105 protein-coding genes, 1 other RNA gene and 1 other annotated feature (2 of these 107 cut by a window edge) are annotated in these 115,343 nt (G+C 51.4%); of the genes, 10 read left to right on the top strand and 96 right to left on the bottom strand.

The window, feature by feature from the left end:
• The 27 genes from ileS to mraZ form a co-directional block, all read right to left on the bottom strand.
• Positions 1-1,466 carry the start of an isoleucine--tRNA ligase gene (gene ileS / locus ACFQ0N_RS24850; RefSeq protein WP_379331355.1) on the bottom strand. It extends 1,627 nt beyond the left edge of the window, so 1,466 of the gene's 3,093 nt are visible here — the first part of the coding sequence; it begins with the start codon at positions 1,464-1,466; the stop codon falls past the left edge of the window.
• 149 nt (positions 1,467-1,615) lie between these two features.
• Positions 1,616-1,897: a binding site (T-box leader), on the bottom strand.
• 105 nt (positions 1,898-2,002) lie between these two features.
• Positions 2,003-2,515, bottom strand: a complete 513-nt coding sequence (locus ACFQ0N_RS24845) for a DivIVA domain-containing protein (protein WP_379331353.1) — start codon at positions 2,513-2,515, stop codon at positions 2,003-2,005.
• A 129-nt stretch (positions 2,516-2,644) separates the two neighbouring features.
• A complete protein-coding gene (locus ACFQ0N_RS24840; RefSeq protein ID WP_379331351.1) occupies positions 2,645-3,427 on the bottom strand; it encodes a YlmH family RNA-binding protein in 783 nt (260 codons plus the stop codon).
• Positions 3,427-3,690: a YggT family protein gene (locus tag ACFQ0N_RS24835; protein ID WP_379331349.1), complete on the bottom strand. Its 264-nt coding sequence runs from the start codon at positions 3,688-3,690 to the stop codon at positions 3,427-3,429. The genes ACFQ0N_RS24840 and ACFQ0N_RS24835 overlap by 1 nt, the downstream gene beginning before the upstream one ends.
• A 7-nt stretch (positions 3,691-3,697) precedes the next feature.
• On the bottom strand, positions 3,698-4,153 hold the full coding sequence (locus tag ACFQ0N_RS24830; RefSeq protein WP_379331347.1) for a cell division protein SepF: 456 nt from the start codon (positions 4,151-4,153) through the stop codon (positions 3,698-3,700).
• Between the two features lie 50 nt (positions 4,154-4,203).
• Positions 4,204-4,929: a YggS family pyridoxal phosphate-dependent enzyme gene (locus ACFQ0N_RS24825; protein WP_379331345.1), complete on the bottom strand. Its 726-nt coding sequence runs from the start codon at positions 4,927-4,929 to the stop codon at positions 4,204-4,206.
• Entirely contained in the window at positions 4,926-5,804 is an 879-nt protein-coding gene (pgeF, locus tag ACFQ0N_RS24820; RefSeq protein ID WP_379331343.1) for a peptidoglycan editing factor PgeF, read from the bottom strand. The genes ACFQ0N_RS24825 and pgeF overlap by 4 nt, the downstream gene beginning before the upstream one ends.
• A 33-nt stretch (positions 5,805-5,837) precedes the next feature.
• Positions 5,838-6,155, bottom strand: coding sequence for a PRC-barrel domain-containing protein (locus ACFQ0N_RS24815; protein ID WP_379331433.1), 318 nt, complete (start codon positions 6,153-6,155; stop codon positions 5,838-5,840).
• A 144-nt stretch (positions 6,156-6,299) separates the two neighbouring features.
• Positions 6,300-7,082, bottom strand: coding sequence for an RNA polymerase sporulation sigma factor SigG (gene sigG / locus ACFQ0N_RS24810; protein WP_379331341.1), 783 nt, complete (start codon positions 7,080-7,082; stop codon positions 6,300-6,302).
• Between the two features lie 184 nt (positions 7,083-7,266).
• Positions 7,267-7,989: an RNA polymerase sporulation sigma factor SigE gene (gene sigE, locus ACFQ0N_RS24805; RefSeq protein WP_379331339.1), complete on the bottom strand. Its 723-nt coding sequence runs from the start codon at positions 7,987-7,989 to the stop codon at positions 7,267-7,269.
• Positions 7,968-8,960, bottom strand: coding sequence for a sigma-E processing peptidase SpoIIGA (gene spoIIGA / locus ACFQ0N_RS24800; protein WP_379331337.1), 993 nt, complete (start codon positions 8,958-8,960; stop codon positions 7,968-7,970). Before spoIIGA ends, sigE begins: the two co-directional genes overlap by 22 nt.
• A 478-nt stretch (positions 8,961-9,438) precedes the next feature.
• Positions 9,439-10,596, bottom strand: a complete 1,158-nt coding sequence (ftsZ, locus tag ACFQ0N_RS24795; RefSeq protein ID WP_379331335.1) for a cell division protein FtsZ — start codon at positions 10,594-10,596, stop codon at positions 9,439-9,441.
• A gap of 15 nt (positions 10,597-10,611) precedes the next feature.
• Positions 10,612-11,856, bottom strand: coding sequence for a cell division protein FtsA (gene ftsA, locus ACFQ0N_RS24790; RefSeq protein ID WP_379331333.1), 1,245 nt, complete (start codon positions 11,854-11,856; stop codon positions 10,612-10,614).
• A gap of 246 nt (positions 11,857-12,102) precedes the next feature.
• Positions 12,103-12,849 carry a cell division protein FtsQ/DivIB gene (locus ACFQ0N_RS24785; protein WP_379331331.1) on the bottom strand — a complete coding sequence of 249 codons (747 nt, stop codon included), beginning with the start codon at positions 12,847-12,849 and terminating at the stop codon, positions 12,103-12,105.
• A 130-nt stretch (positions 12,850-12,979) separates the two neighbouring features.
• A complete protein-coding gene (murA, locus tag ACFQ0N_RS24780) occupies positions 12,980-14,263 on the bottom strand; it encodes a UDP-N-acetylglucosamine 1-carboxyvinyltransferase (RefSeq protein WP_379331329.1) in 1,284 nt (427 codons plus the stop codon).
• 15 nt (positions 14,264-14,278) lie between these two features.
• The gene (gene murB, locus ACFQ0N_RS24775; protein WP_379331327.1) at positions 14,279-15,184 is read right to left on the bottom strand and encodes a UDP-N-acetylmuramate dehydrogenase; all 906 of its coding nucleotides are present in this window, start codon (positions 15,182-15,184) and stop codon (positions 14,279-14,281) included.
• Between the two features lie 179 nt (positions 15,185-15,363).
• A complete protein-coding gene (gene murG, locus ACFQ0N_RS24770) occupies positions 15,364-16,473 on the bottom strand; it encodes an undecaprenyldiphospho-muramoylpentapeptide beta-N-acetylglucosaminyltransferase (protein ID WP_379331325.1) in 1,110 nt (369 codons plus the stop codon).
• Positions 16,474-16,479: 6 nt separating this feature from the next.
• The gene (gene spoVE, locus ACFQ0N_RS24765; protein WP_379331323.1) at positions 16,480-17,577 is read right to left on the bottom strand and encodes a stage V sporulation protein E; all 1,098 of its coding nucleotides are present in this window, start codon (positions 17,575-17,577) and stop codon (positions 16,480-16,482) included.
• Between the two features lie 44 nt (positions 17,578-17,621).
• Positions 17,622-19,058 (bottom strand): UDP-N-acetylmuramoyl-L-alanine--D-glutamate ligase, encoded by a 1,437-nt coding sequence (gene murD / locus ACFQ0N_RS24760; RefSeq protein WP_379331321.1) that lies wholly within the window; start codon positions 19,056-19,058, stop codon positions 17,622-17,624.
• 58 nt (positions 19,059-19,116) lie between these two features.
• Positions 19,117-20,073: a phospho-N-acetylmuramoyl-pentapeptide-transferase gene (gene mraY / locus ACFQ0N_RS24755; protein WP_379331319.1), complete on the bottom strand. Its 957-nt coding sequence runs from the start codon at positions 20,071-20,073 to the stop codon at positions 19,117-19,119.
• Between the two features lie 11 nt (positions 20,074-20,084).
• Positions 20,085-21,530: a UDP-N-acetylmuramoyl-tripeptide--D-alanyl-D-alanine ligase gene (locus ACFQ0N_RS24750; protein ID WP_379331317.1), complete on the bottom strand. Its 1,446-nt coding sequence runs from the start codon at positions 21,528-21,530 to the stop codon at positions 20,085-20,087.
• Positions 21,527-23,014: a UDP-N-acetylmuramoyl-L-alanyl-D-glutamate--2,6-diaminopimelate ligase gene (locus ACFQ0N_RS24745; RefSeq protein ID WP_379331315.1), complete on the bottom strand. Its 1,488-nt coding sequence runs from the start codon at positions 23,012-23,014 to the stop codon at positions 21,527-21,529. Before ACFQ0N_RS24745 ends, ACFQ0N_RS24750 begins: the two co-directional genes overlap by 4 nt.
• A 49-nt stretch (positions 23,015-23,063) precedes the next feature.
• Positions 23,064-25,007 (bottom strand): stage V sporulation protein D, encoded by a 1,944-nt coding sequence (locus ACFQ0N_RS24740; protein ID WP_379331313.1) that lies wholly within the window; start codon positions 25,005-25,007, stop codon positions 23,064-23,066.
• Between the two features lie 135 nt (positions 25,008-25,142).
• Complete coding sequence (locus ACFQ0N_RS24735; RefSeq protein ID WP_379331311.1) at positions 25,143-27,341, bottom strand: penicillin-binding transpeptidase domain-containing protein; 2,199 nt, start codon at positions 27,339-27,341, stop codon at positions 25,143-25,145.
• 9 nt (positions 27,342-27,350) lie between these two features.
• Positions 27,351-27,746, bottom strand: coding sequence for a cell division protein FtsL (gene ftsL, locus ACFQ0N_RS24730; protein WP_379331309.1), 396 nt, complete (start codon positions 27,744-27,746; stop codon positions 27,351-27,353).
• A gap of 36 nt (positions 27,747-27,782) precedes the next feature.
• Positions 27,783-28,715: a 16S rRNA (cytosine(1402)-N(4))-methyltransferase RsmH gene (gene rsmH, locus ACFQ0N_RS24725; protein ID WP_379331307.1), complete on the bottom strand. Its 933-nt coding sequence runs from the start codon at positions 28,713-28,715 to the stop codon at positions 27,783-27,785.
• Between the two features lie 60 nt (positions 28,716-28,775).
• Positions 28,776-29,213: a division/cell wall cluster transcriptional repressor MraZ gene (gene mraZ / locus ACFQ0N_RS24720; RefSeq protein WP_379331305.1), complete on the bottom strand. Its 438-nt coding sequence runs from the start codon at positions 29,211-29,213 to the stop codon at positions 28,776-28,778.
• A gap of 255 nt (positions 29,214-29,468) precedes the next feature.
• Here mraZ and ACFQ0N_RS24715 point away from each other — a divergent pair, with 255 nt between their 5' ends.
• Positions 29,469-29,753: a hypothetical protein gene (locus ACFQ0N_RS24715; RefSeq protein WP_379331303.1), complete on the top strand. Its 285-nt coding sequence runs from the start codon at positions 29,469-29,471 to the stop codon at positions 29,751-29,753.
• A 167-nt stretch (positions 29,754-29,920) separates the two neighbouring features.
• Here the strand turns inward: ACFQ0N_RS24715 and ACFQ0N_RS24710 are convergent, their stop codons facing one another.
• The 5 genes from ACFQ0N_RS24710 to ACFQ0N_RS24690 form a co-directional block, all read right to left on the bottom strand.
• Entirely contained in the window at positions 29,921-31,183 is a 1,263-nt protein-coding gene (locus ACFQ0N_RS24710; protein WP_379331301.1) for an adenosylhomocysteinase, read from the bottom strand.
• 52 nt (positions 31,184-31,235) lie between these two features.
• Positions 31,236-32,885, bottom strand: coding sequence for a bacillithiol biosynthesis cysteine-adding enzyme BshC (gene bshC, locus ACFQ0N_RS24705; RefSeq protein ID WP_379331299.1), 1,650 nt, complete (start codon positions 32,883-32,885; stop codon positions 31,236-31,238).
• 87 nt (positions 32,886-32,972) lie between these two features.
• Positions 32,973-33,368, bottom strand: coding sequence for a DUF3397 domain-containing protein (locus tag ACFQ0N_RS24700; RefSeq protein ID WP_379331297.1), 396 nt, complete (start codon positions 33,366-33,368; stop codon positions 32,973-32,975).
• A 17-nt stretch (positions 33,369-33,385) separates the two neighbouring features.
• Entirely contained in the window at positions 33,386-34,342 is a 957-nt protein-coding gene (locus ACFQ0N_RS24695) for a ketopantoate reductase family protein (protein WP_379331295.1), read from the bottom strand.
• A gap of 104 nt (positions 34,343-34,446) precedes the next feature.
• Positions 34,447-35,097: an RsfA family transcriptional regulator gene (locus ACFQ0N_RS24690; protein WP_379331293.1), complete on the bottom strand. Its 651-nt coding sequence runs from the start codon at positions 35,095-35,097 to the stop codon at positions 34,447-34,449.
• A 267-nt stretch (positions 35,098-35,364) separates the two neighbouring features.
• On the opposite strand from ACFQ0N_RS24690, the gene ACFQ0N_RS24685 reads away from it, so the two are divergent.
• Positions 35,365-35,601 carry a DUF2626 domain-containing protein gene (locus ACFQ0N_RS24685; protein ID WP_379331291.1) on the top strand — a complete coding sequence of 79 codons (237 nt, stop codon included), beginning with the start codon at positions 35,365-35,367 and terminating at the stop codon, positions 35,599-35,601.
• Between the two features lie 339 nt (positions 35,602-35,940).
• Here the strand turns inward: ACFQ0N_RS24685 and ACFQ0N_RS24680 are convergent, their stop codons facing one another.
• On the bottom strand, positions 35,941-37,131 hold the full coding sequence (locus ACFQ0N_RS24680) for a class I SAM-dependent methyltransferase (RefSeq protein WP_379331289.1): 1,191 nt from the start codon (positions 37,129-37,131) through the stop codon (positions 35,941-35,943).
• Positions 37,132-37,254: 123 nt separating this feature from the next.
• Between ACFQ0N_RS24680 and ACFQ0N_RS24675 the strand changes: the two genes are divergently transcribed.
• The gene (locus ACFQ0N_RS24675) at positions 37,255-38,340 is read left to right on the top strand and encodes a hypothetical protein (protein WP_379331287.1); all 1,086 of its coding nucleotides are present in this window, start codon (positions 37,255-37,257) and stop codon (positions 38,338-38,340) included.
• Here the strand turns inward: ACFQ0N_RS24675 and ACFQ0N_RS24670 are convergent.
• Together ACFQ0N_RS24670 and ACFQ0N_RS24665 are read right to left on the bottom strand one after the other, a co-directional pair.
• Positions 38,323-39,624, bottom strand: coding sequence for an ABC transporter substrate-binding protein (locus tag ACFQ0N_RS24670; protein WP_379331285.1), 1,302 nt, complete (start codon positions 39,622-39,624; stop codon positions 38,323-38,325). The genes ACFQ0N_RS24675 and ACFQ0N_RS24670 overlap by 18 nt on opposite strands.
• 160 nt (positions 39,625-39,784) lie before the next feature.
• Positions 39,785-41,116 carry a PhoH family protein gene (locus ACFQ0N_RS24665; RefSeq protein WP_379331283.1) on the bottom strand — a complete coding sequence of 444 codons (1,332 nt, stop codon included), beginning with the start codon at positions 41,114-41,116 and terminating at the stop codon, positions 39,785-39,787.
• Positions 41,117-41,268: 152 nt separating this feature from the next.
• Between ACFQ0N_RS24665 and ACFQ0N_RS24660 the strand changes: the two genes are divergently transcribed.
• Positions 41,269-41,811: a YhcN/YlaJ family sporulation lipoprotein gene (locus tag ACFQ0N_RS24660; RefSeq protein WP_379331281.1), complete on the top strand. Its 543-nt coding sequence runs from the start codon at positions 41,269-41,271 to the stop codon at positions 41,809-41,811.
• 228 nt (positions 41,812-42,039) lie between these two features.
• On the opposite strand, the gene ACFQ0N_RS24655 is transcribed toward ACFQ0N_RS24660, so the two are convergent.
• From ACFQ0N_RS24655 to ACFQ0N_RS24605, 11 genes are all read right to left on the bottom strand, one after another.
• A complete protein-coding gene (locus ACFQ0N_RS24655) occupies positions 42,040-43,080 on the bottom strand; it encodes an LCP family protein (RefSeq protein ID WP_379331279.1) in 1,041 nt (346 codons plus the stop codon).
• Between the two features lie 15 nt (positions 43,081-43,095).
• Positions 43,096-43,368: a hypothetical protein gene (locus ACFQ0N_RS24650; RefSeq protein ID WP_379331277.1), complete on the bottom strand. Its 273-nt coding sequence runs from the start codon at positions 43,366-43,368 to the stop codon at positions 43,096-43,098.
• A 30-nt stretch (positions 43,369-43,398) separates the two neighbouring features.
• Complete coding sequence (locus ACFQ0N_RS24645) at positions 43,399-43,716, bottom strand: YlaH-like family protein (protein WP_379331275.1); 318 nt, start codon at positions 43,714-43,716, stop codon at positions 43,399-43,401.
• Positions 43,717-43,803: 87 nt separating this feature from the next.
• On the bottom strand, positions 43,804-45,645 hold the full coding sequence (typA, locus tag ACFQ0N_RS24640) for a translational GTPase TypA (protein WP_379331273.1): 1,842 nt from the start codon (positions 45,643-45,645) through the stop codon (positions 43,804-43,806).
• A gap of 54 nt (positions 45,646-45,699) precedes the next feature.
• Complete coding sequence (locus ACFQ0N_RS24635) at positions 45,700-46,185, bottom strand: hypothetical protein (protein WP_379331271.1); 486 nt, start codon at positions 46,183-46,185, stop codon at positions 45,700-45,702.
• Positions 46,186-46,318: 133 nt separating this feature from the next.
• Positions 46,319-46,987 carry a TerC family protein gene (locus ACFQ0N_RS24630; protein WP_379331269.1) on the bottom strand — a complete coding sequence of 223 codons (669 nt, stop codon included), beginning with the start codon at positions 46,985-46,987 and terminating at the stop codon, positions 46,319-46,321.
• A gap of 92 nt (positions 46,988-47,079) precedes the next feature.
• The gene (gene thiI / locus ACFQ0N_RS24625; protein WP_379331267.1) at positions 47,080-48,300 is read right to left on the bottom strand and encodes a tRNA uracil 4-sulfurtransferase ThiI; all 1,221 of its coding nucleotides are present in this window, start codon (positions 48,298-48,300) and stop codon (positions 47,080-47,082) included.
• Between the two features lie 2 nt (positions 48,301-48,302).
• Positions 48,303-49,481, bottom strand: a complete 1,179-nt coding sequence (locus tag ACFQ0N_RS24620; RefSeq protein ID WP_379331265.1) for a cysteine desulfurase family protein — start codon at positions 49,479-49,481, stop codon at positions 48,303-48,305.
• Between the two features lie 193 nt (positions 49,482-49,674).
• A complete protein-coding gene (locus tag ACFQ0N_RS24615) occupies positions 49,675-50,370 on the bottom strand; it encodes a lytic transglycosylase domain-containing protein (RefSeq protein ID WP_379331263.1) in 696 nt (231 codons plus the stop codon).
• Between the two features lie 126 nt (positions 50,371-50,496).
• Positions 50,497-50,712, bottom strand: a complete 216-nt coding sequence (locus ACFQ0N_RS24610) for a DUF1540 domain-containing protein (RefSeq protein ID WP_379331261.1) — start codon at positions 50,710-50,712, stop codon at positions 50,497-50,499.
• 54 nt (positions 50,713-50,766) lie between these two features.
• The gene (locus ACFQ0N_RS24605; protein ID WP_379331259.1) at positions 50,767-51,267 is read right to left on the bottom strand and encodes a YpuI family protein; all 501 of its coding nucleotides are present in this window, start codon (positions 51,265-51,267) and stop codon (positions 50,767-50,769) included.
• Between the two features lie 166 nt (positions 51,268-51,433).
• On the opposite strand from ACFQ0N_RS24605, the gene ACFQ0N_RS24600 reads away from it, so the two are divergent.
• Positions 51,434-53,326, top strand: a complete 1,893-nt coding sequence (locus tag ACFQ0N_RS24600; RefSeq protein ID WP_379331257.1) for a S8 family peptidase — start codon at positions 51,434-51,436, stop codon at positions 53,324-53,326.
• A gap of 73 nt (positions 53,327-53,399) precedes the next feature.
• On the opposite strand, the gene rnpB is transcribed toward ACFQ0N_RS24600, so the two are convergent.
• The 25 genes from rnpB to ACFQ0N_RS24475 all read right to left on the bottom strand — a co-directional run bounded on the left by rnpB (position 53,400) and on the right by ACFQ0N_RS24475 (position 76,674).
• Positions 53,400-53,801: RNase P RNA component class A (gene rnpB / locus ACFQ0N_RS24595), an RNA gene on the bottom strand.
• A 51-nt stretch (positions 53,802-53,852) separates the two neighbouring features.
• Positions 53,853-54,974 carry a Nif3-like dinuclear metal center hexameric protein gene (locus ACFQ0N_RS24590; protein WP_379331255.1) on the bottom strand — a complete coding sequence of 374 codons (1,122 nt, stop codon included), beginning with the start codon at positions 54,972-54,974 and terminating at the stop codon, positions 53,853-53,855.
• Entirely contained in the window at positions 54,950-55,729 is a 780-nt protein-coding gene (locus tag ACFQ0N_RS24585; protein ID WP_483874992.1) for a tRNA (adenine(22)-N(1))-methyltransferase, read from the bottom strand. Before ACFQ0N_RS24585 ends, ACFQ0N_RS24590 begins: the two co-directional genes overlap by 25 nt.
• A gap of 4 nt (positions 55,730-55,733) precedes the next feature.
• Positions 55,734-56,594: a hypothetical protein gene (locus tag ACFQ0N_RS24580; protein ID WP_379331251.1), complete on the bottom strand. Its 861-nt coding sequence runs from the start codon at positions 56,592-56,594 to the stop codon at positions 55,734-55,736.
• A gap of 39 nt (positions 56,595-56,633) precedes the next feature.
• A complete protein-coding gene (rpoD, locus tag ACFQ0N_RS24575; RefSeq protein ID WP_379331249.1) occupies positions 56,634-57,755 on the bottom strand; it encodes an RNA polymerase sigma factor RpoD in 1,122 nt (373 codons plus the stop codon).
• A 33-nt stretch (positions 57,756-57,788) separates the two neighbouring features.
• Positions 57,789-59,627, bottom strand: coding sequence for a DNA primase (dnaG, locus tag ACFQ0N_RS24570; RefSeq protein ID WP_379331247.1), 1,839 nt, complete (start codon positions 59,625-59,627; stop codon positions 57,789-57,791).
• 51 nt (positions 59,628-59,678) lie between these two features.
• Positions 59,679-60,140 (bottom strand): YaiI/YqxD family protein, encoded by a 462-nt coding sequence (locus ACFQ0N_RS24565; protein ID WP_379331431.1) that lies wholly within the window; start codon positions 60,138-60,140, stop codon positions 59,679-59,681.
• A 120-nt stretch (positions 60,141-60,260) separates the two neighbouring features.
• Complete coding sequence (locus ACFQ0N_RS24560; protein ID WP_379331245.1) at positions 60,261-61,079, bottom strand: pyruvate, water dikinase regulatory protein; 819 nt, start codon at positions 61,077-61,079, stop codon at positions 60,261-60,263.
• Between the two features lie 21 nt (positions 61,080-61,100).
• A complete protein-coding gene (glyS, locus tag ACFQ0N_RS24555) occupies positions 61,101-63,185 on the bottom strand; it encodes a glycine--tRNA ligase subunit beta (protein WP_379331243.1) in 2,085 nt (694 codons plus the stop codon).
• Entirely contained in the window at positions 63,178-64,065 is an 888-nt protein-coding gene (gene glyQ / locus ACFQ0N_RS24550) for a glycine--tRNA ligase subunit alpha (RefSeq protein ID WP_379331241.1), read from the bottom strand. The genes glyS and glyQ overlap by 8 nt, the downstream gene beginning before the upstream one ends.
• 368 nt (positions 64,066-64,433) lie before the next feature.
• A complete protein-coding gene (recO, locus tag ACFQ0N_RS24545; protein ID WP_379331239.1) occupies positions 64,434-65,180 on the bottom strand; it encodes a DNA repair protein RecO in 747 nt (248 codons plus the stop codon).
• 43 nt (positions 65,181-65,223) lie between these two features.
• Positions 65,224-65,388 (bottom strand): YqzL family protein, encoded by a 165-nt coding sequence (locus ACFQ0N_RS24540; RefSeq protein ID WP_379331237.1) that lies wholly within the window; start codon positions 65,386-65,388, stop codon positions 65,224-65,226.
• 105 nt (positions 65,389-65,493) lie between these two features.
• Positions 65,494-66,399, bottom strand: coding sequence for a GTPase Era (gene era / locus ACFQ0N_RS24535; protein WP_379331235.1), 906 nt, complete (start codon positions 66,397-66,399; stop codon positions 65,494-65,496).
• Between the two features lie 27 nt (positions 66,400-66,426).
• Positions 66,427-66,789 (bottom strand): diacylglycerol kinase family protein, encoded by a 363-nt coding sequence (locus ACFQ0N_RS24530; protein ID WP_379331233.1) that lies wholly within the window; start codon positions 66,787-66,789, stop codon positions 66,427-66,429.
• Positions 66,789-67,286, bottom strand: a complete 498-nt coding sequence (gene ybeY / locus ACFQ0N_RS24525; protein ID WP_379331231.1) for an rRNA maturation RNase YbeY — start codon at positions 67,284-67,286, stop codon at positions 66,789-66,791. Before ybeY ends, ACFQ0N_RS24530 begins: the two co-directional genes overlap by 1 nt.
• Positions 67,283-69,487 (bottom strand): HD family phosphohydrolase, encoded by a 2,205-nt coding sequence (locus tag ACFQ0N_RS24520; protein ID WP_379331229.1) that lies wholly within the window; start codon positions 69,485-69,487, stop codon positions 67,283-67,285. The genes ybeY and ACFQ0N_RS24520 overlap by 4 nt, the downstream gene beginning before the upstream one ends.
• Before the next feature lie 152 nt (positions 69,488-69,639).
• Positions 69,640-70,617 carry a PhoH family protein gene (locus tag ACFQ0N_RS24515; RefSeq protein ID WP_379331227.1) on the bottom strand — a complete coding sequence of 326 codons (978 nt, stop codon included), beginning with the start codon at positions 70,615-70,617 and terminating at the stop codon, positions 69,640-69,642.
• A 5-nt stretch (positions 70,618-70,622) separates the two neighbouring features.
• Positions 70,623-71,816, bottom strand: a complete 1,194-nt coding sequence (yqfD, locus tag ACFQ0N_RS24510) for a sporulation protein YqfD (protein ID WP_379331225.1) — start codon at positions 71,814-71,816, stop codon at positions 70,623-70,625.
• 41 nt (positions 71,817-71,857) lie between these two features.
• Positions 71,858-72,136 carry a sporulation protein YqfC gene (gene yqfC / locus ACFQ0N_RS24505; protein WP_379331223.1) on the bottom strand — a complete coding sequence of 93 codons (279 nt, stop codon included), beginning with the start codon at positions 72,134-72,136 and terminating at the stop codon, positions 71,858-71,860.
• A gap of 149 nt (positions 72,137-72,285) precedes the next feature.
• Complete coding sequence (locus ACFQ0N_RS24500) at positions 72,286-72,807, bottom strand: hypothetical protein (protein WP_379331221.1); 522 nt, start codon at positions 72,805-72,807, stop codon at positions 72,286-72,288.
• 38 nt (positions 72,808-72,845) lie between these two features.
• Positions 72,846-73,823, bottom strand: a complete 978-nt coding sequence (gene floA / locus ACFQ0N_RS24495; RefSeq protein WP_379331429.1) for a flotillin-like protein FloA — start codon at positions 73,821-73,823, stop codon at positions 72,846-72,848.
• Between the two features lie 55 nt (positions 73,824-73,878).
• Positions 73,879-75,243: an NfeD family protein gene (locus tag ACFQ0N_RS24490; protein ID WP_379331219.1), complete on the bottom strand. Its 1,365-nt coding sequence runs from the start codon at positions 75,241-75,243 to the stop codon at positions 73,879-73,881.
• Positions 75,244-75,564: 321 nt separating this feature from the next.
• Positions 75,565-76,008, bottom strand: a complete 444-nt coding sequence (locus tag ACFQ0N_RS24485) for a GatB/YqeY domain-containing protein (RefSeq protein ID WP_379331217.1) — start codon at positions 76,006-76,008, stop codon at positions 75,565-75,567.
• Between the two features lie 15 nt (positions 76,009-76,023).
• Positions 76,024-76,197: a 30S ribosomal protein S21 gene (rpsU, locus tag ACFQ0N_RS24480; RefSeq protein WP_005547957.1), complete on the bottom strand. Its 174-nt coding sequence runs from the start codon at positions 76,195-76,197 to the stop codon at positions 76,024-76,026.
• A 135-nt stretch (positions 76,198-76,332) separates the two neighbouring features.
• Complete coding sequence (locus ACFQ0N_RS24475) at positions 76,333-76,674, bottom strand: histidine triad nucleotide-binding protein (protein ID WP_379331427.1); 342 nt, start codon at positions 76,672-76,674, stop codon at positions 76,333-76,335.
• 307 nt (positions 76,675-76,981) lie between these two features.
• Here ACFQ0N_RS24475 and ACFQ0N_RS24470 point away from each other — a divergent pair, with 307 nt between their 5' ends.
• Positions 76,982-77,473 carry a C40 family peptidase gene (locus ACFQ0N_RS24470; RefSeq protein WP_379331215.1) on the top strand — a complete coding sequence of 164 codons (492 nt, stop codon included), beginning with the start codon at positions 76,982-76,984 and terminating at the stop codon, positions 77,471-77,473.
• A gap of 173 nt (positions 77,474-77,646) precedes the next feature.
• Here ACFQ0N_RS24470 and ACFQ0N_RS24465 read toward each other — a convergent pair whose 3' ends face one another.
• From ACFQ0N_RS24465 to addB, 5 genes are all read right to left on the bottom strand, one after another.
• Complete coding sequence (locus ACFQ0N_RS24465) at positions 77,647-78,276, bottom strand: hypothetical protein (RefSeq protein WP_379331213.1); 630 nt, start codon at positions 78,274-78,276, stop codon at positions 77,647-77,649.
• Between the two features lie 86 nt (positions 78,277-78,362).
• Entirely contained in the window at positions 78,363-81,812 is a 3,450-nt protein-coding gene (locus ACFQ0N_RS24460) for an AAA family ATPase (protein ID WP_379331211.1), read from the bottom strand.
• Complete coding sequence (locus ACFQ0N_RS24455) at positions 81,809-83,020, bottom strand: exonuclease SbcCD subunit D (protein WP_379331209.1); 1,212 nt, start codon at positions 83,018-83,020, stop codon at positions 81,809-81,811. The genes ACFQ0N_RS24460 and ACFQ0N_RS24455 overlap by 4 nt, the downstream gene beginning before the upstream one ends.
• Positions 83,021-83,049: 29 nt before the next feature.
• Positions 83,050-86,967: a helicase-exonuclease AddAB subunit AddA gene (gene addA / locus ACFQ0N_RS24450; RefSeq protein WP_379331207.1), complete on the bottom strand. Its 3,918-nt coding sequence runs from the start codon at positions 86,965-86,967 to the stop codon at positions 83,050-83,052.
• Positions 86,964-90,473 carry a helicase-exonuclease AddAB subunit AddB gene (gene addB, locus ACFQ0N_RS24445; RefSeq protein ID WP_379331206.1) on the bottom strand — a complete coding sequence of 1,170 codons (3,510 nt, stop codon included), beginning with the start codon at positions 90,471-90,473 and terminating at the stop codon, positions 86,964-86,966. Before addB ends, addA begins: the two co-directional genes overlap by 4 nt.
• A gap of 551 nt (positions 90,474-91,024) precedes the next feature.
• Here addB and ACFQ0N_RS24440 point away from each other — a divergent pair.
• Positions 91,025-91,309, top strand: a complete 285-nt coding sequence (locus ACFQ0N_RS24440) for a CD3324 family protein (RefSeq protein WP_379331204.1) — start codon at positions 91,025-91,027, stop codon at positions 91,307-91,309.
• Positions 91,310-91,483: 174 nt separating this feature from the next.
• Here ACFQ0N_RS24440 and ACFQ0N_RS24435 read toward each other — a convergent pair whose 3' ends face one another.
• Complete coding sequence (locus ACFQ0N_RS24435) at positions 91,484-92,959, bottom strand: class I SAM-dependent rRNA methyltransferase (protein ID WP_379331202.1); 1,476 nt, start codon at positions 92,957-92,959, stop codon at positions 91,484-91,486.
• Positions 92,960-93,070: 111 nt separating this feature from the next.
• On the opposite strand from ACFQ0N_RS24435, the gene ACFQ0N_RS24430 reads away from it, so the two are divergent.
• The gene (locus ACFQ0N_RS24430; protein WP_379331200.1) at positions 93,071-94,102 is read left to right on the top strand and encodes a Na/Pi cotransporter family protein; all 1,032 of its coding nucleotides are present in this window, start codon (positions 93,071-93,073) and stop codon (positions 94,100-94,102) included.
• A gap of 71 nt (positions 94,103-94,173) precedes the next feature.
• On the opposite strand, the gene ACFQ0N_RS24425 is transcribed toward ACFQ0N_RS24430, so the two are convergent.
• From ACFQ0N_RS24425 to ACFQ0N_RS24380, 10 genes are all read right to left on the bottom strand, one after another.
• Entirely contained in the window at positions 94,174-94,602 is a 429-nt protein-coding gene (locus tag ACFQ0N_RS24425; RefSeq protein WP_379331198.1) for an NUDIX hydrolase, read from the bottom strand.
• Between the two features lie 126 nt (positions 94,603-94,728).
• Positions 94,729-96,105, bottom strand: coding sequence for a tRNA (N(6)-L-threonylcarbamoyladenosine(37)-C(2))-methylthiotransferase MtaB (gene mtaB, locus ACFQ0N_RS24420; protein WP_379331196.1), 1,377 nt, complete (start codon positions 96,103-96,105; stop codon positions 94,729-94,731).
• 5 nt (positions 96,106-96,110) lie between these two features.
• Positions 96,111-96,890, bottom strand: a complete 780-nt coding sequence (locus tag ACFQ0N_RS24415; RefSeq protein WP_379331194.1) for an RsmE family RNA methyltransferase — start codon at positions 96,888-96,890, stop codon at positions 96,111-96,113.
• A 111-nt stretch (positions 96,891-97,001) separates the two neighbouring features.
• Entirely contained in the window at positions 97,002-97,622 is a 621-nt protein-coding gene (locus ACFQ0N_RS24410; protein WP_379331425.1) for a site-2 protease family protein, read from the bottom strand.
• Between the two features lie 142 nt (positions 97,623-97,764).
• A complete protein-coding gene (prmA, locus tag ACFQ0N_RS24405; protein WP_379331192.1) occupies positions 97,765-98,739 on the bottom strand; it encodes a 50S ribosomal protein L11 methyltransferase in 975 nt (324 codons plus the stop codon).
• Positions 98,740-99,026: 287 nt separating this feature from the next.
• Positions 99,027-100,142: a molecular chaperone DnaJ gene (dnaJ, locus tag ACFQ0N_RS24400; RefSeq protein ID WP_379331190.1), complete on the bottom strand. Its 1,116-nt coding sequence runs from the start codon at positions 100,140-100,142 to the stop codon at positions 99,027-99,029.
• Positions 100,143-100,247: 105 nt separating this feature from the next.
• Positions 100,248-102,086 (bottom strand): molecular chaperone DnaK, encoded by a 1,839-nt coding sequence (gene dnaK, locus ACFQ0N_RS24395; protein ID WP_379331188.1) that lies wholly within the window; start codon positions 102,084-102,086, stop codon positions 100,248-100,250.
• Between the two features lie 51 nt (positions 102,087-102,137).
• The gene (grpE, locus tag ACFQ0N_RS24390; RefSeq protein ID WP_379331186.1) at positions 102,138-102,743 is read right to left on the bottom strand and encodes a nucleotide exchange factor GrpE; all 606 of its coding nucleotides are present in this window, start codon (positions 102,741-102,743) and stop codon (positions 102,138-102,140) included.
• A 22-nt stretch (positions 102,744-102,765) separates the two neighbouring features.
• On the bottom strand, positions 102,766-103,794 hold the full coding sequence (hrcA, locus tag ACFQ0N_RS24385; protein ID WP_379331184.1) for a heat-inducible transcriptional repressor HrcA: 1,029 nt from the start codon (positions 103,792-103,794) through the stop codon (positions 102,766-102,768).
• Between the two features lie 125 nt (positions 103,795-103,919).
• The gene (locus ACFQ0N_RS24380; RefSeq protein ID WP_379331182.1) at positions 103,920-104,381 is read right to left on the bottom strand and encodes an N-acetyltransferase; all 462 of its coding nucleotides are present in this window, start codon (positions 104,379-104,381) and stop codon (positions 103,920-103,922) included.
• Between the two features lie 156 nt (positions 104,382-104,537).
• Here ACFQ0N_RS24380 and ACFQ0N_RS24375 point away from each other — a divergent pair, with 156 nt between their 5' ends.
• Positions 104,538-105,116 (top strand): DUF1572 family protein, encoded by a 579-nt coding sequence (locus ACFQ0N_RS24375; RefSeq protein WP_379331180.1) that lies wholly within the window; start codon positions 104,538-104,540, stop codon positions 105,114-105,116.
• A 431-nt stretch (positions 105,117-105,547) separates the two neighbouring features.
• On the opposite strand, the gene hemW is transcribed toward ACFQ0N_RS24375, so the two are convergent.
• From hemW to gpr, 5 genes are all read right to left on the bottom strand, one after another.
• Positions 105,548-106,714: a radical SAM family heme chaperone HemW gene (gene hemW, locus ACFQ0N_RS24370; protein WP_379331178.1), complete on the bottom strand. Its 1,167-nt coding sequence runs from the start codon at positions 106,712-106,714 to the stop codon at positions 105,548-105,550.
• Between the two features lie 67 nt (positions 106,715-106,781).
• On the bottom strand, positions 106,782-108,599 hold the full coding sequence (gene lepA, locus ACFQ0N_RS24365) for a translation elongation factor 4 (protein ID WP_379331176.1): 1,818 nt from the start codon (positions 108,597-108,599) through the stop codon (positions 106,782-106,784).
• A gap of 68 nt (positions 108,600-108,667) precedes the next feature.
• Positions 108,668-109,114: a hypothetical protein gene (locus ACFQ0N_RS24360; RefSeq protein ID WP_379331174.1), complete on the bottom strand. Its 447-nt coding sequence runs from the start codon at positions 109,112-109,114 to the stop codon at positions 108,668-108,670.
• Positions 109,115-109,130: 16 nt separating this feature from the next.
• A complete protein-coding gene (locus ACFQ0N_RS24355) occupies positions 109,131-110,360 on the bottom strand; it encodes a stage II sporulation protein P (RefSeq protein ID WP_379331172.1) in 1,230 nt (409 codons plus the stop codon).
• Positions 110,361-110,505: 145 nt separating this feature from the next.
• Positions 110,506-111,513: a GPR endopeptidase gene (gpr, locus tag ACFQ0N_RS24350; protein WP_379331170.1), complete on the bottom strand. Its 1,008-nt coding sequence runs from the start codon at positions 111,511-111,513 to the stop codon at positions 110,506-110,508.
• A 171-nt stretch (positions 111,514-111,684) separates the two neighbouring features.
• Here gpr and rpsT point away from each other — a divergent pair, with 171 nt between their 5' ends.
• Entirely contained in the window at positions 111,685-111,957 is a 273-nt protein-coding gene (rpsT, locus tag ACFQ0N_RS24345) for a 30S ribosomal protein S20 (RefSeq protein ID WP_379331423.1), read from the top strand.
• 52 nt (positions 111,958-112,009) lie between these two features.
• On the opposite strand, the gene holA is transcribed toward rpsT, so the two are convergent.
• From holA to ACFQ0N_RS24325, 4 genes are all read right to left on the bottom strand, one after another.
• Positions 112,010-113,077: a DNA polymerase III subunit delta gene (gene holA, locus ACFQ0N_RS24340; RefSeq protein WP_379331168.1), complete on the bottom strand. Its 1,068-nt coding sequence runs from the start codon at positions 113,075-113,077 to the stop codon at positions 112,010-112,012.
• 224 nt (positions 113,078-113,301) lie between these two features.
• Positions 113,302-114,543 (bottom strand): anti-sigma factor, encoded by a 1,242-nt coding sequence (locus ACFQ0N_RS24335; protein ID WP_379331166.1) that lies wholly within the window; start codon positions 114,541-114,543, stop codon positions 113,302-113,304.
• Positions 114,540-115,088 (bottom strand): RNA polymerase sigma factor, encoded by a 549-nt coding sequence (locus tag ACFQ0N_RS24330; protein WP_379331164.1) that lies wholly within the window; start codon positions 115,086-115,088, stop codon positions 114,540-114,542. The genes ACFQ0N_RS24335 and ACFQ0N_RS24330 overlap by 4 nt, the downstream gene beginning before the upstream one ends.
• Before the next feature lie 205 nt (positions 115,089-115,293).
• On the bottom strand, positions 115,294-115,343 hold the 3' end of the coding sequence (locus ACFQ0N_RS24325; protein ID WP_379331162.1) for a ComEC/Rec2 family competence protein. The gene runs 2,563 nt beyond the window's last position; 50 of the gene's 2,613 nt are visible here — the last part of the coding sequence; the start codon falls outside the window, past its right edge; the stop codon is at positions 115,294-115,296.

Below are 115,343 nucleotides of genomic sequence, written 5' to 3'. Positions count from 1 at the left end.
TTATGGAGCTCGATCGACTCCGAAATCGGATGAACCGAGCGCTGTACAAGATCGGCGCGGCTGCCCGGTGAATATTGTCCGTCACAGCTTTCACAGACCCAGACATTAAGCGGCGTACCCCAATAGCGGTTGCGGCTGATGTTCCAATCGACCAAATCCTCCAAAAATTTGCCGAAGCGTCCTTCACGCAGATGACCGGGATACCAGTCCACGCTGTTGTTGTTGGCAATCAGCTGATCTTTCACTGCTGTCGTTTCAATGAACCAGCTTTCTGTCGCATAATAAATGAGCGGAGATTTGCAGCGCCAGCAGAATGGGTAGCTATGCTCATAGCGCTCCTTGGAGAAGAGCAGCGAACGCTCGCTCAGCATTTTTACAATATCTACATCGCAATCTTTAACGAATTTTCCGGCCAGATCGGTCACAACGTCCATATATTTGCCGGCATTGTCCACTACATTCAAAAAGCCGACCCCGCTCTGACGGGCAACTTTATAGTCATCGTCGCCGTGTGCAGGAGCGATATGAACGATACCGGTACCGCTCGTATCGCTGACAAAATCGCCGGCAATAACGACATGGCCGTTTTCTACTGCAGCATATTGGAATGGCGGCTCGTATTTTTGGCCGACCAGTTCAGCGCCCTTCAAGGTTGAGAGCACTTCATACTCGCCTTTCATTACACTTTCGACAAGGCTTGCAGCCACGATATAGACCGTGCCATCCTGCTGCACGCGAACGTATTCCAGTTCCGGATTGACGGCTAGCGCCGCGTTGGCAGGCAGCGTCCAAGGCGTCGTCGTCCAAGCCAGCGCATACGCGTCTTCGCCTGCGAGCTTGAATTTGACTGTCGCGCTCAAGTCCTTCACGTCCTCATAGCCCTGTGCAACCTCATGGGAGCTGAGCGTTGTTTGACAGCACGGACAGTATGGGCTGACACGGTGCCCGCGATAGAGCAGGCCTTTGCCATGAATCGTCGACAAAATATGCCAAACGCTCTCAACATAGTTGTTGTCCAGTGTAATGTACGGATCGTCCATATTGGTCCAGTAGCCGATCGCTTCTGTCAATTCGCGCCACTGGCGCTCGTATTCGAAAACACTGTCTTTACATTTGTTGACAAATGCTTCAATGCCGTAGTTTTCGATTTCCTGCTTGCCCGAGATGCCAAGCTGCTTCTCAACACCGAGCTCGACCGGAAGACCATGGGTGTCCCAGCCCGCTTTGCGGACGACTCTGTAACCGGACATCGTCTTGTAGCGGCAAATAAAGTCTTTAATTACCCGGCCAAGAACATGGCCGATATGGGGCGCGCCGTTTGCCGTTGGCGGACCTTCATAAAATACGAAGTTCGGCTTGTCTGCCCGATTGTCGATCGACTTTTGAAACGTTTTTTCCTCCCGCCATTTGGCGAGCACCCGCAGATCGCGGGTTCTTGCTTTTTCTTTGACATCTACACGTTGCATCAGTTGCCAGCTCCTTATTACAAAATGAAAATTGAGAAGAAACGGCTGACGCCGTCCTTGGCGCGAAGTAAGTTTCTTCCCCTGAAATTTTATAGAATTTATCAGGTAAAACATGTAAATTCTATAAAATAAAAAAAGCCCGCCCCTTGAGAAGGGACGAGACTTGGCTCGCGTTACCACCCTTGTTCCATACAGGCAACAGACTTGTCAGCCGGCCGCTGTATGACACTTCGTCACAGATCGATACATCCTGATCTGCGTTCCTTTTAACGGTGGACTTCCGGCAGCGCTTATCATCCTTGGTCAAGGACGGTTCGGCGCAGCATCTCGGAGAGGATATTCGGCTGCGGCACAGTCGCCGGCTTTCAGCAAGCACCGGCTCTCTGTAGACTATACATCATCAGCTTACTCGTTCTCGTCAGCGATATTGTTCGACTAATGTGCGAGTCAACCTCATATTAAATCCACTTCAGTTGGCTCAGTTATTATAATTATTACTAGTTATACGCGAATCCATAACAATTGTCAATCATACGTTAGCCGTTCAGTTGCCGCGAACCTTCGCCGCTGGACAACTGACTGCTGCTTTCCAGCTTGTCCCAGCCCTCTTGTGTCTGCGTAAGCAGGTCAAGCTGCGCTTCAACCAGCGTACGGAATCTGGAACGGTAGATTGATGCCTGCTTCTTCAGCTCCTCTACCTCCAGCGTAACCTTGCGGGACTTCGCCAACGCTTCGTTAATGATCCGGTCGGCGTTCTTCTCCGCTTCCTTTACAATTAATTGCGCTTCCTTTTTGGCATTGATTTTCACTTCATCTGCCGCTTCCTGCGCCACAATAATTGTTTTGCTTAATGTTTCTTCAATATTTGCAAAATGATTCAGTTTCTCTTGCAGGCTGAGGGCTTGACTTTGCAGCTCTTTATTTTCTCGAATAAGCGCTTCGTAGTCTTTGATGATCTGATCCAGAAACTCATTCACTTCATCTTCATCATAGCCGCGAAGACGTCTGCCGAATTCCTTGTTATGTATGTCCAATGGCGTTAACGGCATTGGCGCACCTCCCTGAACATGTTAAGTCGAAAGTTCGAGAATACAATAATGTAGCATTCGACAGTGTTGGCAAAAATCCTGCACAGACAGTCAATTTCCACCCATGTAGTTGATGGATCGCTGCCAAACTTACCGATATTTGCCGATTTTCACCCGCATTCGGCCCTTCTTCGTCATTCCTTCCACTTCCATCAGGCGAAATCGCCCCAACCCCTGCAGCGACACAACATCGCCCGCTTTCAGCTGAGCTGCCGGATTTTCTTCTACCTTCCAGTTGACCCGGCATCGCCCCGCCCGGATCGGATCGACAATTTTGCTGCGGCTGATCCGGTGCACATCGCTGGCGATGCCGTCCAGACGCAGAGAAGCCACCGATAGATTCATTTCCTCCAAATCCGGGGCGGATATGCGCAACTCGGACAAGGGAATGATGTCTGTCAAGACATGAACCCGGTGGACTTGTCGCAGATGTATATTAATATAGTCAGCGATTTCCTCGGCAGCGAGGCAGTAGCACTCTTCATCATGCACGTGAAGATCACCGATTCGGTCCCTTTTAATGCCAAGCCCGAGCAGCGCGCCCAAATAATCGCCGTGATCCAGCTCGAGCCGGCCTTGCGTTCCCCCGGAAATCTTGATAAGCGCGATCCCTTCCGGCTCATCCTCCAGAACCAAATAATCCGGGGCAATGATTGCCCGCCGGCGCTCAGCCGCATCGTAGCCCCCGACTAGCCTTAGCTGCACATCGGCCGAACGGTTGGCCAGGCTGGTCACAATCTCCGCTTGCCGCGGATCGAGAAAATCAGTGCGCTTGATTTCATGATTACGGGCGGCTCGCTCCACCCATTCTGCTGCACGATCGACGAAAGGCTTCTCGTCAGGGTGAAAGTGTACGTATAGCTCCTGCTTCATCAGACAAAAAAGTTAATGACCGCAATGATGCCGTAAGCGACAAATTGCAGTGCAAAAATAGCTACGATTGGCGAAATATCCAGCATGCCGCCGATTGGCGGAATGATTCTGCGAAATGGGGTCAGATAAGGCTCAACCAGCTTGCCGAGCAAATCTCCGATGAAGCTTTCGCGGGCATTTGGAAGCCATGACAACAGGACATAGCCGATAATCATGAAGGTGTAGATCTGTTCTAGTGTCCATATTAGCTGCGTGTAATGCAAATCAAGGTCACCTCATTTTCTTGTAATCAATATCATCAGTCAGCATTTCCGAAATTGATCCTTGAATTTCCACCGAGTCCGGTGTACATAAAAAGATATTCGGTCCAAGCTTCGATATCGAACCGCCAAGCGCATATACCGTACCGCCAAGGAAATCAACGATCCGCACGGCAATATCCAGACGGACGCGCTGCAAATTAACGACAACGGAGCGGCGGGTCTTCAGATGATCGGCAATTTCTTGCGCTTCATCATACGATCTCGGCTCACAAAGTATGACACGGACATTTTTCTGCGAATGAATGCTGACTACATTGTTAGCTTTGGACGTGTGCTTGCGGGTCTCGAACGGGGTAGCTTCCGCATCCTCCTCTTGAGTATTATGCTGAATTCTTTCCCGTTCAATTACTTCCTCTTCCTCTTGCAAGCCAAGAAAGCTCATAAATTTATTCATCACGCTCACCGTACTCTCCTCCTTCTTCCCAGATCAGAAAACCAGCAGCTTCATTGCCGTTAATGGCCTACGAGTACCGAACCGAGCCTGATCCAGTTGGCCCCTTCCTCCACCGCCACTTCAAAATCGCCGGACATTCCCATCGACAGGCCGTTCATCGGCTCGGGAAGTACAGCCTGGCTGTTCAGTCCATCCCGCAGCTCACGCAGTGCGCGGAAATAAGGTCGGGACTGTTCAGCTTCTTGATCGAGCGGCGCCATCGTCATCAGTCCGATTGGCTTGATATGCTGCAGCCCGGTAAGCTGCTCTGCAAATCCTTTCAGTTCCTCCGGCGCAATTCCTTGCTTGCTTGCTTCACCGGAAACATTAACTTGAATAAAGCAAGGGACAACGATACCGAGCTGTTCTGCTTTGCGCTCAATCGCTTGCGCCAGCGAATACCGGTCCAGACTGTGAATATATGTAAATCTCCCAACGACATCCTTCACTTTATTCGTCTGCAGTGAACCGATAAAATGCCAGACAGCTTGTCCGCTATTCGGCTGAACAGCCACTGGAGAGTCCCCGGACTGTTCGCCGCTGATGGCATGCCACTTGTCGGCAGCTGCCTGCCAACGATTTTCGCCCAGATGAAAAAGACCGTGCTTCAATACATTTTTCGTTTCTTCCACACCTACATATTTTGTTACGGCAACGATATTTATATCTTCACGCGTTCTTCCGCTGCGCCGGCAAGCTTCATCAAGACGACGTTCGACTTCATCTATTCTTTCCTGCAACGTCACGCTTGCTCTTCACCTCTTCTCATACCGATCCAGCTTATCATGCGGCCGGTATTCCCGCTTTCCATCCGGTGCGAGAAAAAATAATCTGTCCTGCAGCCGGTGCACCACTGTGACATTTCGATATTCATCGGCAAAATTCCTGCTTTTATCATAATCTGTCGGTTCAATTCTTTCAAGTTTATCCGCGCTTTCCCCTCAGCTGCCGGCTGAAGCGGAGCTTGCACAGCGACTTTCATCGTCTCCATGACCGGCTGCAGACGCTCCGCGAGCTCCCTGACCTGACTGTAGACAGTCCCGTACACCTCATAGCAGCATGCGCCGATCGACGGCCCGATGGCAGTGCGAATTTGCTCTGGCCGGCTTCCGTAGGCTCTGGCCATCGCCTCGATCGTGTGCCTGGCAATTTCCTGGACAGTTCCTTTCCAGCCGGCATGGGCAAGCGCTACAGCCTCATTGGCCGGGTCATAAAAGTACAGCGGGACACAATCGGCATAAAAAGACGTCAGCAAAATGCCCTTTTCATCGGTCATCAATGCATCTGCGGCCTGTATGGCCTCCTGTCTGCTCGCTCTGCCTTTCCCGCGATCCGCGTTCGTTACTTGATATACCTGATGGCCATGCACCTGCTCGGCACATGTCCATGCTTCGAATGGCCATGCCAGCGCATCGGTAAGCCTGCGGCGATTATGAATGACAGCGGCCTCATCATCTCCGACATGCAAGCCGCAATTAAGAGAGCCCCAGGGCGCTTCGCTGCTGCCGCCTTCCCTGCCGGTGAAGCCTGTCGTTAAGCTGCCGTACTGCTCCATCCACGACGACAATAAAAAAAGCGAAGGATCCTTCGCCGCCTCTACTGCTCGTTTAAACGGTTCCATGCAAAAACTCACCTCATCCACAGTTTACCACAGCTAACCTGCGGGATGCGAATATAAATCGGCAGTTCGCTTTTTGCCGGTGCTCTGTTCTTCCTCATAAGGACGATTCGGCTTCGTATCATCAATACGTACCAGCACTACATCGGTTCCAATCTTGACGATATTTTGCCAAGGAATGATCAAATCAGAACCCGAATTTCCAAATAAACCGAAAAACTTCGCATAGCTCGGCACAACGATGGAGTCAATCCGGCCTTGACGCAGATCAAGCTCCAAATCACTGACCTGCCCCAGCTTCCGGCCATCGACAATATTGATGACGTCTTTTGTTTGAAAATCCGATATTTTCATCTGCTTCATCACCGACTTCCATAGTTATCCGTTTCTCTTCATTGCTACAGTATATGTTTTCGCCCTCCCAAAATGTTCATCCTACGCAAAAAAGATCGCGCACCCTAAAGTTATGCCTAAAGGGGGAGCGATCTTCATTCGCTTTTACGTTTTTACATGCTTTTGCATTTGCTGGATAGCCGTCTTTTCCAGCCTTGATACTTGTGCCTGCGAAATGCCGATTTCCTCTGCCACTTCCATCTGTGTCTTGCCTTCAAAAAAGCGCATGGAAAGAATCATTTTTTCCCGGTCATTTAATTTTTGCATCGCTTCCCGCAAAGCAATTTCTTCAATCCAGGAAACATCTTTATTGCGGTCGTCACTTATTTGATCCATGACATAAATCGGATCTCCGCCGTCATGATAGATCGGCTCGAACAATGATACCGGGTCTTGTATCGCATCGAGAGCGAACACGACATCTTCCTTTGGAACATTGAGTGCTTCAGATATTTCGAAAATAGTCGGCTCGCGAGAATTTTTATTGGTCAGACTATCTCTGACTTGCAGCGCCTTATAGGCTATATCGCGCAAGCTGCGCGAAACGCGGATCGGGTTATTGTCCCGCAAGTAACGGCGAATCTCACCAATGATCATCGGGACCGCATAAGTGGAAAACTTAACATTCTGTCCCAGATCGAAATTGTCAATCGCCTTCATAAGGCCAATACAACCGACTTGAAACAGGTCATCGACAAATTCGCCGCGGTTATTGAATCGTTGAATAACGCTGAGCACCAGTCTCAGGTTTCCATTGACCAATTTCTCTCTTGCTGCCCATTCATTTTGTGTCTGCAATGCCAGAAACAATTCACGCATTTCGGCATTCGTAAGGACAGGCAGTTTCGCGGTATCCACTCCACAGATTTCGACTTTGTTTCGGGTCAACGTGATTACCTCCCAAGGAGAAACATTAATGTTCATTATCTCCCTGGCACTCCATTTTATTCCCGCCAAAAAAACGGCTCTTTATCCTCATTCGAGCATAAAAAAGCCGCATAAACTCTCATCATTTTCAAGTTGGCAGCGCATACTTAGAGAGAGTCTCTTGACAAAATATTTTCACTTGTTCTCACACCATTTTGTTGAATTCCTTGCGCAGACGTTTAATAATTCTTTTTTCCAGCCGCGAGATGTAAGACTGTGAAATGCCCAGCAGATCAGCGACATCTTTTTGCGTTTTTTCTTCCCCATCCGCCAGACCGAAGCGCAGCTCCATTATGATCCGCTCCCGTTCGGTCAGCTTATCGAGCGCTTTGTGCAGCAATTTGCGATCGACCTGCTCTTCAATGTTCCGGTATATCGTATCATTTTCCGTTCCCAGAACGTCGGACAGCAGCAATTCATTGCCATCCCAATCTATATTGAGCGGCTCATCAAAAGAAACTTCTGTACGCGTCTTATTGTTGCGGCGCAAATACATTAAAATCTCATTTTCTATACAGCGCGATGCATAGGTAGCAAGCTTGATTTTTTTCTCCGGATCAAAGGTATTAACCGCTTTTATGAGGCCAATCGCACCAATGGAAACTAAATCCTCAATATGGATGCCTGTATTTTCAAATTTTCGGGCAATGTAGACGACCAGCCGCAAATTGCGCTCGATCAGCATCGCACGAATGGCCGTGTCGCCGGAGGGCAGCTTTTCGAGCAGATACTCCTCCTCTTCACGCGTCAGCGGCGGAGGAAGCGCCTCACTGCCGCCAATATAATAAATTTCTTCGCTCTTTAATCCGAATAAAAATAAAATGCGATAATAATATAACTGCAGGATCAATTTCCACTTAACGAGCATGATGCTCCATCCCTCCCTGGAGAACTATGAATGACTTCATCGCTTACGATCCGATTTTGCAATAGTGACGGATGGATTATTGCCTGATAGGCCCCGTCTGCTACAAGCTTGCCGGCATCAAGGCCGATTAATACCTTAGTAGCTTCATAACGTATTCCTTCGCGCTCAATAACAACAAGGTCAGGTTTGATTGCCAGCATAAACTGCGCGCCCCGGTTCACTCCTCTGTAAGGCACCAGCCGCAGCCGATCCTGCCAAGCAAAAGAGGCTCTGCCCATATGAGCAATCAATTTGTCCGCTTGCGATTCCTTTATTCCTTTCATCCAAGCTTCAGGCAGCTCTTCCTGCCATAATGACGCCTCCATGACCATTACCGGCGTTCGCGTGAGCGGTTCATAAAGCTGGTTGCCGGTATCGATCAGTCCAGTACAACGTCTTTCCTTGCCGTCAATTGTGACATACACTTCCGCCAAATGATTGTCCACCAGTTCTTTTTCCTTGCGAAACACAAATACAGAGCGATAGATGTAAAGTCCGACGGCGATCGTACACAACAGGAAAACAATTCCCAGCTTTAATTTTGTATACATCACACCGTCAACCCACTGCAGCGTTCTCCACATATCGCCCGATCCGCTCATTAATAAATAATGAACCCCAATGACAGCACCTCCAGCTGTAAAATTGACAGCATAGAAGGCGCCTATGCAGCGTAAAAAGATTTGGATGCTGCCGAAACCGAAGGCGCACAGCAGCATCACAATCGAAAACAATAATTTGACCGGGATGGTAAACAAAATTGAAAACGGCGGAAAAAGAAGCATAACCGCATAGCCGGCTCCAAGAGAAGCCGCGACTAGTATACGCCACCATTTCGTTCTGACGCCGCGAATCCAGGCCGTAAGCAGCAAGACTGCCCCGTTGATCAGCAGATTCATCATAAACAATACATCGACATAGACGGCTTTCAAAAAGACCACCCTCCCGCCGTTTCCTGCTTGACCCGGAGGACGCCATATTTCCTCTTCTTGGCGGCTTGTGTGTCTAGTATATTTAAATCCTATTACAATGTCTGTCTAATCATGACGTCAGGTGCGATCTTTTTTTGTCGATATGGGTAACCTGCAAAGCGGTTCCTTCTAAACGGAAGCTACAGACGTTATTTCGCCAATTACCTTCCTTTTTGAAAGCTAACGGAAGCGAGCGATCTTAATTCGACGTTTTCTTGCGAAATCGGACTCATCATCATCAAATAGCGGTGCACAGTTCCGTTACAATTTCAAATCGGTCGAATTTCCGAAAATAGCGGCCGTGGCATCCGTTAGCTTTCGTTGATCAGTGGATCGTCAATCTTATAAGATTGGAAATACAGGAAAACGAAATATAAAAAGCCCCTGGCTCCACAAAAGATGTGGAGCCAGAGGCTATGCTTGCTGCTAACATATGCAATTAACGATCGTTATTGCGGCGGTTGCGCAGAAATGCCGGAATATCGAGCTGATCGTTGCTGGACGCTCCGCCAAAGGCCGATCTAGGCTTCGGAGCCGCATGATTGGCCGGCGGCTGCTGACGCGCCGACTCGCTGGCGGCAGCGGCTTCAGCGGCCTGCGAGGATGCTCCTCCGGCAGTCGGGCGAGCCAGGCTCGGGCTGATGCGATGCTCAAAACCAGTTGCGATTACGGTAACTTTAATATCTTCTTTCAAGTTTTCATCAATGCTTGCACCAAAGATCATATTAACTTCCGGGTCGGAAGCGGCGATAACGATTTCGGCCGCTTCATTAACTTCATAAAGCGAAAGATTCGTGCCGCCGGTAATATTCATAATAATACCGCGTGCGCCATCGATCGACGTCTCAAGCAGCGGGCTCTGAATTGCCTTGCGTGCCGCTTCGGAGGCGCGGCTTTCGCCCGTAGCCGAACCGATGCCCATCAAAGCTGAGCCGCGTTCAGTCATAATCGTCTTTACGTCTGCGAAGTCCAGATTGATCAATCCAGGTACAGCGATCAGGTCGGAGATGCCTTGAACAGCATCCTTAAGTACATTGTCCACTTCGCGGAACGCCTCTAGCATAGGTGTCTTTTTATCAACAATCTCCAGCAAACGATCATTCGGGATGACGATCAGTGTATCTACCTTGTCTTTAAGAGCCTCAATGCCGTGCTTAGCCTGTCCGGAGCGCTTAGGCCCTTCAAAAGTAAACGGCCGCGTTACGACACCTACAGTCAATGCGCCGCACTCGCGTGCGATCTCAGCAATAATTGGAGCCGCGCCAGTTCCAGTACCGCCGCCCATCCCTGCAGTAATAAATACCATGTCAGCTCCCTTGAGCGTGTTCATAATCATCTCGCGGGATTCCTCGGCGGCTTTTTTGCCCACTTCAGGATTCGCACCTGCGCCCAAGCCGCGAGTCAGCTTATCGCCGATTTGCAGCTTCTGCTCCGAATGAGCCAGGTGAAGCGCTTGTGCATCTGTATTCACCGTAATAAACTCGACGCCTTTAACGCCATTTTCAATCATTCGGTTAACGGCGTTGCTGCCGCCGCCACCGACGCCAATGACCTTAATTTGCGCCAGCTGCTCCATTTCAAAATCAAACTCTAACATACAATGTTCCCCCGATCAAATGAATTCGCTAAACATTTTTTTCAGGCGCTCAATCAATCCAGGCTTTGTCGACGCAGTAGAAGTTCCCGCTTTCCGATTTGAGCTTTTCTTTGGAGCGCTGGCAATGCGATTACGCATATATTTGGACACATACTGGATCATTCCTACGCCGCTTGTGAATGCCGGGTCGCGAACACCGATGTAATCGGGAACAGCGATTCGAACCGATGATTCCAACTCGCTTTGCGCAATTGCAAGTGTTCCAGGCATTGTGACCGAACCTCCAGTGAGTACATACCCGTTCACTTTATCGCCATAACCCATACGCTTTACTTCCTGACGTATAAGGTGGAATATTTCCTGCATTCGCGGTTCAATAATATTCGCCAAATCGACTTGTGAAAACTCTTTCTCTACATTGCTGCCCATTCGCATAACCTTGAACTTCTGGTCCTCTGCAGCATCTTGAATGAGTGCACAGCCGAATTTTTGCTTAATCTTCTCCGCTTGCTCAGTCTGGGTGCGCAAACCGTACGAGATATCGCTCGTAACATGCTCCCCGCCAATCGGCAAGGTCGAGGTCGCCACCATGCTTCCTTGATCGAAGATGGCCACCGTACAAGAACCGGCGCCTACATCTGCCAGCACAGTCCCCATCGACTTCTCATCCTTCGTGAGTGCCATCTGGCCGGAAGCAAGCGACATTAATATAATACCTGCGATGTGCAAGTCCGCCTTCTCTACGCAGCGAACCAAATTATGTATGGCCGTCTTGGCGCCTGTCACTACAGTCGCTTCTACTTCAAGGCGGACGCCGATCATTCCGCTAGGATCCGAAATGCCTTCCAGACCATCTACCAGAAATTGTTTGGGTACCAAATTAATGATTTCCCGCTCCGGCGGCAAAGCGACGACCTTTGCTGCCTGAAGCACGCGATCGATATCATCGTCCCCGATTTCTCGATCCTCATTCGAAACCGCGACTACGCCGTGATTAGTTTGCAAGCCGATATGATTTCCTTGAATACCGACGTACACGTCGCTTATTTGAATGCCAACCATGCGCTCGGCGTGATCCACGGCGTTACGGATCGACTGCACGGTTTGGTCGATGTCCACGATAGCTCCTTTGCGTATACCTTCCGAGTCGGCAGATCCAACTCCAATAATATTAATGGCTCCGTTCTGCACTTCGCCAATAATAGCACGAACTTTGGATGTACCGATGTCCAAACTGACGATGATGTCGTTGCTGCTCAACCCGCGGCACCTCCGTTTCAACGATAATTGGGAAACTTTTCAACACCAGGCCCCCCTGCCACGCATCTCTATTTAATTCAACGTCATTTATTTTTTCCCTCTTTTTTCAACAAAAAAAACGTCTAATGTAAATCTTTCCATTCGCGTGACCACAATCTATACATTAATTCTGGCGGAAACTAGATAGATTTTGTGATTGCATAACTAAAATTCTATCATTCTTTGAGCCGCTTGAGTAGTCTATTTTTAGTTGGATTCTCCATTTCCGCTTTCGGAAGAAGCAAACGGGACATACGTATCTGCAAGCAGCATTGTAACCAAACCCGGTTCCTGTATCTCTACAACAGCATTGAGCGCATCTATCTTGTCCTTTAACAGCGAAACGGCCGTGATGACCTCAAAGCGCGTTCTCGTATAGATTCTGATCCGATCCGGGTATGCTTTGGACGGCGATGGGGTAATTTCCGAAATATCGGACAAGGATGCCGCAGGCAGCGCGGCCAGCTGTTTGCTAAGCTCCGCCTTGTAAGGATCACCCTCCTGCCACCCCGACAAGATCGGCTTGTCCACTACAACATCTGCTCCCGCTGCAATTGTTGTGCCATTTGCGAGTATAGCTGTCAATTGCCCCTGCGGAGAAAGCTCAAACGCTACCGCGGGATGCTCGGTGACGCGAATCACGACATCCCCGGGGAACGATTTCTCCACACTTACCTTCTCTATCGTCTTGATGCTCATAATCCGTTCTTCTACTGTCTTGGCAGATACACTAAAATAAGCGCCGCCGACGGTAATCCCGGCCGCCTGCTGGATGTCCGCTCTGCTCGTAAACCGCTGCCCTTCAATAACGATAGAAGAAATTTTGCTGATAGATGAATTAAAAAACAAAACGGCTAATATAACGATAAAAAGAAGCAAAAGGACGGTAAGCAGTTTTTTGCCGCCCCGTCGTTTTCGCGCAGGTTCGCGCAATACGGGCACTTTAGTTGGCATAGCTTGTCTCCTTCTAAGGCAAACGCAAAACGGCATGCTATCATGCCGGACAGCTGCCCGTACCCGGAATGCCCCGGATGCAGCTGCTGGCTAATAACGCCGTTTGCGGTCGTAATCGTACACTCATGTACTACATAACATGACTGGATTTGTCCGGCACAGGAACATCACGCCATATCCGCGCCCCTAATCCGTCCAGCATCTCTTCAATCCGGTCGTAGCCGCGATCGATATGGTGCACCTGCTCTACGATCGTCTTTCCTTGCGCTGCGAGACCTGCAATAACGAGCGCAGCGCCGGCGCGCAAATCTGTCGCCTCCACGGTCGCGCCGTACAGACGAGGGACACCGCGAATGACGGCTGAGTTAAAATCGACGCGAATATCCGCACCCATACGGGACAGTTCATCCACATGCTTGAAGCGGCCTTCAAAAATTGTTTCTTTCATCACACTAACACCGCTGGCCAGCGCCAATAAAACCATAAGCTGCGATTGCAAATCAGTCGGAAATGCCGGATATGGCGAGGTTACAATCCGGTCAATCGCCTTCGGGCGGCTGGAACTGCCGACTTTAATTATATCACCGTCAACTGTAATTTGAACACCAGTGCGTCTGAGTACGTGGATAAGCGAGGTAAGATGTGCGGGATTCGTATTTTGCAGTGTCACTTTTCCGCGCGTTGCCGCGGCAGCCACCATCATCGTACCGGCAACGATGCGGTCCGGGATAATCTTATACCGGCAGGGCGACAGCTTCTTCGTCCCTTCAATTGTGATCGTATCTGTGCCCGCACCGATTATATTGGCGCCCATGGCGTTAAGAAAACGTTGCAAATCCTGAATTTCCGGCTCGCGCGCTGCATTGCTGATCGTTGTCAAGCCGTCGGCAAGCACGGCCGCCATCATAATATTTTCCGTGGCGCCGACACTTGGAAAATCCAGGTGCACCTCGGTTCCAACAAGCCGATCCGCTACACAAACAATCCGGCTGCCTTCTTCTTTGATATGGGCGCCCAGCGCCTTCAATCCTTGCAAATGCAAATCAATTTTACGCTCGCCGATCGCACAGCCGCCAGGCTGATAGATCGTAGCTTCACCGAAACGTGCAAGGAGCGGCCCGATGAGAAAAATTGAAGATCTCATTTGACGCATAAGCGCTTCAGGAACATGCGATGAGCATGCGCTGGACGTGTCGAGTTCGACCGTTTGATCCGTGTGGTCTGCTCGACAACCGATATCCCGCAATATATCAAGCATCACTTTGATATCGAGCAGTCTGGGCACATGATCAATCGTCACTGTTCCTTCCACCAGCAGGCTGGCAGCCAAAATTGGCAAAGCGGCATTTTTCGCTCCTTGGATTACAATGGTTCCTGAGAGTGGTTTCCCGCCTTCAATCACCAATTTGTCCAATGTATCACCTCCGAATTACCGCTCACCCACCACCAATACTTCGGGCACCAGTTCAATGCCGTACCGTTCTTTTACGATACGTTGAATCGTTGCCATGAGGGTGAGGACGTCCTCAGCTTTCGCTTGACCGGTGTTAACAATGAAATTGGCATGCTGTGTCGAAACCTCGGCGCCGCCGCATCGCATTCCTTTAAGCCCAGACTCTTCAATGAGCCTTGCTGCATAGTCATTCGGAGGATTGCGGAACACACTTCCTGCGGTAGCCATTTTCAGCGGCTGTGTGTCCAGTCTCCGCGCTTTAAGAGACGCCATTGCCGATGCGATTTGTTTTCGTTCGCCCTTCTGAAGCTCAAAGGTCGCGCTGACTACGATTCCCCGTTGCTCCTGAAGCACCGTATGCCGGTAAGAGAACTTCATATCCTCTGCTTTGTATTGAACCAATTCCCCTGTTTCCAGTACAATGTCCGCTGACTTAAAAATACGGGCCACATCCGACCCATGCGCACCGGCGTTCATATAAACGGCGCCACCGACCGACCCTGGAATTCCCCCGGCAAATTCCAATCCGGTCAATCCTTCCTTTCCCGCCATGACAGACAGTTTAACAAAAGAATAAGCGGCGCCGGCATGGACGGTCGTGCCATCGAACTGTGCATAATCGAATTGTTTGCCCGGCCGGATCACAACGCCCCGAATCCCTTTGTCAGCGACAAGCATGTTGGAGCCTCTGCCAAGATTGGTCCATGGTACATTATGTTTATGAATTAAACGAACCAATTCGGCGAGCTCCTCCTTGCCTTCCGGGCTGACCAGGACATCTGCAGGCCCGCCGATTTTCCATGTTGTATAGTCGGAGAGTGGCTTGTTCAGCAGTATCTCGCCTACTTGCGCCCGTTCCAGCTCCGCAATGAATTGCTCCATCAGTCGTGCCTCCTTATACATATCGTTTGCAATTGTCCGAGAGCTTCAGTATACCTGTCGTCATGTATCCGATCCGGGCCGCCTGCTTCGTTTTTGGCAGGCCCGCCATGGGACGGTCACGATTATGAGATATACTATGCCTTCGCGCGCAGGAGTGTGACAATCGCCTATCAGCTGCGCTATCTGTTGTTTGCGAGTTTACGAAGTTCGTCTGCAATCATCGAAGCAGACTGCGGCATTCCTAAGGAAAGCGCCGCTTTGCCCATCGCCTTGAGACGCTGCTCATCATTCATGATGGATTGGATCCGCTCAAAGAGCATGGCCCCGTTCAAGCCGCGCTCCAAAATCATTTCGGCCGCGCCTGCGTCCGCTACGCTGCGTGCGTTGGCCTCCTGATGATTATTCGTCACATTAGGAGACGGAATCAGGATAGACGGAATGCCCAGCGCTGTAATTTCCGCCAATGACGATGCGCCAGAGCGGCTGACGACCAGTGTGGAGGCAGCCAGTACCTCCGGCATATTATGCAAATAAGGCAATACATGAATGTAATTTGATAATGTCGGGATAACTCTTTTCATGCGCTCCATCGTCTGCTCATAATAGCTTTCGCCGGTAACAAACACAAAGTGGACGTTTGGCAGCTGCTTCAGCAGCGGCCCCATGTCCACCATCGCATCATTCATCGCCTTCGCACCGCGGCTGCCGCCGACCATAAGCACAATATTGCTCTCAGGCGGAAGCCCCAGCGAAGCACATCCTTTTTCCCGATTGGCACGCACTACATTGGTTGCACACGGATTGCCTGTATGTACAACGCGCTTGGCATGTTGAAAAAATGGCAGTGACTCTTTAAAGCTAACTGCGACACAATTGGTGTAACGAGATAAAAATTTATTGGTTAAGCCAGGATCAGCGTTTTGTTCATGAATTAGCGTAGGAATGCCCAGCTTGGCCGCAGCATACACGACCGGGCCGCACACATAGCCCCCAGTACCGATAACTACGTCCGGCTTAAACTGCCTGAGCAGTTCCTTCGAGCGCTTCACGCCATTCATGAAGCGCATAATCGTCTTCACATTTTCAAATGACAGCTTTCTGCGAAAGCCGGTAATTTCCACGGTTTCAAACTTTATACCATGCTCCGGGACGATGCGGCTCTCCAATCCGCCCGGAGTGCCAATATATAAGATCGACGTATCGGGATCTTCCTCTGCCGCTTGATTGCCAATCGCCAGCGCCGGATAAATATGACCGCCCGTACCGCCGCCAGTCAATACAATACGCATGAACATTCACCTCGAATAACGGGATATGTTGAGCAGAATACCAAGTGCTGTCAGCAGCAAAGTCAAGGAGGAGCCGCCATAGCTGACTAACGGCAGTGTAATGCCGGTAACCGGCATCATTCCAATGACAACACCGATATTAATAAACACCTGGACCGCGATAATTCCAACAATGCCGACAGCAAGCAGGCTTCCGAAAGTATCGGGCGCTGCCATCGCTGTCCGCAGCCCCCGCCATATCAGTATACCAAATAAAACGATAATCGCCGCACCGCCAATAAAGCCAAGCTCCTCAGCGACGATTGCAAAAATAAAATCCGTTTGCGGCTCAGGCAGGTAGCTGTACTTCTGCCGGCTCATGCCGAGCCCAAGCCCTACGAGCCCCCCGGGACCGATCGCATACAGCGACTGAATGATTTGATAACCGGTGCCGAGCGGGTCCGACCAGGGATCGAGAAAGCCGGTTATCCGCTTCATACGATAAGGCGCGGCCAAAATAAGGCCGACTAGGCCGAGCACGCCGATCATAGCCAGCGATCCGAGGTGGGCAAGCCTTGCTCCCGAAGTAAAGATGACAAGCAGCGATGCGCCTACCATTACAGCAGCTGAGCCGAGGTCCGGCTGCAGCATAATAAGTCCAAATGCCAGTCCCATAATGCCGAGCGGCGGCAGCAGCCCTTTCGTAAAATGCGTGACCGCCTGCTGCTTCTCCGAGAGCAGCTTGGCCATAAAGAGCACCATAGCCAACTTCATAAACTCCGACGGCTGAATGCCGAAGGAGCTGATGCCAAGCCAGCTGCGGGCTCCGCCTCGCACCACCCCGATGCCCGGAATAAGGACAATAACAAGCAGCGCAAAGCACACAATGAGTGCAAGCTTGGACCATTTCTTCCAAATCCAGAAGTCGGTATTCATCGTGACAAACATAGCTCCGATTCCGAGTCCGGCAAATAGCAGCTGGCGTTTCACATAAAAAAACTTATCCCCGAACTCATGAAAGGCGAGCACCGCACTCGCGCTGTATACCATTACAAGTCCAATCGCGAGTATTAAAATAATGGAGACGATCATCCAGACATCCGGAGCGGATCTGGCTTTACTCATAGCGCAAACACCTCTTGCCTCGTAAGTAGGGACATGCCCCCTACTTACAACGTATGCGCCGATTGTTTAAAAATGCGCCCCCGTTCTTCATAAGACGTAAACATATCCCAGCTCGCACAGGCGGGCGACAGCAGCACAATATCTCCTGCTTCCGCCAGAGAAGCTGCTTCTTGAACGGCAAGACGCAATGTCGCTTCGGCGTCCTCCACAGGTTCGACTGATTTAACAGCAGTTAAACCTGCTTGCCTCCCCACCTGCGCAAGTTTTTCCCGCGTCTGTCCGATCGTCACGATCGCTTTTGCTTGATCGCGCAAATGGGGCGCAAGCTCCGTATAAGCAGCGCCGCGATCCAGCCCGCCGGCGATCAGGACGATCCTGCCGGGAAAAGAGCGGAGGGCAATAATAGTTGCCGCACTATTCGTCGCCTTGGAGTTATTGTAATATTTCACGCCATTGCGCTCGGTGACATACTCGAGCCGGTGCTCGACGCCGTGGAACGCTCGCAGCGGCGCTGCGAGCGCGTCCGGATCGGCGCCTGCCGCCAGACATACAGCGATGGCCGCCAGTGCATTAGAGGCATTGTGCCGTCCCGGGATGCCCAGCTCCGCTACGCTGAGCAGCCGCTGAGCTGTGCCGTCCTGCTTCGACCATACGATGTGACGCTCCGGATGATCGCCAGCCGCCGACAGCTCTGCCGGAAATGGCGGATCAATATACAAGCCGCGCTCTAATTTTTGCGTCACGGCAAAAGCGATTTTTTGCGCCTTAATATCTTCCGACTGCAGCAGGTCGCGGCAAATTTCATCATCTGCATTAAGAATGGCATAATCGTCTTCTGTCTGATTGGCAAACAGCTTCAATTTCGAGGCTACATAATCGTCCATGCCTCCATGATAATCCAGATGCGTCTCGACGACATTCAGCAACAATGCGATATGCGGCCGAAAGTTTTGCGTGCCTTTGAGCTGGAACGAGCTTAATTCGGCGATAATCCAGTCCTCCGCACTTGCCTCCTGAACCGCCTCGCAGAGCGGCGTGCCGATATTGCCGGCCACAATCGGGCGAAGCCCTGCCGCCTGAAGCATCTCGCCAATCCAGGTCGTTGTCGTCGTCTTGCCATTCGAGCCGGTAATGCCGACAATCGGCGCCGGCGATAGCAAACTTGCCACTTCGACCTCGGTAACGATATCGAGACCGAGCTCCAGCGCCCGCTTGACCGGCGGAGCGGTGTAAGGAATGCCCGGATTTTTGACAACAAGCGCGGTATCCTCCGAAATTAGCGAATCCGGATGATCGCCGCATATAACAGAAACACCCAAAGCGTCCAGCTCGTCCGCTTCGGGGCATAGATGACGTTCCTTTTGATCATTGACAGTGACGAGCGCGCCAAGCTTGTGAAAAAGCTTGGCGACGCTGACGCCGCTGCGGGCCAGACCGAGTACGACGACGCGCCGGCCTTTATAGGTTGGTAATCCCTTCATGATGGGTAAGGTCCTCCTCGGTCATTTTCCAAAATATTGTGATCACTCGGCACACCTGTCAGCGCCCCAGCCATATCCCGGCCGCGGCAAACAGGATGCCTACTGCCCAGAAGGTCGTCACAACGCGCCATTCGTTCCAGCCGGATAATTCAAAATGATGGTGAATCGGGCTCATTTTAAATATCCGTTTGCCGCGTAATTTGAACGAGCCTACCTGCAAAATAACGGACAGCATTTCCAGCACGAATACGCCGCCGATAATAACGAGCAAAAATTCCATTTTCATTAGTATAGCTACTGCGGCCATCCCGCCGCCGATTCCGAGCGATCCCATATCGCCCATAAACACTTTGGCCGGATGCGCATTATACACCAGAAAGCCGAGCTGCGCCCCAATCATTGCGGCTGACAAAATGGCCGATTCGTGCTGGCTTCCATGCAGTGCAAGCAGAGCAAAGGCTGCGAAGGCAATCGCTCCGGTGCCTGCCAGCAGGCCGTCTACGCCGTCCGTAAAGTTGACGGCATTGGTCGTGCCGAACAAAATAATAATAACAAACGGGTAGTAAAACCAGCCAAAATCCAGTTCAAGGCCAGTGCCAGGAATACTGACTACCGTGCTGTGGTTTCCTTGATATAGCAGAACACATACTATGATTGCAAATAATAATTGCCCAAACAGCTTTTGCTTGGCTGTGAGCCCAAGTGATCGTTTGAATACAATTTTAATATAATCATCCATGAAACCAACCAGACCAAAGCCAAGTGTAGAAACAAGCAGCACCCAGAAGCTGATCGTTTTATCGGAAAATTTCAGAAATGCCAACAATGCGGCCAGTATAATAATAATGCCGCCCATTGTAGGGGTGCCCTGTTTCTTCAAATGGCTTTGCGGGCCATCCGTCCTGACCTGCTGGCCGAATTTCATCCGCCGCAGCAAAGGTATGAACAAAGGTCCTAGCAAAACCGCGAGAAGAAAGGCAGCGCCGAGCGACAGAAGAACGACCTTGATGTCCATATCCTCACCTCTTATTCGCTCTGCAGCGCATGGACAATTTCCTCCATCCGCATGCCTCGCGATCCTTTCACCAGCACAAGATCTTCCGGCGCAAGCCGGGCCCGCAGCCAAGCGATCAATAATTGCTTATCGGCAAACGCCTTAACCGCACGCTCTCCATCCTTGGCGACATCGGCGGCTGCAACCCCGAAAGCTGGAGCGGCAGCCGCGGCAAGCTGTTCGGCCAGCGGGCCGAATGTGAGCACGGCATCCGCCTTATCCGCCGAAATATATTTCCCAGTATCGCGGTGGAGTTCCAGCTCCTGCGGCCCCAGCTCCAGCATATCGCCCAGCACGAGCCATTTGCGCCCATATCCGGTCAATTGCTCTACAAGATCAATTGCCGCACGGGTTGCTGTCGGACTGGCATTATAGACATCGCTGAGCAGCAATGCGCCGTTATAAGCTGTAAGGGGCTCTATGCGCATCCCGGTAAGCTGGATCTGCTGCAGGCCCGCCCGAATTTGCGCTGCGGTCAGGCCGAGCAGTCGCGCCGCCGCAATCGCAGCCAGCGCGTTGGACACATTATGACGCCCGGCGACCGGAATCGTGAGCTGCGTGAGCTCATCCTCCATCCCTCCGGCGGCGCGAATCGCCGAGAATCGGGTCGCTGTCGCTTCAAGCTCGATCTGCCCGGCTACCCAGTCGTTATCGGCAGCAAAACCGAATGTGCAGCTGTTAATCGAGGCATCCGCCAGATTGAGCGCAGCGACGCCGGTCCGCAGCAGCGGCTCGTCTCCGTTATAAAGCAGCGTACCGCCAGCCCGCAGGCCGGAGGCAATTTCCAGCTTCGCCCGCGCGATGCCGCTTCTTGAGCCGAGCTGCAGCAAATGGGAGTCGCCAATGTTGGTAATAATCGCCACATCGGGCTTGGCGATTTGCGTAAGCAGCTCAATTTCGCCAAAGTCGCTCATTCCCATCTCCAGGACAGCCACATCGACCGACTCGTTCAATTGCAGCACGGTCAGCGGCAATCCGATATGATTGTTCAAATTGCCCGCTGTCTTATGTACGCGAAAGACACCGGACAGCACCGACGCCACCATATCCTTCGTCGTCGTTTTACCGTTGCTTCCGGTGACGCCGATTATACGAGCCGGCAGCTCGCTGCGATAAGCGGCTGCAAGCCGCTGCAAAGCTAGCAGCGTGTCCTCTACAAGAATAAGCGCACCGTCAGCCAGCGGGGCGGGAATGGGACGCCCCTCTTCCCACAATGTCGCCGCTGCGCCGCCGGCCAATGCCGCTTCAGCGTAATCATGGCCGTCAAACCGCTCCCCGACAAGCGGAATATACAGCCGTCCCGCAACTTCGCCGCGCGTATCCTTCGTTACGCCGGCCGCCATACGGCCGGCTTTAGTTATATCTGTCAACGTACCGCCGCACATAGCGGCAATTTCGCCTAATGATCGTTTTATCACTGAACAAGACTCCTTATCGCTTCTTTGGCCACTTCACGATCATCGAACGGCAGCTTTTCCATTCCGATGATTTGATAGGTTTCGTGTCCTTTGCCCGCAATTAATACTACATCGTCAGGGCTGGCCATTTCAACCGCTTTTTGAATGGCTTCGCGGCGATCGGCCACAAGCTCATAACTAATCTCCTGTTCAGCCCTCGATTTCAGGCCGCTTTCGATATCGCGCAAAATTTGCTGCGGCTCTTCCGTCCGCGGATTGTCGGAAGTAATAATGACATGATCGGCATAGGCCGCCGCAATCGCCCCCATAATCGGGCGCTTCGCCCGATCGCGGTCCCCGCCGCAGCCAAACACGCATATCATGCGTTTCGCCGCAAATTGCTGTACCGCCTTCAACACATTCTCCAGTCCGTCCGGCGTATGCGCGTAGTCGACGATCACCGCAAACGGCTGGCCGGCATCCACTGCTTCGACGCGGCCGGGCACGCCGGCTATCGCTTCCAGGCTCGCTTTGATCTGTTCCAGGGGAATATTCTCGATCAATGCCGCTGTAATGGCGGCAAGCGCGTTATATACATTGAACTTTCCAGCCATCTTTAACGTAATCATCGTCGAGCCTTTGTACGTATCGACTTGAAAGGCTGTTCCCCGCGACGTTATTTGAATATTGGATGCGCGCACATCTGCCGCCTGCTCTACTCCGTACGTAAGTACCTCTGCAGCCGTCAAGGCAGCAAATTCGCCCGATGCCGCATCATCCGCATTCAGCACAGCGTAGGAGCGCTCGCTCTCATCACCAAATGCATTGCCCAGACGGCTAAAAAACAGCCCCTTCGCTGCCGCATATCGTTCCATCGTACCATGATAATCGAGATGATCCTGTGTCAAATTGGTGAAAATCGCGGTGCGGTAACGGCAGCCTTTGACGCGCCCCTGCTCCAGGGCGTGGGAGGATACCTCCATTGCACAGCAATCCGTCCCCGCCTTTACCATCTCGGCCAAATGCCGCTGAAGCTCCAATGCATCCGGCGTCGTGCCGCTCATCGGCAAAACTTGGCCGTTATAACGCATTTCTACCGTTCCGATCACCCCAGGCCGGTAGCCGTTATCGGCAAAAATCCGTTCGACCAGATAAGTTGTCGTCGTCTTCCCGTTAGTCCCCGTTATCCCGATCAGTTTCATTGCATGGCTCGGATGGCCGTAATACCAATCGGCAATAACCGCCATGGCAAAGCGCGCATTTTTGACCACAAGCTGCGGTTCCGCGATGCCGGTCAGCAGCCTCTCGACTACTAATGCAGCTGCGCCGTGCTCAATAGCGGACTGGGCATAGTCATGTCCGTCTACAGTATGGCCCGGCAGGCAAATAAACAGATCGCCCGGCTGTACTTTTCGCGAATCCGTTTGAATGCCAGCAAAAGCAAGATCGCCGTCACCGTGCAACACTGCTGTTTTCAATAAATTGGTCAGTTCTTTCAGTTGCATCTGCCGCTCTCCCCCTTCTATCTCTTTACTTCTTTACTTTCCAGTATAGTCAATCCTCATGCGTTATATCAGCCTCATTACCGATATAGATCCGAATCGTCGAGCCCTTATCCACCCGCGTCCCGGCTGCCGGAGCCTGCCGGATGACCGTATCGCCGCTGCCCGCAGCGCTTAAATTAAAGCTCATATTCATATCTTCATAAATTTCGGATACTGTCTTGCCTACTAAATTAGGCACGGTCACAATTTTCGGCGTCATATCCCCGTATTTGTACAAACGGTCGATTTGATCCTTGCGCTTCGTTACCCCCATGTAAGGAAGTGTATCCGCCAATATGTTTTGCACAATCGGAGCGGCCACGACACCGCCGAACTGGATACCCTGGGGATTATCTACAGCGACATAAACGACGACTTTAGGGTCGTCCGCGGGAGCGAAGCCCACGAACGATACAATATGCTCGTTCGGCGAATAACGGCCATTCACGACCTTTTGTGCTGTCCCTGTTTTGCCGCCTACACGATAGCCGTCCAAAAACGCCTTATTGCCCGTTCCCTTCGCAACCACCGACTCCAGCGCTTCCCGCACCTGCTTGCTCGTTTCTTCGGAAATCACCTGGCGCACAACCTCAGGCTCCACCTGCTCGACGACCTCGCCCGTTTCCGGATGAATCCACGCTTTAGCGACATAAGGCTTATACAATGTCCCGCCGTTGATCGCTGCGGATACCGCAGTAATTTGCTGGATCGGCGTCACGGATACCCCTTGGCCAAATGCGGTTGTAGCCAATTCCACCGGCCCTACCTGTTTAAGCTTAAACAAAATGCCATTCTCTTCGCCGCCCAGATCGATTCCCGTCTTTGTCCCGAAACCGAAATCGCGGATATAGCCGAACAGTTTCTCTTTTCCCAGCCGGTTGCCTAATTGCACAAAGCCCGGGTTGCATGAATTTTGGACGACCTCCAAAAAGGTTTGACTGCCATGTCCGCCTTTTTTCCAGCAGCGCAATCTGGCGCCGCCGATTTCGACAGCTCCCGGATCAAAAAAACGTTCGTTTTTTAAATCCACCTTATTTTCTTCAAGCGCCGCGGCAAGCGTAATGATTTTAAACGTTGAGCCGGGCTCATAAGTCATCCAGATCGGCAAATTGCGATTATAGATTTGCGGATCGGTATCGCGAAATTTATCGGGTTCAAACGCCGGCCTGCTCGCCATGCCTAATATTTCGCCGCTATTCGGATCCATGGCAATCGCGATAATATTATCCGCCTGCAGCTTGACCATCGCCTGATCCAGCTCGCGCTCGATGATCGACTGAATTTGCTTGTCGATCGTAAGCTCCATATTCAGCCCGTCATGCGGCCTGCTGTATGAATCGGAGGAGCCTGGCATAACACGCCCCTTCGCATCGGACAAAAAGGAGACGTTCCCATTGATCCCTTTCAGCAAAGCGTCATATTTGGCCTCAACGCCCGTCAAGCCGCCGTCAAGTCCTACAATACCCAGTACATGCGACGCCAGGTCGCCAAATGGATAGTAGCGCTTATTATCCTCAGCCACTACAATTCCCGGCAATTCCAAATCTTTAATTTCCTGCGCCTTGGCCGTCGTTATTTTGCGGCCGCCCGGCTGAATATTAACGATCATCTGCTTTTTCGTTAGAAAGCCATACACCTTTTCTTCCGTCATGCCCAGCACATTCGCCAGCTTGGCCGCGGTAGTTTTGGCATCCTTGATTTGTGCCGGAAGTGCCATTACAGTCGGTGAACTTATATTATACGCAAGCCGGACGCCATTTCGGTCCCAAACTTCTCCCCGCTTCGCCGAAAACGGAATTTCGCGCCGCCACGATTCCTCCGCTTTCGCCGAGAGCTGCTCGCCTGTCCATAATTGAACATAAGCCAATCGAATAATAAGCATTGTAAAGGCTGCTATACCGATCAGCAGTCCAACAAACAGCCGGCGACGGACAGTGACATTCGATACTTTCACAGCTTTTCCCCCTCCGAATAGGACGGACATCAACAACCTGTCCTTGACATGCCTTATCCAAAACCTATTCGAAAGCTTGCTAGGATAGAACAAGCCGGGGGAAAGCCTTTTGATCGGGCTTAGCTGTTTTATAGACTACTCTTGTTTTTCATCCTTCTTTTCATCGGTTGTTTCTTCTTGATCCGGTTCGCCGGGCGGCTTCAGTACGAGCTTCAATACTCGCTCCCCATTTTTTTGCCCCATCACTTGATCGGTTACAAAGCCTTGGCCTACCGTCACAAAGCGTATGTTGAGCAAGCTGCAAATTTCCAGCGCATCGCGCATGGACAGCCCGCGCATATCCGGTACCGCAATCTTCTCGCGATCCTCTGTTATAAGATATACCTTCTGACTCGGGCTTACGACAGTTCCCTTCTTCGGAATTTGCTGCTTGACAACCTTTCCTTTGCCTACAACCTCCGCTGAGAGCTCCTTTTTACTGAGCGCGTCCTTAGCCTTGCTCACATCCGAGCCAACGACATCCGGCACCGTTATCGTAATTTCCTCCAGATTCTCTATTTCCTTGGCATCCAATCTTGGTCGAACATTCATATGACGCAAGCTTTTTTCAACGATCTTTTTAAATACAGGAGCCGCTACTTTACCGCCGCCTGAACTGCTGCCGCCTTGCGGCTCATCGGCAACGACTAAGACGACGATTTTCGGATCATCTACCGGAGCGTAGCCAATGAAGGATACGACATATTTCTCTGATGAATATCCGCTGCTGCCTTTTACAACTTTTTGCGCTGTACCTGTTTTGCCGGCTACGCGATATCCCGGTAAATAAGCGTTTTTCCCTGTTCCTTTATCCTTATCGGATACTACCTGCTCCAAATATTCGCCTACAAGCTTAGACGTTTGCGGAGATATGACTTGGCGCACCAGCTTAGGCTCAATGACTTTGGTCTTCTTCGTTACTGGGTCCTCAATTTCTTTAATAACATGCGGTTGCAGCAATTTGCCGCCATTGGCGACCGCGGCCACCGCCGCTACCTGCTGAATCGCGGTTACAGTAACTCTCCCTTGACCGAAGGTTGCAGATGCAACCTCATCGGGAATGTTAGGGTTAATTTTGATTCCCCCACTTATTTCCCCCGGAAGCTCGATGCCCGTTTTTTCGCCAAAGCCGAAATCGCGAATATATTTAATCAGCTTCTCGGCTCCAAGCCGCTCGTAACCAAGCTTGACAAACGCAACGTTACTGGAACGCTTCAAGCCTTCAAGGAAAGTAATCGTTCCCCAGCCGTCGCGATTGACGTCGCGTTTGTAACCATTGCCTACTTTAATTCGACCAGAGACATACTTTTCTTCAGGATCAAACACCCCTTCTTCGACTGCGCTGGCCAAGGTGACAATCTTGAAGGTCGAGCCCGGCTCAAATTGCGATTTAATCATGTGATTGTAGAAAGCGCCTGGCTCGAAATCCGAATATTCATTCGGGTTAAAATTCGGGTAGCTGGCCATTCCCAAAATGTCCATCGTATTCGGATCGGCCGCGATCGCAAATATATTTTTTGGCTTATATTCATCATAAGCCTCTTTGATCGCATCCTCAATATAATGTTGGATATCTGTATCGATGGTAAGTTTTACATTCTTCCCATCATGCGGAGGTTCAAACTCCACCTTTTCACTATCAAGAATAACGCCATTTCCGTCCCGCTTATACTGTATCTTGCCTTCAACGCCTTTTAATTGCTCATCGAAATAGGCTTCAAAACCGGTAACAGCGGCGCCTTCTTTATCCTGATAGCCGACGATATGTGAAGCCAGGCGATTTTTCGGATAGTAGCGCTTCTGCTGATCAAGGATAAAAATGCCAACATTATTTTGCTTCGTCATTTCCTTCAGTTCTTCACGCAGGTTGAGCAGCCGGTCCTTGACCTCTTTATCCAGCCTCCAGCCCCCGTTGCGCACTTCACGCCATTTGAAATATTCGCCATTGTCACGCTTTGCATTGACAGATTTGCTGATCTCTTCCTTGGACTTGCCCAGAATCAAACTCAGCTTGCTAATGACAAATTCTTCTACACCAAGCTTATGGATAGTATCCGGATCGATAGCCAGACCATAAGCATTGACATCCATAGCAAGTATGTTCCCATCCCGGTCGCTTATCGAGCCGCGGGTCGGCATAAGCGTCTCCGATCTCGACCATACTGCCCGCGCCTTTTCCGTCCAGAAGTCGGCATTGACAACCTGAACCCAATAAATCCTTCCTACCAAGACAACAAAAAGGAGGGTAATCATCCCTCCGACCAGCAACGTTCTTAATTTGATTAGCTTTGTCATTGCGGCCTCCTATTGCTGCAGCGTCTTATTAGACGCACTGTCCTTGCGTTGGACTGTGACATCCTGGTCTGCTGACGTCATCCCTTCACTTTCAGCCATCTGCTTAATGCGTTCCGGATCGCTTAATGACTGTACCTTTTTTTCGAGCTCCTTCATTTCAATCGCCATTGTATCATATTGCTTCGACAGCTTGCGCACTTCCAAATTAATCTCATAAATCTGGGCGTAGCGAAAAATAATGATACCCGCAACAATGACTCCGACAATAATGGAAAACATATAGAGCAGCTTTTCTTGTACGGGCAGCGTCTTTTTCTTGACGACGATTGTCTTTCTTTCCCGATAGGTTTGCTGCTCCGGCTTGCGTTTTGGCTTAAGCGCCAAATTTCCGTTTTGGTAGGCCATCCAAATCCCTCCTGCAATCGATTATTTCCCAGGCAATTACAACTTTTCAGCGATGCGCAACTTGGCAGACCTTGCACGAGGATTATGTGCCAACTCTTCTTCACTAGGTACAATCGGCTTGCGATTAATCAATTTCAAAATACCCTTCGCGCCGCATGCACACATCGGAAAATCCGGCGGACAAGTGCAGCGCTCCACAAATTTTGAAAAAGTTTGCTTGCAAATGCGATCCTCTAAGGAATGAAAAGTAATAACCGAAACTCTCCCGCCCGCCCTCAGCAGGCGGACTGACTGCTCCAAAGCTGTTTCTTCTGCCCCCAACTCATCATTGACAGCAATACGCAATGCTTGAAAAGAACGTTTTGCAGGGTGTGGCCCCGTACGTCTAGTCGCAGCGGGAATACCCGATTTAATGATTTCTGCAAGTTCTCCTGTTGTTTCGATTGGCTGCATTTCACGTGCTGCAATTATTTTTTTGGCAATCTGTCTCGCGAAGCGTTCTTCTCCATAATCAGCCAAAATCCGGGAGATCTCCCGTACATCCCAGGTATTCACAATATCATGAGCGGTCAGCATACTATGCTGATCCATGCGCATATCTAAAGGTGCATCATGATTGTAGCTAAAGCCTCGCTCAGCTTCATCCAATTGTGGACTGGACACGCCCAAATCGAACAGTATGCCGTCCACTTCGGCAATCTCCAGCTCATGCAGCTTTTTTTCCAAATAACGAAAATTACTTTTGACTAGCGTCACATGGTCCCAATATGGCGCCAGACGCTTCCTGGCATTATCGTGTGCCCAATCATCCTGATCAAAAGCGATCAATCTTCCGCCCGGCCCAAGCCGCGAGGCAATCAATTCACTATGGCCGGCACCGCCCAGCGTACAGTCGACATAAATGCCATCCGGCCGGATTGCGAGCCCGTCGACCGCTTCTTCCCTGAGCACTGTTATATGTTGAAACAAGCTGCAGCCCTCCCGTAATGTAGTCGACCGGTACATCCAGAACTTCGACCATTCATAAAACTAAAAGTTAAAATCGAAATCAACGAGTTTTTCCGCAATTTCGTTAAAGGACTCTTCTGACTGATTAAAGTAGCTTTCCCAAACTGGCTTGCTCCAAATCTCCACACGATTAGAAACGCCAATTACGACACAATCCTTGTCCAGCTTTGCATACTCGCGCAGCGTATTCGGAACATTGGCTCTTCCCTGCTTGTCCAATTCACATTCTGTCGCTCCCGAGAAAAAAAAGCGGGAGAAGGCGCGGGCATCGGACTTCATGAGCGGCAGAGATTTCAGCTTCTGCTCCAATACTGCCCATTCGCTATGCGGATATACAAACAAACAATTGTCGAGGCCCCGGGTAACAATAAATTTGTCGCCCAGACTGTCGCGAAATTTGGCAGGAATAATGATACGACCTTTGTCATCAATGCTATGTTGATACTCACCCATAAACATCGGCCGCCACTCCTCCCCCCATACTCACCACTTATCCCCACTTTACACCACTAGAGTTGTTCTATTCGCCACTTGGCTCTAAAATCCTTCAATCCTGCTGCGATTATTAAAAATATTTCACAGTATTAATCTTGTTACACTTTTGAAACTTTTTACCCAATGCAATCGTGTAATCTAGAAATTGTATGAGTCCGAAGTCGACGTTCTTACATAAAAGCGTCCGTCATTATATAAAAGGGAGCCTGTGAGCAATCCATGAATGCTGTTTGTCTCAAAAAATCCGAGCTGCTGCGTACTGTTGAACAGCTTTGCTACCAAGTCGCCCATTATTTGCTCGGCAACGAAAACGATGCCGCCGTGGCTAGCAAAGAAGCGCTGGTCGAATTATATGCCATGCCAATTTTCGAATCGGGAACCGATGCCGACCGCAAGCAATTGGCCCAAGCCGCTGCAACCCGACACGCTTTACAGCGCGCCCGCCTCACTGCGATGAGGAGCGCAACACAAAAAGCTGCAACCGCCAGCCTGTATCAGGCATAATGCGGATGCAGCTTTTTTCTTAATAGGTAAAAATTACTCTCCGACCTGTATCTGGCACGCCGTTGCGCGCTTGCGGCGCTCAACAAAATTCGTACCTAAGTCACATGTTCAAGACTGCCTATGTTGGCCAGTCTCTGCCAGGTAGGCATCATTGAGTGCACACCGAATCAGTGCTCTGCCCAGCTGTCCAAATAAGCTTGCTGCTCTGCTGTCAACTGATCGATGCCAATTCCCAGCGAAGCCAGTTTGTTGCGCGCCACCTGCTCGTCAATATCATAAGGAACATTGACTACTTTGGCCCCGATCGCTTCATACTGCTCATTGACATATTTTAACGACATCGCCTGCAGCGCAAACGTCATATCCATTATTTCCGCAGGGTGTCCGTCGCCGGCAGCAAGATTGACAAGTCTGCCTTCAGCCAGCAAGTAGATGCTGCGCCCATCCTTCAATTGGTACTCTTCAATATTGCGTCTGACGACACGCTTGCCGTTCGAAAGCGCTTCAAGCTCGGGCTTGTTGACTTCGATGTCAAAATGTCCGGCATTAGACAAAATCGCCCCATTTTTCATTACGGCATAATGCTCGCCGCGGATGACATCCCGGTTGCCGGTAACCGTTACAAAAATATCGCCAACTTTAGCCGCCTCGAGCATCGGCATTACAGTAAAGCCATCCATATAAGCCTCTACCGCGCGAATCGCATCAATTTCGGTAACGACAACGTTTGCGCCCAGGCCTTTGGCCCGCATGGCCACCCCTTTGCCGCACCAGCCGTAGCCGACAACGACCACCGTTTTGCCTGCTGCAACAAGATTCGTCGTGCGATTAATGCCGTCCCATACCGATTGGCCAGTGCCATAACGATTATCAAACAGATATTTACAGAAGGCGTCATTGACCGCAACCATTGGAAATTTCAGTACGCCTTCCTTCTCCAATGCTTTAAGCCGTAAAATTCCTGTCGTCGTTTCTTCCGCGCCGCCGCGCACCTGCGCCAGCAACTCAGGACGCTCAGCATGCAAAATCGTCACCAGATCGCCGCCATCGTCGATAATGAGATCCGGCTTCGTCTCCAGCGTCTTGATCATCAACTCTTTGTATTCTTTCGGATCCGGGTTGTACTTCGCAAACACGGTAATTCCATCCTCAACCAGCGCAGCGCAGACATCGTCTTGCGTGGACAGCGGATTGCTTCCCGTGATCGCTACTTCGGCTCCGCCTGCCTTTACCACTTTGGCCAGGTAAGCCGTTTTCGCTTCCAGGTGAAGCGAGATCGCCACCTTTAAACCTTTGAACGGCTGCTCCTGCTCGAATTGCTCGCGAATCCGGTTCAAGACCGGCATATGGGCTTTCACCCAATCAATTTTCAAATGGCCTTCAGGGGCCAATGACATATCGGCAACAATGCTGTTTGTTTGTGAACTCATTTTCGTATTTCCTCCTTCAATGTTCCGCTTCCCGGGTTCTGGCATTTTACTTCTATAGATAAACGAGTCGATGTCCGCCTGATTGCTCGTACGGTACAGCCATCAACGCAGCTAACCAATCGTTACCATAACGATTCATAAAATATAGCGGATTCCATACACGCTCTTGCGGCATCTCATCGGGCCATAGCGAAATTGCAATGCGGTCCAGCCGCTGCAGCATCGTGTCGAACCGGCGCGCGTGCGCTTCCTTGATCCGCTTTTCCATAAAATCGATTTGCTCTGCAATTTTTCTTTTATTCGTCTCGCCGAGCGGCGCAAGACCAGCCTCAATCTCACCGGCCATCTGCAAAATTGGCTCATAAAGATCCGCAAATTGCTGCTTGACAGCAGCGAAGCGCTCGCCTATTGCCCATTCATCTTTTTCCTGCAGCCATTCAGCCTTGAACGCTTCAAATCGATGCGCAACCTCTTCAAATGTCAGCTTAAAGCTCTCCATATACTTGGCAGCTGCCGGCTCTACGAGCGTGAATGACATCCGCGGCACAATGATCGGCATCTGCATATTGAAGCAGCGGAACGCTTCGGCCGTAAGCGCCCAATAAGCAATTTCGCCCTGGCCAAGAACGGCTCCCAGCACCGGCAGAGCATAATCCTGCATCAGCGGCCTGCTGAGCACATTGTTGCTAAAGGAAGCGGGAAAATGTTCCAGCCTGGCCAGCAGTTCCTCTTTGGAAAAGGCCACCGTTTCTTTGCGGTTTACAAATTTGCCGTCTCGCTTGTAGAGCAGCGTCCGCTCCCCGGCCGGCCCGTTGTCTTCAGCATGAAAAATAAATAAATTAGCGGCGCCGCTCGCGACATCAGCCTGCTCCTTGTAGCCCAGTTCGCGGACTCGGGCAGCGCCTTGAAGAAGCGCAGCTTCCAGTTCATCGTTTCGCTCAATAAGCCGGCGGAAGAATGGCTGCTCCAGCCGGCGAATAGCCGGGTCATCGGCATCAAGCAGAACAAGACCATATTGGCCGAACAAATCGCTCATCAGATGGGCAAAGCTGGCCGTCAAGGTCTCTGACCGCTCCGCAATGGAAGTCAGTCTTTCCAATAAAGCAGCCTTAAAGGCGCTATCCTCCAGTACGCCGGCAAGCTCCCGGATTGCACCTTGCCATGCCTCCATCGTTAACGGAGTACGGCTTACCGATGTCCGCACAGCCCCTGGACGTTCTATCGCTATCTTCATCATTTTGCGGTGCTGATCAGGCAGAAGGGCATGATTCGCTTCATCCCAGTCATGATCTTCGCCGGCAATCCAAAATACCGGAACAACCGGCCTCCCCAGCTTCGCTTCCGCCTCTTTGGCAGCTTGCAAAATGGTAATTGCTTTATGGATCACGAGCAGCGGCCCTGTCCACAGACCTGCCTGCTGCCCGCCGACAATGACGGGAGCGCCATCGGCAATTAGATTAATATGCGCTGAAACCTCTGCATATTGATGAAATTGACTATTATATTGACGCAATACTGAAGCAAGTTCAGCTGGGCGCACACGTTGATCTGCTGTATTGATCAAATGCTCCGCGCGGCGCTGCCAGTCGCTTGCTTCATCCGGATGATTGCCGAAAACTTGAACAAGACGTTCATCAGTGCGATTGACATAAGCGTTGGCTAGCGGTTGACCCGCTGGCAACGGTATCGATACAATTTCCATGAGCAGCTTTCAACCTCTCCGATATGTACAATAATTGTGTTTTCTCTCATTATTGCATATCGTAACTCCTAGCGTCAAAGCGTCAAATTATGCTGCAAAAAAACTTTGCCCTATTCCGATGCCCATTAATACCAAATATACAAAGCTCATCATAAAAAAACCGAGCCGCCATACTGCGCGTAAAATTTTTTTTATATCGACTATACCTTTTAACCGATACTGTACATTGCCGAGCAGTCCTGCACCGATTAACAAGATAAGCAGAATGCCGTACAATCCGAAGGACTTGCCAAAAATATGATTGAACAAAACGGCTACACAGCCAATCAATAATGCTGTTGTAACATCCATAGCTGTGCGAAAAGCTTTCTTGCGGTCTCCCGTGTACGCGCCTAATCCAAAGTAAACGAGCAGAAATGGCACAATCGGGACAACAGCCAACACCGCATACAAATGCTTGAAGCTGACCCATATCCATTGCATAGCGGATACCCCTCTCGCTATCCTTTCAACTTCATCGCCTCGATTAGCGCAATGACGGCATCATTCAATGGCGAAGCCAAGTTCATCTCCTTCGCCATCGCGGAAATACCGCCATTTATCCATTGAATCTCCGTCTCACGACCATTCCTGATATCTCTGAGCATCGAAGACTCATTATGAAATGTCCTGCTGCAAATATCCAATACTTGCTGCCAGGCGGCCTCCTCGTCAAACGGCATCCCGGCCAGCCTAAGAATGGATATGCATTCAGAATGAAGCGCTGACATAACTTGCTGACGCAATGAATCTGCCGGTAGCATTCCGTTAGTAACCCCATAAATAGCCGTCAGCGGATTAATGACCGCATTGGCTAACAATTTCTGATATATACGTCTTTCTATCTCTTTCGACTCATTCGACAAAAATGTAGCAATTCCTGCCATGCGCATCGCATCAAGCAGCATTTTTTGCGACTTTTTTACTGCTTCCCGGCAGGCGTGCTGATCTGCCCGCGTCAAGCCAAGCATCACTTGTCCAACTCCGGTATATTGAACCGTGCGGTCGTCCTTCTTGAGCGCCCCCTCGGTAGTAACGGCGACATACAATAAACTGCGCGGCAAAACCGCCTGCAAATGCGGCAAATGACCGATGCCGTTTTGCATGCATAACACAGGCGCCCCTGCAGAAGCAAGCTTCGCCATTTTCTGCAGCAGCGCTTCATCGATTGCCGTCTGCTTTACTGTCAGCCATATCCAGTCTTCCGGCGCCGCCTGCGCTATCGGAATTTCAAAATGACAAGCTTTCACTCTGACGTTGGTATCCCGGCTATCCTCTTGCAGAACGGCCCCCTCTTCATTCAGCCGCTCCGCCTGCTCCTTGGTGCGAGTGCACAGTACAACGTCCAAGCCTGCGCGAGACAGCCGCAAGCCGTATAATAAACCAATTGCTCCCGCTCCGACGATATAAATCCGCAAACCAGCAACGCCCCTTTACCTTTACTTCCTCCTTCTATCGTATCAGAGCAGCCGCCGGGAAGCAGCAACAAAAAATCCCGCCTTCCATATGGCGGGATTTTCATTTACTCAATTCTTTCCAAATTGCCGTTCGCATCCATCTTAAAACGCGGCTTTGATTCATCTTCCTCATTCAGCACGGTCAAGCGGCGAGCGCGATCCATAATTTGTATGAGCGTCTTATAATCGTCGTTAACAGCGCGATAATCCGTTTGCGCACTGCTAATTTCCTGCGACAGCTTTTCATTTTGCTCACGCAGCATGAAGAGCTCCTCTTCGCGGTCGCGCAAGTCGCGCTCAAGCGCTTTAATTTGACGGCTCAAATCCTGGTAAGTCGCTTTCCATTGCCGCAGGAAACGGATGACCGAATCAACCGAAATCGCCTCCTCTGTAATGGGCTCGCTTTTGAATACCGTTCGCTCCTCAGACTCAATCGTCGCTACTGACGATACGTGCGGCACAGCACTGTACGCTTGTTTTTTCATATAATTGCGTTTTTGCCGCTGCTGCTTGGCAATCTGAATGGCATCTTCATATCGTTTGCGCACACAACTGTTCCACCGGAAACCGCAGGCTGCCGATGTGCGGCCTATACGTTCGCCGACCTCTTCGAAAGCTGCCAGTTGAGTGCTCCCTTCTCGAATATGCCGTAATGTAATCTCAGCTAGAATGAGATCATCATCGGGGCTCCACGCATCTTGTCTAACTGCTGTCATGCAATTAAAACCTCCTAACGTTAGGCGCTTACTTTATCTCTATGCTCTTGGTAGAGTTCATAGAATCTATCGGATACTAATTTGTATATCCATTTTTTTGAAGGCTCATACATATTTTCTTTCCTAGTTGCACAAACTTACACCAACAGGCGGACGAACGCCAAAAAGTTTGCCAATTCGTCACGGTTGGCGGTTTACAGCTGTTACCTTTACCGTTATAATGGGCAATAGAAAATGGGTCGAGACTGACGAGAGGGGGATGAAATTATGGCACGCATGTTCCGGGTGCTGGGCTTTTGGACGCTCGCAATCGCGCTTATGGCATTTGCAGGCGGCATGAACGAAATGGCAATCCTGTTCTTTATCCAAACTGCCCTATTTGTCCTGTTAGGCTATTTGAACTTTTCCGAAAGAACATACATCTTGATGTTCTGGGGATATATGGCGGTCTCGTTTATAGGTTTTACATACTGGACCGTTTTTGTAATGGGCAACCCATTCTAAAGGACTGGACAAGTCGCGAAGAAACGGCTGCTGCCGGTTTCTTCCCTAAAATATAAGCCCAGTATAAGATTTCTTATACTGGGCTTATATTTATTATGGAAGAAGCTTCTGGGCAGTCCTATATTCGTTAAGAATCGATGGAATTGATGTCAAAATAAAGCTAACGGATGTAGCGGCCGCTATTTTCGAAAATTCCACCAATCTGAAATTGTAACGGAACTGTGCGCCGCTATTTGCTGATTGGTAGCACTATTTCGCAAGAAAACGTCCAATTAAGGTCGCTGATCCGTTAGATTTCCAAAAGGGGACTTATTGGTGAAATAACGTCAGCAGCTTCCGTTAGTTCAGCCTCTTTTCACTCACCGGTTTATAAAGCGTCAACACCTTGAACGTCTCGCTCATTCCATCGCTAAGCAGCAGCTGTCTTATGCTGCGATTTCGTCTTGCCGGCTCACTGAACGGATTGCTGTCCTGATGCGCGATGAGCTGCTGCAAAATTCCCTGCTCCACTAAAAACTGCTTCTGCGTCTGATACGCAGCTACTTGCCATCCGGCTCGCTCTGCAGCGCGCCGGCACGCTGTAAAATTAATATGCGACGTCAAATCCTGCCGCCCGGGATTTAGATAAGGATTGTCATGGGCAATATGCCCGCTGTAGCACAAAAAAGAGCCGCGCATCCTGTGAGATGCTGTAAGCTCGGCCGCCTCGTGCCCGTAATCGATAATGACGATAGCGCCATAATCAATCGCTTCACTCATTTCCGCGAGCCAGCCCTCACTGTCAAGATTGACCTCCGTTTCCTGACCTTCCGCCAGCTCAATGCCGTCTGCAAGCAGCGACTGTTCAATCCGCTCGTCGCTTAGCGGCATATAGACCGTGGAAAAGAGTGCTTCGCCATTGGCCGGCCCGGCAGGAGCGTCATCGAGGCTAAGGCTTACCCCCAGTTCCCACAATCGGCCGTGAAGACGCGCCACACGATGCACCGGAAAGGCATCCAGCAATTCATTGGCAATGACGATTAGCGGCTGATCTGCCTGATTGCTTCTCCATTTCATATTTATCGCCTCTGCAGGCTTCATGACAAAAAGATGGGGATGAATTCCTTCTACCGCTCTGGCCGCTTCCCGCAAATGAACCGGGTTCGCATCGACGACCGCATAATGACCAGCAAGCCGCTGCCCCTTCCTCCGCCATTCGGCCAACATCTGGGCAGACAAGGCGCCGCTGCCGGCCCCCCATTCGGCTATATCGGCAGCTGATGTGCCCAGCCGCCCGGTCAGGCTGGCAATATAAGCAGCAAGCATTTCGCCAAAGATCGTGCCGATGCCGGAACTGGTATAAAAATCGCCGGCCCGTCCGATACGCACTTCTCCAGAGCTATAGTAACCCTCTTTATCATCATACAAGCAGCAGGCCATATAATCGCGAAATGAAATGCACGGGACGCGCTCCGTTCCTCCTTCCCGCTTCTCCCGCCAGCCCCAAGCGTCCGCATGTTGTATTTGGGTACGAATCCGTTCGATGAGCATCGTCAGCCTCCAAACCAGGGACAAATTTCCCTTTTCGAGATATAATAGAATGATTGTGTACATATAATGGTTGCATGGTTTGTCCAGCATAACGTTAAGCAAGAGAAAGGAGTTCCGAACCACGTGAAAGGAACGACGCGTCGCCGGATCGGTGCCGTCCTAACAGCCGCGGCCGCTTTATTACTCACTTTGTACCCTGTTTTGGCCAGATCCCCTGAAGACGAGGAAGTGCGGCGAATTCTAGAGAAAAGCTTATCCACCGTCGAACTTGATAAAGAAATATCCCGTATTGCAGCGCAAAAAGAGCTCGCAAGCCAGCAGTTCTCAGAAGCAAGCGAGCAATTGCAGCAGCATGAGGCGCTTATGCAGGAGCAGCAAGAGAAAGCCGGCCGCGTATTGCGCGCTTACTATATGGGCGAGCGGGATATTTGGCTGAGTGCATTATTTTCTTCCAATTCATTAAGCGACTTGCTGTCGATGTTAGATTATTTTGAATATATATTCGCCGGTGACCGCCGCCAGCTGAACAGCTATGTTGAGCAGTACCGCACAGTGAAGCAAGCTGTCGCCAAGCATCAAAATGAGGCCGAACAGCTTGCCCGGATTGAAGAAAGGCTGGTCGCCCAAAAAGAGCGGCTAAGCGCGCTGCAAAAGGATGTAGATGATCAATTAAGCAACAGTTCCGATGAAGAGCGCCTCCGGATGATGATTGCGGAGATAACCGACTTTTGGCAAAATGTCGGCTTTTATGAGGTGAAGCGCTACTTTAAGGCGTTGGCGCAAGCAATGACCCAGCTCCCTTCATGGGTACAAAAAAACAAAGACATGCTGGAAATCAACGGATTCAATTACACCATCACGGTGTCACAAGATAAATTAAATACATTTCTGCGCGAGCAAAACGAGCTGTTTAATAATTTTGACTTTATGTTTACTGAAAACGCCGTTTCTGTCTCGGGCAAGCGCGAAGGGCTTGAAGTCAATATTACCGGGCATTATACCGTAGAAGAAGAACCGATAAATGGCATTATTTTTCATGTTGATGAGCTTTTATTTAACGGTTTGGCGCTGCCGGATACAACGCGCAGCTCGCTGGAAAAGGAATTTGATCTCGGCTTCTATCCCGAAAAACTCGTCTCCTTCCTGCAGGCCAAGTCCGTCGAAGTAAATGACGGCCAATTAATTATCAAATTATCCGTCAGCCTGTGAAGCAAACGGTTCATTCCAGCGCTCGATTAAATGATCGGCTGCTGCCGCATCAAGCTGCTGCAGGTCAATCTGTCTCCATAAAGCAGACCAGCGCTCCCAGCGCAAGCTCCAGCCCGGGTCGGGCTCAGCGATAATCTGGTCAAGCATCGGTATGAGCCAGCTGGGCGGAGAGCTGTATCGCTCGTCATACAGCTGGAAAACTCTGCTGTACAGCGATTTGCGCACCGGCAATTTGCCAAGGGACGTGTACTGCTCCTTTTGCTGTTCGGTTGAAGTCATTGCCTGCAGCCATTTCTTGGCTAATTCGCCATGAGCGGTCTGCGCTGCGACAGCAAAGCTTCGCCCTTCCCCCCATACCGGGGGGGCTGCTTTATCCGATACGACAAGCAGCTTCCGCTCCTCTGCCGATAACGCGCGGTAATCCGACCAAGAAACAACGGCAGCGAGCTGCTCGCCATTTGCCATACGCTCCAGCCAATCGCCACCCTCCTCCCGCTTCTCGCGGACACGCCCAGATTGCTGAGCCAAAAAATGAAGCTGCTCGGCAGCTTGCCCCTTAATTTCCCCTAAATTAGCCATATCCGATGCTGTTCCTTTACTCGGAACCGACTCCATCCATGTCAAGATAAAAGGCTCCTCTCCAGAAGGAAGCGTGAGCATCTGAAGGGATGGCGCTGACGCAGTCAATTTGGCAATTAAGCTCTTAAAAGCCTGCCAATCGGAGGGCGGAGCGTCAAAGCCGGCGGATTCGAGCAGTTGGCGCTGCCATACGATCAGGTGCGGATCGCAATCGACAGGCACTCCCCATATGTAACCATTCCACTTCAAAGGGGCTGTCAACGCTTCCAAATGATCATTCAGCATCTCGCCGCTAAACAAATCATCCAGCGGCGTCAAATAGCCCGCTACCGTGAACGGTCTAATCATTATATTGTCCATTAACAAAATATCGCTGGCGGCTCCGATCTGAAAATCATGCAGCCACGCTTGACGCGCATCTTCTGGAGAAATATTGAGCAATTCCACTTTAATGCCGGGATTGCGGCCTAGAAACTGTTCATTCTTCTCTGTCCAGTATTGAAACTCGTCATCGCTGACGGAAAGAGCCACCTGAAGCTTGGAAACCGCCCCATAGCTGCTCGTTGTATCGGGCCCCGGCTGCATGCCTGCTTCCCCGCCAAAGGTCACAACAGTCGTCCCCGGCTTTACTAACATTGGCAGCGTCAATATCATACAGATCGTAAATGCACCCAGCAGTACTACAACATATTTCCTGCGAGACACCGCTTCAACCTCCAACTTTTGTCCTATCTTCTTATTGTAACAAGAATATGTGCTCTTGTCGCCTATGAATTACAGATGTTAGCAGTATGTTCAACAGCTGGATGGGAATGGCCGAAAAGACCGAAGCTCCTCACTAACCGAGCCCCGGCCTTCCCTTTCTTTACAGCATGTCGGCAGCCAGCTGCGCCAGCTTCGAGCGTTCTCCCTTCTCCAGCGTGACATGACCGCTGCTGCTCTCCTGCTTGAAGCGCTCGACTACATGGGTCAAGCCATTGCTTACCGCATCCAAATAAGGATGATCAATCTGCTCGGGGTCCCCCATCAACACGATTTTACTGCCTTCGCCGACGCGGGATACGATCGTCTTTACTTCGTGACGGCTTAAATTTTGCGATTCATCGATTATTATGAATTGTCCCGGTATGGATCTGCCGCGAATATACGTTAACGCTTCAACCTGGATGCTGCCGAGCCCCATTAATATTTTCTCTATATCGCCCGACTTTTTCGTGTCGAACAAGTATTCCAAATTATCATAGATCGGCTGCATCCACGGGCGAAGCTTTTCTTCCTTTTCACCTGGCAAATATCCGATATCCTTGCCCATTGGCACTACCGGACGCGCTATGAGCAGCTTTTTGTATTTATGCTCGTCTTCCACCTTCATCAGCCCGGCTGCCAGCGCCATCAAGGTCTTTCCGGTTCCCGCCTTTCCGGTCAACGTAACGAGTGGAATATCGTCGTTCAGCAGCAATTCCAGCGCCATGCGCTGCTGGGCATTTCTCGCGGTAATGCCCCAAATCGGGTCATTGCTCAAATAGAGCGGCTCAAGACGCGAGCCGTCAAGGCTAACCTTCAACAATGCCGACTTTGAGGTTCCCAATTCATCCCGCAAAATAACAAATTCATTCGGATGCAGCTTCACGCCTGCCGGCAAGCTTTTGACACTCAAAAAGCGGTACGTATAAAATTCGTCAATAATGGAAGGGTGAACAAATACTGTCATATACCCGCTGTAAACATCCGACAGTTCTACCGAACGATCCGACATATAATCTTCTGCCAACAGGCCGAAAACATCCGCCTTTATCCGCACCAGCACATCTTTGCTGACAATGACTACCGGCCGCGGCTGCTCCTTCTCAGCTTCTTCCATGTGATAATTTAACGCTACGGCCAGTATGCGGTTATCGTTAGACATTTCACCGAACAGTTCCTGTACGCGCACAAAGCTGCGATGATTCAGCTCTACCTTTAATATGCCGCCTCCAGGCAGCAGAATCCCTTCATGCAGACGACCCTCGCTTCTCATTCCGTCTAATAATCGCGAAAATGATCGTGCATTGCGTCCCAATTCATCTGCCAATCTCTTCTTTGAATCAATCTCTTCCAACACCACGGCCGGGATGACAACCTCATTGTCATCAAAAGCAAATATTGCTTGCGGATCATGAAGAAGCACATTTGTATCGAGCACGAATATTTTGTTCATCGTGAACCCTCCCCAGTGTCGGTGTATCGGCATAGCGACGATTCTCCACAACCACTTCATACATAGCCATACTCGCAGTGTGGCAAACTAGGACGGCATAAGGTCATTTTCAAGGACAACCATTACGATAAGGAAGGTCAGGTGGACTTTAGATGGGTAAGTGGCTAATTTCGGCGATTATCGTTATGCTGCTGGCAGCAGGATGCGGCACCGTCGCCCGCAACCAAACATCACCCTCTCCGCAAAATGATAAACGGGTGCGCGTACAACAGACAGATCCGCGCAGTATGCCAGTGAAAAGCTCTAAGGAGGTTGCCTCGCATCTGGAGATGCTGGCCAAGCAAGTTCCCGGCGTAAAGGCTGCCAACTGCGTTGTTTTCCAAAACATGGCAGTCGTCGGTATCGATGTCGACGGCAAAATGGAACGTTCGCGCGTCGGTACGATCAAGTACGCCGTTGCAGAAGCGTTTCGCAAAGATCCTTACGGCATCAATGCAGCTGTGACCGCCGATATAGATCTAGCCGACCGGCTGCGCGAAATGCGCGCTGATATTAGCCGGGGACGTCCGGTAGCCGGTTTTGCCGAAGAGCTGGCTGACATTATCGGCCGTATCGTACCGCAAATGCCCCGCAATACGATCCCTCCCGAGGAGCACCGCAATATTGATCAGCCAAAGCTGAATAAGAATTTGTAAATGCCGTATGCAGACACAAAAAGCCTAGCGATGTTCACTAGGCTTTTTTTCTGCGCAGGTATCTTGTCCCAAGCGACCTTTATCGGAATGGAGGCCAGCATGAGGAGAAGAACCGAATATATTCACATGAGCTGCAGTAACAAGTCCACACATAAGAGAGGCCTCCTTGCTGCTTATAATCAACTGAGTTTAGTTCATTATATCATAGCTATGGCCTTTCAGTCACCTTCATTCCGATAGTTGGGCTTTTAAAGCGGACTGCGCCTTCTTTAGACTATTGCTGGTCACGTACACATATGGACTTTTCCAATCGCCTTCCAATGGAACAAACTCCACATTGCTGCGGTCCATATTAAAATACGTCAAAATTATATTTTGCGCTTCACTTTCCGGCATGTCCATTTTCATATTTTTCCCGAGTGCATCGATGACGCCGGACATACTGGTAATACCGTCGAACGATTTCATTTTACCGACGACCGCACCGATTACTTGCCCTTGCCGCCTGTTGCGGTCAAAGTCGGTTGACATATTTTTGCCGTCATTGGATTTGCGGTAGCGGACAAAACCGAGCGCATCCTTGCCATCCAGCTTGTGATGCCCTTTTTTCAGGTCGATATTCGTTTTGTCTGCATTGTCTATGTATTTCATATCCATATCGACATCGACCTCAACGCCGCCTAATGCATCAACGACATCTACAAATCCATTAAAATTGATCACTGCTGTATAGGAGATATCGATATCAAAATACCGGCTCAGCATTTTACGCATCTCCAGCTTTGCGACCTTTTCGGCTTCTTCTTTGGACAGCTTTTGCTCGTTCATCGCATTAGAGCGAAACGCAGCGTAATAAGCATTGACCTTCTTGCTCTTATAACCGCTTAATTCGATTTTGGAATCGCGCGGCATCGTTACAATCGTCGCCTTCTTGGTCTTCGGATTCATGGCGGCAACCATAATGACATCGGTATTGAGGCTCGCCAGTTCCGGGCGGGAGTCAAGTCCAAGCAGCAAAACAGCTACCGGCTTAACTTTAACCGATTGATCTGCCGGAATGACCAGTCCGGGGTCGGCATCCGAAGTTGCCAGACGCAGTGCATCTTTGGACTTCGTGAATAAAACCCCGAGATAACCTGCTATTCCGATTAACAAAACGAGTAAAATAAGCATAAATTTGCTGAGTTTGCTTATTTTCTTCGGCTTTTTCTTTTTCATACGGCTAGGAATTTCAGCATTCTCATCCGTGCCCTTCAGTTGTTTTTTCATCGCCATTCACCTTCGTCAATTGTATTTCGGATTGGAGTTAATATCGCGAAGCAGCTGCTCTCCCGATTCGCGCGGATACATCTGCAGCTTAGAATGACCTTCCCGTTCATAACGCACATAGATCATCGTGTCATCGATACGTTCAATATGCAAATTGGCTACACCATGATCCTCCACTAAAATTTGTTCAAAAAAAGCGCGAGTATCTGCCGCCGCTTGATCCGTTTGCCGCTCATTCTCCACAACCCGGATTTGCAGCCAATTAAATAGCGCATCTTCAAACCGCATCGTCATCCCCCGTTTCGAAAGGATACTAACTTACTTTGAGGAAGCTTCCGGCTTCGGCTTCGGCTCCTGCTCCTGCTTTTTGCTGCCGCCCTTCCATTTGTCGTAAATTTGCCGGCCGCGCAATAGCAGCATCATGGCGACGGCAACGCCCATGCATTGAATAATAGGCAGCTTGTCAATCTGCAAAATAAACAACACAAAGGCCCCGATCGCCATAATGAGATGAACTAAAATTTCCTTTAAAATCGGCAGCCGCTGTACACGAAATACCGAATTGAAAATGTACAGCGTAAAACAAAAGATGAGTATATACGAAATTACGGGATGGTCGCTGAACCACTGCTGCACGTTGCAACACCCTCGCTTTCAAGTTACTGTTCCACAATTTTAAACAAAGGGACGGCATACGCCGCCCTTTGCTGAGCCAATCATGAATTATATGCCCGCTTGCGCCATTTTCCGATGCTTCTCCGCGCGTTCCCGCTCATTCTTGTTGAGCAGTTTCTTTCTGAGACGAATCGATTTAGGCGTAATCTCGCAATATTCGTCGTCGTTCAAATATTCCAGCGCTTGCTCCAGCGAGAAAATAATCGGCGTCTTCAGGCGGACTGTATCGTCCTTCGAAGCGGAGCGGACATTGGTAAGCTGCTTTTCTTTGCAAATGTTGACGATAATATCGTTATCGCGATTATGCTCGCCGACGATCATACCTTCATATACTTCTGTGCCCGGCTCCATAAAGAGAACGCCGCGATCTTCAACCGACATCATGCCGTAGAAGGTCGATACGCCATTTTCGCTGGATACAAGCACACCCTGGTGCCTTCCGCCTACCGATGCCCCGGCAAGCGCGCCATAGCTGTCAAAGGCATGGTTCATAATACCGTAACCGCGTGTCAGTGTCAAAAACTGTGTGCGATATCCGATCAAACCGCGGGCTGGAATCAAAAATTCCAAACGGACCTGACCGTTGCCGTTATTGACCATATTGACCATTTCGGCTTTACGGCTGCCAAGGCTCTCCATTACAGCTCCTGTGCTTTCCTCGGGAACATCGATCATCAGGCGCTCATAAGGCTCCATCTTCGCGCCATCGATCTCCTTGACGATAACCTCAGGCTTGGAAACCTGCAATTCATAGCCTTCGCGGCGCATATTCTCAATAAGAATTCCGAGATGGAGCTCGCCGCGGCCGGATACGACAAAGGCATCAGGGCTGTCTGTCTCATCGACCCGAAGCGCTACGTCCGTTTCCAGCTCCTTCATCAGCCGCTCTCGCAGCTTGCGGGAGGTTACCCATTTTCCTTCACGGCCGGCGAACGGACTGTTATTAACGAGGAACGTCATTTGCAGCGTCGGCTCATCGATTTTCAGTACCGGCATCGCTTCCGGATTCGCCGGATCGGCGATCGTCTCTCCGATATTAATGTCGCGAATGCCGGCGATCGCTACAATATCGCCCGCGCCGGCTTCATTGATTTCGATTTTTTTCAACCCTTGAAAGCCGAACAGCTTCTCAATCCGCGCCTGCTTGACCGCTCCTTCACGGGTCATGACGGCCACAGTCTGCCCTTGCCGAATAACGCCGCGGTTTACACGCCCTACCGCTACCCGCCCCAGATATTCATTGTAGTCCAATTGTGTAACAAGCAGCTGCAGCGGGGCGTCGATGCTTTCCGTCGGCGCCGGAATTGTGCTGACGATCGTGTCGTACAGCGCCTGCATGTTCTCGTCTTGCTTCTCCGGATCAAGACTGGCCGTGCCCATCAGCGCCGATGCATACACAACCGGAAAATCCAGCTGGTCGTCATTGGCTCCAAGCTCTATGAACAGGTCCAGCACTTCATCCACAACTTCAGTCGGCCGCGCGTTAGGGCGGTCGATTTTATTCACGACAACGATTGGGGTCAGCCTATGTTCCAATGCCTTACGCAATACAAACTTTGTTTGCGGCATGCAGCCTTCGAAGGAATCCACGACAAGCAGCACGCCGTCAACCATTTTCATAATACGTTCTACTTCTCCGCCAAAATCGGCGTGTCCTGGCGTATCCACAATATTGATCAAATAATCCTTGAAGTTGATCGCCGTATTTTTCGCCAAAATGGTGATGCCGCGCTCACGTTCCAAATCATTGGAATCCATCGCTCTCTCTTGTACATTCTCGTGCTCCCGGAATGTACCGGACTGCTGCAGCAGCTTGTCGACAAGCGTCGTCTTGCCGTGGTCAACGTGGGCGATGATGGCGATATTGCGTAATTTTTCTCTTGCTTGCATAAATTGTTATCCACTCCAACTTTATTTAGTCTAGACTTGCATATTAATTGCTGATTACCACCGCGTTTTTTTGCCGACCGTTACCATCCACGCGCCAGCTGCAATCAATAAGGCAGCAATTAAGTATATTCCCCAACCCCAAAGGATCATCATGATAAAAAACGCCGCCGATGCCAGTGCCAAAATGATGGCAATTGTGAGCGGCTGCTTCGGATGGCCTGTTTCGAACAGATGGTATTCGTAAAGTCCGACAGCAACCCCGAAAATAATAAAGGGCCACAAATACTGCATATTGCTCCATCCGAATGCAATGCAGAAGAAAAAAATCAAGGCGTTTATCGTCAAAATTGCCCCCGGAACGAGCACAGCCGCTGGCAACAATCGTCCGAAAAACAGCACATGCAGCAAAATGCCGGGAATGAGTACAAACAACGGCCAAAAGTTTGTGCCGATAAACGTAAACAGCCCCATTTTTCCCAACAGTATTACCGCACCGGCAATCAAAAACACTATTCCGATGGTGTATTGATTTTTCGACATGCGTCTTCCCTTCTCTCGACACTTTTTTATCATTACTAGTTTAAAGGAACGGAGGACAAAAAACCAGTGTATGAGAAAAGTTTTCATTTTTCTTACAACAAAATTTTTTTTCACAAAAAAAAGCCGCAATTGCTCATCTTTGGCGAAGACGGAGCAATGCGACAATAATGACGAAAGGAATGCAAAGCAGCGGTACAGCTTCCTTCAATGTCGGCAAATAAGGCGCCAGCAGACGCACAATGCCCGGATCATTGATAAGCATTCCTCCTGCGGCATAACCGAGCAGGCCCCCGCCCAGGTACACGAGAGAAGGGAATTTTTGCAGCAGTCTGCTTAACATCTGGCTGCCCCAGATGATCATCGGAATGCTGATTGCAATCCCCAGCAGCATCATGATCGGTTCGCCCTTGGCTACAGCGGCGATCGCCAGGACGTTATCCAGACTCATAATAAAATCCGCAGCAATAATTGTGCGGATCGCCTGCTGTACCGTGTACGACCTTGTTGCGTTTTCTCCCCTGGTTTCCGCTTGCGGCCCTGAAGCATCCATGATCAATTTGATGGCAATAATGAACAGCAGCAGCGAGCCCGCGGCCTGCAAATAAGGGATTTTCAGCAGAGAAATGGCAACGAGCGTCAGCACGCAGCGCAAGCCCACCGCCGCGCCCGCCCCCCACCAAATCGCCTTCCTGCGCTGCTCCTGCGGCAGCTGCTGGCTCGCCATCGCGATGACGACTGCGTTATCGCCGCTGAGCAGCACATTAATAAATACAATTTGCATAAACACAAACAGACTTTCCAAACATACCGCCTCCTACAGGCATGGCCATCGCTCATGCCCCTAAAACAACGGTATGTACTACCTTGTCCGATTATGATTTATTTTTTACACAATCAGAACCATTGATCCTCTCCGGCCTGCTCGGCCTCGGCCCTTTGCCCCGGCTTGAGCACGATCGTCCGGCTATCCGTAACGGCCCGTTCGATCATCGCTTCCAGCTCCACAAGGGATGACTCAATCTTTTGCACGACATTCAAATTCGGATTGGTGCTGGGCGATTTCGGAACAAACAGCGTACAGCAATCTTCAAAAGGCAAAATCGAGGTTTCATACGTGTCGATTTGCTCGGCGATGCGAATTATTTCGCTTTTATCGCTCATAACGAGCGGCCGCAGCAGCGGCATATTTATAACCCGGCCGATAACATTCATACTGCCGAGCGTCTGGCTTGCCACCTGGCCGAGACTGTCGCCGGTCACGAGCGCCGATGCCTTGTTGCGATCTGCAATTCGCTCCGCTATGCGCAGCATCGCGCGCCGCATCAATGTAATGAGCAGATGGTCCTGATTGGACTGCTTCAGCGTCGTCTGAATTTCAGTAAAGGGCACCATATGCAGCTTGAGCGGCGCATTGCTCAGCTCGACCAGCTTTCTTCCGAGCGCAATCACTTTTTCCTGCGCCTGCTCGCTCGTATAAGGGTAGCTGTGAAAATGTACAGCATCCAGCTCCAGGCCGCGGCGCATCGCCAAGTAACCGGCTACCGGGCTGTCAATTCCCCCCGAGAGCAGCAAAGTCGCCTTTCCATTCGTGCCGTAAGGAAAACCGCCAGCCGCTGGAATCACTTCACTAAAAACAAAAGTGCCTTCCGCTTGAATCTCCACCCGCAACTCGACTGCCGGATTGCGAACGTCGACCTTAAGCTCAGGCATTGCCCGCAGCACGTGGCTGCCAACCAGATGATTCATCTCCCGCGTTTCGTGCGGAAAGGACTTGTCGACCCGGCGCGTCGCCACTTTGAAGGTGGCCGGCGCTGCCGGCAAGGAGAGCATCAGCTCAAGAGCGACCGCTTGAATTTTTTCCAGCTGCGACTCTACCCGTCTAACCGGACTAATCGACACAATGCCGAATACATTGCGCAGTTTATTTTTGACTGGCTCATAAGGGGCATCATTTAAGGTGACATAAATTCGCCCATACGTATGTTTAATTTCCGCTTCAGGAAAATCGGCTAGCGCAGCGCGCACATGAGACAGCATTTTTCTTTCAAACCAGCCGCGATTGCGGCCTTTGATGGTAAATTCGCCAAATCGGACCAAAATCATGTCCACTTTCATTTTTAACCCTTCCTCTCGAGCGGCTTGAGCTTGCGTACCGCTGTTTGCAGCGCTTGACACAAGCTTTCGATGCTCCGCTCATCGTGTTCGTCGCCAAAGCTGATTCGGATGCCGGTGGCCGCCCGCTCGCCGCCCAGTCCCATCGCCGTCAATACGCGGCTCGGCTTATCCTCCTTGGAGGAGCAGGCCGATTTGGTGGACACCAGTACCTGCAGCTCTTCGAGCGTATGAATGATGATCTCAGGCTTCATTCCCGGATAGGAAATATTTACAATATGCGGCGCCATTACAGCATTTTGGCCGGCAGCCTCCGCTTCAGAATAAACCGCTCCATTCAACTGAAGCTCCGGCATTTTCGCTATGAACTGCAGCAGCTTCTCTCTTAGCTTGTACATCTTGTGACAGCGCGCATCCTGGCCTTCTACAGCCAGTCGAAAAGCTTTAGCCGCCGCTACAATGGCAGCTGTATTTTCCGTACCGGGCCTGAGCCCTTCCTCCTGCCCGCCGCCCGTCAGCAGCGCTTGCAGCTCGATGCCTGAACGCTTGTACAGCAATCCGACGCCTCTTGGCCCGCCAATTTTATGGGCGGATGCCGTAAACAGATCAATTCCCCATTCGCGCAGCTTAATTGGAAGCTTGCCTACACTTTGAACCCCGTCCACATGAAAGAGCGTCGTATGGCGTTCAGACAGCAGCCTGCCTACTTCCGCCACCGGCTGAACCGCTCCCATTTCATTATTGACATGCATCATGCTGACTAAGATCGTATCGTCAGTCAAAGCATCTGATACAGCGGCAGGATCGACATGGCCGTTCCGGCCTACCGGCAGGCGGGTTACGCGAAACCCTTCCAGCTCCAGCCGCGTAAACGTCTCATATACCGACGAATGTTCCACCTCTGTCGTAATGAGATGGTTGCCCCGGCTGCGATATTGATGCGCCGCGCCAATGATGGCGGCATTATTGCCCTCGGTACCGCCGGTCGTAAAAAACCACTCCGCCGCATCGGTCTGAAACAGGCCGGCAATCAGCTGCCTCGCCCGCTCCAGCAGCTTCCGCGCTTCGACGCCGCCCCGATGCAAGGAGGACGGATTGGCATAATGCTTGGCCATGACCTCCGCCATCGTGCGGATGACCTCTTCCCGCGGCGGGGCTGAAGCACAATGATCAAAATAAAGCATTTCAAAAACCACCCCTTCCAGATTGCTGCAAAAGAAAAAGATCACCGGAAAGAAGCACACGCGAGCAAGGCTTGCGTGTTAAGCTCTTTCGTGATCTATTGCATGTTGTGCCTTATGGTGGGCTGAATTCACTTATAATGCGTGTTCAAAAAGTCAGTTTTTCAGATCAAAAGACGACTTTTTGAACAACCTCTTATACTGCAGCTGCGCTGTATTTGGCAAGTGAACGCAATACTTTCCCAACATAGTTCTGTGTTTCCTTCGGCAGTACGGACTGGCGGGCAACGAAATCGGCATTGGTGGCAATTCCGCTGCGGTCTACACGGCCAGGACCGGCATTATATGCCGCCAAAGCTACCTGTATATTGCCCTTGTATTTTTCCATCAAATACGCCAAATAACGCGTACCGCCCTCCACATTTTGCTGCGGATCAAAAGAATCGGTAACGCCAAGCCCCCTCGCAGTGCCATCCATCAGCTGCATAAGTCCCTTAGCGCCAGCCGAGGATACGGTATTCGGATTAAATGAGGACTCCGTCTCGATTACTGCGCGAATAAGCGATTCATCTATTCCATATTTTTGTGAAGCGTTGGCAATAATGGCATCTAGTCCCGTAAGATCGCCGCGCGGCGCCTGCACCTGCTCGTCCTGTTTCACTGCCAAGACAGGCATCGGATACAAGGAAGGCTGCAACGTACTTGCAGCGACGCGTTCAAGTCCGCTGTCCGCTTGATATCCTGCCATAAACTGCTGTAATAATGTGCCAAATAACGAAGCGCCGCCTGGGCCTTCTGCTGTCAATATACTGGAATTGCTGGTATAACCGCTCACGCCTGGCGTAATTTGCAATTGGATGAGCGATTTCATAATTCGTGGATCCATATCCATTCGCGGTTCCTCCATATTTTTCTCGGGCGATGATGACTTTATTTTACTTTATTTTCGGTATGACTTCCAGTAGTTTATCTCCAAAAAGGGGAGAAGCTTCTTAGATAGCTCCTCCCCTTCTTCTCACTACTGTTTTGGCTTGAAGGTTTGACAGCAAGTGTCTGCCGACTGCGGAGCTTCATCTTGATGATTCGCTCCAAAACCTTCTTCGTGGGCAAATTCGTTCATCCACTGCTTACTGGAATGACTGTCGATATCGATCTGAATCGACGAGGCGTTGCAATTGTTGCCTTGTCCCCAGAATGTGCAATTCGCTACAGAACATTTGACGCCTTCCGGCATACTCTTCACCCCCTGCTATCAAGTTGCCCGATCACGAGGGGGGTTATGTCTGCCTTATTTTTGCGCTAATAATCTTCGCTGGGTCATGTAGTCATTTTCGTAATAGGACAGCTCATCCCGCAGCTCCTCGAAAATATTAGCTATATTAAGTACGATGTCGCGTGCCGACCGCACGGGTTTGCTTCGAAATCGAATGGCGTCTTGTCCTGTATAAGCATAGCGGCCATCCTCCGAATAGCACTCATTTTTAGGGTAAAAATACGCATTGACACAATGATGATACACTTCATACAAAATGCGCTCGGCAAATTCATTTTCAAAATTTGGGCGCCTGAGCGCTACGCCCAGCTTTTCATAAGCCACTTCCGAAAAGACCAGCAAATGACGAAGATCTGAAAACAATCCAGCATAAAATTCGTCGGCCTCTGGGTTCTGATCCTCTGCAGCAAGCTGTGACAGCGTATGCTCATTCAGAAAAGCTTCCAAGTGACCGATTGCCTGCTTCAGCTTGGCTCTTGTGGATTCACTGAGCAGCTTCACATTGGTCGATGGCATCTTACGTAAATCTCCTTTCATCATGACAAGCATCAACATCGTACCACAAATTGCTGCCCAGCGGTACTGCTGTTTTTACTTTTAAAGTCCGTATATTTTCCCGCACTGCACCGAATTCTAACAATAGCCTGAATTAACGACACTTCATTAGGAGGTTTCCCAAAACATGCGACGGAAATGGGTCGGCTGGTTTGCCGCTTTAGCTTGTGCGGCGTTATTGATTCCCTTTATGCCTTGGTTTGGTGCACCGAATCCGCGAACGGATTTCTCCGCCGAACGGGAAAGGCAGCATATGCAAGCAGATCATCTTGCAGATAATCAAGAGCATGCAATGAAATTGAAATCCGTTAAACAGGATATGGATGCAACTGCGGCGTTATGCCAGCAGGAATGCTCGGTCAATTTTCGCAAGCTGCTGAACAAAGCGCAAGGCGCGAAAAACGCTAAAAAAGAGCAGCTGCAGCAATTAATGAAGCACCACAAACAAATGACTTATGCCAAATGGATTTACAATAACGGGAACAAGCGCCAACATACGGCATACGGCCATATTCCCGCAGCGAACAACAAGGAAATGAACCAATATTTAAAAGTTGCCGAAAAAAACTTGCAAGCCGGTAAAAATTACTCTTCCGAGCCATTCACTGCCGATGGCCATCGTTATTTGATACTGGGTATACCTGATCGCCATCAAGGTACAGGCATTGTAAGTGTCATCACCCAAGACATCGTTCATCATGTGGAACGCCATCAAAGACGCAATCTGCGGATCGTCCCTTATCCGCATGAAGGAAAATATAAAATCGAATCGGTGCGCCCGAATACGATGAAAGAAACGACTGTATTGACCGGAGAAGACAACGGCAATGCCAGTCATTATCATATTAATGAAGTGGTCGTTAAATTCCGCGAGCCGATTACCGAGGATAAACTGCGGACCATTAAACAGGATATTGCAGCTCTTTCTGCAAAAAAGCTGGGTTACACCTACGTGTTCCGCTCGCACAAGATGGAAACGGAAGCGATGATGAATTACTTTAAAGCGAATTGGAATCCTTCCTATGTCGAGCCGCATTATTTGTACTTGACCAACACAGTGAAGGAAAAAGCGTCGGACATAGCGCCGGTCGTGCCGAATGATGCGCTGTACGCCGATTATCAATGGAATTTACCAACCATCGAAACCGAAAAAGGCTGGACGGTCTCCAAAGGCAGCAATGATGTTTTGATCGCCGTGCTCGATACAGGCGTACAGTCCGATCATCCCGATCTAAAAGGACGGCTGGCGAGCGGCATGAATATAACGGATCCGAACAAGGCGCCTGAGGATGATGTCGGCCACGGGACTCATGTCTCCGGTATTATCGCCGCTGCCGTCAACAATGGAGAAGGCGTAGCCGGAATCACGTGGCTCAACAAGGTGATGCCGGTCAAAGTCCTCGACAGCAGCGGCGCCGGCTCCACTTATTCAGTTGCAGAAGGCATCATTTGGGCTACTGATCACGGTGCCAAGGTCATAAATATGAGTTTGGGCAATTATGCCGATGCCGAATTTTTGCATGATGCCGTGAAATATGCCTATGACCGCGATGTAGTGCTTGTAGCCGCCAGCGGCAACGATAATACCGATCGTCCCGGCTATCCGGCCGCTTACCCGGAGGTATTGGCTGTAGCTTCTACCGATGCGGACGGCACACGCTCGTCTTTTTCCAACTTTGGCGATTATATCGATGTCGCAGCGCCTGGCGGAAGCATTGCCAGCACTTACCCCGGCAGCCAATATGCCTCGTTATCGGGCACATCGATGGCCAGTCCGCACGTCGCCGCATTGGCAGGGCTTATTCGCTCGACCAACCCGCAGCTTTCCAATGTGGAAGTGATGGAAATCATTCGCAGTTCAACCCAGGATCGGGGAAGCAAAGGGAAGGATAACTATTTCGGCTACGGGCAGATTGACATCGTCAATGCGCTCACTGCTGCAAGACAATCGGCCGTCTCGCTGCAGCAGTTTCCGCAGCAGGTTGAAAAAAGGCTGGCGGCTCTGCTGCGCAGGTTATGAAAAAAGGCTGCAAAACCTTAAAGTCCTCTAAGGACTCAAAAGGTTTTGCAGCCTTTTATTATACGATGTCGTGTCGGAAAGTTTGCCGTAAGCCGGGTTCTGTACTTCCAGTGGTATAACGGGAACGACCCTCCCACTAACGAAGTTGACAATCATCTATCTAGACCTGCCATTGCTGGCAAGTTCAAGCGACCAACCCGAACGTCCCCGGGCAAGGGTGTGGCTTGACGCCACTACGTTCTCTCGGTCTTGCTCCAGATGGGGTTTACCAGGACTGAAGTCACCAACCGTCCTCGTGGTCTCTTACACCACGGTTCCACCCTTGCCTGTGCCACGCAAAGCGGCCATCGGCGGTCCATTTCTGTGGCACTATCCTTCGGCTCGCGCCGACTGGACGTTATCCAGCATCTTTGCCCTGTGGAGCCCGGACTTTCCTCTCGCAGCTTTCGCTGCCAGCGATTGTCTGTCAAACTTTCCGGTGCATTAGATTAGTATACAGGGTAATGCCCGAAAGCTCAAGTCCAATTTATGCAAAACGAAACGGCTCTGTCGACAAGGTAGACGGAATCGCTTCTGTCGTATATTTTCCAGCCGCCAGCTTCTCATTCAGCCATTCGGCCAGGCGCGGCTTCATAATTTTTTCCACATTATGACCGGGATCAATCAAGGCTACGCCGGCGGCAATCGCATCATGCGCTGTATGGTAGTCGATATCGCCTGTAATAAGAACATCCGCCCCGGCAAACTGCGCATATTTTAAATAGCGGGCTCCCGATCCGCCCAGTACTGCCGCTTTGCGGATAACCCGGTCAGGATCGCCGACTACTCTGACATATGGGACATCGAAAGCCTGTTTGACCCGTTCGACCATCGCCGTTAATGAAACCGGCTCGCCCAGCTTGCCGACCCGTCCCAGCCCGAGCGAGGGCCCTTTCACATCAACCGGGAACAGATCATAGGCCGCTTCCTCATAAGGGTGCGCTTTAATCATCGCTTGCACCGCTTTGCGGCGAATGCTGTCAGGGACGATGATTTCAATTCTTTTTTCCGCTACCCGCTCCAGCTTGCCTTGTTTTCCGATATAAGGGTCTGTATGCTCGCCGGGCAGGAATGTGCCGGTTCCGTCACTTGTAAAGCTGCAATGACTATAGTTGCCAATCTCCCCCGCTCCTGCTCGCCACAGCGCTTGCAGTACTTGATCAGCATGCGTCTCCGGCACATAAACCACTAATTTGTACAGCTGATCTGAATGAACGGCTTCCAGGCAGTCGCGCCCCTGCTCGTTAATACCAAGCAAATCAGCCATCCAGTCATTCATGCCGCCGGCCGTAACATCGAGATTGGTGTGGGAAATGTATACGGCAATATCATTTTTGATCAGCTTTTCATACAGCTTGCCTGCCGGCGTAGATGTATCCAATTTCGCTAATGGGCGGTAAATAATTGCATGATGCGCAATAATCAGCTGGGCGCCGACAAATATTGCCTCATCGACAACCTCCTCCGTCACATCAAGTGCAATCAGCACCTTCCGGACTTCTTTCTGCAATGTCCCTAATTGCAAACCGATTTTATCATTTTCAACCGCATAATGCTTCGGGGCAAATTGCTCCATGAACTGGATCACGACTTGGCCGTTTGCAAACATGCGAGCACCTCCTTGATGGTCTCTATCTCCGCTTGAAAATCAGCAGCCTTCTGCTTTGCCTCCGCGAGGTTGGACTGCGATACCTGCTTATAAATCCGCTCCAGCTTGCGTATTTCCTGCTCCCATTTCCCAATGAATGCAGCGGGAGAAGCTTTCAGCAAATGGGGGCCCATCCAGTACAGCCATTTGGATTGCTCGGCCGGGTCCCGCTGCAAAATAAAGCTGGCCGGATTGTACAATCTGCGATTGCTTTCATCCGCAGCCTGCGCATCTGCACCTTGCTGCGCATGCAAAATTTCATAAAAATGGCCGTCTTCTTCGATAATATGTTCACTTGTTAATACCCAATGATGACTGACAAGCCATTTTCGCACTTCCGCTTCGCCAACATTAGGCTGCAATATAAGCTCCTTTACGCCTAGCAGCTTGCCATCTGCATTGCCCTGCTCCAGAATCGAGGCCATAAGGCTCCCCCCCATTCCGGCAATCGTCACGGTGTCGGCCTCGCCCGGCGTCAGTACGGATAGTCCGTCTCCTTGCCGAACAGCAATTTTGTCCGTCAATCCGGCGTCCGCAACCTGCTTGCAAGCGGCCCGGTACGGCCCCTCATTCAGCTCTCCGGCTACTGCCGACACAGCCCGCCCGCTTTGTAAGAGGTAGACTGGCAGCAAGCCATGATCTGAGCCGATATCGGCGATTTTTGCTCCTTGTTTTACTTGATCTGCAATGATTTGCAATCGTTTCGACAGCTTTATCATGTTAAGCAACCCACGCAATCCATTTTTTTCGCAGCGAAAAGAGCAATATGCCCCCCGCCAAAATTTTGATGATCCATTGCAATGGCAGTTCTGCCGCCTCGGCAACAAAAAAATGCGCATACAACTCCGGCATAAACCATATAATCACCCCGGCGACAAATAATATGGCAGCCACCGGATGCGACCAGCGATGGAAAAACCAGCTGCACCAGCAAAACACAAAAGCAGCCGGCAGCCAATACAGCTGAACCTCATACCATTGTGGCGTTTCCACATAGTTAGCCAACAGATTGGCATAGACAAGAAATATTGTAAGCCAGCCGCACAGATGAAGCAGCGGAATTCGCGCACCAATGCCTAACGCAATCCATAAGACCGCGCATGCCAGCAGCAGTACCGCTTTCCATCCCCACTCTTCAACTTGATGAAGCTGCAGCATATACAATCCTGACCCCAGCAAAACGAGCATTGCGGCGCCAATCAAGCTTAAACCGCCTGCTTCATTAACAGGGCGATAACGATAACCTAAATATAACAACAGCAGCACACTGGAAGTAATTAGACCAATTTGCAATAAAGGGTGGAAAACGCTAAAATAAAGAACAACAAACAATACAATAAAAATAATAGCGAGCGCAAGCAGCCAATGTTTCCAAGAAGCTATTGAGATTGCACGCGCTGCTTTACCGCTTATACTCGTTGGCTGGTGCTCATCCGAATCGGCGTCCGCATATAGATTTAGCAAAAAATCGCAATATTGATCAGGCAGCAGCTTACTTCTTCGCCAATGCTCGATTTCTTTTACGATAATTTTGCGACGTTCCTGGTCCATATCTCTGGTTCCTTTCGCTGCTTGAATCAAGAAAAAGACCCTGCCGCTCACACGGCAAGGTCCTCACTACTACTCGAGAAAATCTTTTAGCCGCTTGCTTCGGCTTGGATGACGCAGCTTGCGGAGCGCCTTCGCTTCAATCTGGCGAATCCGCTCACGCGTGACGCCAAACACTTTGCCTACTTCCTCAAGCGTGCGCGTGCGTCCATCATCCAGGCCAAAACGCAGACGGAGCACATTTTCCTCACGCTCGGTTAATGTATCAAGCACATCCTCCAGCTGCTCTTTCAACAATTCATACGCGGCGGCATCCGCTGGAGCAAGCGCCTCCTGATCCTCAATAAAATCACCCAGGTGGGAATCGTCTTCCTCGCCGATCGGAGTTTCCAAGGAGACCGGTTCTTGAGCAATTTTCATAATTTCCCGCACTTTTTCCGTGCTTAATTCCATTTCGGCAGCAATTTCTTCAGGACTTGGCTCTCTTCCAAGCTCTTGAAGCAGCTGACGCGAAACGCGAACCAGCTTATTAATCGTCTCGACCATATGGACCGGAATACGGATCGTACGCGCTTGATCAGCAATTGCCCGTGTTATTGCCTGGCGAATCCACCATGTGGCATACGTACTAAATTTGAACCCTTTGGACTGGTCGAATTTCTCAACCGCCTTGATCAGGCCCATATTGCCCTCTTGAATCAAATCAAGAAACAGCATGCCGCGGCCAACATAGCGCTTGGCAATGCTGACAACAAGCCGCAAGTTTGCCTCGGCAAGACGGCGTTTGGCTTCTTCGTCGCCATGCTCGATCCGTTTGGCCAGCTCTACCTCGTCATCAGCCGAAAGCAGAGGAACCCGGCCGATTTCCTTCAAATACATCCGTACCGGATCATTGATTTTTATACCTGGCGGAAGCGCTAAATCATCATCAAAATTAAAGTCGTCCTGCTCGCGGTCATGATCGTCCCCCCCAATTGGATGATCGTCGCTCTCATTCACAACTTCAATGCCATGATCGTCAAGCTGCTCGAAAAATTCATCGATTTGTTCCGGGTCCTGATCGAACGGGGATAATTTCTCCATAATCTCTTTATACGTTAAGGAGGATCTTTTCTTCCCTTGTTCGATGAGCTGTTCTTTTACAAGATCCAGCTTTTGTTCGGCATCCAGTTCAGTATGTTGATCATTCGCCATCTTCCGACTCCCTCCTCCCTAGAAAACGAATCATCAGGATGATCCTTTAACCTTTCTCTCTAGGGCTATAATCTCACTTGCAATTTTTGCAGCCAGTAATATGTCGCCGGCTCTTTCCGCGCGCACCACTTCTTCTTTTTTTTGCTCCAGCTCGCGTAGCTCCGCTACTTTTTTAATTTCCTTCACGTATGCCTCAAGCAGCTCATCGTTGAATGGCAGCTCGTCATCAGTCATTAAAATGGAAGCGGCAGTCCGTTCCAAACGGCTGTCTTGGAGCGACGCGACAAAGCGGCTTACATCCGGATCATGGCCTTGTGCGTAATATGCGTATAAATAGGCAGCAAGAGCTGCGTGATCCTCAACGTTAAAAGCTTCCCCGAGCATGTCATGCACCTTGCTCGCCGTTTCTGCATCCTGCAGCATCTGTGCGAGCAGCACCCGCTCCGCCACTTGATATGCGGCAAGCACAGCGGTCGGCTGAGCCGCGGCATGACGTTTTTCATTCCTACCATTATTCCACGAATTATCGTAATTATCCCTTGACGGTTTTAATTTATATTTCTTTTCTCTCTCCTGAAAACAATCCTGTTTCAAGGCCTCGAGCGAAGTATCCACTTCCCGGGACAATTCCTTCAAATAAAACTCGCGCTCGGTAAAGGTATCGAGCTCGGCAATAATGCGAACTGCTTCAAGCGTATAATTTTTTCGACCTTCTTCTTCTAGAAGTATATGGTTTTTTTTCGCATATAGCAGTCTAAATTTAACGGCCGGAACGGATTGCTCAATGACTTCCCGCACAAATGCCAAAGTACCATTCCGTTCGATATACTCATCCGGATCCATGCCTTTGGGCAGCAGCGCCACCATGACGCGCAGGCCGCTCTTTTCCAGCAGCGGAATTGTCTTATGGGCAGCAGCCTGCCCAGCATTGTCGCCATCATAGCAAATGACCGCTTCTTCCACATTGCGCTGAAGTAGTAGGGCATGCTCCTCGGTCAGCGCCGTCCCCATTGTAGCCACACCGTTATGCACGCCGGCGCTCCAAGCTTTCATCACATCCATATAGCCTTCGAAGAGAACGACGGTCCTCGACTTGCGCATAGCAGCGCGTGCATGATGAAAGTTGTACAGATTCCGGCTTTTGTTGAACAGTCTGGTCTCTGGAGAATTTAAATATTTTGGCTGGCCTTCGCCCATTATACGTCCCGCAAAAGCGATCGTCTTGCCATCGCGATTCAAAATCGGAAACATGATGCGATCGCGAAAGCGGTCAATATAACCGCTGCCGTCGTGCTTGGCAATCAACAGCCCGCCTCGTTCCATCTGCTCTGCAGAAAATTCTCGCTTCTCCAAAAAGCGTGTCAGCGTGTCCCATTCCGGGGGAGCATAACCGATCATAAATTGATCGATTTCCTTGTCGCTTACCCCCCGCTTGCGCAAATACTCCATCGCAGGCTGGCCATGCGTCGTATTTTTCAGCAGATAATGATAAAACTTCGCGGTAAGCTCATGCGCGGCAATGAGAGCTTGACGCTCCTGATCCTCCGCTGAGGACGCGCGGCCGGTCGCATTCGTCTGAAAGGCAATCCCGGCCTCCTCCGCCATTACGCGTACAGCTTCCGGGAACGAATACTCCTCAATCTCCTCAATGAACTTAATGACGTTGCCGCCCTTGCCGCAGCCGTAGCAGTGGAAAATCTGCCTTTCAGGCGTGACCGTAAACGATGGCGTCTTCTCCGAATGAAACGGACAAAGACCTTTCATATATTTGCCTTGCTTTGAAAGATGAACATACTTGCCTACCGTTTCCACGATATCATGCTGTTTTAGCACCGCTTCAATAACGGACTCCGGTATTTTTTCATATGCCATTATAAGAACTTCACCTAGCTTCATCATTCAAATGCACGTAAATATTATTCGCTACGGTTCATCAAACTCCTGCCGACTGACCAAAACTTTTGTCAGGTTTTGCTGAAAATAACTTCGGTCTTCCCCGGTAAGCGCCTTTGGCCCCTTGGTTTTTCCCCCTGCTCTCCGTCTTTTGGCCAGTTCGTGGCGCCTTTCCATCAAATAATCGATGTTTCCGTTATCATACAATTGTCCCCGCGGCGAAATCGCCAGCGCTCCCTTGCCAAGCACGATCGCCGCCAGGCCAAAATCCTGCGTAACTACAATATCTCCGCGCGCTACATGATTGGAGATATAGAGATCAACGGACTGATCGCTGCGGTCAACTTGGACGATTCGCACGCCCTCCTCCGGTGCAATAAAATGGTCATACGATGCCACCATCAGCACGGGTGCCAATAATTTTCGAGCGACTTCGACAATTTCACGCTTCACTGGACACGCATCCGCATCTACTATGATCGTTGTCCGGATTGGAATCACCGCATTTTCTATGAAGTACCGTACTATTATATACGTCAATTATTGAAAAAATCCTGCTTGTCAAGGACTTATTGCTAAAAGTTTGTTCAAAAAAACAAATACCGGGAGAGATTAACTCCCCCGGACGATATATTCCATAATTAAGCTGGCCGTCTCCTCTACCGCTTTATGGGATACATCGATGACGACGCAGCCCAGCTTCTGCATAATTTCGTCTGCATAAGCAAGCTCCCGCTCGATGCGGGAAGGCATCGCATAGGATGCGCTGTCCGGCAAGCCAAGTGCCTTTAACCGCTCTTTGCGAATAACGTTCAAATAATGTACCCCGATCGTCAAGCCGATAACTTTGCCTTTGGGAACGCGAAAAAGCTCATCCGGCGGCTTTAGCTCCGGCATCAGCGGCACATTGGCCACTTTAAACTTTTTATGGGCCAAATACATCGAAAGCGGCGTTTTCGACGTTCTCGAGACGCCCACAAGCACAATGTCCGCCTTCAGGATGCCAGTTGTATCGCGCATATCGTCATACTTGACGGCAAATTCTACCGCTTCTACTTTCCGGAAGTAATCCTCGTCCAGCACATGATTCAGACCGGGCTCCTGCCGCGATTTGCGCCCTATCCGCTCTTCGAGGCTTGTAACAAGCGAGCCGAGCAAATCGATCGCAACGACGCCTTTCTCCTCCACCAAATCAGTCAACGCCTGACGAAGCCGAGGAAGAACTAGCGTGTACAAAATGATCGCATTCAGCTCTTTGGCATGTTCGACGACTTTTGCCAGCGTGCCTTCATCCTGGATAAAAGGGGCACGGCGAATATCAGCATGCACCGGATGGAATTGCGCCACCGCCGCTCTTACTACAAGCTCCCCCGTATCACCCGCAGAATCCGAAACGACGTAAATAATTACATCTGTTGTACCGCTTGTCATTTGTTCTTCCTCTCCTTTCTATTACCAGACTAGCTTGGACAAATCCGCAATACGGCCTGTCTGCTCGGCAATTAAAGCTAAAGTTGCCAAACGGTTGGCCCGTACAGCCTCATCCTCAGCCATAACCATGACATGATCAAAATAACGGTTAATATCCGTCTTCAGCAGGGCAAGCTTGGCTAGCGCCTTGGACGCGTCTCCTGCAGCCAGCGCCTCGTCAATGTCGATCCGGACCGCCTGCCAAGCCGAGAACAGCGCCGATTCCGCCGCATCGGCGAATAGTGCCGGATCAACCTGCGACGTTGTCGCCTTTGCAGCCAAGTTGCCAACGCGGGTCAATGCATCGACCACCAGCTTGAATTCGTCGCGGCGATCGCCGGCGGCATGCAGCGTTACAGCTGCCGCCCGCTCCATCGTGCTGTTCAGCTGATCAAAGCCGGCCGCCATGACAGCATCGATCACGTCGTAGCGTACACCTTGCTCGGATAATACATTTTTCACCCGCAGGGCAAAAAATTCATAAAGCTCCTTGCGCACTTCATCCGCTTCGCGCTGCAAGGTATTCGCTTCCGCATGTACATTGAGCGCAATCGCAAACAGCTCGCCGAGCGGCAGCTGGAGATTGTGTGCTGTAATAATTTGCACGATCCCCGCAGCTTGGCGGCGCAAAGCGTACGGATCCTGCGAGCCTGTCGGAATAATTCCGATCGAGAAGCAGCCGACGATCGTATCGATTTTGTCCGCCAGACTGACAATGGCTCCGACCAGCGATGCCGGCGCCTGATCGCCGGCAAAACGCGGCTGATAATGCTCGTTGATTGCGGCAGCTACTTCTTCGCGCTCGCCGGCTTTGCGCGCATAGTCTTCCCCCATCAGCCCCTGCAGCTCAGGGAACTCGTATACCATCTGTGTCACGAGATCGAATTTGCAAATTGCCGCTGTTCTTGCCGCATCGGCTGCAGTCTGCTTATCCGCTTGCAGCAAGGCGCTGATTTTGGCCGCTGTCTTTTCAATGCGCTTCACTTTGTCAGCCACCGTACCAAGCTTTTCATGATAGACAACCGTTGTCAGCTTGGCAAGCGCCTCCTCGATTTTCAGCTTTTGATCTTCCTGATAGAAAAACTTCGCATCCGAGAGACGGGCGCGCAGCACCTTCTCATTGCCTTTGGCCACTTGATCGATCGATTTGCGGTCACCGTTTCGTACCGTTACAAAATAAGGCAGCAGCTTGCCGGCCTGATCCAATACAGGGAAGTATCGCTGATGCTCGCGCATCGAAGTAATCAGTACCTCTTGCGGAATATGCAAAAACGCCGGATCGAATGTGCCGAACAATACGCTTGGATATTCCACCAGGAACAACACTTCTTCAAGCAAATCTTCCTTGATGGCGATTGTCCAGCCTTTTTCGGCTGCCAATGCCTCAATTTGCTCAACAATAAGACGCTCGCGCTCCAGCGGATCGGCGATCACATACTGCTCGCGCATGCGCTCGATATAATCCGCCGGTTTGGCAATTGCCGTTTCTGTACCGAGGAAACGATGCCCGCGCGACGTTTTGCCGCTCGTCACACCGGTAATTTCCAGCGGCACCGTATCCTCGCCGAACATGGCCACAAGCCAGCGAACCGGGCGTACGAAGCGCAGCTCATGGCTGCCCCAGCGCATATTTTTCGGGAATGTCATCGATGTAATTAGAGAGGACAGCCCTTCTGCCAGCAGTTCAGTCGTAGCAACGCCTGCGCTGCTCTTGTTCGCATAAATATAATCCACGCCGCCAATCGTTTTGAAGTAAAACGCGTCCGGATCAACCCCTTGGCTGCGGGCAAAGCCAAGTGCAGCTTTACTCCATGCGCCCTGCTCGTCCTGAGCGATTTTGCGGGACGGGCCCTTTACTTCCTCCTCGACGTCCGCTTGTTTCTCAGCAACGCTGTTTATTAAAACGGCTAATCTGCGAGGCGTAGCGTATGCGCTGACTTCTCCGTACGAAATGCGCGAAGCATCCAGCCACTTTGTCATTTTTTCCTTTAGCTGATTGATCGCACCGCGCACGAATCGCGCCGGCACTTCTTCCAGTCCGATCTCAAGCAGCAAATCCTTACTCATGGTCGCTCGCTCCTTTCTTCAATAACGGGAATCCCAGCCGCTCGCGCTCTTCCAAATAAGTCGCCGCACAAGCGCGCGCCATATTCCGTACCCGTCCAATATAGCCTGTACGCTCCGTTACACTGATGGCGCCGCGCGCATCAAGCAAGTTGAAAGTATGCGAGCATTTCAGCACATAGTCATATGCGGGGAACACCAGCTTGCTTTCCATCGCCCGCTTCGCTTCCTGCTCATACATATTAAACAGGGTGAAGAGCATCGCCGAATCGGACACTTCAAACGTATACTTGGAATGCTCATATTCCGGCTGCAGGAAGACGTCGCCGTAGGTTACTCCTTCCACCCATTCCAAATCGAATACATTTTCTTTATTTTGAATATAGGAAGCCAGCCGCTCCATGCCATAAGTAATCTCTACAGCTACGGGCGCAACGTCTATGCCGCCTACCTGCTGGAAGTACGTGAACTGCGTAATTTCCATCCCGTCCAGCCATACTTCCCAGCCAAGCCCCCAGGCCCCCAGTGTAGGAGCTTCCCAGTTATCCTCAACGAAACGGATATCATGGTGCTCCGGATCAATCCCGAGACGTTTCAGACTCTCCAGATAGAGCTCCTGAATATTGTCCGGGGAAGGCTTCAAAATGACTTGAAACTGATGATGCTGATATAAGCGGTTCGGATTTTCACCGTACCGGCCGTCTACCGGACGGCGGGAAGGCTCGACATAGGCCACATTCCACGGCTCCGGGCCGATCGAGCGCAGGAATGTCATCGGATTCATCGTTCCCGCACCCTTTTCAACATCATACGGCTGAACAAGAATGCAATTTTGTTCTGCCCAGAATTGCTGGAGCGTCAAAATCATTCCTTGAAAATTCATTTGGCTTGCATCTCCTTTGTCAGTTTCGTAACAATCTGTTTATCATCACGACAGGTCAGACGGTGCCGATATTAAAAAAGCTCCCGTCCCTACGTCTGATGACAGACGTAGGGACGAGAGCGTATCTCCCGCGGTTCCACCCTACTTGGCTGCTAGGTCAAGCAGCCCGCTTTCTCCAAAACCAGAAACTCCGAAGCGCCCTTCGTCAAGCTGTCTGCCTTGAGCTTCCACCGTCCTCAAGTCGCTAGATCGAGACATATGCCGACTACTCTCTTCATCATTGTATTCTGCTGATTTCTTATCCATTATTATAGCCGTTTTTCTGCCGCTGTCAACAAAAGCCCTCCCGCTATTGCATACGGTCCGCATCAAGGCGCGAATTTATCCAGCTGATCTAAAAATGCCCGCGATTTCAGCTGGATGCCGATATGCGTATCAACCAGATGGCGCATCGACAGCTTCAGCTGTTTCTTCGTCTCATCCTTTACTTGAATCGCTCCGAGGCGCCGCAAATCCAGCTCGCGGAACAGCCGCAGCAGCTTCAGCGCCCCGTCTCCCAGCTCAAAAGCTTGCGGATCCCGATGCTTGCAATTGCGGCAAATTACGCCCCCCGCGCGCGCGCTGAGCCACATCGGTCCTACCACATTCCCGCAAGCAGCGCAAGCGGCGAACTCCGGTCCGTATCCCGCGGCCTGCAGCAGCTTTAATTCGTAGATTTGGATGACAATTCCCGGATCCTTGCCTTCAGTCAAGGCAGTCAAGCAAGCTCGTAACTGTTCAAACATAAAGGCGCTCGCATCTTCCTCCTGCAGCACGCGATCCGTCAATTCGGCCGCATAGGAAGCATAGGCTGCAAGCTCCAGCTGTTCACGCAAAAGATGGTGAGATTCTATAATCTCACCATGCGTCAGCGTTCCGAGTCCGCTATTTCGAAAAAATAAAAATTCGCCATAAGTAAACAGCTGCGCCAATGACCCGTAATGGCTCTTTACTTTTTTTGCGCCGCGAATAATTATGCCTACTTTGCCATGAGTATTCGTCAGCAATGTTACGATTTTATTGCCTTCCCCATAATCCATGCTGCGGACGACTATCCCCTCGACCCGGTACTGCATGCATGTCTCCCCTTATATTGCCCGAGGTCCCAGGCAAGACGCATTACGACAATGCGGAATCTCCATCTGAGCTGTCCTCATCCGTTTCCGCAGAAGGATCAGCAGCCATTTCGGTATCCAAGACTGACTCGCCTTTCACCGCCTTATACAGCATGAAGGCTTCAACATCTCCAGTTAACGAAAAGTATTTCCAAGAAAAATCCCGCATCCGTCTTCCTCCCTTTCGCTGCATCCTGTTTCACATGCTGTTAGGATGCGACACAAGGGCATGTCCTATGCCAGCGATCGGCGGGCAATGTTTTCCTATCGTGACTCACTCGTTGCGGAAGCCCAAATCCTTTAATATGCGTTCCTGGTTCCGCCAATCCTTTTTTACCTTGACCCATAACTCCAAAAAGGTTCGGGAGCCGAGCAGCAGCTCGATGTCTTTGCGCGCTTGCTTGCCTACCTCTTTTAGCAGCGCTCCCTGCTTGCCAATGACAATGCCCTTTTGCGAGTCTCTTTCCACAAAAATAACGGCGCCGATATATACGACTCCATTGTCCTGAACACGCATATCTTCAATCGTAACCGCAATCGAATGCGGTATTTCCTCGCGTGTCAAATGCAGTATTTTCTCGCGAATTAATTCTGCGCACACGAATTGCTCAGGGTGATCCGTAATTTGGTCAGCCGGATAATATTGCGGCCCTTCAGGCAAATAGCCGGTCAGCACCTCCAGCAAGGTTGAAATATTGTTTCCCTGCAGCGCTGAAATCGGCACAACTTCAGTAAACTCATGCAATTCCTTATATTGGGCAATTAAGGGAAGCAGCTGCTCCGGCTCTACTTTGTCGATTTTATTCATTATTAAAAATACAGGCGTGTTCACCTTTTTGAGCTGTTCGATAATGTAGCGGTCGCCGCCGCCAAGCCCTTCGGCCACATCGATCAGAAACAGTACGGCATCGACCTCGCCGAGTGTGCCGACCGCCGATTGGTTCATCATATCGCCCAGCTTATGCTGCGGCTTATGGATGCCCGGCGTATCGAGAAAGACAATTTGCGTATGCTCCGTTGTATAGACGCCATGAATTTTATTGCGCGTCGTTTGCGGCTTATCGGACATAATCGCTATTTTTTGTCCGATCATTTCATTGATTAGTGTAGACTTGCCGACGTTAGGGCGGCCGACAATCGCTACAAACCCTGAACGAAATGGTTCGTTCTGTTCCTTCATTCCAGTTCCTCCTGACCAGGCTGATCGTTACTGAGACAAGACTGCCCATACATGCGGGCCGAATAATAGCAAGCCGATTACGACAGAGGCGATTGCGGTTACAAGCACGGCGCCAGCCGCCATATCTTTGGCCGCTTTTGCCAGCGGATGCCGCTCCGCGCTGGCCAGGTCCACCACCCGCTCAACTGCGCTATTCACCAATTCTGCAGCGATTACCATGGCCATTGTCAGGACCAATATGATCCATTCGAAACGCGTCATTTGCAGCATAAGGCCGGCAACCGTCACCACAATTGCCGCGGCGGTATGAAAACGCAAATGGCGCTCTGTACGAAAAGCATTAACGATGCCGGACAACGCATATTTGACATTATGCCAAAAACGGATCATTAGCGAGTCAAACCTTCCATTTGCAGAACAGCTTCCTGTTTCTGCGTCATGATCGCTTCACTTTCTTCATCCTGATGATCATATCCGATTAGATGCAAAAAACCGTGAACAAACAAAAATCCGATTTCCCGCTCGAAGGAATGGCCATACTCTTCACTTTGTGCCAGCGCCCGGTCTACCGAAATGATAATATCGCCAAGCATCGTATCGATCGGCAATTCGTCGTCTTCGCTTTCAACCTCATATAAAATATCCAGTTCCTCGTCCGTCTCCTCCTGCATAGCGAAAGACAATACATCTGTCGGACGGTCAATGCCGCGATAGGTGTTGTTCAACTGGTGGATTTCCTCATCATCAACGAATGTTAAAGCAACATCGCCTTCGAAAATCCCTTCCGTCTGGGCAGCCAGCTGTAGCAAGCGCTCCAGCCGGCCTACCAGTTCTTCCGGAATATTTATACGTTCCTGCTCATTGCTCCATTCCAAGCGTAAACTCATTGCGCCCGCTCCTTTGGCTTGACATCTTCCGGATATTCGATCCGCGAATGGAAAATACCAATTACCGATTCCTTTAATGAATGGGCGATTTTATCCAGCTCTTTAAGCGTCAGATCGCAATCGCTCAATTGACCGTCATCAAGACGGTCTTTAATAATTTTGTTGATCATCGATTCTACTTGCTCGACTGTCGGATTCCGCAGGCTGCGCACAGCCGCCTCGACACAATCGGATATGCCGACGATCGCCGCTTCCTTCGATTGCGCTTTAGGTCCGGGATAACGGAAGTCATCCTCCGTAAAGTCCGGCTCAACGCCTTCTGCCTCGGCTTCCTTCAGTGCCTTGTGATAGAAATATTTCAAAAAGGTTGTACCGTGATGCTGCTCGGCAATATCGCGAATCGGTTTCGGAATATTGTGCCCCTTGAGCATCTCGACGCCATCGCGCGCATGTGCTACGATAATCGACTTGCTCAGCTGCGGATCGATCTGATCATGCGGATTTTCCATATTCGTCTGGTTCTCGATAAAGTAGCTTGGCCGCTTCGTTTTGCCGATATCATGATAGAACGATCCTACCCGGCACAGCAGGCCATTGGCGCCAATCGTCTCCGCGGCAGCCTCCGACAGATTGCCCACCATGACACTGTGGTGATAAGTGCCTGGCGTTTCCGTCAGCAGCTTGCGCAGTAACGGATGATTCGGATTGGACAGCTCCACCAGCTTCAAGGCGGACAAAATGCCAAACGTAATTTCAAAGAACGGCATTAGCCCGATAACAAGCACTGCTGTCAACAAACCGCTTGCAAAGGCAAAGGCAACCGTCATAATCATCGCCGTCTGATCCGGAAGCTCGCCCAGCAGCAGAATGGCTAGTATAGAAGCTGAACCGAACAGGCTCGCCATGATGCCGGCTTTCAAAATCATCGAACGCTGCCCTGCTCTATGAATCGAGAAGATGGCGGCAAAGGAGACGATCGCTTCCACAAATCCGTAATTGAAATCGAACATCCGGCCCGAATCCATATTAAAAATAATGCTGCCTGTAATCGCGAATATAAAGGTGCTGACAATGGCCAACTGCACATCGATCAGCATTGTAATGAGCATCGTCCCCATCGCCACAGGGGCCAAATAACCGACATACGGCATCGCATCCGTCTGCGTCAATTCTACAATTTGCATGGCCAGCATATTTAATAGAAATATAAGAAGCAGCATGGCCAGCTGGGCATTGTTATATTTTTTATTCGCATCCCCCGTCATGCTTCCGGCCTTTTCCACATAGCTGTAGACGACGATAAGCAGCAATACTGACAGCAGCAGCAAGCCCAGCTGCGGCCAGTAGGACCGTTTGTCCTGCAGCAATTTCAGTTCAGCCAGACGATCGTACACCTCTTGTGTAATCATTTCGCCCTTTTTAACAATCACGTCGCCCTGTTTGATCATGACCGGCGGCGTATTTTCCTTCGCCTTCACCCTAGCTTCGTTGGTCGCTTCTTTGTCAAGGAACTTGTTCGGCATGATGGCATAGCGGGCCAATTCCTGCACAATTTCCCGCGTCTTGCGCTCGGTGAGCGAGCTCGCATTGACCAGCTCTGCTACTTTTGTACGCGCCGTTTCCGCCTCGCGCAGCGGATCGCTCATCAGCTTTTTGACGATTTCCAAAGCAACTTGGCGCATCTCCATCAGCTGTGCGCTGCTCAAGGAAGGAAGCTTATAATACGTTTCCTCAGGGATCCGGTAAGCCTGAGATTTTACGGCTGCAGCCAGATCTTCCAGCAGCGTATCGTTATAATCGCCTTCGCCCCGGCTCTTTTGGACGAAGCGATCGATATAATCGTTATACAGTTGCGGCAGCTCATTGCGGTATATATTCACCTTATTTTGTTCCGTTACCTGGTCATCGCGATTTAGCTGCTCCAGCCGCGTAAAGATTTGCTCCAGCAGCGATTCCGCCCGCAGCGCAACAATTGAAAAACTAGGCTCCAGACGTTCAGCCGCCGCCTCCTGTGCGGCCAGTGTCGCTTTTTTGTCTTCAGTGGCAACCGGTGCCTCGATATCGCGATCGATCGGTTTATTCAATTCAATATTATATGTCTTCGGCAGCAAATGCGGCGCAAGACTGAAATAGAACAATAACAGAAACAGAAGCATTAAAGCCCAGCGAACCGCCGGGCTGTGCTTCCATCCAATCTGCATGGTAACATCCCTCCCTGTATTTAAGCCCCCTAGTCCCCTTTCTGCGCAGCCTCAGCACATATAAGCAGCACTTACTGGCGCCTTTCGCCCCGCGCGCTTCTGCCAGCTGCTGTGCCCGCCTAAATGCTGCCATGCTGCCAGGCGCGCTGAAATTAACTGCTCAGATTTTGCTCCGCATCTATATTGTAGGCTGTAATAATTTTTTGTACCAGTGAATGCCGGACAACGTCCTGCTCCGAGAAAAATATGAATCCGATTTCTTCAATATTTTTTAAAATCCGCTGCGCCTCGATCAGGCCCGATTTTTTGCCGCGCGGCAAGTCGATTTGCGTTACGTCGCCGGTGATAATCATTTTGGAGCCGAATCCGAGCCGGGTCAGGAACATCTTCATCTGCTCTGGCGTCGTATTTTGCGCTTCGTCCAAAATGATAAAAGAGTCGTCCAATGTTCTGCCGCGCATATAGGCGAGCGGCGCCACCTCAATGATTCCGCGTTCAAAAGCTTTCGCCGTCTGCTCCGGCCCCAGCACATCATGCAGCGCGTCGTAGAGCGGGCGCAAATAAGGGTCAACCTTTTCCTGCAGATCGCCAGGCAAAAAGCCCAGATTTTCACCAGCCTCAACGGCCGGGCGCGTGAGCATAATGCGCTTGACCGAACCAGCCTTCAGCGCGGCAATCGCAAGCACGACTGCCAAATACGTCTTGCCGGTGCCTGCCGGTCCGATACCGAATACGATATCCTTCTTATTAATCGTCTTCACATAGTGACGCTGTCCGATCGTCTTAACGCGAATCGGCTTACCCCGGTACGTCGACGTAATTTCTGCTTTAAATAAATCCAGCAGTTGATCGGCTTCCAATGTCCTCGACAGCTCCAGCGCATACATCACATCGCGCTCGCTCGGCGTATAGCCGCCGCGAAACAGCTGCTGCAGCACAACATAGAGCTGCTCCAGCGACTCGACCTCGGCAGCAGGGCCGGAAATTGAGATTTCAGCCTCGCGCGAAGTAATCTTCGCCTGCGTCTGCTCCTGAACGAGCCGCAAATACTTGTCCTGTGGGCCGAATAAAGCGAGCCCTTCTGCTCCGCTTTCTAGCGGGATTTTCACTATCTTCGTCTCATTTAGCAAAAACGTCATTCTCCTTGCGTATGAACTAACGGCCTTTCAGTCGCGATTGACTGCTCTACTTCAAAAAGCACTTTCATATAAACTTTACCATTGTCCGTCTTTTCATGCAAAATGTTTTCCGCGCGAATCTTCGCTCCTGGCCCATTTTTCGCCAAAACATCGGCTCTGGCCTGCTCTAATCCGGCAATTTTCGCTTCTTTTGGTTCAATGGAAATCCGCTCCTCCTGCACTTCGCGGATCACTTCCTTCATTTTGCCAAAGGGCAGCGTGCCTGTCCGCCAGGTCGCCAGCTGCATGTCGCGCTCGGTCTCGTACTTGTCGTAGTTTATTGCGCCAAATCCGCTCACCCGCACCGCCCTGCCGCCAATAACCGCGTACCAGCGCGTTGTCATTTCCCCCGTATAACCCTTCTCTATTCGTTCCAAAGGAGAAGCAATATTGTACTCGTGCCAGACAAGCCCCTTTACTTCACCTTGAGCGATCACATACATCGTATTGTTTTCATCGCCAAGAATGCCGGAGATAAGAATATCTCCCTTTTTCACTCTGGCATTGCGCTTAACGAGCGGCCGTCCCGTCTCCGCCATAATATCTGTAACAACCGCGTCGGTCGTCGCGACTAGATGGCGCGGGCTGAGCAGCGGCTTATCCTCCGGCTTTGTCGATTCAACGACTTTGATCGATACTTTGGTGCCTTTCTTCTCAACGCCGACCCAGGCTACTCCCGGTATTTTTTGCGACAGCTTTTTGGACAGCATATCCGTGTCCGCAAGGCGGAAGGACCATTGAAAAGGATAAAGTCCTTCTTCATGGGCCGCTTTAAGCACCTGCTCCTCAGAAATCGATTCAACTCCGGTAACCTCCACCGTCCAAACAAGCGATGACAGCACGTACATTCCAATAAAAAAGAGAATGAGGCCGACTCCAAAAAAAAGCCGCTTCTCCAGCTTCTCAAACCAAAACGGCATGCCATGGCGAGTTAAGATGTGGAGACGACAGCCTGTCTTCTTCAAAAGCGGCTTTAACCGAAAAAAATCCCGCAGCGTCACTTGGCATAACAGCTCTCCACCGCTTGTCCGACTAATAGACCAGAGCTGCAATTTGTCGGCAAGCGCCCGATTGACCAGCTCCTCCATATTTCCGCCGCGAATCTGGATCGTAACACTTCCGCGCAACCATTGCAACCATGAGGCGTTCATGCCTAGTCCCCCCAACCATTATAGTGTAGCATCCTAATTGATCAATCCCGTATTTCAATCTGTTTGATTACCCCTTCGATGAACACCTCTTCCGTCCAGATCGTTCGTATAACAAGCCCCTCGCCAATAACGTCGAGCTCCCCTTTACTAAGTGCAAGACGAAGCTTTTCACTGGAAAAATGGAGGACCCCGCGATGATTTTCAATATAAAGCTGGCGGTCGCCGATCAAGGTCACTCTAGGCAAATCGAAAACGACATCTTGTGGCAGATCAAGAATTTCAGCAGCCATTTTGCGTAGTTTGCGGTTAATGCGCCCCATAGCAGCAAACGCCCCTTTCCCTGTACTGTACCAAATTATGCGGCAAAGACTGGTTTTATGAGACCCGATCAAGGTTCAGGGCAACAAAAAAAGCCTTGCGGCTGCTTATAGCAGCCCTGCAAGGCTTCTCATAAAATGGAGTTATCCCTCTAGCGTCTGAACGGCTTTTTGGCTCGCGGCGGCCCAAGCACCTCTGCCATTAATACCGCTTTAGCCAGTTCATTTCGGTTTGCTAAATGGAGCGCAGGAGATTCCTGCGTTGTCTGCGGCGCTTTATCGGTACTGTGAGCTGCCGGCTGACGCCGCTCGGGCTCCGTCTTCAGCTGCGCTCTGCGCTGCTCCAATTCCTCCTGCTTTGCCCGAATATGATCATAGCTTCTTGGCTCGGCGCCCGCGAAGCCGCGCGGCTGATCTGCCGCCGGCCGCTCAGGCTCCTGCCAGCGGTCATCATCATCATCATCGTAATCGCTGGAGTAAGGATTACCCCGTTCTGCGGACGGATTTGCTTTTGGCCGGTCCATCCCGAGCGGCCCGGAGCCGCCAAAGTCCGGCATTCGCTTTCCGGCATTGCCGCCTTTCCTTTTGGAAAGAAGCGAAAACAGGAAGCCGAGCGCAATGATGACGAAGTAAATGTTTTTAGTCAGAAACGAAATAATATCTTCGATCTCCATCGTTCCACCTCCCGGTCGGTGAGATCACTGCAAGCGGCTTAGCGATCTTCCTTCTCGTTCTGAGATGTTCCCTCCGGACGGCCGATTGAACTGCGCATTTGCGTATCGGCTTCGATATTTTTCAGGTTCATATAATCCATAACGCCGATTTTTCCGCTTTTCAGCGCATCGGCCATAGCAAGCGGCACTTGCGATTCCGATTCGACAACGCGGGCGCGCATTTCGACGACTTTTGCCTTCATCTCCTGCTCCTGCGCGACAGCCATTGCCCGGCGTTCCTCGGCTTTTGCCTGAGCGATCCGTTTGTCCGCTTCGGCTTGCTCCGTTTGCAGATGAGCGCCGATATTTTTGCCTACATCCACATCGGCGATATCGATGGACAAAATTTCAAACGCCGTGCCTGCATCAAGCCCTTTGCCAAGAACGGTGCGCGAAATCATATCCGGATTTTCCAGTACATCCTTGTGTGAGTCCGAGGAACCGACCGTCGTAACGATCCCCTCGCCGACCCGGGCGATAATCGTCTCTTCTCCTGCGCCGCCGACCAGGCGGTCGATATTGGCGCGCACCGTGACGCGTGCTTTAACTTTAACCTCGATGCCGTCCTTGGCAACTGCCGCAACGATAGGCGTCTCGATAACGCGCGGATTAACGCTCATCTGCACGGCCTGTAGAACATCCCGGCCGGCCAGATCGATCGCCGCGGCGCGTTCGAATTCAAGTTCAATGTTAGCGCGCTGCGCTGCAATGAGCGCATTAACGACACGGTCGACATTGCCCCCTGCCAGAAAGTGACTTTCAAGCTGATTGATCGTTAACCCAAGACCGGCCTTGGTCGCCTTGATCAGCGGGTTGACGATCCGGCTTGGCACAACGCGGCGCAAGCGCATGGCCACAAGTGTAATGATCCCGATCCGAACTCCGGACGCTAGCGCGGAAATCCAGAGCATAATCGGGAAAAAGCTAAGAAACACGGACAGCGCAATAAGCGCCAGTACAACAATAATAACAATCATTATCGTCGGATCCAAATCCACATAAATCCCTCCATCGTCTATTGTTCAAGCTTTGCTACTGGCATTGTCTCACAACTACGCGCGTACCTTCAACCTTAATTACCTCAACCCGCGTGCCAGCGGCAATAAATTCGCCTGATGTTACGACATCAATCCGTTCGTCGCCGAGTTGCATTGTACCTGCCGGACGAAGCGGTGTCAAGGTTTGGCCAACCTGGCCGAGCAGTTCCACCTTGTTTTCGTTGGATACATAGCCTTCCTCTGTCGTAAGAGAATCGCGCAAAATAAATTTGTTCCATACCCCGCGGCTCTTGAAGCGCTGGGCGACAAAAAATACGACGATCGCCGCTGCGATCAATGCCGCAAGCAATGACCAAAGCCCGCTTTCCGCATTGGGAGAGGCCATTACGACACCGGCGATAAGCGAAGCCGAGCCAAGTATGCCTAATATGCCAAAGCTGGATACAAATAGCTCGCTTATAAGCAGCACAATGCCCAGAACAAAGAGCACGACATCCTCCATGCCCGCAAAACCGATAATATAATGCGCAAAGAAATAAAGCCCGAAACCAATAATCCCGATAATGCCCGGAATGCCGAAGCCCGGCACGATCAATTCGATCGCAACGCCGGCAATACCGAGAATCAGCAGCAAAGTTTTGACAATTGGCGATGTCAGAAACTGTCCAAGCTGCTCCAAAAAGGTATGGCCCACTTCAACAACTGTGCGGCCGGACAAATCAAGATGCCGCAGCACCTCTTCGATGGATGAAGCCTTAAACTCGGCATAGCCTACCTGTAACGCTTCATCTGTCGACAATGACAATATTTCTCCGCGTTCCTTTGTTTTGCCCAGTTCCTTTATATCTACTTTCAAGTTCGGATCGACCATCGCCGCCGCAACATCGGTGTTGCGGTTGTTCAGCTTGGCCGCCTCGGTCATCAGCTTCGTCCAGGCCGAAATGGTCTTCGGATTTTCAATCAAATTCCCTTGGCCGTCGACGACCGCCGCTGCGCCGATAGCACTGTTATCCTGCATGGCAATCTGATCGGCATTCAAGGCAATATAAGTGCCCGCCGAGAATGCTTTGCCTTTTACAAAAGCAGTAGTCGGAACTTTGCTGTTACGCAGCAGCTCGCCGATTTGCTGAGCGCTGCCAATCTCTCCCCCGAATGTATCCAAAACTAAAATAACCCGTTCGGCACTGGCCTCTTCCGCTTCCTTGTATGCCCGTTTCAAATACGATTCCAATCCGGATTCGATCGTCTGCTCTGCATGAATGACATATACTGCAGGCCCCGCAGCTTTCGATTCGGCGGATACGGCGGAAGCGAGAGCCGCCATCGCCATCAACACACTCATCATTAGCAACATGGCGCGGAGAAGCCGCTTATTAATGAATGCAACTGATCGTTTCAATGCTGTCACCTCCTAATATTGATTGCGGTTCACGAAGCAGTTCACATTTTCGCCATATATACTACTACGCAGTATCGTCCGCAACGTTTCATTTTTAGACGAACCGGGGGCAGTGGCTCATTCTATCCCGCTCCTGACTCTTTCAGTCTGAAGCACAAATGTCGCCCTCTTCCTTAAATAATATATCTTATTATGCTAATCCCGCTTTATTCTGGCCCAAAGCCGGTGAGATGTCAACACAAATAACGGATCCGCTCCCGCAGATCCGCGCCAAATCGCAAAAACACTCCCATTAAGGGAGTGTTTGGCTGTAAGCCTATGTTATTGCAGAAATTGCTGCACAAGCGTATTTACTAGTTTACCATCAGCACGCCCTTTAACTTTAGGCATCAGGGCTGCCATGACTTTCCCCATCTCGGCTTTCGAAGAAGCACCGGTTTCCTGGAGGGTCTGCTGAACAATCACTTTGATCTCTTCCTCGGTAAGCTGGTCGGGCAGGTATACACTAATAATTTCAATTTCTGCTGCGATATCTTTCGCAAGATCGTCGCGGCCGGCTTTTTTAAATTCTTGGAGGGAATCTTTACGTTGTTTGATCTCCCGACTGAGTATGTCAAGGACTTCATTATCGTCAAGAGGACGTTTCAAATCAATCTCCAGATTCTTGATCGATGAACGAATCATTCGAATCGTCGTTAATTTGAACTTCTCCTGATTTTTCATCGCTTGCTTCATATCGTCGTTCAATCGTTCGCTAAGGTTCATTGTGGAAGGATCCTCCTAAAACTTTCTCTTACGCGCAGCCTCGGACTTTTTCTTGCGCTTGACACTAGGCTTCTCATAATGCTTGCGTTTCTTCACCTCGGCCAATACGCCATCCTTTGCGATAGAGCGCTTGAAGCGGCGGAGTGCAGCATCGATTGTCTCGTTTTTGCGAACTTTTGTTTCAGACACCAGTTTTCCCTCCCTCCGAAAACAGACCGTCCAAGAAAAACATACACGGTTTATCAAACTACATTATATGTCATAAGGAAAGCCAGTGTCAACTTTGAGCGGCGCTCTTTAACACATTTCTATCCATTTTTTCTGTTAGGCTATGGACATCGACAATTTCTCTCCGCCAAGCAAATGAATGTGCAAGTGGTAGACAAGCTGACCGCTGTCCGGGTTGCAATTATTTACCAGGCGGTAGCCGGATTCGTCAACCCCCAGCTGCTTTGCCAATTGGCGCGCCACGGAAAACAGCTCGCCGATCAGCGCATCATCCTCTGCCGTCACATCATTCATCGTCGGAATATGTTTTTTCGGAATGATCAAAATATGTACCGGCGCCGCTGGCTGAATATCGTGAAAAGCGACAATACGTTCATTTTCAAACACTTTATTGGATGGCAGCTCGCCTGCGATGATTTTGCAAAAAATACAAGACATCATCAAAACCCCCTCAATTATAAATGGTGCGCGATTTCTTATACATTAATCATATCGAAAAAAATGCCGAACGTCCATGAGATCTGCAAGTAAAATGCGTTAAAAACGGCCATTATAAAAAAAGCATTCCAAAACCGGACAAAAGATGAGAATTTTCTAATTCAAATCTAATAAAAAGACTGCAACCTTTGTCACCCGTCCGTTTACGCTCTTCGTGGAAAAATAAGTATTTTTTTTCGTGGTATACTGTTGTCACAAAGCTTATGACGCGAATTGTTGATGAAAAATATATGAATCTGGATTCCAAATGGAGGATATACTGCGAACTATGAGAACAAAAACCCTCTTCAAAAAATTGGTTATTTTATCTTCAATCAGCTTCGCTGCACTTACATTAGGAGCAGCACAAACAGAAGCCGCTACTGACGAAACTCTGGATTTGGTCTCAACCGGCAAAGAATATATCGGAACTCCATACGAATTCGGGGCTGAAAGCGGATCCACCTCTTCATTCGATTGCTCTTCGTTTACACAGTTTGTATTCAAGCAAAATGGAGTTTCCTTGCCGCGTACAACATCTTCCCAGGCACTCGTCGGGGAAAAGGTAGAGAAAAGCGAGCTGAGCGTGGGTGACCTCGTATTTTTTAAAACAAACGGCAAAAGCATCAGCCACGTCGCGATCTATATCGGCGACAACAAAATTTTACATAGCGCGTCCAGCAAGGGCGTTTCCATTGCCGATATGACCTCGTCCTATTGGGAACCAAAATTTGTCACGGCTCGTCGGGTTAGCTTGTAAACCCGCGATAACTACAACAAAGGCTGCTCGATTGTCTTCGAGCAGCCTTTGCTTGCTAAAATCCCGCGGACTTTCCGGGCAATGTTGTGTTTTGTGACAAATTCCCCTTCACACTCACGCAAAAAAGCCATCCCGCTTAGTTGCCCACTGCAGCAAGATGGCTTTTTCTTTGCTTAAAATTGTACCTTCAGCTGTTTAGGCTCATTCATAGCCTCGACCAGCTTGCCTGCCATCTCCACCCACTTGCCGCCTGCTTGAACCGTAAGCGCAATCGACGACGTCATCGTAGATTCGTCATAATCGAACGCTTTGACCGCCTCTTCCAGCTTCACATAGATCTCTTCGATCATTTGCAAATACTGCCGCTCTTCCGAGGTCAGCTTGCCTTCATGCGCCCCCAGCTGAGTGAGCGTCTGACCCGCCTCGGCAAGAAAAGCGGCCGTATCCCGGTGAGCATATTTAAACGGCTCTGCGTTATTTTGCTCAGCCTCTGCAACAAACCGCTCCACGTCACCGGCAGCACCATAAGCAAATGCCAGCTTGCTCTTGGCGCTTATTCGGGCAGGCATGCTCTCATCTTCCAGCAATAGACGAACATTAGCGATGACCGCCCTAAAATGCTCCTTGGCTGCCATCCCTGACTCAATTATGGATATCCCGCGAGCGGAGCGCTCCTCCTGCTTATATGTGATCATCTTACTGTACAATACAACATTGCCTATCACACTGAGCAAAATAATTAGCAGTAAGGCCGGTACAAAATATGTACGTTTTGTTTCTGTTTCTTTAAACTGCTGACTCACAAACGCTCCCCCTTCATGCATACTCCTTTTAAATTACCGTTTTTCATCCAAAGATGCAATGACGGTCTCATGAACGTTTGTATCGTTTACATGCTTTCAAGCAGTACCGAGCTTCCCTGGCCGGAAGGCTCGGCTGCGGTGACGATTAACCGGCGAGGGAGCCGCGCCCGCAGCTCGGGAACATGAGAAATTACCCCGACTGCCAGCCGCTCATGGTGCAGCTTCTCCAAGGCAGTAATGACAGTCTCAAGCAGCTCCGGATCGAGCGTGCCGAAGCCTTCATCCAAGAAGAAAAATTGCAACGGATATTTGCCCCGCAGCTGAATTTGACCGGACAATGCCAACGCAAGCGCCAATGAAGCCAAAAAGGTTTCGCCGCCAGACAGCGTCGATACCGGCCTGCGGAGTCCGCCATTGGCATCGTCCCGAATAACGAAGCCTCCGCCGGAATCAACCTCTAAAGCGTAGCGCCGCTTTGTCAGAAAGCCTAGCCGCTCCGACGCCGCCCGGCATACCTGGACAAGCTGCTCTTCGGCGACATATTCCACGAACGCATTTCCCCGGAAAACGGTTTGCAGCGCTTTTAATCTGCCGCTTAAAGCTTCCATTCTGGACCGAACTGTCTCCAGCTCTTCCCAGCGTATATTTTTCCTGTTCAGCTCTTCCCAATCCCGCTCGCTTTTGGCAGCCTGCTGTACAACCGCTTCGTGCCTGACCTTTGCCTGCCCCAATCTGTCAACTGCCACTTGCCATTCCTCCTCAGTAACTGACCGTCCAGCCAACTGATCACGCAGCAGCGCCAGCCGCGCCTGCAGATGCTGCTCCTGCTCGCGAAATTTAGCCGCTTCTGCGATCATCGCTTCCTGCTGAGCCAGCAATGGACGCAGGGAGGCCACCTCGCCCGCCTGCTCGAATGGCGAAGCGGCCATCGCCGCTTGCAACAATTCAGCCGTTTCCTGCTGACGGCGCACTGCCGCCTGCTCACCTTCGAGCGCTGCGCTTCTGGACTCCGCCGCAGCTTGCAGCGACTGCTGCGCTGCCTCATGGTCCGCTTGCAGACGCTTCACCCTCCCTTTCAGCGCGGCAAGCTGCTGTTCAACCGCTTGTATAAGTTGACGGGCAGGAGAGCCCCCTGTCAATGCACCCAGCCGCTCGTTCTTTTCCTGCAGCTGCTGCCGCAGACTATCCAGCTTGGATTGAAGCTCCACTTCCGCGAGCCTCGTTTCCTGCAGTTGCTCCCGCAGCTGCACCAATTGCCGCTTCGTATCCTCAATGAACGTTACACTGCGCTCAATCCGTACGCGCAGCTCCTCGGCTTTCTTCTCGCGCGCCTCATAGCCGTCAAGCAATTGCTGCGCCTGCTCAGGCTGCACCTCCGGGCCGAAGGCTTGAGACCATTGCGCCAACAATGCATCCATTTCCAGCCGCTGCTGGTTTTCCCGCCCAGCAATGCCGGCATGCAGGGCAGCTTGCGTATTCTTTGCCGCCAGCGCCGCTTCGCAGCGGCGGGAAAGCTCGGCAAGCTGCTGCCTTTGCCGCTTTATCCGCTCCTCGTGTTCGTTCAATTGCTGCCCGAAAGTTTCGATCGCATCAGTGGCTTCGGCAACAAACCGTTCATATAAGCCGCCTGCCGACGAATGATACTCCGCGATTGCCAGATGCTGCGCCGCTGACTCGTAAGCTGCCGCAGCCTCGTTTTGCATGACATTACCGTCCCATACGATCGTTTCATCCGGCAAATCGTCCGCCAGACGCTGCAGCGCTGCATCGGATCTTGTACGCAAAGGCGAAAGCTGGAGCAGCAGTCTTTGCGTTTGCAGCTGCAAGCCCTCCCACATTGCCGCTTCGGCAGCTTCGATAGGGGAAGAAACGGCTTGCCGCACATGCGGATTTGGATGTTCACAGGAGCCGCATACCGGACACGGGGCTCCTTCGCGCAAGCCTGCAGCCAGTCGTTCGGCGAGCTGTGCGCGCTCCTCCTCTGCCTGCGCCTTCCGGGACAGCTCCAGCATAGCCGGCAATTTATCCGTTGCAGCGAGAAGCACTTCCTCCAGCGCCGCGACTTCTTTACTAAAGGGCAGCAGCTGCTGCCGGCTGCCGGCAAGCGCACCCACGAGAGCCGAATGCTCGGCGGCCACAACTTGATAGCGGCTAGTCAGCTCTGCAAGCCGGGCGGACTCAGCCAGCGTCTCTTGTCTTACCGCTTCAAGTCTCGCTCTGGCACCCTCCAGCTGCAGCAACTGCCTGCTCATTAAGGAGCGGCGTTCACGCTCAGCGGAGGTCAGCTCGGCCAGCTTCAATTCCACCTTCAATTCATCCTGCTTGATGATTGCCCGCTGCTCTGTACTTTCTGACTTTGCAAGCTGCTGGCGCAGGCCGGATATACGTGCCGTTACTTCCTGTCCGCGCCGCTCAGTCTCCGCAGCTTGCTCCGCAAGCAGAGCGCAGTCGTTTTCCAAGCGCACCGCTTCTCCCAGGCGCTCTAATTGCTGTGCGAGTTTGGGCTCGGCATCTGATGCTTCGGCTGCTGCCGCTGTCCATGCCGCCGCTGCCGTCTCTGCTTTCTCCTTGCACTCCTCATAGACATGAACCGCCGCTTCACGGCGTTTTACCGCCAGCTGCTGCGCTTCCAGCGCGCTTGCAGCTGCATCGAGCACCGGCATGACTCGCTCGGCGGCCGCTAATCGCGTAAGTTCCTGCTCCAGCTTGGCAATGCGGGGAGCGTCGGCAATCAGCTTGCTTTGCTCCGCCTCCTGCAGCCGTAGTGCTTCCTGCCGCTCGCGCACATCCAGCCGTTCCGCATGCTGCTTCTCAGCGTCATCCAGCTCGCGCTTCACTTCAGCCGCAAGCGCTCCCGCCGCTTGAAAGCGTTCAGCCGCCTCAGCTACCGCCGCAGACGAAGCATTGCCCAAGCCTTGCTGCTCGGCCAGCGCTTCCTGCAGCGAGGAGTCGGATGCCTTCAACCGCAGATTCAGCTTGAGCGCCAGGCCGTCGCCAAACCGCTCCAAGCGAAACAGCCGCTGCAGCATTTGCCGCCGGTCCTTGCCTGTAAGCGACAAAAACTCGGCAAACTTTCCTTGCGGCAACACGACCGCGCGCGTGAAATCCTGCATGTTCAGGCCGATCCGCTCTTCTACCGCGCGCGTCACATCAGCCAGCTTATCGGCCAAAACGGCCTCCCCTTGCGCTGTAATCTCGACAAACCGGCTTAATGTATTGCTTACGGTCACTTCGCCGCTTCGTTTGAATTGACGCTCGACACGGTAGCGCTTAATCTCGCCCGCGCCGCTCAGCTCGAATGAAAAGGAGACCGCCAGCTTATTTTCCCCCTGATTCATAATGCCCTGTGTACCGCTTGCCGCTCGCTCCACTTTGCCGTACAGCGCTAGCGTCATTGCATCGAGAATGCTGGATTTTCCGCTCCCTGTCGGTCCGAAAATACCAAACACTCCGGTTTCGCATAGCCGCTCAAAATCAATTTCCTGCTGCTCTCTGTAGCTTTGCAGACCGCTTAAACGGAGCTTCAGCGGCTTCATAGCCCCTCTCCTCCCTTCACGCACTCTTCACCATCGCCTAAGCCGTCCGGCTCATCGGCTATCAACTCGAGAAAAAGCTGCACCAGCTCCGCCTCCGCCTCTGCCCCGCCGGTCTGCTTTTTATAAAAGCGGCGGAACAGCTCATCGGCAGGCAGCTCTTCACGCGGCCGCTCCAGCTCTCCCTGATGTTCCGTCATTTCCGGATAAACGGGCCGAATATGAATAAACCCGTCCCGCAATTTGCGGAGCTGTTGAATCTGCTGCATGGTCATCATCTCAGTCATCCATATATCGAGCTCGATCCAGCCGCGCTCGTCGCGCCCCTCCTCAATCCAGCGCTGCACCTCAGCCAGACCGCCTCTCGCATCCCAGCGCACCAGCGGCCTTCCTGAATTGAGTAGCAGCTCACGCGGCGCAACCGGAACTCCGGGAGCAGCATCAAAAATAGTAACCGATTTTGCTTGTCCGGCTTCCGAGAAGCTGTAGGCAAGCGGCGAGCCGCTGTATCTGATCGTCTCATCGCCGGCAACGCGCTGCGGGCGATGCAAATGTCCAAGCGCCGTATACTGCGCTCCAATTCGCAGTGCCGCGGGATCGACCGTATAGGCGCCGCCGACTTGAATCGGCCGCTCCGAATCGGATTCGGCCCCGCCTAGTACATAAATATGGCTCATCGCCAGGTTGACCGTATCGGCTCTGAAATGAGACGCCAAACCTTTCATTAGCGCTCCTACCCGTTCCGAATACGCGCTGCGCAGCGTCCCTTCATCTGTATCCTCGCTCAGCAGCTCGCGCAGCCGCGCCTCTGACGGGTAAGGCAGCGCGGCAATAACCGCCTGCTCCCCTGTACGCGCGATGTTGATCACGAGCGGCTCAGCCGCCGGCATCCCAATCAGACGGATTCCGCTGCGAGCCGCGAGCGGCGAAGAGGCTGCTACCCGCTCCGGATGGTCGTGATTGCCGGCAATAGCGGCAATTGTTGTCCTGCCTCCGTCCGCAATCCGGGCCATCGCCTCATAGAACAGCTGCTCCGCGGCCGCCGGCGGATTTACTGAATCATAGACGTCTCCAGCCAGCAAAACAAGGTCAATCCCTTCATCGCGCACGATGGACGTCAGCTCATCGACGAACGCGGCCTGCTCCTCCAGCCGGCTTCGCCCTTCAAGCGTACGGCCGAAATGCCAATCCGCCGTATGCAATATCCGCATTTTCCCACCCCCGCAGCCAATACTGCCTTTTAAAATAATTGAATCGTTTTTCCACCGTCAAAAAAGAACACATAGCACGCCGCCACCTGCTTGCCCAAAATATGCCTGATCGCCTCGGCATACAGCGTCAGCTGAAAACGATGGCGCTCCGCCGCCTCTTCCCATCGTCCGTTGAATATGCGGTCCGTCTTGTAATCCAGCAGTACAAGACCGTCTTCATCCTCGAACAGGCAGTCGATGACGCCCTGCACCAGAATCGGCTCACTGCCCGCTTCAGGGGACAACTCCCCGCCCAGGCGGTGCGAGTGCACCTGCGAAGCCGGAAAAGTGCAGCTAAACGGAGCTTCTCTGCGGATCCAGCCGGCGCGCAGCAGCCTTCGCCCGACCTCTTCCTTAAAAAATGAAGCAATCGCACCCGGCTGAACGGACTCCGCTTGCAAAGCTGTCAGCATTTTGCGCTCTACAAGAATACCCAGCGTCTGCCTTACCGTTTCCTCAGTTACCTCATCCCGGTCAAGCGGAAGATGCTGCATGACCAGATGACTGATCGTGCCGCGCTCTGCCGGCGTAATGGCACGCTCTTCCATAAATTTTGGCCGCCGCAGACGGAACGTCCAATCCGCCGCTGCCCCGGTCTGCATCGCTGCAAAGCCGGCCTCCGCAAGCTGCTCTCCCGGCTGCTCATCGTCAGCCAGCTTGTCTGCATGAAGCCGCTTCATCTCCGTAACCGAGGTTTTGGCGGCCATCGCAGTAGCAGCGAAGTGCGGATAGCGCCAGCTCAAGCGCCGTTCAAGCTCGCTTTGCTCTTCCGCGTTCTCCTCAACCGGTATAAGCTCTCTAACCAGCGCAAGTCTGGCTGCAAATCCCGATTCTGACGCTTCGTTAATCTCAGCGGCGGCAGCTGCTTCCCGGCTAAGCAAGGCGGCCGGTACAATGCCGGTCTGCCACTGCCCGAACACCGGCTTGTATATGACATTTGCTGAATGTTCAACCTCGGCTGCGTTCGTTGCCAAGGTTACCGGAATATGACCGCACATTGCCAGCGGCCCAAGCCAGTCCAAAAACCGCTGTGCCTTGGCAATGCGGAAATCCGGCAACTGGCCGGACGAATCAAGCGCCGCTTGCCAGCGCTGCAGCTGCTTGGCCGCATCCGCCGCTGTGCCGACCAGGATCATTTTTTCTTTCGGGCGCGTAAGGGCAACATACAGAATGCGCATTTCCTCGGCAAGCGTCTCCATATTCATCCGTTCCTTGATCGCCAGAAACGGCAGGCTAGGATAGCTGACGCGCATATCGGCGTCAACGAAACGCGGCCCGTAGCCAAGCTCCTTATGCATTAGAAACGGACTGGTGAGATCGCGGCGGTTGAACGTTTTGCCTAAGCCGGCCACAAAGACGACCGGAAACTCCAGCCCCTTGCTCTTATGAATCGTCATAATGCGGACAACATCCTCTTGTTCCCCAAGCGCTCTCGCCGTTCCAAGATCGCCGCCGCTTTCCTGCATGCGCTCAATAAAACGCAAAAAACGGAACAAGCCGCGCAGCGAAGTTGCTTCGTACTGGCGAGCCCGGTCATATAAAGCGCGCAGGTTCGCCTGACGCTGCAGTCCGCCTGCCATGCCGCCGACAAAATCGTAATAGCCGGTCTCGCGAAAGACAGACCAGATCAACTCAGCCAACGCTCCTTGTCTGGCAGCCGTTCTCCAGCGCTCCAGCTTGTCCATAAAAGCAGTCAGCTTGCCGCGCAGCGATTCCGGCATATCCGGATCATTCTCCGCCGTCCGTATCGCGGAAAAATAGACGGTGCGGCCGCCCGAGATGCGAATCAGCGCCAGCTCTTCGGCCGTCAGGCCTACGATTGGCGATCTGAGCGCCCCGGCTAAAGGGATATCCTGATAGGGATTGTCAATGACGCGCAGCAGGGACAGCATCGTCTCTACTTCCGTCGCTTCAAAATAGCCGCTGCTCAGCTCGGCATAGGCAGGAATGCCGCGAGCCTGCAGCTCTTCAATCATAATCGGCGCCCACTGCTTGTCCGCCCGCAGCAAAATGACGATATCGCGCCAGGCAAGCGGCCGCTTGCTCCCTTTTTTGCCGTCATACGGCTGAAGGCTGTCGCCGCGCTTCATCTCCAAGATGCGCTCGGCAATCCATCTTGCCTCAAGCTGCACTGTCTGCAGCTCCTCTGCCGTCAGCCGCTCCTCCTCATCCGCCGCCGCAGCGGCATCCTCCCCGGAATCACCGGCCCCCGCCTTTTCTTCTTCATCATCGTTTCCGCTGCCGCGGTCGAGCAGCGCCATCTCCACCGCATAGCGTTCTGCGGGTCCGCCGTCATCAGCGGCCGGATAAGAAGCGCCGCACACGAGCTCTGCGCTCCGGTCATAATCCAGCTCCGCCACCGATTCGCGCATAATCGCGCGGAACACCGCATTAACGCCGTCAACCACTTCATCCCGGCTGCGAAAATTACGCGCCAGATCGATGCGCAGCCCGTGTTCGCCAGCCGGGCTATCCTTCTGCATCTCCTCGAAAGAGGAAGTGTATGCTTTATATTTGCGTAAAAATAAATTCGGTTCAGCCAAACGAAATCGATATATACTTTGTTTAACGTCCCCAACCATAAAGCGATTGCCCTGTCCGGGGCGTGAAATTAAGGATACAATCGCTTCTTGCACCATATTCGTATCCTGATACTCGTCCAGTAAAATCTCGTCGAACTGCGCCTGATATTCCAGCGCCGCCGCCGACGCCACGACCTGATCGGCCGTAGAGTCGGGCGAACGCAAAATGCGCAGACAGTAATGCTCCATATCGCCGAAATCTAGCAGCCCCTTCTCCTGCTTCGCTGCCGCAAACCTTCTGCCGAATTCTGCCACAAGCTCTGATAATGTATGCATGAGCGGGGCAAGCTCCTTCAGCTCGGCAGCAAATTGCTCCGGCGGGCGGCCGCAAATTCCATTCTGCAGGTCAGCTACAATTTTTTTGGCCGATTCTCTTAACTCCTTGGCCTGCTCCTGCAGCTCCTTATCGGCTGTGCCCGCCTTCTGGCTTTTGAGCTTGCCGAACGCGCAGCCGCCGAAGGCCGAATACCACTCGCTCCATGGCCGGCTGCTGACAAGCTCCCGCAAAGCACGCACTTGCATCAAGTCCTCTTCAAAAGTCGCGCCGTAGGCATCCGGACCGTCCGGCTGCTGCGCAAGCTTCATCGCCTGCGCAAGCAGCTGCTCCGCGCCGTCAAGCGACATCGCCACCGATCCGCTTAAGCTGCGCACCCATTCGGTATGCTGCAGCTCGTCGGCACTGGCGAGCTCGTAGCTGTCCGCCATGTTTTGCAGCCATAATTCCGGCCAAGGGTGGCTTTGCGCAAAATCATACAATTTCATCACAAGCGCATAGAGCGGTTCATCCCCCCGCTCTCCCCCGTAACGCTCCACAAGCTCCGCAAAACCGCCGCCTTCTTCTCCCGCTTCCGCATACCGCTCCTCGAACAGTGCGTCCAGCACGTCCATTCGCAGCAGCTCGGCTTCCGTCTCGTTGGCAATCCGGAAGCCGGGATCCAGTCCGACAAGCGCATAGTATTTGCGGATGACATCCAGACAGAAGGAATGGAGGGTTGTAATGGACGCCCGTCCCATAAGCGCCAGCTGCTTGCGCAAATGCTCCGATTCCGGATTTTTGTGCAGTTCTTTCTCGAGCGCGATCCGGATCCGCTCCTTCATTTCCGCGGCGGCCGCCTTCGTAAAAGTAGCTACCAGCAAACGGTCAACGTCCGTATCGGATGAAATTTTCCGAATGATCCGTTCAACGAGCACAGCCGTCTTGCCCGAGCCTGCCGCCGCGGCAACCAGAATGTTGCGCCCGCCGGCCGCAATCGCCTTCCATTGATCGTCAGTCCATATGCTGCCTGCCGGTTTCTCGATAACCAATGTATCTGCTTGGCTCATCATTGTTCAACCCCTTCTTCAATGCCAGCGGTCAGCAGCTCCCATACTTCATCCTTGCCAGGCTTGCGCAGCTTGGCAAAATCATTGCCTTCCACCAAAGGGTCGAATTGGCAAACCGGCTTATAGGCGCAAAATTGACACGGCGTTTTGCCGCCCAGGCGGTAAGGAGCTACTGCGACATCGCCTCCGGCTATACGCTCGCCGATTTGTTTCAGCGTCTTGCGAACCGATTTGCGCAGCAGTCCCCACTGCTCATCGCTCGCCACTGTCGAGCTGCTGTAGAAACCGCCGTCTTTCTTAAGCCCGATCGGCAACAGTTCGGAATAGCCGCTTTCCAGTTCGTCATCCATCAGCTGCACCGTCAGTGCGTCCGCACGGACCAGCCCTTTTAATTTGAAGCGCTTCAGCCGCTCGGCTCGCGCTTTATCCGCAGGCAGCGGGTTTGCGGCTGAGATAAGGGGGTTATGAACATGGAAGTACAGCACCCCTGCCGGCTTCGCCGGCTGGCCGAGCCAATCCGGCGCTCCTTCAAGCAAAACATCGAGATAAGTCAGCATTTGCAAAGCCAGTCCGTAGGCAACCTCCTCCAGACGCAGCTGCTTCGCCCCCGATTTGTAATCAATGACGCGCAGCAGCAGGCCGTCCTCGCTTTCGGCGGCATCGACCCGGTCGATCCGGCCGACCATCTCCATTAATCTGCCATTCCCAAGCGGTATACGCACAGGCGGCAGCGGCCCCTCAGGGCCAAAGCCGATTTCGAGCCCTACTGGACGGAACTTCGCCCGCCGGGCATGCTCGCCCAAAATAATCGCTGCCTGGCTAATAATATCCCGCAGCTTGCGGCCGACATATTGATGGCGGCTGCTGCTGAACAAAATTTGCGATTGCAGGCGCTGCGCAAGCTCATCGACGACACGGGCGGCTTCCGCGCGAATTTGTTCGGCTGTCAGCGATCCCAAGCGCTCGCCCAGCGATTCCGTCAGCCGGGTCAGTGCGGCATGAAACAGCTGACCGATATCCGGCGCTGCCAGCTTATAGAGCGCCCGCTCTTTAAGGCGCAAGCCGTGGCTCGCAAAATGCTGAAACGGGCACGAAATAAAGCGTTCCAGACGGGAAACGCTGCCGCGCAGCAGCTGCCCGTACAAGCGGTCAGCCGTCCGGGCGGACAGCATGGCCGGCTGATTTGTATAATCGAGCGATTGGATCAAATGGTGAAGCCTTGCCTGCCACTGCGGCCGCACAGCAAACCAATTGTAGGCCTCCCACCACAATGGGAGCACAGGCTGGTTATGGCGCCAATTGCGCAATTGCACAATGAGGTACGATAACGTCCGTTCCGGGTGCGCAATAAAGCCCAGCTGCTCGTCTGCAGCCGTTCCCGCTGCCGGTTCAAGCGCAATCTGCCGCTCGGCCAGCCCGGGAAACATTTGCTTCATGCGCCTTATCACTTCAGAGGGCAGCAAGCTCTTCCCCTCTTCATCCGCTAACGGCCAGCTAATCCATAAATGTCCGCTTGGCGTCGTCAAGGCATTATAGATGAGAAACCGCTCGTCAAGCAGCCGGCGGCGGACGCCGGGCGCCATAACAAGGCCGCCGTCATCCAATACTTCCCGCTCATGTTCGGTCAATATCCCATCTTCTTGTATACGCTGCGGCATTACACCGTCAGTTGCTCCCAGCAGGTAACATACCTTCACCTGACCGGAGCGTGTACGATCCATGCTCCCGATAAGCACTTGATCAAGCGATGGCGGAACAGCGGCCAGCTGCAAGCTTTCGAGCCCAGTCTCCACCATCCCGGCAAACAGCTCGAGCGGCAGCTGCTCTTTTCCCGTCATCTCCGTTATTTGATCCAGCAGGTCCAATATACCGTCCCATACTTGCCGATGCTCGCGCGCCTTCTGCGTTTCTCCGCGCCCCTCGGCCTCTCTGCTCCATTGCTCCAGACGATCCGGAGCATTAATTTGCATGAGCAGTTCATAGGTAACGACGCACATTTGCTGCACATCCGGCGCCCGCTTCAGCTCCTTGGCAAAGGATTGCAGCAGCGGCACGACAGCATCCCGCGCCAGCAAAATCGCCTGAAAAGCCAGCTTCTCCTGCTCGCCCGCTTCAACCTGCTCGCCTTCCAAGGTGTCGCGTACAAGCGGTTTCCATTGACTGGCTGACAGCCAGCGGTTGCCGTCAATTCCGGCAGCAAGCGCATAGTTCTCCAGCAGATCATAGGTTTCCCTCGTCACGCTGCCATCCTCCGGCAGCAGCAGCTCCGACTTAATGCAGCGGAAGACGGCTTCGTACCGCCATCCATGCACCGCAATCTCAAGTGCGGAACGAATAAATTCAACTAATGGATGATGGAGCGCCGTATTTTTTTGATCGAGAAAAAACGGAATTTCGTAATCGGAAAAAATCGTCTGTATGTAATCTGCATAATCCGCCGCGCCCCGCACCATGACAGCCAAATCCCGATATCTGCACTGTTCATCCCTTACTCTCCGCACGATATCTCTGGCCGCAGCCTCCACTTCCGCCCGCCGTCCGGAAGCGGCATGCAGCGAAATCCCGTCATACTGCCCGGTTGACTGAGCAAACGTCTGTGGTCTGCGTGCAGTATATTGCTTATCCAAATGCGCAAGCTCCGGGCTGGAGGAAAACCGGAAGCTGCTCCCAAGCATAACTGGCGGCAGGACTTCAACGCCATGCTTGTCCGCTAACTGCCTCAATGCGATTAGCGTCTCGGCCGTCGGACGGAACGGCTCCAGCTCGTAAGGCTGCTCTTCCGCTTCATAATTGCGATCCAGACAAAGCGCTATTGTAACTTCATCCGCATGCTTGATCAATGCCGCGAGCGCTTCGTATTCTTTTGGCGTAAAGCCGTGGAAGCCGTCAATCCAAATACGCGCTCCCTTCAATGATGGCGCCGAGCCGAACCCTTGCACGAGCCAGCTTAAGTAGTCCTCCGCATCGATATACAACCCGGCAAGCTCCCGCTCCAGCTCAGCGCTTATCCGCTGCAGATCGTGCAGCTTGCGGCCAAGCAGCGGGCTGGCGGCTCCGGCCTCTTTGCCTTCTGCTTCTGCATAGCGTTTCACCCGTTCTGAATCGATGCCATAACGCTTCCACTCCGTCATTAGCTGGCCGAGGCGGTCGATAAAACCATGCTGCGTTTCTCCTCCCTGAAACAGCTGCAGCTCATCGCCAAGCCGATTGACGATTTTATAGAGCATCATATTTTTTCCGTTCTCGCCAATCGGGACAAGCGCCGTACCGCCCGTCTCCTGCATGACGCGGTAGGAGAGCCGGCGAAAGCTCATCGCCTGTGCCCGCATCATGCCCCGCAATTGTGAGTTTGCCAGCATGGCATACTCGGTTTGGAACGTTGCCTGTTCCGGTACAAGCATAATTAACGGAGGGCCGTCCGGTTCGCTTTTCACTTGTTCGACAATCGTATGTAAGCAATGATGTGTCTTGCCTGTTCCCGAGCGGCCAATTATAAACCGCAGCGCCATGCATCCACCTTCCTTCTGCTGTTCGATTCTCTTATTCTATCATAGAGGAGCGATTCATTCACCAACTTAAACAAACAAATGTTCGTTTTTGTGGCTGGTAAATAATTCGCCGCTGCCGCCGGCCTGCAAACTTTACAAGTAGAATTTAATTATAGTTGTTTTTTCGCTTGCCGCTGCCAAAGTTTATATGCGTTAATAGAGATGTCGGGCCGACGAAAACGCGCGGAAGGAGGCTGATCAACTTGATTCAGAACTATGAGGTGATTTCCGTTTAGGCGGAAATCCATTACAGAGGGAGGCCGTGTAAATGGCCTCCCTTCCTATTTTGCAAAATTTTTAGCAGCCAATTTGAATATTTTTCTTTTTTTTGTGCTGTTATTTCACGTATACTAAATGTAACAGTCCTGAATGCGACTGTGCGATATGCACGATTGCCAGAATAATCGTGCTTTTTTAATCTCAATCTTACGAAAAGGAGGCGGACGCATTGAACATTTTTCACGTCTTGAACACCAACACACATGCATACCGATTTGAGGAGGACTTTGATCGTGAACTACAAAAATGGAAAAGATGTGCTTCCCCCTAGGCTGCTGAAGGAATTGCAATCGTATATTCAAGGTGAGCTTGTTTATATACCCAAGACGAAGGAACAGCGTGTCGGCTGGGGTGAAAAGAGCGGAACACGCCGGCTGATCGCCCGGCGCAATGAGGAAATATACTTATCTTATGCAGGCGGCTGCACCGTCGCAGAGCTGGAACGCCGCTATCATCTGTCGACGGAGAGCATTCGCAAAATCATCGTCAAAATGCGGGGGCTAAGCAAAAACGGATGATTGCCCCTGCAAGCCATATAACAAGAAGAGGCTGTCTCCAAATGTAGCTTTTTACTACTTAGAGACAGCCTTTTTGTCACTATGGGCTCATATAAACCTCGATGGCCAGGCACGCCAAACAGCCCCATCAAAAGTCTGACGGGGCTGCGGCATTTCTATATCGCGCACAGCGTCCTAGCGGCTGCGCACCTCAAAAATCGCAAACTTCAAATAGTGGCCTTCGTTTACGCCTAGCACTTGCGGATGATCCTTGCCGGCCGCGCGCCACTCGATTAGGCGCAGCATTTTTCCGGCGTCGACAGCTGCCGCATGAATCGTTTCCAGAAAAAGATCGGGCCGCATATGATAGGAGCAGCTCGCCGTTACCAGATAACCGCCCTCATTGACCAGCTTTAATCCATGCAGATTGATGTCTTTGTAGCCGCGCACCGCTCCTGCGACTGCCGATTTCGTCTTGGCAAAGGCCGGCGGATCGAGGATGACGACATCCCAGGTGCGGCCTCCGCCGCTTAGCGGCTTTGAAGTATCCGTCTTCGATTTGCCTGTCCGGCCACGCTCGGCGCGCTCCTCCAGCCCCTTCACCTGACTGCGGAGATATGCAAAAGCATCTGCGACAACAAACTCCACCCGGTCTTCAAAGCCGTTGCGCGCTACATTGCGGCGCGCCGTCTCAATCGCATGCTCAGAGACGTCGAGGCAGGTTACCTTTTTGGCGCCGTATTGGCAGGCATGGAGTGTAAAGCTCCCTGTATGGGCAAAGCATTCCAGCACCGTTGCCCCATCCCAATATGGGAAGGTGATGACCTTGCCATTGGAATTGACCGGGACGAGCACCTCAGACTCCCTTGGCTCATTCAGCTGCGATACGGGAACAAACGTCGTATACCCGAACCCTGGCCCGGCCGCTCCCTCCGGTACCTCGGACTTCGGACGCATCGCAAGCTTAATGCCGCTGCGCTCCCCCCAGCCGAGCATAAGCGGGGCGATCGACGCGCGATTTTCCCGCTGATCATAGAAGTAACCCGTCTTTTGCCCTTCCGCGATATCGACTTCTACCGAAAGTCCGTTTTCCCGAATCTCGACAATGCGCGGGCATTCCCCGTACAAGACGCCGGTCCGCTCCTCAAGCCCTTCAAGCGTCCGCACAGACACATCGCTGCGCTCATATATGCCCGCCGGCTGAAACACCTCTGCCAATGCATGGACGATCACATCCCGGCATTTGTCCATGCCGAGTGTCAACAACTGCACGACCAGCACATCGCCAAAACGATCCACGATCAGACCGGGCAAGTAATCGGCCTCGCCGTATACGAGCCGGCAATCTCGCCAGCGTACAAACCGTTCGCGATGCTGGGCGCATTGCTTGAACCTTGTCAGAAAAAATTGTTCATCCATCGCTGCGATCGGCTCATAGGAGACAATTCGCACTGTAATTTGCGATTCTGGATTCCAGTATCCGCTCGCCAAATACTTCCCTTGATGATTGACGACGTCAACGATTCCGCCGACTTCCGCCTCGCCATCCGTCCGCTCGATTTCATTGCCGTACACCCAGGGATGTCCCTGCTCTACCCGTTTTTTGCGGTCACGCTTCAATACTGCCTTTGCCCGCTCTGTCATCGATCCCCCTGCCTTTCTGTCATTCATTTTTCCCGGTCCAATCCGCCTGCAAGTGTCGCCTGGCTTGTCACGCTTGTCATGCTTGAACCAATTGCAGCATATGTATCCTAACGACAACTTGTATAAAGGAGGAGCTGCATGATGGTACACAGCATCCTTGTTCCAATGCTCGCCGGTTTTGCCGTCTTCATGCTGGGAATGAAAATGATGGAGCTGGCTTTACACCGCAGCGCCGGCAAACATCTCGATCATATTTTAAAACGTTCCACCGCAACGCCTATACACGGTATGGTTGTCGGAACGGCAACAACGGCCGTTCTGCAAAGCAGCACGGCCGTTACGGTCATGTCAATCGGTCTGGTCAACGCCGGCTTGCTTACATTCCCGCGAACGCTGGGCATCGTGCTCGGCACGAATATCGGCACATGCCTGACAACCGAGCTGATCGGGCTGAATATAAGCAGCTTCGCCTTGCCAATGCTTGAGCTTTCACTCTGCGTATGGGTCATCACTGTCCTCATCGGCGAAACGGGCTTGCTGCCCGCGCTGCCCTCCCGCCGCCGATCCGCTGTTCGTCTGGGGGCGGCGGGCGGCTCGCCAAGCCTGCAGGCCGGCAGCTGGCTGCTGCCTGTCCGTAATGCAGCCGTCATTGTAGGCGGCTTTTCCCTGCTGCTCGTAGGGATGAAGATGATGCAGTCCGTCTCGCCTGCTGTGCAAGCGAGCGGCCTGTTCAGCCTCTTCCTGACAAAAGCCGAGAGCAGCGTTCTTTGGGGGCTCGCCGCCGGTATCGTGCTCACAGCCGCAGTCCACAGCAGCGCAGCTGTCATCGCAATCATTATGGGCTTCGCTGCAGCTGGAGTCATGCCAGTCCCGATCGGGATCGCTGTCGTCATTGGCGCCAATATCGGTACATGCGTAACTGCCGTACTCGCATCGCTGGGCGGAACGAAATCCGGCCAATATGTCGCCTGGGCTCACGTTGCGCTAAACGTCGGCGGAGCGGTGCTGTTTGCACCGCTGGTCGGCCAACTGCACGATATGATGCAATGGTTGACCGACTCGCCTGCCGCACAAATCGCCCATGCTCAGACCATCTTTAATATCGCTGGCTCGCTCCTGGCTCTGCCGCTGTGTTATCTGCCTGCCCTGCAGCGCTTGACTCCCCGTTAGCGATAACAACGCCTGCGCTTGTTCCAAGGCCGGTTAGCAGGCAAGCAGCATGCGCTGATGCGCAGCAGCGGCTATTTAACCTCCACATTCAGCAGCTCCAGCGCTCCCGATAAAATGCGGTCATTGTTCTGATAACCGGATTGCCGCTGTCTTCTCCACGCTTCGGACGGTTCAAACCACTCCACGCCGCGAATCTCTTCTACCTGCGCCTGCAGTTTGCCTCCGATAGCCTCCACAAGATAATAATGAACCTCTTTATCGACCATTCCGTGCTTCTCGTGGTTGTATTTATATTTGATCTGATCAATTGGTGCGATAATTTTGCCTTCCATGCCGGTTTCCTCGGCGATCTCCCGCAATGCGGTCTGCTCCACTGTTTCCCCCGGCTCCATCTTTCCTTTAGGCAGCGAAATTTTGCCGTAACGGTCCTGGATCAGTTGAATTTGCAGCTCGCCGTCTACTTTTCGAAACACGACGCCGCCGGCCGATATCTCTTTCATATGATCCCTCCATAATCCAGCTTTGTCTTTGTGTGTAGCGACAGCAAGGATTCGGCCTTCCCGCCGCTTGACGGAAATAAGCAGAATCCTTGCTGTAATTCCTATCGCCATTGTTGGACAGATGCCTTAAGCCTGTAGCGCTGTTCCTTGCGGAGCTTGCTCATCCATGGCTGGCGTCCTGCCATCTATGACCCGAACCAGCTTGCCAAAGCTTTCATTGACGCCGGCCTCCGTTATTTTCACCCGGCACAGCTGTCCAATAAGCGATTCGTCGCCTTCAAAAACCACTTGAATATAATTGTCGGAATACCCCATCAAACGGCCGGTTCCCGGCGCGCCTTTATAATCGCGCTCCGGAATGACATCCAGCACTTCGCCCACACAGCTTTGGGCATAAGCGAGCTGCATCCGTTCCGACAGGTCAATCAGCCGATGAACGCGCTCATTTTTGACTTCCTCGTCGATCTGATCCTCCATCCGCGCGGCCGGCGTGCCGGTCCGCTTCGAATAAGGGAATACATGCATTTCGGAGAAGCCAAGCTCCTCCATGAACCGATAGCCGTTCTCAAACATTTCCTCGGTTTCGCCCGGGAACCCGACAATGACATCGGTTGTTATCGCTACGCCAGGCATTGCCTTATGCAAAAGGCGAATTTTCTCGGCGAACTGCTCAACCGTATATTTTCTCCGCATCCGCTTCAGTACGGTGTTGTCGCCAGCCTGCAGCGGAATATGCAGATGCCGGCACATTTTCGAGGAGCGGTTCAGCACCTCAATCATCTCATCATCGATCTGGCTTGCTTCGATCGAGCTGATCCGGATGCGTTCAAGGCCTTCCACCTTGTCCAGATCGATCAGCAGATCGGACAGCTTGTAATTGTCCAAATCGTCGCCGTAGCCGCCGGTATGAATGCCTGTCAGCACGATTTCTTTATAGCCCGCCGCTACCAGCTGCTCGGCCTGTGCGATAACGCTTTGCGGATCGCGGCTGCGGGATAATCCGCGCGACCACGGAATAATGCAAAATGTGCAAAAATTATTGCATCCTTCCTGAATTTTCAAAAAGGCCCGTGTCCGGTCTGCAAAATCAGGTACATCCAGCTCTTCAAACTCGCGGGTTTTCATAATATTGCGTACAGCATTAACCGGCTTGCGCTCAGCCTGAATCTGGCGAATATAGTCCATCAGCTTGTCCCGGTCCTGTGTACCGATTACTAAATCGACCCCTTCGATCGCCATTATTTCCGCTGGCGACGTTTGGGCGTAGCAGCCTGTCACGGCAATGACTGCATCCGGATTGCGGCGAATCGCCCGCCGAATAATTTGCCGGCTCTTCTTGTCCCCCGTATTGGTTACTGTACATGTATTAATCAAATATACATCGGCAGTCTTCGTCTCGAAGTCTACCTGTTCATAGCCTTCTTCCTTAAACAACTGCCATATCGCTTCTGTATCATAGAAGTTTACTTTACAGCCAAGTGTATAAAAAGCAACTGACGGCATTGTCGTCATACGCCTCCCATTTCTCCGGATTCATACATCAGGCAGGCGAGTCCGACCAAAGCTGCCGTCTCAGTGCGTAAAATCCGCTTGCCGAGACCGGCGAGCACGGCGCCTGCCGCTTCCGCTTCTGCCGCCTCACGCTCCGTAAAGCCGCCCTCCGGCCCTACGATAAGCATGACTTTCAGCTCATTATCGCTTAAAGCCCGATGAGAACTGCGGAATGCATGGATTGCAGCGCGCAAGCCTGCTTGCTCTGCTTCATTTTCCTTTTCATAACAAAATAATACAAGATCATAGCCCGCAATCTCGCCTAACAGCCCGCGCCAAGATTGAACTGCAGCTACCGGCGGAATGCGGCTGCGGTGCGCCTGCTCGGCGGCTTCCTTGGCAATCTTGCTCCAGCGCTCAATCCGCTTCGCTTCCTTCTTGCTGTCATATTGAACAATCATCCGCTCCGACTGAAAGGGAATGAACGCCGCTGCGCCGATTTCCGTTCCTTTCTGGATGACCAATTCCATCTTATCGCCCTTGGGCAAGCTTTGAGCCACCGTAACCGACCAGCGCGGCTCGCCGTTCATCGGCAGCCATTCCACGATGTCCGCCTCCACCCTGGAAGGCGTGACGGCAGCAGCCCGTACGAGCGCCGCACGGCTAACGCCATCGCTAACGATTACACAATCCCCTGCCTCCATGCGCATAACGCGGACAGCATGGTGCGCATCGTCACCAGTAAGCAAGGCGCTATGTTCGCCTAATTGCTCAGGCGGTATAAAATATCGCTGCATGTCGCCTTAAATCCTCTCTCATTTCAAAAAAACTCTAACCTTCATCATACACGTTTTATTCCCGTTGCGCCAGCACTTTAAACATTTGCCATCAGCAACGTCCCGGCCGATCTACAGATAAGGTCTGAAGACAGCTTCGCACACCTGCTGAACCCACACAATAATGTAATTCGCATTTTGAAATAGCGGTGTCAGCGTCACAGCACGCAGTGGCGGAATAAACACGATGAGCAAAAAGATAAACATTCCCCACTGCACATTTTGATCCATCTTGATCCGCACATGAACCGGCACCAAATCTTGAATAATCCGGTAGCCGTCCAGCGGCGGCAGCGGGATCAGGTTGAAGACAAACAGCACCATATTGATCGATACGAGATATTCAAAAAATACGGTCAACGCTTTATACACGCCCGGAGAGCTCGCCTCAAACACGCCGGCTGCCTGCAGCACATAGACCAATACAATCCCCAGCACAGCAATGAGCAAATTGCTTAACGGCCCTACCGCCGATACGATAATCCCCATCAGCCGCGGATATTTGAAACGGCCGCGATTGACCGGCACCGGCTTGGCCCAGCCGAAACCGGCGATCAGCAGCAGGATGGTGCCGAAAATATCAAGATGGACGCGTGGATTAAGCGTCACCCTGCCCGCATCATATGCGGTGCGGTCCCCGAACTTGTAGGCGAAATAAGCGTGGGCAAATTCATGAACCGTAAAGGCGATCATAATCACGAGAAAAATAAAAGGCAAATGTTCAAACGGATACCTTAGAAAGGGCAAAAAGGCGCCTCCTGTTCACAGCCAGATCCGCTCCTGCACAGATCCGCTTCGATTTTAGTCATTGCTGCAGCTGTGCAGCAAAAAAAAGCTATTCCGGCTTCACAGCAACGAATGCAATCCAGTCCTGCTCCCGCTGGCGGTCGACAATTTTGAAACCGGCGGCCTCCAGCCCTTTTTCAACATCGAGCTCCTTGTTTTTGAAAATACCTGAAGCAATATAGGTGCCCCCGGGCTTCAGCGCGGCAAAAACATCGTCAACGAAGAGCAAAATAATTTCGGCCAAAATGTTCGCCACCACCAGATCAACCGGCACGCGGATATGGAGCGCTTCTTCAGCTTCCGCATCTGCTTGCAGCACGCCCAGCAAATCACTCAGCTCAACTTGAATTTGCCCCTCAAGCTGATTAAGGGTCGTGTTTTCCTTGGCCGAGGAAACGGCGACCGGATCAAGATCAAGCGCCAGTACGCGCGCCGCTCCCAGCTTGACGGCGCCGATTGCCAGAATGCCGGACCCCGTACCGACGTCAATTACCTCTTCACCGCCGCGAATGACGGACTCCAGTGTACGAAGGCAAAGCGATGTCGTCGGGTGTGTGCCGGTACCGAAGGCCATTCCCGGGTCGAGCTCGATAATGAGCTCTCCGGGAGAAGCTTCGTACTCTTCCCAGGTCGGTTTGATCGTCAGTTTCTCCGATATGCGGATCGGCTTGAAATACTGCTTCCAGGCGTTAGCCCAGTCCTCATCGTCGACGATCACATGCGAAATTTCAAAATCGCCCGGATCGATATCAAACTCGCGCAATTGCTCAATCCGCGGACGAATTTGGGCCATGACCTGCTCAGCGTCGACATCCTGCGAAAAATATCCTTTAATGACCGCCTGACCTTCAGGGATATCGTTCAGCGGGTGCTCATACCATTGACCGAGCGATGTGTCGCGCGGTTTATTCAGTGTGCCGGACTCCTCGATCGACACGCCTCCAGCATCCATCTCATGCAGAAAATTGGATATCATCTCCGTTGCTTCCTCTGTTGTCGCAACTGTTATTTCATGCCATTTCACAATAGCAGCCTCCTAGTTCATCTTACAGTTCATCAGCATATAACCTCTATTTTACAACAGATGGCGCTGGAAGAGAAGAAACGGCTGACGCCGTCGGTTGGGTATGAGAAAAACTTCTATCGAAGTCATTCGAGGATGAGCAACCGCTTTTAAAGGTAGTTTTTATCGCCAATAAGAATTTGTTTTTCCGCACAGCCTGGAAACTTATAAATTCTTATGTGGTAAAAAAAGCCTCGGCAGCGGTATGCGCTGCCGAAGCTCTCCCGTGCACTACTGCGGCCCCAGATTTACTCGCCGCGAAATGCTTTCTTCATCCGGTCAAAGATCGATTCATGATGCTCTTGCGTCGCCTCTCCGCCAATTCCGGCAAATTGGCGAAGCAGATCCTTTTGCTCCTCCGACAAATGGGTCGGCGTAACGACCGTAACCTTGACATGCTGGTCGCCTTGGCCGTAGCCCCGCAGACGCGGAACCCCTTTGCCCTTCAGACGGAAATACGTTCCCGTCTGTGTGCCGGCAGGTATTTTCAGCTTGACCTTTTCGGTCAATGTCGGAATCTCAATCTCATCGCCAAGCGCTGCCTGGGCATAAGTAAGCGGCACTTCGCAATAAATATCGTCGCCATCGCGTTCAAAAAACTCATGCGATTTGACGCGGATAACAATGTATAGATCGCCGGCCGGACCGCCGCGTTGTCCCGCTTCGCCTTCGCCCGACAAACGTATTTGCGCGCCTTCATCAACGCCGGCCGGTATGCGCACATTGATTTTGCGCTGCCGCTTCACTTTGCCAGCGCCATGACAGCTTGAGCATTTTTCCTTCACAGTGCGTCCGGTGCCGCTGCAGTTGGAACAAGCTTTGCGGTTCACCATTCGGCCAAACGGTGTATTTTGCACCACTTCCTGCTGCCCTGTTCCGCGGCAAACCGTACACGTTTCCGGCTTCGTGCCCGGCTTCGCCCCTGAGCCGCCGCATGTATCGCAAGATTCTGTTCTCGGAATTGTAATTTCAGTTTCCTTCCCGAACACAGCCTCTTTAAATTCGATCGTCATCGTATATTGCAAATCATTGCCGCGCTGCGGCGCATTCGGATCGCGCCGGCCGCCGCCGCCAAAAAACATATCGAAAATATCGCCGAAGCCGCCGCTGAAGTCGGCTCCGCCGCCGCCAAAGCCCTGATTGGGATCAACATGTCCATAACGGTCGTAAGTCTCGCGCTTGCTGTCGTCGCTGAGCACATCGTACGCTTCTTTAACCTCTTTGAACTTTTCCTCCGCATCCGCCGCTTTATTAACATCCGGATGATATTCACGCGCCAGCTTACGATAAGCCTTCTTCATATCTTCCGCGGATGCGTTTTTGTCAACGCCAAGCACTTCGTAATAATCCCGTTTATTCGCCAAATTCGGTCACCCCGTCTCCTAGTTAAGCCTGCTACCCATACAGACGAAAAACGGCTGCGCCGTCCAGCTCCAGCGGACGGCACACCGTTTGTCTATGTGCGGGTATTATTTCTTGTCGTCTACTACTTCGTAATCTGCGTCTACGACATTATCTTTGCCTTTCGGCTCGCCGCCAGCCTCGCCTGCTCCGCCTTCAGCACCTTGCTGCTGAGCAGCTTGCTCATACAGCTTCATCGACAGTTGTTGAACGATTTGTGTCAGCTCTTCAGTAGCTGCCTTGATTTCCTCCAGATTGTCGCCTTCAAGCGCTTTTTTCACTTTTTCTTTTGCTGCATTCGCTTTGTCGACTTCAGCAGCGTCTACTTTGTCGCCAAGGTCTTTGATCGTTTTGTCAACTGAGTATACGAGCTGATCACCGCTGTTCTTCGCTTCAACAAGGTCGCGGCGCTTGCGGTCTTCCTCTGCATGAAGCTCAGCGTCCTTCATCATGCGCTCAATTTCATCATCGGACAAGCCGCTGGAAGAAGTGATTGTAATTTTTTGGCTCTTGCCTGTACCTTTATCAAGCGCAGATACATTCACGATACCGTTGGCATCGATGTCGAACGTAACTTCAATTTGCGGTACTCCGCGCGGCGCCAGCGGAATGTCTCCGAGCGTAAAGCGGCCAAGTGTTTTGTTGTCCGCCGCCATTTGCCGTTCGCCTTGCAGAACGTGAATATCAACGCTTGGCTGATTATCAGCATACGTGGAGAATACTTGCGATTTGCTTGTCGGGATCGTCGTATTGCGGTCGATCATTTTTGTAAATACGCCGCCCGCCGTTTCAATACCAAGGGACAGCGGAGTTACGTCAAGCAATACAACGTCCTTCACATCGCCTGTAAGTACGCCAGCTTGAACTGCTGCGCCAAGCGCTACCACTTCGTCCGGGTTAACGCCTTTATGCGGCTCTTTGCCGGTCAACTTTTTAATCGCTTCTTGTACAGCTGGAATACGAGTCGATCCGCCAACGAGAACAACGCGGCTAATTTCCGAAGCCGACATGCCGGAGTCGCTCAGCGCTTGACGAGTCGGCCCAAGCGTACGCTCAACGAGATGATTAGACAGCTCTTCGAATTTCGCACGAGTTAAAGTCATTTCCAAGTGCTGAGGCACGCCGTCTACCATTGTAATAAACGGCAGGGAGATTGTAGTCGTCAGTACACCGGAAAGCTCTTTTTTCGCTTTTTCGGCAGCATCCTTCAAACGTTGAACGGCCGATTTGTCCTTCAACAAATCAATGCCATGTTCTTTTTTGAATTCAGCAGCCAAGTAGTCGATAATAACTTGGTCAAAGTCATCACCGCCCAGCTTGTTGTCACCGCTTGTCGCTTTAACCTCGAAGAAGCCGTCGCCCAGTTCCAAGATCGAAACGTCAAAAGTACCGCCGCCAAGGTCATATACGAGAATCGTTTGATCTTCGGATTTTTCCAGACCGTAAGCAAGCGCCGCTGCTGTCGGCTCGTTGACGATACGCAGCACTTCCAGCCCAGCAATTTTGCCGGCATCCTTTGTCGCCTGGCGCTGACTGTCATTGAAATATGCAGGAACAGTAATAACGGCTTGCGTTACCGTTTGACCGAGATAAGCTTCGGCGTCGGACTTCAGCTTTTGCAATATAATAGCGGAAATTTCTTGTGCCGAATAGTCTTTGCCATCGATCGTTTCCTTATGGGATGTACCCATATGACGTTTAATAGAAGCAATTGTGCGATCAGGATTCGTAATCGCCTGGCGTTTTGCCGGCTCGCCTACGAGACGCTCGCCGTCTTTTTTGAAACCGACGACAGACGGAGTCGTGCGGCTGCCTTCCGGGTTAGGGATAACGACAGCTTCTCCGCCTTCCATTACTGCTACACAAGAGTTCGTTGTACCAAGGTCAATACCGATTACTTTGCTCATGATTTTATTTCCTCCCTAAGTAGTATCCTCTATCTTCGAATTAGGCAGCGATTAGCCGCTAACTTTAACCATTGCAGGCCGCAGCACTTTTTCCTTCAGCAAGTAGCCCTTTTGCAGCTCTTCCACGATGGTGCCCTCTTCGTATTCATCAGATTCGACCGTCATTACCGCTGCATGGAACTCGGGATTAAACGGCTCGCCCACGACTTCCATCTGCTTTAGCCCTTCTTGCTGCAGCACCTGCTCCAGCTGACGGAAAATCATATCCACACCTTTGGCGAACGATTCCACGTCGCCCCCGCTTTTGGAAGCCTCGATCGCCCGCCCAAAATTATCAATGACTGGCAGCAGCTCGGTAATCAGCTTCATTGAAGCGTATTGAGCAAGCTCTTCTTTTTCCTTTTGAGTCCGGCGGCGGAAATTGTCGAAGTCAGCCTGAGCCCGCAACAAACGCTGCTGGCTTTCCTCTGCCTGCTTGCTCAGTTCAGCGATGCGTGCCGAGTTGCCGGCTGCTCCGGTTTCTTCCTCGAATGCTGCTTCGTTCGCATCCTGAGCCTCCCCGGCCGTTTCTGGCGCAGTATCCATTACTTCCTGCTCAGTAGCGCTTGCCGTATCATTGTTATGCTCTGTTGCTGTTTCTTGTTCATGTTTACTCACGGTTCGCTCCACCTCCTGTATATTATTTGTACCAGCGGCCAAGCAATAGAGCCATATCTTTGGATAATACATCCAGTAGACTAATCACTTTTCCATAGTCCATACGCGTCGGCCCCAAAATGCCGATTGTACCCAGCGATTGTCCATCAATTGAATATGTCGCTGTGATGAGACTGCAGTTGTTGATCGCTGCGTGTGAATTTTCTGTTCCAATCCGAACGCCGATCCCGCTCGGTAGCGCGGCGAACATCCGCATAATGGTCGGTGTCTCTTCCAATAGATCAAGCAATGTTTTTACTTTGTCGACATCCTTGAATTCCGGTTGTGTCAGCATATTAGTCGTTCCGCTAAGAAACAGCCGGTGCTCTTCTTCGCTGCTGTTCAGCGCCTTATCCAGAACACCCAGCAATGTTTCGCATTGATCAACATAACGTCCCAGTTCTTGTCCGACTTCAGAATGCAGCTTGGATTTTAGACGGATAAGCGGAACGCCGATTAACTTCGTATTTAAAATGTTGACCGCTCTTTGCATGTCGGACATATTAATATCGGCTGGAAGCGAAATTGTTCGGTTCTCAACATGCCCGGTATTCGTCACAACAATCGCAACTGCTGTATCATCGCTGATCGGAACAAGCTGAAAGTGCTTCAATGAGTTGGTGAACATCTCCGGACCGAGCACAATTGACGTATAGTTCGTCAAATTCGACAGAATTGTCGCAGCGTGCTGAATAACTTCTTCCATTTGATTCATTTTCTCTGCAAAGAAGGAGCGGATCATCGTTAAATCGCCTTCGCTCACTTCTCCAAGCTTCACAAGATGATCGACATAATAGCGATAACCCTTAATAGAAGGTATGCGACCTGCTGAAGTATGCGGCTGCTCAAGGTACCCCAGCTCTTCAAGATCAGCCATTTCATTGCGGATGGTAGCCGGGCTGAAGCCGACATCACCGCGCTTCGAAATGCTGCGGGAGCCGATCGGCTCCGCAGAGCGGATGTAATCGTCGATGATAGCGTTCAAAATGAGTCTCTGCCGTTCTGTCAACATCACAAGTCCCTCCTGTTCGTCTCGCAAGTCTAAAATCACCCTGTTAGAACTTGTCGTTAGCACTCGTTAGGAGAGAGTGCTAATCATTACTACAAAAATACCAAACCACCTTGACGATTGTCAAGTCAGTTCAGCATTTTCAGCACTGCAATTTCATCACAGCATGTCTGTTTGGGGCAATTTACACAATCCGTCCACACCTTCTCGGGAAAAATCTCTTTTTCCACAACGTCAAAGCCATTTTTCAGGAAAAAGGAGATCTCATAGGTGAGCGCCATTATTTTCGGTATTTGCTGCTCTTTGGCTTCTTCAGTCAAATAACTGACCAATTTGGAGCCGAGACCGTATCCCTTGTATCCTTCATACACGCCCAGTGAGCGAATTTCCACCAAATCAGTCCCCAGTCTGCATAATGATCCGCAGCCTACAATTTTATGATCCACTTCGACAACGACGAATGTATCGATTTGTCTAGCCAATGTCTGACGAGAGCGCGGCAGCATGATCCCTTTCACCGCATAGCTCTCAATCAATATATACAAATCCTCTACATCGGCGCTAGTCGCCTTTCTGCAAACCGCTTCCATCCCGTCGCCTCCAAAATACATGCTGTCCAATATTAATATGAATAAATATACATCAGCACGTATGAGTACACAAGTGATTTTTTTCAAAATCTTGCTTGCATGAATTCGTTATAATGATTACAATGCAAGGAACTTTTAAAAAGGAGTGAGCATACGATGAGCAATTCCTCTCAAGACCGGAACGCCGCAAATGCACCGCAAAAGCTTGATCTTGCTTCCCACGTGTTAGAACTGTCGCTGCAGGATTTCATGAGTCAAAAGAAACTCGGCGATAAAGCGATCGGGCAGCTTCCCGACGATGGCCTGTTTTTCGCCCCTAATTCCGAATCCAACAGCATTGCTGTCATCATTAATCATATGTACGGCAATATGCTGTCTCGCTGGACGGATTTTCTGACGACAGATGGAGAAAAAGAAAATCGCAATCGCGATGCCGAATTCGAAACTGCCGCTTTAGACCGCCATCTGTTAATGGAACGTTGGGATGCCGGCTGGAACACATTGTTTTTTGCGCTAAAGGCTATCCAGCCTGAAGATCTGCAGCGCACGATTTACATCCGCGGCGAGGCGCATACGGCGATCCAAGCGATCCATCGGCAAATTTCTCATTATGGCTACCATGTCGGGCAAATTGTATACATCGCCAAAGCATACTGCGCAAGCCACTGGCAAACATTAAGCATTCCCAAAGGAGGCTCGGCTTCCTTCAACAAGCAAATGCGCGAGCAAGCATAAATCCTCGCATTAAACGCGAAAGCAGGCCCCGGCCCTGCTTAATAGCTGGCAGTGAGAAGAAACGGCTGACGCCGTCCTTGGCGCGAGGCAAGTTTCTCCTTCTAACCCGGAGTTTAGGGGCAAGCTCTCTGAAGGAGGGACGGAAGCCACGGACCTTATTTCGTCAATTACCTTCCCTTTTGAAATCTGACGGAGGTGAGCGATCTTAATTCGACGTTTTCTTGCGAAATCGGGCTCATCATCATCAAATAGCGGCTCACAGTTCCGTTACAATTTCAAATCGGTCCAATTTTCGCAAATAGCGGCTATGGCATCCGTTAGCACGTTCATCACGGACGAAGCGTACCCGAGCGGACCGTGGATCCACATGGCTAAGAAAACACTTTACGTTAAGGCCATACCAGCCGGGGCCCGCTTTGGCAAATCCATCATTAAACCGTCAAAAATGCGCCAAAAACTTCATTGCCGAGCGGAACGCCCCGCGCCGTCAGTTTATAGCCCACCGCCGCACTCCTCTCATCGCCAATCCGCTCCAGCAAGCCTTCTGCCAGCAATTTTTGCAGCACTTCTGCAAAATAGTCCTCGATTTGCCTGCCGTCAAATTGCGCCGCGAAATCAGCGTTGCGCACCCCGTCCAGCATCCGCAGTCCAACCATCATAAAATCTTCAATCGCTTCCGCTTCGGTTACTTGATTCGTCTCCAGGCGAGGCAAGCGCAGCTGCGCCGCTTCAATATAAGGCTGGACCCCTTTAATATTGATGTGGCGCTCGCCTTTGGCATAACCGTGGGCGCCCGCGCCAAGCCCGTAATACGGCTCATTGTGCCAATACACCGTATTATGCCTGCTCTCATGTCCTGCCTTGGCAAAATTGCTTATTTCATAATGCTTGTAGCCTGCCGCCTTTAACCGTTCGATAAGCAGCATGTACATGGCCAGCTCATCGTCCTCATGAGGCAGCGGCAGCTCGTTGCGTTCATATAAATGATGAAATAACGTATTTTCCTCCACCTTAAGACCATATAGCGAATAATGCGGCAGCGCAAGCTCCAATGCGCGGCTTACACTCTCATCCAATTTCTCAACCGTTTGGCCGGGGAGACCGAACATAAGGTCAATAGAAATATTATGAAAACCGACTGATCTGGCGTTGGCGATACTCTGATATACGTCATCTACATTATGGATGCGGCCAATCCGCTCCAACAGACCATTGTCGAAAGATTGCACGCCAAAGCTCAGGCGATTGACGCCCCCTTCATACATCACTTTCAGCTTCTCCAGATCGGTCGTACCGGGGTTTGCCTCCATTGAAAACTCCGCTTGCTCATCCAATGGAAAATACCGTTTGACCATCGCGAGAAAACGTTCCATCTGCGGCGGGGTCAGTACCGTAGGCGTACCTCCGCCGACAAATACGGTATGAATAACTTCCGGCGGCAGCACCGCAGCGGTCTGCTCCATTTCCTTCTCCAGCGCCGCCAAATATTGATCAACAGGCTGGCCCTTGACAAGATAAGAGTTGAAGTCACAATAATAGCATTTATTTGTACAAAACGGGATGTGAATATATAACGCTTGAGGCGCATGCATCAGCATTTAGCCGTTCCCTCCTTCCATAAGAAGAGGGCCACGAAAATTGTGGCCCTCTTCCCTTGCAATAACGCTAGTCCTCGTCGATTTTCAGCACAGCCATAAACGCTTCCTGCGGCACTTCGACATTGCCGACCTGCTTCATCCGTTTTTTGCCCTCTTTTTGCTTCTCCAGCAACTTGCGCTTCCGGCTAATATCACCGCCGTAGCATTTGGCAAGCACGTTTTTGCGCATCGCTTTTACAGTCTCGCGCGCAATGACCTTCGTACCGATTGAAGCTTGTACAGGCACTTCGAACATTTGGCGCGGAATCAGCTCGCGCAGCTTCTCGCAAATAAGCCGGCCCCGGTGGTAGGCCCGATCGCGGTGGACGATGACGGACAGCGCATCGACCTGCTCGCCGTTAAGCATAATGTCCATCTTGACCAGCTTCGACTGCCGGTAGCCCGACAGCTCATAGTCGAACGATGCATAGCCCTTCGTGCTGGATTTTAATTGATCAAAGAAATCATATACAATTTCCGCAAGCGGCATATTGTAAATGATCGTTACCCGGTTCTCATCCAAATACTCCATATTGACAAAATCGCCGCGCTTGCTTTGGCACAGCTCCATAATGGCGCCAACGTAATCGTTCGGAACGATGATGGAGGCTTTCACAAACGGCTCCTCTACGTATTCGATCTTGCCGACCTCCGGGTAATTGGACGGATTATCAATCTCCATAACTTCGCCATTCGTCAGCGTAACCTTGTAAATAACGCTTGGCGCTGTCGTAATAAGCGGAATATTGAATTCGCGTTCGATCCGCTCCTGAATAATCTCCATATGCAGCAGCCCCAGGAAGCCGCAGCGGAAACCGAAACCGAGCGCAGTGGAAGTCTCCGGCTCATAACGCAGCGAGGCATCATTAAGCTCCAGCTTCTCCAGCGCATCGCGCAGGTCGTTATAATCCTGCGTATCAATCGGATACAGACCGCAGTATACCATCGGATTAATCTTACGGTAGCCCGGCAGCGCCTCAGGCGCCTGCCGCTTCGCTTCAGTAATGGTATCCCCGACACGCGTATCCTTTACATTCTTGATCCCGGCAATAACAAACCCGACATCGCCGACAGACAGCTCGTTAATGATCGTCATTCGCGGCATGAAGGCGCCGACCTCAATGACCTCGAATTCAGCGCCGGTAGCCATAAAACGGATTTTCTTGCCCGCTGAAATGCTTCCGTCCACTACGCGTACATATACGATAACCCCTTTATAAGGATCATAGTGCGAGTCGAAAATAAGCGCTTTGAGCGGAGCATCCGGGTCGCCTTCAGGCGCAGGGACTTTGGAAGTCACCTGCTCCAAAATCTCCTTAATGCCGATGCCCGCCTTGGCAGAAGCCAGTACAGCCTCACTTGCATCCAGGCCGATAACATCTTCAATTTCCTGCTTCACCCGATCCGGATCGGCACTTGGCAGATCGATCTTATTGATGACAGGCAGTATCTCCAAATTGTTATCTAGAGCCAAGTACACGTTAGCCAGCGTCTGCGCTTCAATTCCTTGCGCCGAATCAACTACAAGCAATGCTCCCTCGCAAGCGGCCAGGCTGCGCGAAACCTCATAAGTAAAGTCGACATGACCGGGCGTATCGATCAAATTCAAAATATATTCTTCTCCGTCATCAGCCTTGTAAGCTAGGCGGACAGCCTGCAGCTTAATTGTAATACCGCGCTCGCGCTCAAGATCCATCTTGTCGAGCACTTGCTCCTGCATCTCGCGCGACGTCAATGCACCGGTATATTCCAAAATCCGGTCGGCCAATGTTGACTTGCCATGGTCAATATGTGCAATTATTGAAAAGTTGCGAATTTTCTTCTGTCGTTTCCGTACGTCCGTCATTGCTTACCCCCAACATATAACGATATACCAGTCATTCTTAATATTATATCAGGTTTAGGGGTAGCTCATCAATCCGTAACCGCTTCAAAGAAATTTACGACCATACGAATCCCTTGGCTGGACAATGACTGCAGGACGCCCGCCGTTCCATCGGCCAGCTTGTTTACTTTAGAATCCTTCCGCGTATCCGGAATGCCAGGCAGCCGTTCCTGCTTTTCATATACCGGTTCCGGCTCTTCAACATATTCGCCGCGATCGCGGCTGCGCGCAGCCTCGCCGACAGTTGGCCGAGGACGAGTATCTTCATACACGGCCTGTTCCTTCCGCCGCGGAGCGCTTTCGGCAGGCTTGTTCTCACTGTAGTTTTCTGTTAAACGGCCGACTGGAACCCCTTCCTGAACGGTTACTGGGCCATACACGCGTTCTACGCCATGAGTGGCTACATCGATGCCGAACATAATAATCATGACGATCATTCCGCCAATAATAATCCATCTGAACGATTGTTTTCTCATCTTGCACAGCTCCCTTCTAGCTTGCTTTTGGCGCGCTAACCTTCTCCGCATCCCAGTAGATGCCTGTAATTGTCTTCGCCAAAGCATCGATGGTACGATAGGATTCCTCAAGAGTATTGTCGACCCCGCCAACCTCGATCACGATGCTGTTGGGAGATAAGGATTGATTGTATTCACCGTTGCCGTTGGCCGATGTTTTTCCCCAAATGCCACGCGAAATGCCGGGATAATTTTTTTCAAACGCTTCATGGATCTTATTGGCAAACTGCTCATTTTTTCGCCAATTCGGGTTTCCCTGCCCGACAATAAACATTACCTTGGCATAAGACTTTCCATTGATCGTCACTGTCGTATGCTTCCTAGGCTGGGAATCACGATGAATATCGAAAAAGTAAGTTAATTTTTTATTTGAGGTCATTGCCTCTTTGACCGTTTCCTTGGAATATTTGTAAGAAAGCACCCAATTAAAATCTTTGATTGCCGACGGGTAGTCCACGGCAGAGGACTGCGCGCCAATGCCTTGCGCTTCCAGCTTTTGCTGCAGACGCTTGCCCAGCAGCGTAACATTGATCGCAGCATCACTAGGATCCTTTCCGCTATTTTTCAACTCCGGAATCCATGATTCGCGATTATGCGAGTGATAAATAAACACAACTTTATCATGGCCCGTTGTCAGCTGCCCGCCTGCGTTTACAGCTGGATTGCTTTTGGGGACGGTTTTAACGGGAGGAGCAGCTGTATGCTCCGAAGGTGAAGTGTTTTGGCCTTTGCTATTACTATTATTGCCAGCTTCTGCTTCTATCACTCCATGATCTTTCGGTTCGGCTGAAGCATTCATAGTAGCCCCGGGCCTTATAAGCGCCGTGCGTTCTGTTTCAAACCCCGGATATTCTCTCGCCAGCAAGCTTTTAGGATCACTCGCATTAATATCTGTCAGCATTCGGATCAGAAAGGAAGCCGCCTGCTTGCCATCAATCGGGTTTGTCCACGCTTTGCCGCCCGACGCCATCTCCATAGCCAGCATATTGGAAAATAACGGTCCAGGAACATTAGCGGCAAAGCCCTTCATGGACGAGATCGGCGACGCAGCTGCTTGCTGATGAATAATTGCCCCAATTCCAGCCGTTGTAACAACCGCCATTGAGCCTAAGGACAATAGTAAAAACATCTTGCCTGTCACTAATAAACTGCGCAAGCGCTGGCTTCCTTTGCCAAAATTCAACGTTACGATATATTGTTTCATCATTGACTGCTCCTCCCAACTTTCATGCGGACTACTATTAACCTATGAGAGAGCAGCAATTCATAGAACTTATTTTTTAAGATTCATAGGGTCGGCCTGACAGCAATGAAGCCTCCAATCCAAAGCGGAACGGAGGCTTCATTTATGTTCAGTGCGTGTACGCAGCTACATTGGAAGTATCGACTGCTTCATGCAGTGCGGCATTAAGGCCGCTGGCAATAATATTCGCGATATCTTCGATAAATTGGTCGATTTCTTTCGGGGTTACTAGTAAATCATGACCGAGCGGCCCCAGCGCCTCTCTTACTAACTGCAGCCTTTCCGTTTCTTGCATCTGATTAAATAGACCGAAAATATGGTCCGTATTTCCGTTCTGGTCCTGTACATGGCGGCGCATCAGCTCGATCGTATTCCCCACAATAGTTGATGCATACAAAACTGTCGGCACCCCTATGGCAATAACAGGAATCCCTAATATTTCTTTCGTCAGCCCTTTTCGCTTATTGCCGATTCCGGAGCCGGGGTGAATGCCTGAGTCCGCGATTTGAATCGTCGTATTGACACGCTCCAGCGATTTGGAGGCCAAAGCGTCAATCGCGATAATAACTTCCGGCTTGGTCTGATCCACAATTCCTTGGACAATATCGCTTGATTCGATGCCGGTAATGCCCAGCACACCCGGAGCGACCGCACTGACTGAACGATAGCCAGGCGCAACCTGATCCGGCATCAACTCAAAAAAATGCCGCGTTACCAACAAATTCTCGACAACAAGCGGTCCGAGCGCATCCGGCGTTACATTCCAGTTGCCCAAGCCGACAATTAGTATATTGGCCTTTTGGCTTATGCCGATACGAGCTAAAAATCCCTCAAACTCCTTAGCCAGCTGCGTGGCGACCCGATCCTGCAGTCTCGTATCCTGCTTGCGCAAATCCGGGACTTCAAAGGTTACGTAATGACCCGGCATTTTGCCGATCGCCTTTGCTCCCTCATCATTTTGGACCTCCAGACGCGTCACCGTGACTCCATCATAATTATTTGTATCTGAAACAATGCCGGGAATCGGCTTGCCGTTCCTCCCTGTTTCAGCAGCTTCTTTCGCTTCAAGCGCCAAGTCTATACCGACCGAATATTGCTGAAGATCCAGTTCACTCATTGAATGCGGGCGCTCCTTCCAATTGGTTTGGCGTTAGTTTACCGAAGGAACGCGGGAATTATGCGCAGGAGAGTCAAAGCGATGCTATTGCTTTTTGCATGTTCGCATGGTAGAATATTTCAAGTTGTGTTTGTTACACTGGGGTTTGTCCTTGTACGGGAGGTGAATGCAATGCCAAACATTAAATCCGCTGTGAAACGTGTTAAAACGTCGGAAAAACGCCGCGCTTTGAACGCTTCGCAAAAATCCGCGCTCCGCACGGCTGTTAAAGCTGCAGATCAAGCTGTCGTGGCAACTGACGTAGAAGCTGCTAAAGCTGCTCTGATTGTTGCAACGAAAAAGCTTGACAAAGCAGTTACTAAAGGCCTGATTCATAAAAATGCGGCTGCCCGCAAAAAATCTCGCCTGGCTAAAAAGCTGAACGCTCTTACGGCTCAAGCGTAAATCAGATAAAGTCCTGCCCTCGCTAACAAACGCGATGACAGGACTTTTTTTGTTAGGCCGGAACGGCGAGTGAAAGCAAGAACAGCTCCAGCCCTAATATTTTATCCATTTTCCCTGTTTTCATTTCATAATCCAGCTCGGCGATTCGGTTCAGATGCAGTCCAAGAACAGCTACTGAAAACTTGCGGGCTTTCTCTGCAGCGAGCTTGACCGCATACGGATGCTGTCCGATCTGCCCTGCAATTTGCTGCGGTGAATAGCCCTGCTGCTCCAGCTCCTTTACCTGCAGCATGATGCGCAGCTGGCGGGCAATTAATGCCGCAATTTTAATCGGCTCCTCACGCCGCAGCAGAAGCTCATTATACAGCTTCAGCGCCCGCTCCACCTGCAGCGATGCCATCGCATCAATCAGGGCAAATACATCCTCCTCGACCGTAGTAGCGATCAGCTTGTCCACTGTAAGCTCGCCAATCGTGCCGTCGGGCCCGGCATGCAGACATAATTTGTCGACCTCCATAGCCAGCTGCTGCATATTCGTGCCGACTCTCGTCAACAGCATTTCTGCCGCCTCGCGCCGTAAATGCCGCCCTTGCTTTTCCGCATGCTTCATAGCCCATAAAATCAGTTCATTTTCCGTCAGCTCTGGAAAAGCGATCAGCGCTTGCTGCTCCTTCAGCTTTTTCACTACTTTACGGCGCTCATCCAGCTTGTCCGCATACACTTGAAAAACAATGACACTACTCTCACACGGCTGCTTCACGTAATCAAACAAGCTATCGGTCTGATGATCGATTTTGCCGCCCTCTTTGCCTCCCGCTGCAAGCACCGATTGGTCGCGAATAAGCAGCAGCTTGCGGGAAGCGAAGAAAGGAAGCGTCTCCGCTTCGGCAACCGCCTCGCTTATTGGCGTTTCCGACATATCGAATTTAACGATTCCCAGCTCACGCTCTTCAGCAGGCAGGAGTTGATCAATCAAGGCCTCGACAAATTGCTTCATCCGGTACCGGTCCTTGCCGTACAAGACGTAGACAGGACGAAAAATGCCCGCCTTCCACTCCTTCGTCGCTTCTTTTATTTCCAAAGTCATCCCTCCGGCGCCGTCAATTGGCGCTATCTCCATGTTTCTTCCCTTTATACCTCTTATATTACGAAAATGCAACAAAGAGATGAAGCCATTTTGCTGACTTCATCTCTTTGTCCCTGAACATCTATATAAACATCCGCTGTCAGCCCGCCCATGGCACGGGCTGTCGGGATGGTCATACGACGTCAAGGCAGTGCCCACTGACGTTTGTCGATACATTACTATACGCATCTGCTTCACAAAGTGTGCAGGCGAGATAGCTATTTCTGCGAGGAATTTGTTGCTGTCCCTGCATCGGGATCGACAATGACAGACTGTGTGCCCTGGTCAGAGACGATTTCATATGTGACATGCTTACTATCTGCATCCCATACAACATTGCCAATTACAGCCTCATCACTCATATAGAGCGTTTTATTATCTGCTACAATGTAAATAATAAACTGCTTTTTCAATATAACGGCACGATACTTGCCGTCAGGGGAAAGAAATTCCTGCTCAGATGCAACATCCGCCTTATCGTGCTGCTGAGTTACTTTATTTTGCGGTTCCCCGCCGCCAGCTTCCAGAGCTCCGACGGGAGGCTGATCCGCCTTGTCGTGCTTCTCAGTCACCTGGTATCCGGCAGACGAATCATTGCCGCTGTTGCTGCCGCTCTTCCCGTTAGCGCTGCCCTCGCCGCCGTCATTAGGAATATCGTAGTTTAAGTTCGGCGCCATTCCTCTGTTTTCACCAGTAGAAGGCTTGCCTCCCTGCGGTTGACTAGGGGAGCTTGAGCTCGAACTGCTGCCAGATGAAGACGAAGACTCTCCAGACGGAGGCTTCGACTCAATTCCAAAGGAGCGGTTTCCTTCCGCCGGTTTGGCTGCAGGCTCATCCCCAGCACCTGGCTCGGTTTTTCCCTTAAGGTCTTTACCAGCTGCGTCTTCCTTGTTCCCCGGCTCGCTCTGTTCCTGTTCCGGGACATTCATCGTCATTGCCCCGGCGTCAGCCTGATCGGCAGTTGGACTGCTGTTTGCTGAATAAAGGCTTGCTGGCACTTGTTCCGGCGCCTCGGCAGCAAGACCGGCGTTGGATTTCTCCTGTCCGGCAGGATTAGAACCAAACGGGTTGTAAGTGACCAGAAATAGACCAACCACTAAACCCGCGGCTACTACCCCGCCCATCGTGCGAAAAGACCGCCGATCCCTCCACCGCTTGACCGGAGCCGCAAGCGGAGCATTGCGCTCGCTTCGGCTTGGCAGCGGCTTCTCGGGTTCATCCTTTGGAACATCGGCAGAGGCGAGCTCTGCCAATCGAGGCATGATTGCATCTACCAGACTGTAAGGTGGCGTGACTTTCGGCAAATTTTCCAGACCGTCAGAAAGCAGCTGGAGCCGCTCATACATCGCGGCGCATTGCGCGCAATGCTGCATATGACTCGTCAAGGCTTCGATCTCCAGATCGTCAAGATCGCCGTCTAGCTGTCTTTGCATATAGTCCATCCCTTCTTGACAATTCATCCTCGGACACCACCTTTCTGATAGTCATGCAGATAAACTTGTAGCTGTTGCCTTGCCCGGAATAAATATGATTTTACTGTGTTTAAAGGCAAATCAAGCGAATCGGCAATTTCATTATAGGAAAAATCTTGCAAATAGCGCAGCACTACAACAGCCCGGTGATGATCGGGTAATTTGTCAATGGCATTGCGAATATCTTGAATCGCATAGGTGGAGAGCACTTGCTCCTCAACTGTATGGGTGTCCCGGAATACCATCTCATGCTCCTCAATCGAGACGGTCGGCTTATGGCGCCGGAATTTATCAATGCAAATGTTGGTGACAATTCTCTGCACCCATGTTTTGAACTGCGCTTTTTCCTCATACGATCCAATTTTGGTGTAGACGCGGATAAGCGCCTCTTGTGCTGCATCTCTCGCGTCCTGCTCATTGTTCAATATATAGTAGGCTGTCCGATACACATGATGTTCAATCTCGCGCAATAGAGATATAAGAGCGTCGCCATCGCCGGCTTGGGCGGCTTTGATCAGGGCTGGCTCTACCACGGAGGATCCCCCTCTCTTGCAACCTTTCAGACGGATAGTATCCCAATAATGTTGCAATCATCTGAAAAAAGTCTTTAAGAAATTTTTATCTTCCAGTTATAAGTATAGATTCAAAGTACAGCATATCAGAAAATGATGATGCCGTATAGAGCGGAACTGCTAGAAAAGGCATGCGATGGACAAGCCTCCGCTAGGTCTCTTTCACTTATAAAACACCCCGTTTATTTCGCACGATGAGTGAATTACTGTCCGTTA

The sequence above is a fragment of the Paenibacillus sp. GCM10027626 genome (assembly GCF_042676285.1).
Classification (GTDB): Bacteria; Bacillota; Bacilli; order Paenibacillales; family Paenibacillaceae; genus Paenibacillus_Z.
The sequence above is the reverse complement of the archived record's forward strand: the minus strand, read 5'-3'. Positions and strand labels throughout refer to the sequence as shown.

Coding starts and splice junctions, on each gene's coding strand:
- ACFQ0N_RS24845 (WP_379331353.1), bottom strand. CDS start 2,515: ATGCCGTTAACGCCATTGGACATACATAACAAGGAATTCGGCAGACGT.
- ACFQ0N_RS24840 (WP_379331351.1), bottom strand. CDS start 3,427: ATGAAGCAGGAGCTATACGTACACTTTCACCCTGACGAGAAGCCTTTC.
- pgeF (WP_379331343.1), bottom strand. CDS start 5,804: ATGGAACCGTTTAAACGAGCAGTAGAGGCGGCGAAGGATCCTTCGCTT.
- ACFQ0N_RS24815 (WP_379331433.1), bottom strand. CDS start 6,155: ATGAAAATATCGGATTTTCAAACAAAAGACGTCATCAATATTGTCGAT.
- sigE (WP_379331339.1), bottom strand. CDS start 7,989: ATGCTCGTTAAGTGGAAATTGATCCTGCAGTTATATTATTATCGCATT.
- ftsZ (WP_379331335.1), bottom strand. CDS start 10,596: ATGTTAGAGTTTGATTTTGAAATGGAGCAGCTGGCGCAAATTAAGGTC.
- ACFQ0N_RS24785 (WP_379331331.1), bottom strand. CDS start 12,849: ATGCCAACTAAAGTGCCCGTATTGCGCGAACCTGCGCGAAAACGACGG.
- murB (WP_379331327.1), bottom strand. CDS start 15,184: ATGGAGCAATTCATTGCGGAGCTGGAACGGGCGCAAGTAGGCGAGATA.
- murG (WP_379331325.1), bottom strand. CDS start 16,473: ATGCGTATTGTATTGACTGGCGGCGGTACGGGCGGTCATATTTATCCG.
- spoVE (WP_379331323.1), bottom strand. CDS start 17,577: ATGAGTAAAGCCAGATCCGCTCCGGATGTCTGGATGATCGTCTCCATT.
- murD (WP_379331321.1), bottom strand. CDS start 19,058: ATGAAGGGATTACCAACCTATAAAGGCCGGCGCGTCGTCGTACTCGGT.
- mraY (WP_379331319.1), bottom strand. CDS start 20,073: ATGGACATCAAGGTCGTTCTTCTGTCGCTCGGCGCTGCCTTTCTTCTC.
- ACFQ0N_RS24745 (WP_379331315.1), bottom strand. CDS start 23,014: ATGCAACTGAAAGAACTGACCAATTTATTGAAAACAGCAGTGTTGCAC.
- ACFQ0N_RS24735 (WP_379331311.1), bottom strand. CDS start 27,341: ATGACAAAGCTAATCAAATTAAGAACGTTGCTGGTCGGAGGGATGATT.
- ftsL (WP_379331309.1), bottom strand. CDS start 27,746: ATGGCCTACCAAAACGGAAATTTGGCGCTTAAGCCAAAACGCAAGCCG.
- mraZ (WP_379331305.1), bottom strand. CDS start 29,213: ATGTTTATGGGTGAGTATCAACATAGCATTGATGACAAAGGTCGTATC.
- ACFQ0N_RS24715 (WP_379331303.1), top strand. CDS start 29,469: ATGAATGCTGTTTGTCTCAAAAAATCCGAGCTGCTGCGTACTGTTGAA.
- ACFQ0N_RS24710 (WP_379331301.1), bottom strand. CDS start 31,183: ATGAGTTCACAAACAAACAGCATTGTTGCCGATATGTCATTGGCCCCT.
- bshC (WP_379331299.1), bottom strand. CDS start 32,885: ATGGAAATTGTATCGATACCGTTGCCAGCGGGTCAACCGCTAGCCAAC.
- ACFQ0N_RS24700 (WP_379331297.1), bottom strand. CDS start 33,368: ATGCAATGGATATGGGTCAGCTTCAAGCATTTGTATGCGGTGTTGGCT.
- ACFQ0N_RS24690 (WP_379331293.1), bottom strand. CDS start 35,097: ATGACAGCAGTTAGACAAGATGCGTGGAGCCCCGATGATGATCTCATT.
- ACFQ0N_RS24685 (WP_379331291.1), top strand. CDS start 35,365: ATGGCACGCATGTTCCGGGTGCTGGGCTTTTGGACGCTCGCAATCGCG.
- ACFQ0N_RS24680 (WP_379331289.1), bottom strand. CDS start 37,131: ATGCTCATCGAACGGATTCGTACCCAAATACAACATGCGGACGCTTGG.
- ACFQ0N_RS24665 (WP_379331283.1), bottom strand. CDS start 41,116: ATGAACAAAATATTCGTGCTCGATACAAATGTGCTTCTTCATGATCCG.
- ACFQ0N_RS24660 (WP_379331281.1), top strand. CDS start 41,269: ATGGGTAAGTGGCTAATTTCGGCGATTATCGTTATGCTGCTGGCAGCA.
- ACFQ0N_RS24655 (WP_379331279.1), bottom strand. CDS start 43,080: ATGAAAAAACAACTGAAGGGCACGGATGAGAATGCTGAAATTCCTAGC.
- ACFQ0N_RS24650 (WP_379331277.1), bottom strand. CDS start 43,368: ATGCGGTTTGAAGATGCGCTATTTAATTGGCTGCAAATCCGGGTTGTG.
- typA (WP_379331273.1), bottom strand. CDS start 45,645: ATGCAAGCAAGAGAAAAATTACGCAATATCGCCATCATCGCCCACGTT.
- ACFQ0N_RS24635 (WP_379331271.1), bottom strand. CDS start 46,185: ATGTCGAAAAATCAATACACCATCGGAATAGTGTTTTTGATTGCCGGT.
- thiI (WP_379331267.1), bottom strand. CDS start 48,300: ATGAAAGTGGACATGATTTTGGTCCGATTTGGCGAATTTACCATCAAA.
- ACFQ0N_RS24620 (WP_379331265.1), bottom strand. CDS start 49,481: ATGCTTTATTTTGATCATTGTGCTTCAGCCCCGCCGCGGGAAGAGGTC.
- ACFQ0N_RS24615 (WP_379331263.1), bottom strand. CDS start 50,370: ATGGATATGGATCCACGAATTATGAAATCGCTCATCCAATTGCAAATT.
- ACFQ0N_RS24610 (WP_379331261.1), bottom strand. CDS start 50,712: ATGCCGGAAGGCGTCAAATGTTCTGTAGCGAATTGCACATTCTGGGGA.
- ACFQ0N_RS24605 (WP_379331259.1), bottom strand. CDS start 51,267: ATGCCATCGACCAATGTGAAGCTGCTCAGTGAATCCACAAGAGCCAAG.
- ACFQ0N_RS24600 (WP_379331257.1), top strand. CDS start 51,434: ATGCGACGGAAATGGGTCGGCTGGTTTGCCGCTTTAGCTTGTGCGGCG.
- ACFQ0N_RS24590 (WP_379331255.1), bottom strand. CDS start 54,974: ATGTTTGCAAACGGCCAAGTCGTGATCCAGTTCATGGAGCAATTTGCC.
- rpoD (WP_379331249.1), bottom strand. CDS start 57,755: ATGGCGAATGATCAACATACTGAACTGGATGCCGAACAAAAGCTGGAT.
- dnaG (WP_379331247.1), bottom strand. CDS start 59,627: ATGGCATATGAAAAAATACCGGAGTCCGTTATTGAAGCGGTGCTAAAA.
- ACFQ0N_RS24560 (WP_379331245.1), bottom strand. CDS start 61,079: ATGACAAGCGGTACAACAGATGTAATTATTTACGTCGTTTCGGATTCT.
- glyS (WP_379331243.1), bottom strand. CDS start 63,185: ATGAGTAAGGATTTGCTGCTTGAGATCGGACTGGAAGAAGTGCCGGCG.
- glyQ (WP_379331241.1), bottom strand. CDS start 64,065: ATGAATTTTCAAGGAATGATTTTGACGCTCCAGCAATTCTGGGCAGAA.
- recO (WP_379331239.1), bottom strand. CDS start 65,180: ATGCAGTACCGGGTCGAGGGGATAGTCGTCCGCAGCATGGATTATGGG.
- ACFQ0N_RS24540 (WP_379331237.1), bottom strand. CDS start 65,388: ATGCGGGATTTTTCTTGGAAATACTTTTCGTTAACTGGAGATGTTGAA.
- era (WP_379331235.1), bottom strand. CDS start 66,399: ATGAAGGAACAGAACGAACCATTTCGTTCAGGGTTTGTAGCGATTGTC.
- ACFQ0N_RS24530 (WP_379331233.1), bottom strand. CDS start 66,789: ATGATCCGTTTTTGGCATAATGTCAAATATGCGTTGTCCGGCATCGTT.
- ybeY (WP_379331231.1), bottom strand. CDS start 67,286: ATGAGTTTACGCTTGGAATGGAGCAATGAGCAGGAACGTATAAATATT.
- ACFQ0N_RS24520 (WP_379331229.1), bottom strand. CDS start 69,487: ATGCAGATTGGATGGAAGCACAGCCCGGCGGTTCGCTGGGCTTTAATG.
- yqfD (WP_379331225.1), bottom strand. CDS start 71,816: ATGAACGCCTCATGGTTGCAATGGTTGCGCGGAAGTGTTACGATCCAG.
- yqfC (WP_379331223.1), bottom strand. CDS start 72,136: ATGGGGCGCATTAACCGCAAACTACGCAAAATGGCTGCTGAAATTCTT.
- ACFQ0N_RS24500 (WP_379331221.1), bottom strand. CDS start 72,807: ATGGAGATCGAAGATATTATTTCGTTTCTGACTAAAAACATTTACTTC.
- floA (WP_379331429.1), bottom strand. CDS start 73,823: ATGATTGTTATTATTGTTGTACTGGCGCTTATTGCGCTGTCCGTGTTT.
- ACFQ0N_RS24485 (WP_379331217.1), bottom strand. CDS start 76,008: ATGAACCTTAGCGAACGATTGAACGACGATATGAAGCAAGCGATGAAA.
- ACFQ0N_RS24475 (WP_379331427.1), bottom strand. CDS start 76,674: ATGTCTTGTATTTTTTGCAAAATCATCGCAGGCGAGCTGCCATCCAAT.
- ACFQ0N_RS24470 (WP_379331215.1), top strand. CDS start 76,982: ATGGAGGATATACTGCGAACTATGAGAACAAAAACCCTCTTCAAAAAA.
- ACFQ0N_RS24460 (WP_379331211.1), bottom strand. CDS start 81,812: ATGAAGCCGCTGAAGCTCCGTTTAAGCGGTCTGCAAAGCTACAGAGAG.
- ACFQ0N_RS24455 (WP_379331209.1), bottom strand. CDS start 83,020: ATGCGGATATTGCATACGGCGGATTGGCATTTCGGCCGTACGCTTGAA.
- addA (WP_379331207.1), bottom strand. CDS start 86,967: ATGATGAGCCAAGCAGATACATTGGTTATCGAGAAACCGGCAGGCAGC.
- addB (WP_379331206.1), bottom strand. CDS start 90,473: ATGGCGCTGCGGTTTATAATTGGCCGCTCGGGAACAGGCAAGACACAT.
- ACFQ0N_RS24435 (WP_379331202.1), bottom strand. CDS start 92,959: ATGAATGACAGAAAGGCAGGGGGATCGATGACAGAGCGGGCAAAGGCA.
- ACFQ0N_RS24430 (WP_379331200.1), top strand. CDS start 93,071: ATGATGGTACACAGCATCCTTGTTCCAATGCTCGCCGGTTTTGCCGTC.
- ACFQ0N_RS24425 (WP_379331198.1), bottom strand. CDS start 94,602: ATGAAAGAGATATCGGCCGGCGGCGTCGTGTTTCGAAAAGTAGACGGC.
- mtaB (WP_379331196.1), bottom strand. CDS start 96,105: ATGCCGTCAGTTGCTTTTTATACACTTGGCTGTAAAGTAAACTTCTAT.
- ACFQ0N_RS24415 (WP_379331194.1), bottom strand. CDS start 96,890: ATGCAGCGATATTTTATACCGCCTGAGCAATTAGGCGAACATAGCGCC.
- ACFQ0N_RS24410 (WP_379331425.1), bottom strand. CDS start 97,622: ATGATCGCCTTTACGGTTCATGAATTTGCCCACGCTTATTTCGCCTAC.
- dnaK (WP_379331188.1), bottom strand. CDS start 102,086: ATGAGCAAAGTAATCGGTATTGACCTTGGTACAACGAACTCTTGTGTA.
- hrcA (WP_379331184.1), bottom strand. CDS start 103,794: ATGTTGACAGAACGGCAGAGACTCATTTTGAACGCTATCATCGACGAT.
- ACFQ0N_RS24380 (WP_379331182.1), bottom strand. CDS start 104,381: ATGGAAGCGGTTTGCAGAAAGGCGACTAGCGCCGATGTAGAGGATTTG.
- ACFQ0N_RS24375 (WP_379331180.1), top strand. CDS start 104,538: ATGAGCAATTCCTCTCAAGACCGGAACGCCGCAAATGCACCGCAAAAG.
- hemW (WP_379331178.1), bottom strand. CDS start 106,714: ATGCTGATGCATGCGCCTCAAGCGTTATATATTCACATCCCGTTTTGT.
- lepA (WP_379331176.1), bottom strand. CDS start 108,599: ATGACGGACGTACGGAAACGACAGAAGAAAATTCGCAACTTTTCAATA.
- ACFQ0N_RS24360 (WP_379331174.1), bottom strand. CDS start 109,114: ATGAGAAAACAATCGTTCAGATGGATTATTATTGGCGGAATGATCGTC.
- ACFQ0N_RS24355 (WP_379331172.1), bottom strand. CDS start 110,360: ATGATGAAACAATATATCGTAACGTTGAATTTTGGCAAAGGAAGCCAG.
- gpr (WP_379331170.1), bottom strand. CDS start 111,513: ATGAGTGAACTGGATCTTCAGCAATATTCGGTCGGTATAGACTTGGCG.
- rpsT (WP_379331423.1), top strand. CDS start 111,685: ATGCCAAACATTAAATCCGCTGTGAAACGTGTTAAAACGTCGGAAAAA.
- holA (WP_379331168.1), bottom strand. CDS start 113,077: ATGGAGATAGCGCCAATTGACGGCGCCGGAGGGATGACTTTGGAAATA.
- ACFQ0N_RS24335 (WP_379331166.1), bottom strand. CDS start 114,543: ATGAATTGTCAAGAAGGGATGGACTATATGCAAAGACAGCTAGACGGC.